The following is a 112,133-nucleotide window of genomic DNA, read 5'->3' as shown; positions in this document are numbered from 1 at the left end:
TCAGCTCGTAGGCATCTTCCCAGCGGCCCAGGCGCAGCAGCAGGCGCAGGCGCCATTCGGTGACGGTGTTGTCACGCAGCTCCGGGTCGTAGCGGGTCATCAGATCCAGCGCCCGCGGGTCGTAGCGGCGGGCCAGGGTCAGGCCGATTTCGCGGGCGATGGCGACCTTTTCGTCGCGGGAGAAATGCATGCGGTTGGCGTAGTCATCGAGCAGGCTCATGGCCCGCTCCGGGTCCTGGCGGGCCAGGCGGCGCAGGCCGAGGCTGACCACGTCGGACATCGCCTCGTTGACCGGAGTGAAGCGCCCAGGCTGGTTGAGCAACTCGGGCTTTTGCGCCACGTCGATCAGCAGGCGGCCTTGCGGTGCCAGGGTGTTGAGGCTTTTGACCAGGGTGTTGGCCAGCGCGTAGTTGCGGGTTTGGGCCGCCAGCTTGGCGCGCTCCCAGCGCTTTTGCTCGGTCAACTGGCCTTCGGCGGCCCAGCGCTCGAACAGGGCATCGCAGGCAGCCGGTTGCGACTTGCCGACCAGCCAGAGTTTCTCGGCGCTGGCGAAGCCTTCGGCGCGCAGGCCGTGGCTGAGCTGGTACTGGCCGTTGAGGCAGTCCAGCTCGGTGAAATTGAGCTTTGGATCGTAGTACTTGGTGAAGGTCGCCCAGTCGCCGCGCTCGGCCAGCCAGCGCAACCAGCGCAGCTTCATCCAGTTGGCCTGGGGCAGGTCGCCGTGGGCGGCGAGGAATTTCTCGATTTCGTCGTTGCTGGCAGTTTTAAGCCGGGCGGTGAGTTCGTCGTAGGCCAGGTAAGGCGTCAACGGATAATCGCGCAGGGCATCGGCGTAACGCAGGTACGGGCCCTTGTCGCCCTTGGCCAGGGCGCGTTTGGCTTCATCGTAGTATTGACGTTGCTGGGTGATGTCGGTGGCCTGGGCGACACCCACTGCCGAGGCAGTGAGAAGCAGGCTGGATACGAGGCAGAACAGGCGGCTGCGCATGAGACTTCCGGGCAGTTTGACCATGAAAAGTGACGGCGAAGCCAGCACTGTTGGAGTTGCATTGCCTTAGCTTAGCCGGTTGCAACAGGCGGATGAAAGCATTGTGCTTGTATCTGGTTGTAAAGAAGCGGCCCGTCGTCGGAAGGTACAGTAGGACGCGCTGCTTAATGTGAAGCCGGCCCAAGTCGGGTAGAATGCGCGCCCGGTTTTTGGAGAAGATCATGACCCTGCTCAAATTAAGCGATGTGTCCCTTGCGTTCGGCGCCACGCCGTTGTTGGACAAGGTGTCCTGGCAGATCGCCCGTGGTGAGCGGGTGTGCATCATCGGCCGCAACGGCACTGGCAAGTCGAGCATGCTGCGCCTGGTCAAGGGCGATCAGAAGCCTGATGAAGGCGACGTCTGGCGTGCCCCGGGCCTGAAGATCGGCGAGCTGCCGCAAGAGTTGCCGGTGGCTGACGGCCGTACCGTGTTCGACGTGGTAGCCGAAGGTCTCGATGGCGTCGGCGCCTTGCTGGCCGAATACCACCACCTGAGCCAGAACATCCATAGCGATGCCGACCTGGAAAAGCTCATGCATGTCCAGCACGACCTCGAGTCGCGCGATGGCTGGCGCCTGCAGCAACTGGTCGACAGCACCCTGAGCCGCCTGCAATTGCCGGCCGACAAGACCCTGGCCGAGCTCTCCGGTGGCTGGCGCCGCCGCGTGCTGCTGGCCCAGGCGCTGGTGTCCGAGCCTGACCTGCTGCTGCTCGACGAACCGACCAACCACCTGGACATCGGCGCCATTGCCTGGCTTGAAGATGCCCTCAGTGGTTTCGGCGGCGCCGTGCTGTTCATTACCCACGACCGTTCCTTCCTGCAGAACCTGGCCACGCGCATCCTCGAGCTGGACCGCGGCGGCCTGATCGACTGGAACGGCGACTACGCAAGCTTCCTGGTGCACAAGGAAGCGGCGCTGGCGGCCGAAGAAACCGCCAACGCACTGTTCGACAAGAAGCTGGCCCAGGAAGAAGTGTGGATCCGCCAGGGCATCAAGGCCCGACGCACCCGCAACGAAGGTCGCGTACGCGCCCTCAAGGCCCTGCGTGTTGAACGTAGCGAACGCCGCGAGCGCCAGGGCAAGGCCAACATCATGCTCGATGTCGCGGAGAAATCCGGCAAGCAGGTGATGGTCCTGGAAAATGTCAGCTTCAGCCACCCCAACGGCCCGCAGCTGGTCAAGGACTTCTCCATGGTCCTGCAGCGCGAAGACCGCATCGGCCTGCTCGGCGCCAACGGCACCGGCAAGACTACGCTGCTCAAGCTGATGCTCGGCGATCTTGAGCCCACCAGCGGCAAGGTCGAGTCCGGCACCCGTCTGGAAGTGGCCTATTTCGACCAGCTGCGCCATCAGCTGGACCTGGAAAAGACCGTGATCGACAACCTCGCCGAAGGTCGCGATTTCATCGACATCGACGGCCAGAGCCGTCACGTGCTGAGCTACCTGGGCGACTTCCTGTTCAGCCCGCAGCGTGCCCGCACGCCGGTCAAGGCCTTGTCCGGTGGTGAGCGTGCGCGCCTGCTGCTGGCCAAATTGTTCAGCAAGCCGGCCAACCTGCTGGTGCTCGACGAACCGACCAACGACCTCGACGTCGAGACCCTTGAGCTACTCGAAGAAGTGCTGTCGGCGTTCAAGGGCACCGTGCTGATGGTCAGCCACGACCGGGCCTTCCTCGACAACGTGGTCACCAGCACCCTGGTGTTCGAAGGCGAGGGCAAGGTGCGCGAGTACGTCGGCGGTTACCAGGACTGGATCCGCCAGGGCGGTTCGCCGAAGCTGCTCGGCGTCACCGAAAGCAAGTCGGGCAAGTCCGAGCTCAACACGGCGGTGGTCGAGGCCGTTGCACCTGCGCCGGTAGCAGCACCAGCAGCGGTTGACGCGCCGAAGAAAAAGCTTAGCTACAAGCTGCAGCGCGAGCTCGAAGCCCTGCCGGGCCAGATCGACGCACTGGAGCAGAAGATGGCTGCGGTGCAGGAAGAAATTGCTGCCCCGGCCTTCTACCAGCGCCCGATCGAGCAGACCAGCGCCGTACTGGCAAGCCTGGAGAAGATGCAGGGCGAACTGGACGTGCTGGTCGAGCGCTGGGCTGAGCTCGACAGCTGAGGGGCAGGGCCCGGCGCTTGAAAGTGCGCCGGGTCCGCCAGAGGTTTACTCGGCTTTTTTCTGCAGGCGTACCGCCAGCACATCGCACGGTGCGCCATGCAGCACGTCATTGGCGGTCGAGCCCAGCAGCAGGGCCAGGCCGTGGCGGCCATGGCTGCCGACCACGATCAGGTCGCATTTCTGCTCCTTGGCCAACTGGTGGATTTCCTGGCGCGGCTGGCCGTAGGTCAGGTGCGAATCGCCGCGGTTGATGTCGGGGTACTTGTTGTACAGGCGCTCCATGCGCTCCTTGGCCTGGTCGAACTGCTGCTGTTGCAGCTGCGACAGGTCCATTGGCACGTCGCCGCCAAAGGCCATGGCCATGGGCTCGACAATGTGCACCAGGGAAACCTTGGCGCGGGTAGGTTCAGCCAGCTTCATGGCGCGCTTGATGACCGGGTCGCATTCTTCGGTCAGGTCGACGGCAACCAGTATGTGTTCGTAGGGCATGAGAAGCTCTCCTGACAGTCGCGATAGTTAAAGTATGGTCGGTTTCAGGCTGATCGCTTCGAACCACGGCTAACCAGCTCATTTGCAAAGCTTTATGGGAACAACAGATATGACGGTCTGGGTAGTGGTGTCAATCCTTGCGCTGATTCTCAGCCCTTTGGCCTGGTTGCGTCCTTCACGCAAGCAGAGCGGCCAGATGGCCTTGCGCATGGAAGCCCGGCGCATGGGCCTGGCCATGCAACTGGCGCCCCAGGAGTGGCCGCACTGGCTGCCCAAAGAGCCGCCAAGCCCCTGTGCCCAGTACCTGCGACCGCGGCGCCAGGGCCGCAGCGACAGCTGGAGCTATTGGCAGACCACCCCTGGGGTATGGCTCAACCAGTGGCGCGAGCCGTGCACCGATGCTGTGCATGCCGGTCAATTGGCACGCTTGCCAGAAAGCGTCTACAAGGTCGAGGCGGGTCCGCAGATGGTTGCCCTGTACTGGGGAGAGCGCGGTGAAACGGCTGTATTGCAGGATATTGCCGAGGTCCTCAAGGCACTGGCCTGATCATCATCAATAAAAAGCCCGATTCACAGATCGGGCGGACAGGCCAGGCAGGCCGGCTTAAGGTTCAATCTCTCCCAGTGTAGCCATCTCGCGGCTATCTGCTGCAAATCCCAACTTTTTCCGTGTTGATCAATAGTAACGGCGTGTAAGCCGTTGAACACTATCGCGCCAGTGAATGGCTCAGCATCACCGCCACGGCGGTTTACCCGCGCTCAGCAGAAAATGACCGGAAAGTCGCGTTTTGCCGCTGCTTTTGGGTATTTGACAACGGCGATCTTTTCGTTGAATGTGTGCATACCCAAATCAAACGGGCGTATGAATTGAGCGTTTGTATTGTCAGACGGCTCTTACAGAATCCCGACTATCGCGCTGGCGGGTGTGCCTGGCGCAAGGGTTCGGCAACAACGGCCATTGGCCGGCCGGGCCTTTCACCAGCGATCGGCGTGTACAGTTCAGCTTCCATATCGTGGAGATCAGTTGATGATTTACGAAGGTAAAGCCATCACGGTTAAGGCTCTTGAAAGCGGCATCGTCGAACTGAAGTTCGACCTCAAGGGTGAGTCCGTCAACAAGTTCAACCGTCTTACCCTGAACGAATTGCGTCAGGCCGTAGACACCATCAAAGCCGACGCATCGATCAAGGGCGTGATTGTCAGCAGTGGCAAGGACGTGTTCATCGTCGGCGCGGACATCACCGAGTTTGTCGACAACTTCAAGCTGCCCGAGGCCGAACTGGTCGCCGGCAACCTGGAAGCCAACCGGATTTTCAGCGATTTCGAAGACCTGGCCGTGCCGACCGTTGCCGCGATCAATGGCATCGCCCTGGGCGGCGGCCTGGAAATGTGCCTGGCGGCGGACTACCGCGTCATGGCCAGCAGCGCCAAGATCGGCCTGCCGGAAGTCAAACTGGGCATCTATCCGGGCTTCGGCGGTACCGTGCGCCTGCCGCGCATCATCGGTGCCGACAACGCCATCGAGTGGATTGCCGCCGGCAAGGAAAACCGTGCTGAAGACGCGCTGAAGGTCGGCGCCGTCGATGCCGTGGTGGTTCCCGAGCTGCTGCAGGCTGCGGCCCTGGACCTGATCAAGCGCGCCATCAGCGGCGAGCTCGACCACAAGGCCAAGCGCCAGCCGAAACTGGAAAAACTTAAGCTCAACGCCATCGAACAGATGATGTCGTTCGAAACCGCCAAGGGTTTCGTCGCCGGTCAAGCTGGCCCGAACTACCCGGCGCCGGTCGAAGCGATCAAGAGCATCCAGAAGGCCGCCAACTTCGGTCGTGACAAGGCCCTGGAAGTCGAAGCCGCAGGTTTCGTCAAACTAGCCAAGACCTCGGTTGCCGAGAGCCTGATCGGCCTGTTCCTCAACGACCAGGAGCTCAAGCGCAAAGCCAAGGCCCACGACGAAATCGCTCACGACGTGAAGCAGGCCGCCGTACTCGGCGCCGGCATCATGGGCGGCGGCATCGCCTACCAGTCGGCGGTCAAGGGCACCCCGATCCTGATGAAGGACATCAACGAAGCCGCCATCCAGCTGGGCTTGAACGAAGCCTCCAAGCTGCTCGGCAAGCGCGTTGAAAAAGGCCGCCTGACCCCGGCGAAAATGGCCGAAGCGCTGAACGCGATTCGCCCGACCCTGTCCTACGGCGACTTCGGCAACGTCGACATCGTCGTCGAAGCCGTGGTCGAGAACCCCAAGGTCAAGCAGGCCGTACTGGCTGAAGTGGAAGGCCAGGTCAAGGAAGACGCGATCCTTGCGTCCAACACCTCGACCATCTCCATCAACCTGCTGGCCAAGGCCCTCAAGCGTCCGGAAAACTTCGTCGGCATGCACTTCTTCAACCCGGTGCACATGATGCCGCTGGTCGAAGTCATCCGTGGCGAGAAGTCCAGCGAAGTGGCCGTCGCTACTACCGTGGCCTACGCCAAGAAGATGGGCAAGAACCCGATCGTGGTCAACGACTGCCCGGGCTTCTTGGTCAACCGCGTCCTGTTCCCGTACTTTGGCGGCTTCGCCAAGCTGGTCAGTGCCGGTGTCGACTTCGTGCGCATCGACAAGATCATGGAAAAATTCGGCTGGCCGATGGGCCCGGCCTACCTGATGGACGTGGTCGGCATCGACACCGGCCACCACGGCCGTGACGTCATGGCCGAGGGCTTCCCGGACCGCATGAAGGACGACCGTCGTTCGGCCGTCGATGTGCTCTACGAAGCCAAGCGCCTGGGCCAGAAGAACGGCAAGGGCTTCTACGCCTACGAGACCGACAAGCGCGGCAAGCCGAAGAAGGTCGCTGACGCGGCAGTCCTCGAAGTGCTCAAGCCGATCGTCTACGAGCAGCGTGAAGTCAGCGACGAAGACATCATCAACTGGATGATGATCCCGCTGTGCCTGGAAACCGTTCGCTGCCTGGAAGACGGCATCGTCGACACCGCGGCCGAGGCCGACATGGGCCTGGTCTACGGTATCGGTTTCCCTCCCTTCCGTGGCGGCGCGCTGCGTTACATCGACTCGATCGGTGTAGCCGAATTCGTTGCCCTGGCCGACAAATACGCCGATCTGGGTCCGCTGTATCACCCCACCGCGAAGCTGCGTGAAATGGCCAAGAACGGCCAGAGCTTCTTCGGTTAAGCGCCCAACGATATAGAGCGAGAGTGAATATATGAGCCTGAATCCAAGAGACGTGGTGATTGTCGACTTCGGTCGCACCCCGATGGGCCGCTCCAAGGGTGGCATGCATCGCAATACCCGCGCCGAAGACATGTCCGCGCACCTGATCAGCAAGGTGCTGGAGCGCAACACCAAGGTCGATCCGAGCGAAGTCGAAGACGTCATCTGGGGCTGCGTCAACCAGACCCTGGAGCAGGGCTGGAACATCGCCCGCATGGCCTCCCTGATGACCCAGATCCCGCACACCGCTGCCGGCCAGACCGTCAGCCGCCTGTGCGGCTCCTCGATGAGCGCGCTGCACACCGCCGCCCAGGCGATCATGACCGGCAACGGTGATGTCTTCGTCGTCGGTGGTGTCGAGCACATGGGCCACGTCAGCATGATGCACGGCGTCGACCCGAACCCGCACATGTCGCTGTATGCCGCCAAGGCCTCGGGCATGATGGGCCTGACCGCCGAAATGCTCGGCAAGATGCACGGCATCAGCCGTGAGCAGCAGGACCTGTTCGGCCTGCGTTCGCACCAGCTCGCCCACAAGGCGACGGTCGAAGGCAAGTTCAAGGATGAAATCATCCCGATGCAGGGCTACGACGAGAACGGCTTCCTCAAGGTCTTCGACTACGACGAAACCATTCGCCCGGACACCACCCTGGAAAGCCTGGCGGCCCTCAAGCCGGCTTTCAACCCCAAAGGTGGTACCGTGACTGCCGGTACTTCGTCGCAGATCACCGACGGTGCCTCGTGCATGATCGTCATGTCGGCCCAGCGTGCCCAGGACCTCGGTATCCAGCCTCTGGCGGTGATCCGTTCCATGGCCGTGGCCGGTGTCGACCCGGCAATCATGGGCTACGGGCCGGTTCCGGCAACCCAGAAAGCGCTCAAGCGCGCGGGCCTGTCGATTGCCGATATCGACTTCTTCGAGCTCAACGAAGCCTTCGCCGCACAGGCCCTGCCAGTGCTGAAGGATCTGAAAGTGCTCGACAAGATGGATGAGAAGGTTAACCTGCACGGCGGCGCCATCGCCCTGGGCCATCCTTTCGGTTGCTCCGGTGCGCGGATTTCCGGCACTCTGCTCAACGTCATGAAGCAGAATGGCGGGACCTTCGGCGTTTCGACCATGTGCGTCGGCCTGGGCCAAGGCATCACCACCGTCTTCGAACGCGTTTAACGCTTCGCTGGACGGAAACCGGGGCCTGGTGCCCCGGTTTTTGTTTTTGCAGCAAATTTTTTTCAAGAGGGTGAGCAACATGCAGATACAACCAGGCGTATACCGGCATTACAAGGGGCCTGAGTATCGTGTGTTCGGCACCGCGCGCCATTCCGAAACCGAGGAGTGGGTGGTGTTCTACCAGGCCCTGTACGGCGAATTCGGCCTGTGGGTGCGACCGCTTTCGATGTTTCTGGAGTCGGTCGAGGTTGACGGCGAGCAAGTGCCGCGCTTTGCTTTGGTCAAGGCTGAAACCGAGCTGTTTTCCCGCTCCGATGCCGAGGGTGGCTAAAGCCCCGCGCTTGACCTCACTCTGTTGCCACTATATATAGCGGTGCCGCGTCAGGTACCTGCCGTGTTTTTATTTTCAGTATTCAGGAATTTTCCGATCCATGGGCAAATCGCTGGTCATTGTGGAATCCCCGGCTAAGGCCAAGACCATCAACAAGTACCTGGGCAGCCAGTACGTGGTGAAGTCGAGTATCGGCCATATCCGAGACCTGCCCACCAGCGGTTCGGCCAGCGCCAGCAAGGAGCCTGCCGCCAAGCGCGGCAAGGCCGCTGCGGGCGAAGCGCCGGCCCTGTCGCCGAAAGAGAAGGCGCGCAAGCAGCTGGTTGCGCGCATGGGCGTCGACCCTGACCACGGCTGGAAGGCCAAGTACGAGATTCTCCCGGGCAAGGAGAAGGTCATCGACGAGCTGCGTCGCCTGGCCAAAGATGCCGACACCATCTATCTCGCAACCGACTTGGATCGCGAGGGGGAAGCCATCGCCTGGCACCTGCGCGAAGCCATCGGTGGGGACGACAGCCGCTACAAGCGCGTGGTGTTCAACGAAATCACCAAGAAAGCCATCCAGGAGGCGTTCTCGCAGCCTGGCGAGCTGGATATCGACCGGGTCAACGCCCAGCAGGCGCGGCGCTTCCTCGACCGCGTGGTGGGCTACATGGTTTCGCCACTGCTGTGGGCCAAGATCGCCCGCGGCCTGTCTGCCGGCCGGGTGCAATCGGTGGCGGTGAAGCTGGTGGTCGAGCGTGAGCGCGAAATCCGCGCCTTCATCCCTGAAGAATACTGGGAAGTGCACGCCGACCTGGGTACCGCCAAGGACGCCAAGGTGCGTTTCGAAGTGGCCCGCGAGAACGGCGAAGCCTTCAAGCCGCTGAACGAAGCCCAGGCCATGGCAGCGCTTGCGCAGCTCAAGTCGTCCAGCTACACCGTGGCCAAGCGTGAAGACCGCCCGACCAGCAGCAAGCCGTCGGCGCCGTTCATCACCTCGACCCTGCAGCAGGCCGCGAGCAACCGCCTGGGCTTCGGCGTGAAGAAAACCATGATGATGGCCCAGCGTCTGTATGAAGCCGGCTACATCACCTACATGCGTACCGACTCGACCAACCTTTCGGTCGATGCGGTGGAAATGGCCCGCAGCTACATCGAAAGCGAGTTCGGCAAGAAGTACCTGCCCGAAGCGCCGATCGTCTACGGCAGCAAAGAGGGTGCCCAGGAGGCGCACGAAGCGATTCGTCCGTCCGACGTTAACACCCATCCGACCAAGCTCAGCGGCATGGAGCGTGACGCCGAGCGTCTGTACGAGCTGATCTGGCGCCAGTTCCTGGCCTGCCAGATGCCGCCTGCGCAGTACCTGTCGACCACCGTCAGCGTCACCGCCGGCAACTTCGAACTGCGCGCCAAGGGCCGTATCCTCAAGTTCGACGGCTACACCCGGGTACTGCCGCAGCAGAGCAAGCCGGGCGATGACGATGTGCTGCCGGAAATGAACCAGGGCGAAGTGCTCAAGCTGATCCAGCTCGACCCGAGCCAGCACTTCACCAAGCCGCCGGCGCGCTACTCCGAAGCCAGCCTGGTCAAGGAGATGGAAAAACGCGGCATCGGTCGTCCTTCGACCTACGCGGCGATCATCTCGACCATCCAGGATCGCGGTTACGTGACCCTGCACAACCGCCGCTTCTACTCCGAGAAGATGGGCGACATCGTCACCGAGCGCCTGTCCGAGAGCTTCTCCAACCTCATGGACTACGGCTTTACCGCCGGCATGGAAGAGAACCTCGATGACGTGGCCCAGGGCGAGCGCGACTGGAAAAACGTGCTCGACGAGTTCTACGGCGACTTCAGCAACAAGCTCAAGCTGGCCGAGGACGGCGAGAAGGGCATGCGTGCCAACCAGCCGACCCTGACCAACATTGCCTGCAAGGAATGTGGCCGGCCAATGATGATCCGCACCGCCTCCACCGGCGTGTTCCTCGGCTGCTCGGGCTACAGCCTGCCACCGAAAGAGCGCTGCAAGGCCACCGTCAACCTGGTCCCTGGCGATGAGATCGCCGCCGATGACGAGGGTGAATCGGAGTCGCGCGTGCTGCTCAACAAGCACCGCTGCCCGATCTGCTCGACTGCCATGGATGCCTACCTGCTCGATGAGAAGCGCAAGCTGCACATCTGCGGTAACAACCCGGATTGCACCGGCTACGAAATCGAAGAAGGCAACTACCGCATCAAGGGCTACGAAGGGCCGAGCCTTGAGTGCGACAAGTGCGGCAGCGAGATGCAGCTCAAGACCGGCCGTTTCGGCAAGTTCTTCGGTTGCACCAACGCCGAATGCAAGAACACCCGCAAGCTGCTCAAGAGCGGCGAGGCGGCGCCGCCGAAGATGGACGCGGTGAAGATGCCGGAGCTCAAGTGCGAGAAGGTCAACGACACCTACGTGCTGCGTGACGGCGCTTCGGGGTTGTTCCTGGCTGCCAGCCAGTTCCCGAAAAACCGCGAGACCCGCGCACCGCTGGTGATCGAAATCATCCCGCACAAGGACGAGATCGATCCGAAGTACCACTTCCTCTGCGAAGCGCCGAAGAAGGACCCGGACGGTCGCCCGGCAGTCATTCGCTACAGCCGCAAGACCAAGGAGCAGTACGTGCAGACCGAGGTTGACGGCAAGCCGACTGGCTGGCGTGCGTTCTACGACGGCAATGCCTGGAAGGTCGAAGACAAGCGCTGATCACCAGGTCAGGTAAAAATCGCGGGGCAAGCCCGCTCCTACAGTCTGTAGGAGCGGGCTTGCCCCGCGATGCTTTTCAGGCCTGCACTAGTGTAGATTGATAGACCGCCTTGCAGCCTTTCGGAGGGCACCCAGATGGCCCAGGAACTCTACACCCGCACCAACCAGAAGATTTACTTCGCAGGCCTGGCCCTCGAAGCCCTTGGCAAGGCGCAGGAGAGCCGGGCCATGAACGCCCAGGCGCTGATCCAGGCCGAGCGCGAATCGGCGCTGTTCCACCTGTACGGCGCGTTGCTGGGCTTGTGTCACGAGATTGCCGGGTTCTATCGTTTGCCCCAGGCCGGCGCACCCCGCGCCGAGCTGCTGCTGACCCGTGAAGTGCTTGAGGCCATTGCCATTCCAGAGATGGCCGAACTGGTCGAACTGGCTGAGCAGCGCGAAACCTGGCTGGCGCAACTGCTTGACGCTTATGCCGATTTGTTCCGACCGCCGGTCGCGAAAAAAGCAGTAAAAACCGACGTCACCCAGCCGCTGATCCAGGCGGTGAGCCTCGACGAACCCGAGGCGCCAGCGCTGTCGCGCGAAGAGCTGGAAAGCTGGCGGCAAAATCTCAAGCGCCTTACGGTTCGTTTTCGCGAGGGTTTGAGTGAGTGCTGATTGGGGCAACGGCTGGTACAATGCCGGCCTTTCGTGGAGAACAGCCCCTTATGCCAACGTCCTTTCTAGAAATTGTCGAGTTGCCTGATGGCCGGATCGAGCTTCGCCGTGCCGAGGACGAGGGTTCGTTGGTAACCCTGGATTTCTCCGAGGACGCCAAAGCCTTTTTGCAGGGTCAACACGTCGAAGTGGCCAAGGCCATGCTCAGTGTTGGCGTGCAGATGGCTGGCAAGCTGGTGGAAGGTGAGATCGAGCGCGACGACGGGCCGCGGGTTCTGCACTGATCGCCTGCATGGCTTCCTCGTCCTGAGGAAGCCTGGCGAAATCAACATTTGAAACAGACCTGAATATCAGCCGAGGCGGATGTTCAGGCTTTGTGCGTCTCCTGCACGGGCGGCATTGCTCAGTTGCTGACGGGCGCTGCTGCTGACGGTATTGAGCCAGCTGACCACAGTGTGGCTGCGGCCCAGGCGCAGGGCTTCGCAGGCCAGTTGCAAGGCGCTCTGGTTGCCGCGCGGTTGCAGCAGCAGGATGCGCTCGCGGTTCAGCCCGGCCTCGCGCAGCCAGGCCTGGGTCAGGCTGGCGGGTGGGGCTATCAGGGTCAGCCAGCGGGCGTCATGTTCTTCGCTCAACTCGCTCAGTTCACGCAGCATCGGTGCCAGCAGGCTCTGGCAGCTACCCAGTGCGCCACGCAAGGACAGCTCGCTGAAAACCTGGGCCGCGCCGGGGTGGGGTGCAGGCCTGGAGTTTTTCAGTCCGGGCAGTACCGGCTGGGCCAGGAATGCTTCGAACAGTGGCAATTGTGCTTGCAGCGGTACGTTCTGTGACGCAGGGGGGAACTGCATGATGCCTCCTTTACCGGCGTATGACGCCGACACTCAAGCCCTCGATCACCAGTTCCTGGTCTTTCAGGTTGACTTCGATAGGGGCGAATTCGGGGTTCTCGGCAATCAGCCAGACCTTGCTGCCTTCGCGCTTGAAGCGCTTGACCGTGACTTCATCGCCGATGCGGGCGACGACGATCTGGCCGTTACGGGCTTCGCGGCAGGTGTGTACCGCCAGCAGGTCGCCGTCGACGATGCCGACATCCTTCATGCTCATGCCGTGAACGCGCAGCAGGTAGTCGGCACGCGGATGGAAGAACCCCGGGTTGATGTTGCAGGACTCCTCGATGTGTTGCTGGGCGAGGATCGGTGCACCGGCTGCTACCCGGCCGATGATCGGCAGGCCGCTGTCGTCGGGCTTGGCTTCGAAGCCCGGGATGCGAATGCCCCGTGACGCCCCGGGGGTCATTTCGATCGCACCCTTGCGGGCCAGGGCCTTGAGGTGCTCCTCGGCGGCGTTGGGCGATTTGAAGCCCAGCTCCTGGGCGATCTCTGCGCGGGTCGGCGGGAAGCCGTTGTCTTCCAGGCAGCGTTTGATAAAAGCCAGAATCTCAGCTTGGCGTGGCGTCAGTTTTAGCATGTCGATCGCTCTGTCTTTTTATACAGTGACTGGGATTATATACAGTGGGTGGCAAGCTGCAAGCGCCAAGCTTCAAGAAACGGCACAGGGGCGTTCTTGCAGCTTGCAGCTTGTGGCTTGCAGCTATGGTTTAATACGTGACCATATGGCCGCAAAACGGCTGCGCGGACTTGACAAATCACCACTTTGAAACGTATGTTTCAAACAAGTGTTTGTCAGGCGGAGAAGTCATGGCCCAGTCGGAAACCGTAGAGCGCATTCTCGATGCTGCCGAGCAGCTGTTCGCGGAAAAAGGTTTTGCCGAAACCTCATTACGGCTGATCACCAGCAAGGCCGGCGTCAACCTGGCGGCGGTGAACTACCATTTCGGTTCGAAGAAGGCCCTGATCCAGGCGGTTTTCTCGCGTTTCCTCGGGCCGTTCTGCGCAAGCCTTGAGCGCGAGCTGGAGCGTCGCCAGGCCCGCCCCGAGCAGAAGCCCACCCTTGAAGAGCTGCTGGAGATGCTGGTCGAACAGGCCCTGGTGGTACAGCCACGCAGTGGCAACGATCTGTCGATCTTCATGCGCCTGCTGGGCCTGGCCTTCAGCCAGAGCCAGGGTCACCTGCGCCGCTACCTTGAAGACATGTACGGCAAGGTATTCCGCCGCTACATGCTGCTGGTCAACGAAGCCGCGCCGCGCATTCCGCCAATCGAGCTGTTCTGGCGCGTGCACTTCATGCTCGGCGCTGCGGCGTTCAGCATGTCCGGGATCAAGGCCCTGCGCGCCATTGCCGAAACCGATTTCGGCATCAATACCTCGATCGAGCAGGTCATGCGCCTGATGGTGCCGTTCCTGGCCGCCGGCATGCGCGCCGATAGCGGCGTCACCGACGAGGCCATGGCTGCCGCGCAACTGCGCCCGCGCAGCAAGTCCTCCGGCGCTCCGGTCGCCGCCAAGGCCTGATGCCACGGCTGGGCGCGGCGGGCCGCATCGGCTAAGCTAGCGCCCCATGGCCAGTCTCGATTTCCTGCATATTTCCCTCGCTGATCAATGCCTCTATGGGTTCGCCCAGGGGCAGTTGCGCCTGCGCCTCGAGATCTCCACCGCGCGCAATGGCGCGGGCGAGCTCAATGGTTCAGGTTGCACGCCGCGAGGGCGCCACCAGGTACGTGCCAAGATCGGCGCCGGCCTGCCGCAAGGCGCGGTGCTGCGCGGGCGGCGCTGGACTGGCGAGACCTGGTCGGCCGAGCTGCATGAACAATTTCCCGGTCGCGACTGGATCCTTACGCGCATTCTCTGGCTCAGCGGTTGCGAGCCGGGCGTCAATCGCCTGGGGCCAGTCGACACCTTTCGCCGTTACATCTACCTGCATGGCACGCCCGATAGCGAACCTATGGGTGTGCCGTTGTCCCATGGCTGTGTGCGCTTGCGCAACGCCGACCTGCTGAGCCTGTTCGACCAGGTGCCGGTGCATTGCCCGGTGCAGATCGACGAAGCCGCGTGCCCCCAATGGGCTCACATCAGCGTCAACTGAAGGATCAATTATGAGTGCCAGCCTGCAAGGCTCCCTGATGGTCGACATCGCCGGTACCTGGCTGACCGCCGAGGACCGCCAGCTTTTGCGCCAGCCCGAAGTGGCCGGCCTGATCATCTTTGCCCGCAACATTGAAAGCCCGCGCCAGGTGCGTGAGCTGTGTGCCTCGATTCGCGCCATTCGCCCGGAACTGATCCTGGCGGTGGACCAGGAGGGCGGTCGGGTCCAGCGCCTGCGCCAGGGCTTTGTGCGCCTGCCGGCGATGCGCGCGATTGCAGACAACGACAACGCCGACTATCTGGCCGAACAGTGCGGTTGGCTGATGGCCACCGAGGTGCTGGCGGTGGGCCTGGACCTGAGCTTTGCGCCAGTGCTGGACCTCGATCACCAGCGCAGCGCGGTGGTCGGCAGCCGTGCCTTTGAAGGCGATCCACAGCGCGCCACGTTGCTTGCCGGTGCTTTTATCCGCGGCATGAACGCTGCGGGCATGGCCGCTTGCGGCAAGCATTTCCCCGGTCATGGCTGGGCCGAGGCCGATTCCCATGTGGCGATCCCTACCGACGAGCGCAGCCTGGAGCAGATCCGCGCAGCCGACCTGGTGCCGTTCACCCGCTTGAGCGGGCAAATGGCGGCAGTAATGCCGGCCCATGTGATCTACCCGCAGGTCGACAACCAGCCGGCCGGTTTCTCCCGCCGCTGGTTGCAGGACATCCTGCGTGGCGAGCTGGGTTTCAACGGGGTGATCTTCAGTGATGACCTGTCCATGGCTGGCGCCCACGTGGTCGGCGATGCGGCCAGCCGCATCGAGGCGGCGCTGAGTGCCGGCTGCGACATGGGCCTGGTGTGCAATGACCGTGCAGCGGCGGAACTTGCCCTGAGCGCGGCCCAGCGCCTGAAGGTCAAGCCTTCGCCGCGGATTGCGCAGATGCGCGGGCAGGGCTTTGCCCGTACCGACTACCGTCAGCAGCCGCGCTGGCTGGAGGCCCTGGGGGCGCTCAAGGAAGCGCAACTGGTCGATTGATGGCAATCGCGGGTCAAGCCGGGTCGCCGTACCGCCGCTCCCACAGAGGATCGCAATCTTCTGTGGGAGCGGCGGTACGGCGACCCGACTTGACCCGCGATGAATTCAACCGGATCTAGAGCCGTGCCGCTTCCCCGGCAACGGCGCAAACAGCGCATCGATATCCTCCGCCGCCAAACGCCAGTCCCCCGCCTGGCGCCCATCCAGCACACCTGCCGCCAACGCCGATTTCTCCAGTTGCAACTGCTGGATCTTTTCTTCCACCGTGCCCCGGGTAATCAGCTTGTAGACGAACACCGGCTTCTCCTGGCCGATGCGATAGGCACGGTCGGTGGCCTGGTTTTCTGCGGCCGGGTTCCACCACGGATCGTAGTGGATCACGGTGTCCGCAGCGGTCAGGTTCAAGCCCACACCACCGGCCTTGAGGCTGATCAGGAAGATCTGCAATTGCCCGCTCTGAAAGTCCTGCACCGGCGAGCGGCGATCGCGGGTCTCGCCGGTCAGCAGGGCATAGGCGATACCGCGGTGCTGCAGTTCGGCCTCGATCAGCCGCAGCATGCTGGTGAACTGCGAGAACAGCAGGACGCGTCGCCCTTCGGCCAGCAGTTCTTCGAGCATTTCCATCAGGCTGGTGAGTTTGCCGGAGTGGGCGCCGCGCGCGGTCGAGGCTTCGCTGTTGATCAGGCGTAAATCGCAGCACACCTGGCGCAACTTGAGCAGCGCTTCGAGAATGATGATCTGGCTGCGCGCCACGCCCTTGCGGGTGATTTCGGCGCGCACTTTCTGGTCCATGGCCAGGCGCATGGTTTCGTACACGTCACGCTGGGCATCGCTTAGCTCGACCCAGTGGATCATTTCGGTCTTGGCCGGCAGTTCGGTGGCCACCTGCTCCTTGGTGCGCCTGAGCAGGAAGGGCTTGATTCGCGCATTCAGGTACTGCAGGCGTTCATCGTTGCCCTGGCGCTCTATCGGCACGCGGTAGTCGCGATTGAAGGCCTTGGCATCGCCCAGCCAGCCAGGCAGCAGGAAGTGAAACAGCGACCACAGCTCGCCCAGGTGGTTTTCCAGCGGCGTGCCGCTCAGGCACAGGCGCTGGCGTGCTTCGAGCTGGCGCGCGGCCTGGGCCGCCTTGCTGTTCGGGCTCTTGATGTACTGCGCCTCGTCGAGGATCAGCACATCCAGCATCAGGCCCTTGAAGTGCTCCAGGTCCTTGGGCAGCAGGGCGTAGGTGGTCAGCAGCAGGTCGTAGTCCTGCAGGTTGTCGAAATGCTTGCGCCGGCCAGTGCCCTGCAGGGCCAGTACGCGCAAGCCTGGGGCGAAGCGCGCAGCTTCGTCCTGCCAGTTGGGGATCAGGCTGGTAGGCATCACCACCATCGCCGGGCGGGTCAGGCGTCCGGCGTTCTTTTCGCAGAGCAGGTGGGCGAGGGTCTGCAGGGTTTTGCCCAGGCCCATGTCGTCGGCGAGGATGCCGCCAACCTGCAGCTCGCGCAGGGCCTGCATCCAGCTCAGGCCTTCGAGCTGATAGGGGCGCAGGGTTGCGTTCAGGCCATCCGGGGTTTGTGCCGGCTGCAAGCGAATATCGCGCAGCCGTTCGCCCAGGCTGCGCACCTGTTCGCCACCTTGCCAGCTCAACGGCAGGTCTTCCAGGTCGTTGAGGCGAGTGGCGTCCAGGGTTGGCAGGCGCACGCTGGTTTCGCCGGGTTCGCGCAGGTAAAAGTCACCCAGGGTGGCCAGCACCGGCTTGAGGCGGCCGTAGGGCAAGGCCACTTGCAGATTGCGCCTTGCTTCACCGGCGGGGGCGGGGATCTGCACCAGCAACTGCTCGTCGTCGCGACGCTTGTGCAGTTGCGCCGGGTTAAGCAGCTCCGGGTGGCTGCGCAGCACGTTGAGCAAGATCGGCAACAGGCTCAGGCGCTGGCCATTGACCTCGATACCCAGCTCCAGGTCGAACCAGTCGCGGCCGCTGGCTTCGTCGATGTGCGCATACCAGTCGTCAACCTCGGCGAGGTTGAAGGCGAAGTCCTCGGTGTACTCGATCTCCCAGCCTTGCTCGCGCAGGCTGGGCAGATCGTTGAGCATGAAACGCAGCCAGGCCGCTTCGGAAGCCAGCTCCAGCAGGTCGCCGGCACTCTCCGGCAAGGCTTTGCTTTGCCGGGTGGCCACCTTGAAGCCCAGGCGTTGAAGGGTTTGGCGGATCTGACTTTCGGCTTCGGCGTGGCGCTGTATGCGTTGGCTGCTGACGTCCAGGCGGCCGGCTTCCTTGCCTTGCCTGCCGCTGGCACGAATGCCGTCATAGTTGAACGACAGCGCCGCCCGGTGCTGGTGCTGGCGCTGCATCCGGCCGGTTTGTGGCACGTAGGCGCTGAACTCGTGGCTGCCCAGGATCAGGTGAGGTGTGGGGGCAAGACCATCGTTAGGCATCGGGTTACTGCTCCATCATCTCCGCAGGCGCAGTGGGAGCGCTGACTGGGCGGTGGGTAGTAACTTTCAGCAGCACGGCCAGGTGTCCGCCATCGAAGAAGGTCAACTCGCCATTTTTTATGTTGCTGTTGCTCTGCTTGAATGCTTCGCTCTGCAGCACGCTGCCGTTGCCGTCGAACTGGTTGACCCAGAAGTTGGCTTCTGCGGCGATGAAGCGCTCTTCCTTGATGCTAAGGTTGCCGGCGATGGGGAACTGGCCGAAGTGCTCTTCGCCGTCGCTGATCGCCACTGTGCCTGCGTCCTGTTTCCAGGCCTTGTGCAGCAGCACGGTGTACTGCGGGTCGGCGGCAAGCTTGGCCGCTTCGTCATTGAGCGCCGGTTGGCGCAGGTCACCTTCCTGGATGGCCTGGGCGCCGTTGCGCCAGTCTTCCGGAGCCGACTTGATGGTGATCGCCGGCACGGCGTTTTGCCGTACCAGGATCATTTCGACCTGAAAAGTGCCATCGGCAAAGGCTGCCGGGGCGATCAGCGCCAGCAGCAGGGTCAGGCTACGCATTACACGCATGGAACTTCCTTCACGCAGATTGTGGGGTCAGGCGCTCGAACAGCGCCTCAAGGTTGTTGAAGCGCTCTTCCGGACGCTCCATCGGCACCAGGAACTTGAACTGGGTGGCGCCTTCGAACTTGTAGCGTTTTGGCTGGCTCTGGATCAGCTTGATCAGCACCAGCGGATCGACCGGGGTTTCCGATTCGAACTCGATCTTGCCGCCATTGGGCCCGGCATCGACTTTCTTGATGCCGAGTTTTTCCGCCTGCAGCTTGAGCAGGGTCAGGCGCACCAGGTTCTTGGTCGGCTCCGGCAGCAGGCCGAAGCGGTCGATCATCTCCACTTGCAGGTCCTTGAGGCCGTCTTCATCCACCGCCGAGGCGATGCGCTTGTAGAGGATCAGCCGCGCGTGGACATCCGGCAGGTAGTCCTCGGGAATCAGCGCCGGCAGGCGCAGGTTGATTTCCGGGCCGCCGCCCAGCGGCTGGTCGAGGTTCGGCTGGGCGCCCTTGCGGATGGCCTTGACCGCGCGCTCGAGCATTTCCATGTACAGGGTGAAGCCGACTGCCTGGATCTGCCCGCTCTGGCCTTCGCCGAGCAGCTCACCGGCGCCGCGGATTTCCAGGTCGTTGGTAGCCAGGACGAAACCTGCGCCCAGGTCCTGGGTGTTGGCGATGGCTTCCAGGCGCTTCTCGGCGTCCGGAGTGATCTGCTGGCGCGGCGGGGTGAGCAGGTAGGCGTAGGCCTGGTGGTGGCTGCGCCCGACCCGGCCGCGCAACTGGTGCAACTGGGCCAGGCCGAACTTGTCGGCGCGCTCGATGATGATGGTGTTGGCGCTCGGCACGTCGATGCCGGTCTCGATGATGGTCGAGGCGATCAGCACGTTGAAGCGCTTGTGGTAGAAGTCGCTCATCACCTGTTCGAGTTCGCGTTCGCGCATCTGCCCGTGGCCGATGCCGATGCGGGCCTCCGGCACCAGTTCGGCGAGGTCGGCGGCGCATTTCTCGATGCTCTTCACATCGTTGTGCAGGTAGTACACCTGGCCACCGCGCAGCAGTTCACGCAGCAACGCCTCTTTGACCGTGCTCTTGTTCTGCTCCATGACGAAGGTGCGTACCGACAGCCGGCGTGCCGGCGGCGTGGCGATGATCGACAGGTCGCGCATGCCGGCCACGGCCATGTTCAGGGTGCGCGGGATTGGCGTGGCGGTCAGGGTGAGGATGTCCACCTCGCTGCGCAGGGCCTTGAGCTGTTCTTTCTGGCGCACACCGAAGCGGTGTTCTTCGTCGATGATCACCAGGCCCAGGTCTTTGATCTTGACGTCGTCCTGCAACAGCTTGTGGGTGCCGATGACGATGTCGATCTTGCCTTCGGCCAGGTCCGCCACCGCGGCAGCGACTTCCTTGGGCGACTTGAAGCGGCTCATCACTTCGACCGTTACCGGCCAGTCGGCAAAGCGGTCGCGAAAACTGTTGTAGTGCTGCTGGGCGAGCAGGGTGGTGGGCACCAGGATCGCCACCTGGCGACCGCCATGCACGGCAATGAACGCCGCGCGCATGGCCACTTCGGTCTTGCCGAAGCCGACGTCGCCGCACACCAGGCGGTCCATCGGCTTGGCCGCGAGCATGTCCTCGCGCACCGCCTCGATAGCGCTCTGCTGGTCGGGGGTTTCCTCGAAGGGGAAGCCTGCGCTGAAGGTGGCGTAATCCACCGACGGGTCGGCGAAGGCATAGCCTTTGCGCGCGGCGCGGCGGGCATAGATGTCGAGCAGTTCGGCGGCCACGTCGCGCACCTGTTCGGCAGCCTTGCGCTTGGCTTTCTGCCAGGCTTCGGAGCCGAGCCGGTGCAGCGGCGCCAGGGCGTCGTCGCTGCCGGTGTAGCGGGCGATCAGGTGCAGGTTGGCTACCGGCACATAGAGCTTGGCGCCCTCGGCGTATTCGAGGGTGAGGAACTCGGCGGCCTGGTTGTCGATTTCCAGGGTCGCCAGGCCCAGGTAGCGGCCCACGCCATGGTCGATATGCACCACCGGCGCGCCTTCGCGCAGCTCGGTGAGGTTTTTGATCACCGCATCGTTGTTGGCGTCGCTGCGCTTGTCGCGGCGCCGGCGCTGCATCACCCGCTGGCCGAACAGCGGGCTCTCGGCGACCAGGGCAATGGCCGGGTCGTCCAGCAGCAGGCCTTCGTCCAGCGGGGCGATGGTGATCGCCAGGCGCGCCTTGCCAGCGACGAAAGCGCTCCAGCTGTCGACGGTCTGCGGGCGCAGCTTCAGGCGTTCGAGCAGTTCCAGCAATACTTCGCGGCGCCCCGCCGATTCGGCGGTGAACAGCACGCGGCCAGGGAACGTCTCGAGAAACCCCGACAGCGCCGCCAATGGCTGGTTGGCCTTGGCTTCGATGGCAAGGTTGGGCAGGACCTGGGCCGGGGAGCGTTCGCGGCCGACCCCGCTGTCGAGGTCATCCTGGCTGACCACCACCCGCGGCCAGCTTTTGAGCCGGGCAAAGCAGTCTTCCACCGGCATGAACAGCTCGGCCGGCGGCAGCAGCGGCCGCGCCGGGTCGATGCGACGCTCCTCATAACGGTTGCGTACATCGCTCCAGAAGTGTTCGGCGGCCTGCTCGACACCGGGCAGGGAGAACACCTGGGTGTCCTGGGGCAGGTAGTCGAACAGGGTCGAGGTGTCGTCGAAGAACAGCGGCAGGTAGTACTCGATACCGGCCGGGGTGATGCCGCTGGAAAGGTCTTGGAAGATCGGGCAGCGGCGAAAATCAACGTCGAAGCGCTCGCGAAAGCGCGCCTTGAAACGCGTCACCGCATCTTTTTGCAGCGGGAACTCGCGGGCGGGCAGCAGCCGCACCGACTCGACCTTGTCGATCGAGCGCTGGGTTTCCGGGTCGAAGGTGCGCAAGGTCTCGATTTCGTCATCGAACAGGTCGATGCGGTACGGCAGCTTGCTGCCCATCGGGAACAGGTCGATCAAGGCGCCGCGCACGGCAAATTCGCCGTGCTCGTAGACCGTGTCGACACAGCGGTAGCCGCTGGCTTCAAGACGCGTGCGCATCTGCTCGACATCGAGCTTCTGGCCGATGTCCAGCACCAGGCTGCTGCCGAGCAAGAAGCGCGTCGGCGCCAGGCGGTGCAGGGCGGTGGTGATCGGCACCACGAGAATGCCGTGATCGAGCTCCGGCAGCCGGTACAGGCTGGAGATGCGTTGGGAGATGATGTCCTGGTGCGGCGAGAACAGGTCGTAGGGCAGGGTTTCCCAGTCGGGGAACGGCAGCACCGGCAGCTCGGGCGCAAAAAAGCGCAGCTCCTGCTCGAGGCGGTCAGCGCTCTGGCTGTCGGCGGTCAGCAGCAGGGTGAAGCGTTTGGCGGCGCTGGCCGCTTCGGCAATGGCCAGGCTCAGGGCGGCGCCCGGCAGGTTGCCCCAGGTTTGTTTGCCGGCAGTGGCCGGCAGGTGCGGTAGACGCAGAACAGGCACGGGAGGTCGAGCTCCAAGCGTTGCGACAAAGACGCCAATTGTACCGGGCGCAGGCCCGCGCTGTCAGGTTTGTGCAGGCTAAAAGCATGTAGTGCGATGCTGGCGACAGGCGCTCATTGCCCGATGGGCTGCGGGGCGTCATAATGTAGCCCCTTTTTTCTGTCCCTACATGTGGAAGGTTCCCGTGACTCAGAAGCCCGACCAGTGTCTTGGTGAGTGGATTGATCGTGAAGCGCTTGCAGAAGCGATGATCCCGCTTATCGGTCAGCTCTACCGCAATAACAATGTGGTGAGCTCGATCTATGGCCGTAGCCTGATCAACCGCTCGGTGATCTCGATCCTCAAAGCACACCGCTTTGCCCGTCATCGCCAGACCGACGAAACCGAACTGTCTGTACACGAGACATTCCCGCTGCTCAAAGCCATGAGCGAGCTGAAACTGGGCGCCGCCTCGGTCGACCTGGGCAAGCTGGCCAACAAGTTCAAGCAAGAAGGCAACGGCCGTACTGCCGAGCAGTTCGTGCGTGAAGAAATGGCTGACGTGGTTGGCCAGCAAAACGCTTCGGCACGCAAAGGCACCGACGTCGTGTTGTACGGCTTCGGTCGTATCGGCCGCCTGCTGGCGCGCATCCTGATCGAAAAAACCGGTGGTGGCGACGGCCTGCGTCTGCGCGCCATCGTCGTGCGCAAAGGCGCCGAGAACGATCTGGTCAAGCGTGCCAGCCTGCTGCGTCGTGACTCGGTGCACGGCCCGTTCGATGGCACCATCACCATCGACGAAGCCAACAACACCATCACCGCCAACGGCAACCTGATCCAGGTTATCTACGCCAAGAACCCGAGCGAAGTCGACTACACCCAGTACGGCATCGAGAATGCCCTGATCGTCGACAACACCGGTGTATGGCGCGACGCCGACGGCCTGGGCCAGCACCTGGCCTGCCCGGGCGCTGCCCGCGTGATCCTCACCGCACCTGGCAAGGGCGCGCTGAAGAACATCGTGCACGGCATCAACCATGGCGAAATCAGCGCTGATGACAAGATCATCTCCGCGGCTTCCTGCACCACCAACGCCATCGTTCCTGTGCTCAAAGCGGTCAACGACAAGTTCGGTATCGTCAACGGCCACGTTGAAACCGTTCACTCGTTCACCAACGACCAGAACCTGATCGACAACTTCCACAAGGGCAGCCGTCGTGGCCGCGCCGCGCCGCTGAACATGGTTATCACCGAGACCGGTGCTGCCACTGCAGCCGCCAAGGCACTGCCAGTGCTCAAGGGCAAGCTGACCGGCAATGCGATCCGCGTACCAACGCCGAACGTGTCGATGGCCATCCTCAACCTGAACCTGGAAAAAGCCACCAATCGCGAAGAGATCAACGAGTACCTGCGCCAGATGGCCATGCACTCGGACCTGCACAAGCAGATCGACTACGTGAGCTCCCAGGAAGTGGTCTCCACCGACTTCGTCGGTTCGCGCCACGCCGGTGTGGTCGATGCCGAAGCCACCATCTGCAACGATAACCGTGTTGTCCTGTACGTCTGGTACGACAACGAATTCGGTTACAGCTGCCAGGTAGTGCGCGTGATGGAAGACATGGCTGGCGTCAATCCGCCTGCTTTCCCACGCTAAGCTTGGCTTGATCGTGAAAGACGGGAACCTCAGGGTTCCCGTTTTTTTTGCCTGAATTTTCCCAGGAGGCTGGATGCGCAAGGCAGTGTTGATCGGTGTGATGCTGGGCCTGGCCGGGTGCGGGCAAGGCAACACCCTGGAGCGCATCAGTGGCCCGACCATGGGCAGCAGCTACACCGTGCAGTATGTGCGTACGCCCCAGGGGCCGGCACCGGAGCTGGTCAAGCGCGAGGTCGAGCGGATTCTCGAGGGTGTCGACAGGCGTTTTTCCACCTACCGTAGTGATTCTTTGACCGAAGCTTTCAACAGGCTGCCGGCCAATAGCTGCCAGTCGATGCCGGCCGACGTACTGCAACTGGTGCGGGTCGGCGAGCAACTGGCGCAGCAAAGTGACGGCGCTTTTGACCTGACCGTGGAGCCCTTGCTCGACCTGTGGGGCTTTGGCCCGCAGTCGCGGATGGAAAAAGTACCGGATGCCCAGGCCCTGGCTGCCACTCGCCAGCGGGTCGGGCATGGGCATTTGCGCATAGTTGGCGAGCAGCTGTGCAAGGATGCGCCGGTGGAAGTGGACTTCAACAGCATCGCCGCCGGGCACGCGGTAGACCTGCTGGTGGAGCGGCTAAAAGCCCTGGGGGTCGCGGATTTGCTGGTCGAGGCGACAGGTGAGCTCAAGGCGATCGGGCGCAAGGCCGACGGCAGCCCGTGGAAAGTGGCGCTGGAACTGCCCCGCGCTGACCGCCAGATAGCCCAGCAAGTGCTGGACGTGGACGGGTTTGGTGTATCGACCTCCGGTGACTATCGCAATTATTTCGAGGAGAATGGCCAGCGCTATTCACACACCTTCGATGCGCGCCAGGGAAAACCCGTGAAACACGAGCTGGCCTCGGTGACGGTGTTTGACCGCTCGACGCTGATGGCTGATGGTTATTCGACCTTGCTGCTGATTCTCGGGCCTGAGCGCGGCTGGGAGTTTGCCCTTCGGCACGGGATTGGCGCAGTGTTCGTGACCCGGGTTGCCGATGGTTTCGTCTCCCGCAGCACGCCGGCGTTTGCCCAGGTGCTGGTGAACTGACAATGAATACATGTAGTGCAGAGAAAAATAGCCTACGACGCGACCAAGGGTTAATGTGCGCGGCGTTCAAGCTTGATTAGACTGCACCCGAATTTTTGCATGGCGCCGCTGGCGACATGAGGTAGCCCCGCCCGCCGATGTGGCGCGTGGGCCTGTTCTGAAGGAGTACGCATGGCTGTCTACAACTACGACGTAGTGGTGCTGGGTTCCGGCCCCGCAGGAGAAGGGGCGGCAATGAATGCTGCCAAAGCAGGACGCAAGGTGGCGATGGTCGATAGCCGTCGCCAGGTCGGCGGCAACTGCACCCACCTGGGTACCATTCCGTCCAAGGCCCTGCGTCACTCGGTGCGCCAGATCATGCAGTTCAACACCAACCCGATGTTCCGGGCCATTGGTGAGCCGCGCTGGTTCTCGTTCCCCGACGTGCTGAAAAGCGCCGAGAAGGTGATCTCCAAGCAGGTGGCCTCGCGCACCGGCTACTACGCCCGCAACCGCGTCGACGTGTTCTTCGGCACCGGCAGCTTCGCCGACGAGCAGACCATCGAAGTGGTCTGCGCCAACGGCGTGGTCGAGAAGCTGGTGGCCAAGCACATCATCATCGCCACCGGTTCGCGCCCGTATCGCCCGGCCGATATCGATTTCCACCACCCGCGTATCTACGATAGCGACACCATCCTCAGCCTCGGCCACACCCCGCGCAAACTGATCGTCTACGGCGCCGGTGTGATCGGCTGCGAGTACGCCTCGATCTTCAGCGGCCTGGGTGTGCTGGTAGAGCTGGTAGACAACCGCGGCCAGTTGCTGAGCTTCCTCGACTCGGAAATCTCCCAGGCGTTGAGCTACCACTTCAGCAACAACAACATCACCGTGCGCCACAACGAAGAGTACGAGCGTGTCGAAGGCCTGGACAACGGGGTGATCCTGCACCTGAAATCCGGCAAGAAGATCAAGGCCGATGCCTTGCTCTGGTGCAACGGCCGTACCGGCAACACCGACAAGCTGGGCCTGGAAAACATCGGCATCAAGGTCAATAGCCGTGGCCAGATCGAAGTCGACGAAAACTACCGCACCCACGTGGCGAACATTTACGGTGCCGGTGACGTGATCGGCTGGCCGAGCCTGGCCAGTGCCGCCCACGACCAGGGCCGCTCGGCTGCTGGCAGCATCGTCGACAATGGCAGCTGGCGCTTCGTCAACGATGTGCCGACCGGCATCTACACCATTCCGGAGATCAGCTCGATCGGCAAGAACGAGCAGGAGCTGACCCAGGCCAAGGTGCCTTACGAAGTCGGCAAGGCCTTCTTCAAGAGCATGGCCCGGGCGCAGATTGCCGGTGAGCCACAAGGCATGCTGAAGATCCTGTTCCACCGCGAAACCCTGGAAATCCTCGGCGTGCACTGCTTCGGCTACCAGGCCTCGGAGATCGTTCACATCGGCCAGGCGATCATGGACCAGCCGGGTGAGCGCAATACCCTGAAGTACTTCGTCAACACCACCTTCAACTACCCGACCATGGCCGAAGCCTATCGGGTAGCGGCTTACGACGGCCTCAACCGGCTTTTTTGAGCGGCTCCGGCCGGTGGCCTGAGCCGGCCGGGGAGACCGATTTCAGCGATTCTCGAGGGTGGCGCTGGCCAAACCGGGAAAGTCTGTAATCAGGCTGTCTACGCCGAAGTCGGCGAGCCTGCGCATCAGCGCCGGCTCGTTGACTGTCCACACCGACACGTGCAAACCCTGGCGCTGGGCCTTGATCAGGCGCTCGGGGGTGCACAGTGTCCAGTTCAACGCCAGCAAGTTGCAGCCGTAGTTCTGGGCGACCTTCAGCGGGTCGAGCCAGGCGTATTCGGCCACCAGTCCTCTGGAAATATCCGGAGTCAGCTCCAGCGCTGCGCCCAGCACTTCCCGTGAGCTTGAGGTGATGGTGATCTTGTCGAGCAGGCCGAACTGCTGGGCCATTTCGCGGATCGCCAGCACAGTGGTGGCGGCGCGGGTGCGCGAGGCGCTCTTGACCTCAAGCTGCCAGTGCTCGAAATCGCACTTTTCAAACAGCTCCTCAAGTCGCGGGATCGGGCAGGGCGAGACCCAGCCCGGGCCACCCTTGCGCGCGTCGTAGGTGGCAAGGTCGGCGGCGCTGTGTTCAACCACCTTGCCGCGCCGGCCGGTGGTGCGCTTGAGGCTGGGGTCGTGAATCACCATCAGCTGGTTGTCAGCCGACAGGTGCAGGTCGAGCTCGCAGCGGCGCACGCCATGCTTGAGGCACTGCTGGAAGCTGGTGAGGGTGTTTTCGGGGGCTTCGCCCTTGGCGCCGCGGTGGCCGTAAATCGTGGTCACGTCTGTTCCTTCAACAAATAAGTGAAACTCAGGAGGCGCTTGGGTCGTTCTGCTCCAGGGCCTGGCGTCGTTGTTGCGCTTGGCGTTGCAGGATGTAGCGGGCCAGCAGCTGGCGCTGGGCGTCGGTGGTGTCGACGAACTCGGTGCCGATCTCGTACTGGCCGTCGGCCTGGCGGTCGCAATGGGTGACCTTGGCGCGCAGCAGCAAGCCCAGGGCCTGGGGCATCAGCACCATCTTCACGGCCACGCGCTCGCCGGCCGCCAGCGGCTCGGCGCGGTTGAACTCGATGCCGCCCTCGGACAGCACTACCGCCTGCGGCGCGCTTAATTGCCCGAGCAGGGTCTGCGCAACCACGGCACTGAGCAGGTCGATGCGTTTGTTCTGGGCCTTGAGAAAGGCCGCCAGGGTGCGGTCCTTGTCACTGAGCTGGCGCAGCAGGTGCTGGGACTCGAACTCGCTCAGGTGCAGTTCACTGAGCAGGTTGAACAGCGGTGAAGTATCTTGCAACAAGTCTGTGCCAAGCGCTTCGGCGGCGCTCAACGGGCTAATTTCCAGTGCGATCCGATCCTCGATACGGTAGTATTCGCGGCGATCTTCTTCATCTAATGTCGACATGGCGAACCCATGGTAGCGGCGGTGGTCTGAGTGTAAAGCTGCTAATCAAGCCCCGCCACAAGGACGTTCCTCTTTCATCCGAACAAGCCCCGACATGTTCAGACCTCTCTTCGTATTCATCGGCACGCGTTATACCCGTGCCAAGCGTCGCAACCACTTCGTCTCGTTCATTTCCCTGACCTCGATGATCGGCCTCGCCCTGGGCGTTGTCGTGATGATCGTGGTGTTGTCGGTCATGAATGGCTTCGATCACGAGATGCGCACCCGGGTGTTGGGCATGGTGCCCCACGCCACACTGGAAACCGGCCAGCCGATCAACGACTGGCCCGCCCTTGCCAGTCAAGTAAAGCAGAACCCGCAGGTTCTGGCGGTGGCGCCCTTCACCCAGATGCAGGGCCTGCTGACCCATGACGGCAAGGTGCAGAAGGTGCTGCTCAACGGCATCGACCCGGCCCAGGAGCGCAAGGTCTCGATCATCGACGACTTTATCCGCGAGGGTAAGCTCGATGACCTGGCCCCTGGCGGCTTCGGCATCATGATCGGCGACAAGGCGGCGGCCAAGCTGGGCGTCGGCATCGGTGACAAACTGACCTTCGTCGCCCCCGAGGTCACCGTCACTCCGGCCGGCATGTTCCCACGCATGAAGCGCTTTACCGTGGTCGGCATCTTCCATGTCGGCGCCGGTGAAATCGACGGCTACCTGGGCCTGACCAACCTGTCGGACCTGTCGCGCCTGCACCGTTGGAAAGCCGACCAGGTGCAGGGCCTGCGCCTGAAGTTCGACGACCTGTTCCAGGCCCCCCGGGTTGCCTGGGACATCGCCCAGAAGCTGGGCGAGCAGGAGTTCTACGCCCGCGACTGGACCCGCAGCCACGGTAACCTGTACCAGGCGATCCGCATGGAAAAAGCCATGATCGGCCTGCTGTTGCTGCTGATTGTCGCGGTGGCCGCGTTCAACATCATTTCCACCCTGGTGATGGTGGTCAACGACAAGAAGGGCGACATCGCCATCTTGCGCACCCTGGGCTCGACGCCGGGGCAGATCATGGCCATCTTCATGGTCCAGGGCACGGTGATCGGCGTGGTCGGCACCCTGATCGGCGCGTTGGTGGGCATTTTCGCCGCGCTCAATGTCAGCGCCGCGATTGCCGGCATCGAGACCCTGATCGGGCACAAGTTCCTCAATGCCGACGTCTACTTCATCGACTACCTGCCATCGCAGATCATGGCCGAGGACGTGTGGATGGTCTGCGGCGCGGCATTGGTCCTGAGTTTCCTCGCCACCTTGTATCCGGCCTGGCGTGCGGCACGCACCCAGCCTGCGGAGGCGCTACGTTATGAGTGAGTTGGGCATGAGTGATAAAGCAGTGCTGAGTTGCCGCAACCTGGGCAAGTCCTACGAGGAAGGCCCGGAGAAAGTCCAGGTGTTGTCCGGCCTGCAGCTGGAGCTGCACCCGGGCGAGCGGGTGGCGATCGTCGGTAGCTCCGGTTCAGGCAAGAGTACTTTGCTCAACCTGCTCGGCGGCCTCGATACCCCGACCGAAGGCAGCGTCTGGCTGGCCGGCGAAGAGCTCTCGGCATTGGGCGAACGCGCCCGTGGCCTGCTGCGCAACCGCGCCCTGGGCTTCGTCTACCAGTTCCACCACCTGCTGCCGGAGTTCACGGCGCTGGAGAACGTGTGCATGCCGCTGCTGATCGGTCGCACCGCCATCCCCGAAGCCCGCGAGCGCGCCGAAGCGCTGCTCAAGCGCGTCGGCCTGGGCCATCGCCTGAGCCACAAGCCGGCCGAGCTGTCCGGTGGCGAACGCCAGCGCGTGGCCATCGCCCGGGCGCTGGTCAACCGTCCGGGGCTGGTGATGCTCGACGAGCCTACCGGCAACCTCGACCATCACACCGCCCAGGGTATCCAGGACTTGATGCAGGAGCTCAGCAGCTCTTCGCAGACGGCCTTCCTGGTGGTGACCCACGATCTCAACCTGGCGCGCCAGATGGACCGCGTACTGCGCCTGGAAGACGGGCACCTGGTACCGATCTGATTGCCCGCGCAACGTGCCCGCCGCTGTCAGGCGGGCACCTGGTTCCTTTTCTTTACCCGGGTGCTTTCGTTCATGTTCAGACCCTTGTCTATTTTCATCGGCGCGCGCTACACCCGCGCCAAGCGCCGCAACCATTTCATCTCGTTCATTTCCATGACCTCGATGATCGGCCTGTCCCTGGGCGTGCTGGCGATGATCGTGGTGCTGTCGGTGATGAACGGCTTCCAGCGCGAAATGAGCTCGCGCATCCTCGGCATGGTGCCGCACGCCAGCGTGCTCGGTGCCCAGCCGCTGGACGACTGGCGGCCGGTGGCGGCGCAAGCCTTGAAAAACCCTGAAGTGATCGCCGCCGCGCCACTGACCGAGATGGAAGGCATGCTCTCTTACAAGGGCTCGATGCAGCCGATCCAGGTCAGCGGCATCGACCCGGCCGAGGAGGGCAAGGTCTCGATCGTTGCCCAGCATATCGTCCAGGGCAACCTTGAAGACCTCAAGCCGGGTGAGTTCGGCGTGGTCATCGGTGAAATCACCGCGCGCCGCTTTCGCCTCAATGTCGGCGACAAACTGACCCTGATCGTGCCCGAAGTCAGCAGCGCGCCGGGTGGCATCACCCCGCGCATGCAGCGCCTGAACGTGGTCGGGGTATTCAAGGTTGGCGCCGAGCTCGACGGCTCGCTGGGCCTGATGCACATGGCCGACGCCGCGCAGATGCAGCGCTGGGCGCCGAACCAGGTGCAGGGCGTGCGCCTCAAGGTCAAGGACCTGTACGCGGCGCCGCAGGTGTCCAAGGCGATTACCACAAGCCTTGGCGAGCAATACCGCGCCGATGACTGGACCCACACCCAGGGCAGCCTGTTCAGCGCCATGAAGATGGAAAAGACCATGATCGGCCTGTTGCTGCTGCTGATCATCGCCGTGGCGGCGTTCAACATCATTGCCACGCTGATCATGGTGGTCAACGACAAGGGCGCCGACATCGCCATCCTGCGCACCATCGGCGCAACGCCGGCGCAGATCATGGGCACCTTCATGGTTCAGGGCAGCCTGATCGGTATCGTCGGTACCTTGATCGGCGGCGTGCTGGGGGTGATTGCCGCGCTCAACGTCAGCCAGATCGTCGGCTGGCTGGAGCGGGTCAGCGGCCAGCACATCTTCACCTCGGACGTGTACTTCATCAGTACCTTGCCGTCGGAACTGCAATGGGGCGACGTGGCGCTGATCTGTAGCGCCGGCCTGATCATGAGCTTCCTGGCCACCCTGTACCCGGCCTGGCGGGCTTCGCAGGTAGAGCCGGCGTACGCCTTGCGTTACGAGTGATGGCTGATCGCGGGGCAAGCCCGCTCCTACACCGGCTGTAGGAGCGGGCTTGCCCCGCGATGGTATTCACACCGTCGGCAAGTCGATCACGAACCGCGTCCAGCCCCCAGCTGACTCCCCGCGAATACGCCCGCCGTGCGCCTGCACGATCGAACGGGTAATCGCCAGCCCCAACCCCGCATGCTCACTGCTGCCTTCGCGCCGTGCCGGGTCTGCCCGGTAGAAACGATCAAACAACTTCGGCAGCAACGCCGGGTCAATCGGCTCACCGCGGTTGGCCACCTGCAGCCTTACTCCGTCTTGGTGTCGCTCGATGGTCACACGTATCTCGCCGCCGGCCGCGGTAAAGCGCAGGGCGTTGTCGAGCAAATTGGACAGCGCCCGGCGCAGCATATGCCGGTCGCCGGCAAGCGGCGCCTGGCCCTCACGGCTCAGGCTTACCTCGGCATCTTCAGCCAGCGGTGCGTAGTATTCGAGCAAGGCATCGGCCTCGTCTTCAAGTGCCAGTTGCTGGCGGCTGGGCATCAGCAAACCGTGGTCAGCCTTGGCCAGGTAGAGCATGTCGTTGACCAGTTGCGCCATCCATTGCAGCTCTTCGAGGTTGCTGTGCAGCGCCTCGCGGTAGTCATCCAGGCTGCGCGGCCGGGTCAGGGTTACCTGGGTGTGGGTTAGCAGGTTGGACAGCGGCGTGCGCAGCTCGTGGGCAATGTCGGCAGAGAACGCCGAGAGGCGCTGAAAGGCATCGTCCAGGCGTTCGAGCATGGCGTTGACGGTCTGCGCCAGTTCCGCCAGTTCCACCGGCATTTGCCCTTCGGGCAGGCGTGTGGTCAGCGAGCGTGCCGATACCCCGGAGGCCACCTCGCCCATCTGCCGCAGTGGCCGCAGCCCGCTGCGCGCGGCCCAGGCGCCGAGCAGCGCGGTCGCCAGCGCCGAAAGGCCGACGGTCAGCCAGATCAGCTGCTGCATGCGCTGGAGGAAATGCTGATGGTGGGTGATGTCGAGAAACAGCGTCAGCTGGGCGTCGCCACCGTTGAGGTTGACACACAGGCTGCGAAAGTCGACGCCGCTGCTGTGCAGGGTACTCAGGCCGAGCACTTGCGGCGACTCGGGCAGGCCGGCCTGGCTGTCGAACCAGATGCGCCCGTCCCGGCCGCGAATGCGCACGGCAAGGTCGGCCTGGTGGCTGAGTTCGGTTTGCAGGGCAGGCAGGCGCGGGGCGAGGCTGGCCGGGTCGTCCACGCCTTCGAGCATTTGGCGCAGCAATGACAGGCGGCTGTTGAGCAGTTGCTGGTCGAGCTCGATGAAGTGGGTGGCACTGGCGCGGCTAAAAAGGATACCGGCAGTCAGCGACACCACTGCCGTGCAGGCGGCAAACAGCAGTGCCAGGCGACTACCGAGGGACAGGCGGCGCATCAGGCGCTGCGCTCTTCAAGCACATAACCCATGCCGCGCACGGTATGGATTAGCTTGTTGTCGTGGGCATCGTCGATCTTCAGGCGCAGGCGGCGGATCGCCACTTCGATGACGTTGGTGTCGCTGTCAAAGTTCATATCCCATACCTGCGAGGCGATCAGCGACTTGGGCAGCACTTCGCCCTGGCGGCGCAGCAGCAGTTCGAGCAGGGCGAACTCCTTGGCGGTCAAGTCGATGCGCTGTCCTGTGCGTTCGACCCGGCGGCGGATCAGGTCCAGGCGCAGGTCGGCCAGGCCCAGGCTGGTTTCCTGTGCCGGGCTGCTGCCGCGGCGCAGCAGGCTGCGCACCCGTGCCAGCAGTTCAGAGAAGGCGAACGGCTTGACCAGGTAATCGTCGGCGCCCAGTTCCAGGCCGTGCACGCGGTCTTCGACGGCGTCGCGGGCGGTGAGGAACAGCACCGGGATTTCCAGGCCGGCGGCGCGCACCGCCTGGAGGATCTGCCAGCCATCGCGGCCCGGCAGCATGACGTCGAGGATCAGCAAGTCATAGTCGCCGGTCAGGGCCAGGTGCTGGCCGGTATTGCCGTCGCTGGCAAGCTCGGTGGCAAAGCCCGCTTCACTGAGGCCCTGGCACAAGTACTGGCCGGTCTTGGTCTGGTCTTCGACGATCAACAGTTTCATCGGCTGGCTCTTTTACGTGGATTGCCGCAGGGTTATACCGCGGCGGGCGTGGCGGGTGGCCAAGCTGACAAAGTTGTAATGTTTTTGTCAGGTGACTGCCAGCGGCGATTTTCTACAGTGAAGCCTGAACCGTCGCAACCCTGGAGTGGGCTTGAAATGAAACACCTTTTTATCATTGGCGCACTGGCGCTGTTCAGCCTTCCAGCCTTGGCGTCGCCCGCGCATTCCTACACCTTCGGCCAGCCTGCGCCTGCGAGCAAGGCCACCCGCAGCGTCGAGGTGGTGATGGGCGACATGTATTACGCGCCGCGCAGCCTTGAGGTCAAGGCCGGGGAGACCGTGCGCTTCGTGCTGGTGAACAAGGGCGCGGTAGTCCATGAGTTCAGCCTCGGCGATGCTGTGATGCACGCCAGGCACCAGAAAGAAATGCTCGCCATGCAGGGCCAGATGGACCATTCGGCCATGGGCCACGGCAACATGAATCACGCCAGCATGCAGCATGACGATCCGAACACGGTGATGGTCGAACCTGGCAAAAGCGCCGAGCTGACCTGGACCTTTAGCCAGTCGACGCCAATCGAGTTCGCCTGCAACGTGCCCGGTCATTATCAAGCGGGCATGGTCGGCAAGCTGACCATCGGCCAATAACAGCCGATTGCCCAAAGCATGGCCTAAAACCGATAAACTAGGCGCATTTGCTCCTACAGGTTTTAGCCATGCATCCTGCCGCCGAACATTCTCCGCTGGGTAAATCCAGCGAATACGTTTCCACCTACACACCCTCGCTGCTGTTCCCGATCCCGCGGGCGGCAAAATGGGTCGAGCTGGGCGTCAGCGCCCAGACCCTGCCATGGCAGGGCGTCGATTTCTGGAACTGCTTCGAGCTGTCCTGGTTGCTGGCGTCGGGTAAGCCGGTGGTGGCAATCGGTGAGTTCGCCATCCCGGCCGACTCGCCGAACATCATCGAGTCGAAGTCGTTCAAGCTGTACCTCAACTCGCTGAACCAGACCGTGTTCGAATCGCCCGCTGCCCTGCAGGCATGCCTGGTCAAGGACCTCTCGGCTGCCGCCGGCAAGCCGGTGGGCGTGCAGGTCCGCAGCCTGGCTGAGGTCGAAGGGCAGGGCGTGGTCGGCTTGCCGGGCGTGTGCATCGATGAGCTGGATGTCAGCATCAGCAACTACGAGCAACCGCAGCCGGAGTTGCTGCGTTGCGACAGCGACAACATTGTTGAAGAAACCCTGCACAGCCATTTGCTCAAGTCCAACTGCCCGGTCACCGGCCAGCCGGACTGGGGCAGCGTCACCGTGCACTACCGTGGCGCGGCGCTGGAGCATGCCAGCCTGCTGACCTACCTGATCAGCTTCCGCCAGCATGCCGACTTCCATGAGCAGTGCGTCGAGCGCATCTACCTTGACCTCAAGCGCCTGCTCAACCCCGAACACCTGACGGTTTATGCCCGTTACGTGCGCCGCGGCGGCCTGGACATCAACCCGTACCGCAGTACTTCCCAGGTGACCCTGGAGAACCTGCGACTGGTTCGCCAGTAACGAAAAGCCCCGTTCGATGACGGGGCTTTTTTATTCCGGCGGGCTTAGATGCCCATGCTTTGCAGGCTCTGAACGATATTGCGCAAGGTGGCGGTCAGGCCCGGGTGCTCGACTTCAAAGCGCTCCACGGCGAGGTTGACGCCATCGACCAGGTTGTTGTCCTTGGTCGCGGCTTCCAGCTTGATCTCGGCCTCGATCTTCTCCATCAGCTCATGCAGGTGTTGGCGCTCTTCTTCTGAAAGCGGCGGGTTCTGCTCCAGTTGCTCGCGCAGCTCAGTGAGTTGCTTTTGCAGTTCTTGGGCAGGCATGGGTGTTCTCCCTCTATGAATAGGCACAGTCATGGACCCCGTTAGCGGGTGAAAGGTCCATGCCCTGTCTACTAGAGTAATCCACCGGCCAGCGCTTTGCATGACCCTGATCAAAGGTGCTGTTTCAGGGTTTTTCACCTTTGCGCCGGCGCTGGCCGATGTCTGCCAGGCAGTCGGCCAGGGCTTCGAGGTGGTCGATCACCGAGTGCACGCCCAAGGCAAACAACTGCAAGGTGGCCTGGCCACGCTGGCGTTCCTGCTCCTTGGGGCCAAGGGCTTGCCACTGGCTGCTGGGCCCGCAGGCGGCCAGGCCGATGGTCCACAACCCGGCGTTGAGGCCCGACTGCAGCAGGCGTGGTTCGCCACTGACCAGCACGCAACCGTCGAGTTTGCCCGCCCTGAGGCTCATCAGTGCCTGCCAGCAGGCATCCGGTGCCGGCCAGGGGGTCTTGCAGGCCGGGAAGGCATTGAGCCAGGCCGGCAAGGGGCTGGCCATTTGTTTGCCGTCTGCAGCGGGCAGCTCATCGAGCCAGGCACAGGGAACCTTTTGCTGATACAGCCAGTCAAGGGTGGGCAGCGCGCCCGGAGTGGGGCAGGGTGCCTGGGCATCAGAGCCCGGGTTCACTTCGACAAGGCAGCCGCGCAAGCCGAACAGCAGGGCAGTGATGGCGGGGGAGTCTGGCATGGCAACGTCCCTGAAATACTTTGCAGGCTACGCTTGGGTTGTTACTTTTTGGTGACGCTGCCGATACACAGTTGTTCACATTTTTGCGACGTTGTTTATGCCAAGCTGCTTAACGGCAGCAGAGCCTTTATACTTGCTTCATTTTTTGGCGTAGGACGCGCGGCGTCTGCCTAGTTCGAGGAGTAACACTATGCGTAGGATCGGCCTGATCGATCGGATGACCCGGGCTTGTGTCTGTGCCGGCCTACTGTTGGCGCCTGTCGTCGCGGCCCAGGCGGCCACTGAAGAAGATCCCTGGGAAAGCATCAACCGGCCGATCTTCCGCTTCAACGACACGCTCGACACCTACGCGCTCAAGCCGCTGGCACAGGGGTACCAGGCGGTCACCCCGCAGTTCCTCGAAGACGGCATCCACAATATGTTCCGCAACCTGGGTGACGTCACCAACCTGGCCAACAACGTGCTGCAGCTCAAGCCGCACGCGGCCGGGGTTGATACTGCGCGGCTGATCGTCAACACCACCTTCGGTATTGGCGGGTTCTTCGATGTCGGCACCAAGATGGGCCTGCAGCGCAATGACGAAGACTTTGGCCAGACCCTCGGCTACTGGGGCGTGAGCAGCGGCCCGTACGTAATGCTGCCGTTGCTTGGCCCGAGCACCGTGCGCGATGCCATCGGCAAGTACCCGGACACCTACACCGAACCGTACCGCTACATCGACCACGTGCCGACCCGCAACACCGCTGCCGCCGTCGATGTGGTCGACACCCGCGCGAGCCTGCTGTCGGCTGAAAAGCTGATCAATGGCGACAAATACATCTTCATTCGCAATGCATACCTGCAAAATCGCGAATTCAAGGTCAAGGATGGCGCCGTCGTCGACGACTTCTGATCCGAGCGGGTAAACAAAAGGCGACCTTCAGGTCGCCTTTTTTGTGTCTGCAATTATTTCATGCTGAGGATGCGCAGGCCGAGTTTCTGCTTGCCGTCTTGCTGGTCGGCAATCCACACCACCTCTGTGCTCGCTTCCAGGCCCTTGAGTGCCGGATGGTCGGAGTCGATACGCACCTCGAGTTGATCGCCAACCGTGAACGGCTGCGGCGCCTGGACCTGCATGCCACTGCTGGAGAGGTCGAGGCAGACGGCGGCGATGACCTGCCCCTGGTGGATCAGGCTTATATCTGCTTCCACCCGCATGCGAATGAAATCGCGCTTCTCGCTGTAGTCCATGGGCCCTGAGCTCATCTCGGCATCCTTTCATTGCGTTGCGGTTGGAGGGGTTTTTATAACTCCCGGTGCTTTCGGCTGTAAAGAGCATTGGCGACCATCGGTGTGCCCTTGAAACGCCCGGCGGATGGGAGTACCGTCTGCGCCTTACAAGGCACCTCTGCTATTTGCCGGACAGGTTTTGATGTCCTACAACTCATAGAAGAGTAGCTCGAAGTGAATCCAGTACGTGGGCCGATGCTCACCTACGCCCAACCTATTCCTGGCGCCGTTTGCCCACATGCAGAAAACCAGTGCAACGCTGCTGATAATCGATGACGACGACGTCGTACGTGCGAGTCTTGCCGCCTACCTGGAAGACAGCGGTTTCAGCGTCCTGCAGGCAGCCAATGGCCAGCAGGGCCTGCAGGTCTTCGAACAGGAACATCCTGATCTGGTGATCTGCGATCTGCGCATGCCGCAAATGGGCGGCCTGGAGCTGATTCGCCAGGTAACCGAGCGCGCGCCGGAACTGCCGGTGATCGTGGTATCGGGCGCCGGGGTGATGAACGACGCCGTCGAGGCCCTGCGCCTGGGCGCGGCCGACTATCTGATCAAGCCCCTCGAAGACCTCGCGGTGCTCGAGCATTCGGTACGCCGGGCCCTGGACCGCGCGCGTCTGGTGCTGGAAAACCAGCGCTACCGGGAAAAGCTCGAAACCGCCAACCGCGAGCTTGAGGCCAGCCTGCACCTGCTGCAGGAAGACCAGACCGCCGGGCGTCAGGTGCAGATGAACATGCTGCCGGAAAGCCCCTGGGTGGCCGACGACCTGTCGTTCGAGCACCAGATCATTCCGTCGCTGTACCTGTCGGGCGACTTTGCCGACTATTTCCGTGTCGATGACCGGCGAATTGCCTTTTACCTGGCAGACGTTTCCGGGCATGGCGCGTCTTCGGCCTTCGTCACCGTGCTGCTGAAGTTCATGACCACGCGCCTGCTGTTCGAATTCAAGCGCGGCGGCAACTTGCGTGACTTCAAGCCGTCGGAAGTGCTCGGGCACATCAACCGCGGCCTGATCAACTGCAAGCTGGGCAAGCATGTGACCATGGTCGGCGGCGTGATCGACGAAGACACCGGTATCATGACCTACAGCATCGGTGGTCACCTGCCGTTGCCAGTGCTGTACACCCCGGGCCAGAGCCGTTATCTGGAGGGCCGCGGATTGCCGGTCGGCTTGTTCGAGGAGGCCACCTACCAGGACCACGTCCTGGAGTTGCCGCCGCAGTTCAGCCTGACCCTGCTGTCTGATGGCATTCTGGACCTTTTGCCCGGTGACACACTCAAAGATAAAGAGGCGGCCCTGCCTGAAATCATCAAGGCCGCAGGCGGTAGTCTGGATGGGCTGCGCCAACGATTCGGATTAGCTACGCTTGGGGAGATGCCGGATGATATCGCCCTATTGGTGTTGAGCAGGAACCTTCAATGAGTACGGGTAGAATCCAGTTCGCCGAGCAGAATGGCACCTTCGTGCTGAAGTTTGTCGGTGAAGTGCGCCTGACCTTGTGTTCGGCGCTGGATGCGACGATTGAAAAGATCTTCACGGCGCTGAATTTCTCGGCGATCGTCATCGATCTGACAGAAACCCACAGCATCGACAGCACCACCCTGGGCTTGCTGGCCAAGCTCTCGATCCTGTCGCGGCAAAAGGTCGGGCTGTTGCCAACGGTGGTCACCACCCACGCCGACATCACCCGCCTGCTGCAGTCGATGGGTTTCGACCAGGTGTTCAACATCGTTGACCGGCCGATCCCGTGCCCGGAATGCCTGACCGACCTGCCGTCGCAGGATCAGAACGAAGACGTGGTGCGCTCCAAGGTGCTTGAGGCGCACAAGATCCTCATGGGTCTGAACGATTCCAACCGCGAAGCCTTCCACGACCTGGTCAACGCTCTCGAGCGCACCTGATCGTCGACCGGGCGCCGTTCTGGCGCCGGTCAAAAATCACTTAACAGTCAGCTTCGCGCGGTGGAAACTCGGTCGCCGCGCTGCCATCGGCGTTGAGCTGGAAAATCCGCGCCGGCTGCCCCTGTTCATTGAAAAATACCTGGCCCAGGCCCGCGCTGTTCCACAGCCGCTCGCCGGCCTTGCTGTGCGTGGGGGTGCGCGGCATCACCTGCATCTGCCGGCGCTTGGTAAACCAGTTGAGCGGTGAGCGCGGCGAGTACAGCCAGCGGTTGAGGCGATCGAAGGTGTCCAGCAGGCGCTTGGGGAACTGGTTCTTGATGCCGCTGCTGGTGATCTGCCACAGGTGCGGGGCGCGCTGGCGGTGGCGGATCAGCACCTCATAGACGAACGAGTAGTGCACGTCACCGGAGAGAATCACGTAGTGCCCCGGTGTGCGCGAGTGGCGGAAGATGTTCAGGATCACTTGCGCCGCGCCGCGATGGGCCATCCAGTTCTCGGCATCCACCAATAGCGGATAACCCAGCCAGCTGAATACCCGCTGCACGCTCTCGATCAGCTTGACGCCGAAGATCGGCGCCGGCGAGACGATGATCGCCGAAGGATGGTCGAGCAGCGCCTGCTGCAGCTCGCTTAAGGCTTCCCAGTCGAGCAGGCCCGAGGGTTTGTTGAAGTTGCTTTCACTGCGCCAGCGCCGGGTGCGGGTATCGAGCACCAGCAGCGCCGGGCTGCTGGGCAGGACGAACTGCCAGCCCTGAAAGCGCAGTACTTCGTTGATCAGCGCATCCTGCAGCGGCGTGTCGAGGTAGTCATCGGCGTCGGCACTGTGGCTGAAGGCCTGGCAATGCTCCAGTAGTCCGGTAAAGGCATCCGGGTTGTTGCCCCAGCCCTGGCACAGCATATAGCCGAGCAGGGCGTTGCCGATGATGCGCTTGGAGAACGGGTGGCCGTAGGCGGTTTCTTCCCATTGCGCCGACAGGTTCCAGTCATCGGTGATGTCGTGGTCATCGAAAATCATCAGGCTCGGCAAATGCGCCAATACCCGCGCCACCCCGCCCAGGCCGCTGGCAAAGCCGTCGATCAGTTGCTGTTCCTGGCGGTAGCGGGCCTGGCGCTCGGCATTGAGGCCGGGCGGCATCTGCACGTCGATCAGGCCCCAGGGCAGCGGGGACCAGACCAGCAGGTACATGGCCATGACTTCGGCGAAGGTCACCAGGTGGTTGTCGGCGTTGCTGCTGGTGAAGATCGGCTTGCGTGTGCCACCGAAAAAGCGCTCGCGCAGGGTTTCGTTGCTCTCGAGCGCCGGCAGCAGGTCGGCGCGGTGGTAATAGCTGGCCGGGTGCTGGTAGAGCGCGGCGCTGTCATCGACCACCGCGCCTTGCAGGTGCTCGCCAAACAGCCCCAGGCGCTCGATCAGCGCATGTATGGCGCGCAGCATGGGCCCGGCGACATCGTCGGCATACACCTGGTCACCGCTCATCATCAGCAGGGCCGGGCGCTGCAATGGCGCGGGCTGTTCCAGCAACAGGCGGTCGGCGCACAGCAGGCCGTCGGCCGCCGGGTGGTGGGGTTTGCGGCAGGAGCCGTGGAGCAGGTGCTCAAGGTGCGAGCGCAGGACGAAATTCGGCCGTTGCGCGCCCGGGTAGAGCAGGTGTGGCGCGTAGTCGGCGATGCCCCGGTTATTGAAGATCAGGTCGTAGTCGATCTGCTCATCGCACGGCAGCGGGCGGTCGAGGCGGATGTCGAGCAGGTGGACAAAGGCGTGGCGGCCGATCGGCACAACCGCGCAGTGGATGTCGGCAGTAATGCCTGCGCAGCTCAGGTGCAACTCGGCCTGCAGTGGCGTGGAGGCTACCAGCCAGAACACTATCCGGGTGGGTTCGAGGCGGCGCAGTAAAGGCCCGGCCAGTACTGCGGGTAATTCGGAAGATTCAGACATCAACATCTCTGAAAGCAAAGTCGAAAGCATCGCGGGTCAAGTCGAGTCGTCGCACCGCCGCTCCCACTTGATGGGTGGGAGCGGCGGTGCGACGACTCGACTTGACCCGCGATGAGGCCCTGAAGGCCGATAAGATGCTCTACGCTGCACCCCTCACTGGCAAACCCAGATTTGTATCAGGCCTTTGCCAACAACAACGCCTCAAGCTTCTCCTGATCCCGGGCAAACTGGCGAATCCCCTCGGCCAGTTTCTCGGTGGCCATGGCATCTTCGTTCGACGCCCAGCGGAACTGGCTCTCCGTCAACTGCTGGCGCGCCTCGCCGGTTTTGCCAGGCTTGAGGATGCGCGGCAGCTCGCCCTGATCATCGCTCAACTGCTGCAGCAGCTCGGGGCTGATGGTCAGGCGGTCACAGCCGGCCAGTTGCTCGATCTGGCCGATATTGCGAAAGCTCGCGCCCATGACCACGGTCTTGTAGTCATTGGTCTTGTAGTAATCGTAGATGCGCGTCACCGACTGCACGCCCGGGTCTTCGGCGCCGACATACTCCTTGCCGGTGGACTTCTTGTACCAGTCGTAGATGCGCCCCACGAACGGCGAAATCAAGAACACCCCGGCGTCGGCGCAAGCCTGGGCCTGGGCGAAGGAGAACAGCAGGGTCAGGTTGGTCTGGATGCCTTCCTTTTCCAGAACCTCGGCGGCGCGGATGCCTTCCCAGGTCGAGGCCAGTTTGATCAGCACCCGGTCACGGCCGATACCGGCCTGGTCGTACAGCTCGATCAACTGCCGGGCCTTGGCCAGCAGCGCCGGTTGGTCGAAGGACAGGCGGGCGTCGACCTCAGTGGAGATACGCCCCGGAATCACCTTGAGAATGCCGGCGCCAACCGCCACGGCAAAGGCGTCACAGGCGAGGCCGACATCGCCCTTGCTGTGCGCGACCGATTGCTGGAGCAGCTCGGCATAGCCAGGCATGGCCGCGGCCTTGAGCAGCAGCGAAGGGTTGGTGGTGGCATCGACCGGTTTCAAGCGGCTGATGGCATCAATATCACCGGTGTCGGCAACCACAGTGGTGAACTGCTTGAGTTGTTCCAGCTTGGAAGTCATGGGCGTGCTCTGTCCTGTGCAATGGATCGACATTACCCGAGCGCTGCCAGCCGCTCAAGGGCTGGCTGGCAGGCGGGGCGAAGGGGATAAGCCTTCGAGTGCCAAAGCGCGCACAGGTTCCGGGGTTAACGCCCCTGCAGCAGCTCGCCGGCCTGGTCGAGCAGGGCCAGTGGGTCCTTGCTCTTGTGGATATCCACCGACAGCAACTGGCGAAACTTGCGCGCCCCCGGGAAGCCCTGGCCAAGGCCGAGAATATGCCGGGTGATGTGATGCATAGCGCCGCCGCAGGCCAGGTGCGCAGCAATATAAGGGCGCAATTTGGCCAGCGCTTCGCTGCGGCTGATCACCGGCGCGCTGCTGCCGAACAACTGCTGGTCAACTTCGGCCAACAGATACGGATTGTGATAAGCCTCGCGCCCGAGCATCACCCCGTCGAAAACCTTCAAGTGCTCCTGGCATTCCGCCAGGGTCTTGATCCCGCCGTTGAGCACCAGCTCAAGGTCCGGGAAGTCGGCCTTCAACTGCGCGGCGACGTCATACCGCAGCGGCGGAATCTCACGGTTCTCCTTCGGTGACAAGCCTTCAAGAATCGCAATACGCGCATGCACGGTAAAGCTGCGGCAACCGGCATCGCGCACCTGACCGACGAAATCGCACAGCTCGGCATAACTGTCGCGGCCATTGATACCGATGCGGTGCTTGACCGTCACCGGAATCTGCACCGCATCCTGCATCGCCTTCACGCAATCGCCGACCAGCGCCGGATGGCCCATCAGGCAGGCGCCGATCATATTGTTCTGCACCCGATCGCTTGGGCAGCCAACGTTGAGGTTGACCTCGTCATAGCCTGCGGCCTCGGCCAGCTTGGCGCAGGCGGCCAGATCAGCCGGCACACTGCCGCCCAACTGCAGCGCCAGCGGATGCTCGGCCTCGCTATGACGCAGGAAACGCTCGGCGTCACCGTGCAGCAAGGCGCCGGTGGTGACCATTTCGGTGTAGAGCAGGGCGTTGCTGGACAGCAGGCGCAGGAAGAACCGGCAGTGGCGGTCGGTCCAGTCCATCATAGGCGCAACGCTGAACCGGCGGGAGGGTTCAGGACGCGGGTTTACTGGGGTTGAGGCGGATTCTAGAGGCATGTTCTACGACGCATTTGCAGCCATTCAGGGGTGTTTTTGCTTTGCGTGGTTTGCTAAAGCATGCCGGCGCTAATCAAAAACAAAGGTGCTCTAGTCTACCAAGAGTACCGAGCGTTCGCTCGTAACCAGTCTACTACGAGAGGCGTTTCGTACAGCCCCTGAACAGGGCTCATGTAACCCGACAATGCGCCGATACCGTGCTGCGGAAAGTCCATAAAAGGCAGGAGCCTGAACATTGTTCGAACACATCTGGCGCAGCATCCATTCCCCGGGCTACTTCCCCAACGTACTGGAATGGATGATCGATATTCTCCTCAACCCGTTCATGGTGGTTATGTGCCTGATGGTCGGGGCGCTGGCCGGTAAAGGGTGGCGAGCCATCCCCTACGGCAGCCTCACCTGTTATGTGCTGTTCCTGAGCCGCTCGCCATTCTATCGGTGGGAAAGCATTTTTCCCGTAGCCGGGCTGCCCGCGCTGTTGATTGATGGCGCACTGTTGGCCCTGCTCGGTTTCTATTTGAAGGGCGTACTCAGAACCCGCTCAGCAGCAAGACCCGAAGGTCATTGGTTGCGCTGGCTTTATCAAAGCCTGAAGGTTGTCATGCTGACAATCGTGGTGGTGTTCTGGGTACTCGTTGTGCTGTTTGTCTTGATCTTCACCGTCTCGGTCGCTACCCAACCGTCACTGGCGCACTGACCCAATTCCTGCTTGGCAACCCAGAACCGTTTCAGGCCGTTGCAGCCGGCAAACTCATGTGCAACAACGGGAACGGCCGGCCTTCGCCATCCAGCGGGGAACGGCCAGTCTGTACAAAGCCGTAATGCAGATAAAAGCCCACCGCCTGGGGGTTTTGCTCGTTTACGTCAACGCTCAAGGTATCCCGCGAATTGCGCGCGTAATCCACTAGCGCTCGGCCAATGCCTTGCCCGCGCAGGTCGGGATCAATGAAGAGCATCTCAACGTGGGTTTCGTTGAGCCCGATAAAGCCCAGCGGGCGGTCTTCAGTGTCTACTGCAACCCATAACTCAACCGCGGGTAGGTAGACGTCGCGCAGTTGCGGCAGCAGCGCGTCTATGTCGGATGCTTGCAGGAAGTGGTGGGTGGCGCGCACGGAGCGCAGCCAGAGGTCGAGCAGTTGCGGGTAGTCGGCAGCGTTTGCCTGACGAATGATCATGGAATCATCCTTGTGCACTTGATATCGGAGTAGAGGTACGCCAGGGAAGTGTCGGCATCTGTATGACCGCTTCGCGAGTTAACGCCTGGGCAGTGCACGGCAGAGGTAGCCGAAAAGGAGGGGCGGAAAAATTACTGAGTCTCTTTCGATGTGTCAAGAAAACTGGACGCTTGCGAGGCGTCAAGGAGCAACGCTGGGACATCAGTGCTCAGGATGCGATAGCATTGAGCCATTAACGAAGATTTTGCTCACCTGCAAGGGAATGTCTGATGTCGAAAAAAATGGGTTCTCTCGGATTGGCCTTGGCCGTGACCCTCGGAGCCAGCTCGTCGGCAATGGCCGAAGAAAAGCTGTTCAAGGATTTTGCCTTTGACTCGCCACGGTCAGCCTATACCGAAGCCAAGGGCTATTACGACTGCTCGGAAGATCTTCTCGCTCCCGCCATGTGCAAGGATGATGTGGACTTTATCGGCCACAAATTTACCCTGGCCCTGGTGTTTGCAGGCGGCAAACTGAACACGGTTTCGCTGATCAGTGACTTCGATCAGGAGATTTACAACAACGCCATGACAGCACTGAACAAGACGTTCATGTTGAGTTCGATGTCGGACGCCAACACGCAATTGGACTTGATCGAGCTGGCGAGCAGTGCGCGCAATCGCGACGACTACTTGACCCGGTATACCCGCTATGAAGAAGTGGGCGTCGCGGCGGGGGATTTCACTTACACCTTCCTTGAGGGGGCCGATACCTCGAAGAAATACTCCAGTGTCCCCACCTTGCTAAATAGCTCTGCAGATAACATCCGCTGCGCCGAGCTGATGCTGACCGGTGAGGGGGCTGACTCGGCGCTGTACATCCGCTTCTCCTTTCCTAACCTGGAGATGAAAAAAGCCGAAGCTGCGGCGCAGAAGCCGGTCGAATCCTTCTGACCGTCACCGCCAGAGCAAACCCCGCCCCGAGCGGGGTTTTTCATGTCTGTCGGGCAAGCAGAAATAATAAATCTTCCAGGTATTCCAAGTTGTTATAGTTGTGTTCGTTATTTTTATTTCAACTTTGACTGCCTGCTTTATAGGCTGTTTGGAATAGCAAGGAAGCCGCTGCCTTGCCGATGTCTGAAAGTATGTTATGCTCGGAAAATAACCCCCGCCGCACCCTCTCTCCCTACCTGTTTTTCTCGCCTAAATTGATGATCTGCATCAGTTTTTTGCTCGCCTGCGGGCTCTATATTGAATTTAAAGGAATGAACAACTCTCCCCGCCACGCTGCGAAGTTCTGGTGTGAAAGTTTATAAAACAATAAGGAATCGCCCGTTAGGTTGAGTGCTGTTTTTACGGCGCTCGATCATCATCCGGTGTTACCCATGAAGTCGACCGTTGTCTCTGTTGCGCGCAAACTCAAACTCTATCAATTGGTGGTCTTCGACCAGGTCCTGCGTAGCGGCTCGCTGGTGGGCGCGGCCCAGGCGTTGAACCTGACCCAGCCGGCCGTGACCAAGATCATCCACGAAATGGAAGCCTTCCTCGGCGCCGCCTTGCTGGTGCGCGGCAACCGCGGGGTGCGTGCCACCGAGCTGGGCGGGGTGGTGGTGCGCCGCGCCCATGCCATGCTCACCGAACTGCGCAGCCTTACCGATGAGGTCAATGCCTACCACAGCGGCACCACCGGCCAGGTCATGGTCGGCTCGCTGACCTCGTCATCGGCCTTGCTGTTGCCGCATACCCTGCGCCTGCTCAAGGAGAGCGCGCCAGGGGTGCTGGTGACGGTGCGGGTCGGGCATATGGACCAGCTGTTCTCAAGCCTGTTGGCCGGTGAGCTGGATATTGTCGTCGGGCGCATTCCCGATGACTGGCGCTGGCACGAGCACGAGCCGCGGCTCAAAGTCGATGTGCTGTGCGAAGAGGGATTGTGCATCGTCGCCGGTGCCGAGCACCCGCTGCACGCCAGCGGCGGGCCGCTGAGCCTGGCCGATCTGCATCCGTTCCCGTGGATTCTGCCGCCGCGCAGCGGTCTGTTGCGGCGTACCGTCGACCGCCTGTTCGAGGAACTGGACCTGGGCCCGCCGGCCAACGTCATCGAGTCGATCGCGGCCCTGACCAACTACGAATTGATGCAGGACCAACAGACCGTCGGCTTCTTCCCCCTGCAAACCACCCAGCAACTGGCCCAGGGCGGCAAGCTCAAGGCCTTCGACCTTGGCAAGCCGCTGAGCTTTGGCAGCATCGGCTGCTTCTACTCGGCCAATCGCAGCCTCGACCCGGCCAGCCGGCTGTTCCGTGAATGCCTGACCCTGGCCAACCAGCCCGGCGAGCAAAATTAACCAGGTATTCCATATCGCTATAGCTACAGCCGCTCTATTCATGAGGTATGGCCAATTGCCACACCTACAATGCGGGTAATTACACCCGATTGATCTCGTAATAACGGATACCCAGCGCATGAGAAGCAATCTGCCGGTCACCCAGCAGGAAGTCATCTTCCAGAACCAACAGCGGCTGATTTCTGCCACCGACCTGCACGGCAACCTGACCTACTGCAACGACGAGCTGGTGGCCATCAGCGGCTTCAGCCGTGAAGAGCTGATCGGCAGCCCGCACAATATCGTCCGCCACCCGGACATGCCCGAAGCGGTGTTCGCCCACATGTGGTCGTACCTCAAGGCCGGCAAGAGCTGGATGGGCATCGTCAAGAACCGCTGCCGCAATGGCGATCATTACTGGGTCAGCGCCTATGTCACGCCGATCCTCGAGGGGGCGACGGTCGTCGGCTACGAGTCGGTGCGGGTCAAGCCGCAGCGTGCCGATATCGAGCGTGCCGCCGCGCTTTACCAGCGCATCCGTACGGGCAAAAAGAGCTGGAGCTTCAAGCACCTGGCCAAGGCTGTGAAAGAGCAGGCGCTGGCGCCGGTGGCGCTTGGCGTGCCTTGCCTTGCCGCCGTGTGGTACCTCGATAGCTGGGCGGCGCTGGCCGTGCTGGCCTGTGGTTTTGTCGGCATGCAGGTGGCTGCGCACTGGAACCTGCAGCGCAAGTTCGCCCTGGCCCGGCGTGCCACCGCCGACAGTTTCGACAGCGAACTGATTGCCCGCACCTACACCGACGAGCACGGCGCCGTGGCGCAGTTGATGATGTCGCTGATCAGCGAACAGGCCAAGGTGCGCACCGCCCTCAGCCGTTCCGGCGACTACGCGCAGAAGACCGAAACCATGGCCGGCGAAAGCGGCAAGCTGGCTCAGGCCTCCGAGTCGTCGTTGCAGCGCCAGCGTGACGAGACCGACATGGCCGCTACCGCCATGACCCAGATGGCGGCGTCGATCTCCGAGGTTTCGACCCACATCCACGACACCGCCCGTGAGGCCGACGACGTCAACCAGCTGACCCGGGTCGGCTCCGAAGAAGCCGGCAAGACTCGCCTAGTGATCGAGAAACTGCAGGACACGGTGAACCAGATCAGCCAGTCGGTGGAAAATTTTGCCGACGAGACCCAGTCGATCCAGATCGCCTCGAACATGATCCGCCAGATCGCCGACCAGACCAACCTGCTGGCGCTCAACGCCGCCATTGAAGCGGCCCGGGCCGGCGAGCAGGGTCGTGGTTTTGCCGTGGTCGCCGATGAGGTGCGGGCGCTGGCGTTCAAGACCCAGGAGTCGACCGAAACCATTCAGACCATCATCCAGTCGCTGCACAGCGCCGCCAACCAGGCGGTGGATATCGCCCGCCAGGGCAGTGACGAGGCCCATGCCGGTGTCGATCAGGTGATCGCCACCCAGAACGCCCTGGAAGGCATCGGCGTGGCGGTCGAGCATATCCACCAGATGACCGAACAGATGGCCGCCGCCTCCGAGCAGCAGGCCCATGTCGCCGAAGACATCAGCCGGCAGATTACCACCATCGCCCAGGTGTCCGAGCAGAACGTCGACATAGCCGCCAGTTCCGCCAGCATCGGCCGTGAGCTTGAACACACGGCGCATGAAATGTATGCGCTGGTGGACCGCTTCAACCGCTAGGCCGCGATCATGACCCGAGAGGATTTCGACAAGCTCGCGGCCCACGCCGAGCGCGAGCTGACCAGCATTCCCTACGCGATTTTCGAGGCCGCCGCCGATGCGATTGTCATCACCGATGAATGGGGGCGGGTGCAGGCGATCAATGCCGCGGCGCAGAAGCTGTTCGGCTACAGCTTCGCCGAACTTGCCGGTGCGAATATTTCCCGGCTGATGCCCAGGGCCTACGCCGAGCACCATGATCAGTGCCTGGCGTCCTACCGTGCGGGCGGCGGGCGCAAGCTCAACGGCCTGGTACGCGAGCTGCTCGGCAAGCGCAAGGACGGCTCCTTGTTCGATTTGCACGTAAGTGTCGGCGAGCTGTTGCTGGGTGGCCGGCAACTGCTGATCGGGGTGTGCTATGACATCAGTGAACAGTTGCAGATGCACCGGCGCATCAACCACCTGGCCAGCCATGACACCCTGACCCACTGCATGAACCGCAGCGCCCTGCATACGCGCCTGCAGCAGGAGATCGCCCTGGCGCAAGCGCAGGTGCAGCAACTGGTGCTGGTGTTCATCGACCTCGATGGCTTGAAAATCATCAACGACAACCATGGTCATTACGTCGGTGACCGGGTGCTGGTTGGCGTCGCCGAGCGCTTTCGCCAGTGCCTGACCGGTGCGGGGTTGCTGGCCCGGGTTGGCGGCGATGAGTTCGTGGTGGTGATGCGTCAGCCGTTTGCCGAACAGGGTGGCATGGGCCTGGCCACACGGCTGTTCGAGTGCCTGCAGGCGCCGCTGCGGATCGACGGCATGGCCTTGGCTGTGCGCGCAAGCCTTGGCGTCAGTACCTGCGCCAATTGCCGGGAAGGGCAAGCGCCGGCGCCGGATCAACTGATCATCGATGCCGACTTTGCCATGTACCAGGCGAAGAAGGCCGGCGGCAATCGCATCGCCTGTTTCAACCCGGCCATGCGCATCACCCAACAGCGCGAGCAGCAGCGCCTGGAGCGCTTGCGCCAGGCGATCGAAACCGAGCAATTGCAGCTGCATTACCAGCCGCAGTTCGAGCTGGCCGACCCGCAACGGATCACCGGCCTTGAGGCCCTGCTGCGCTGGAACGACGGCGCCAACGGCCCGGTATCGCCGGAGGTGTTCATCCCCCTGGCTGAGCAGAACGGGCTGATGTCGGCGCTCAATGTCTGGGTGGTGACCCGTGCCTGCGCCGACAACCGGGCGCTGATCGAAGCCGGCCTGCTGGATGTGCCGGTGGCGGTGAACATGAGCGGCTACTCGTTCATGCAGTGCGATTTTGTCAGCAAGTTGGCGGCGGTTCTCGAGCGCAGCGGCCTGGCGGCCAACCGCCTGGAAATCGAAGTGACCGAAACCGCCGCGCTCAAGGATATCGAGCAGGCCCGGCAGAACGTTTTGCGCTTGCAAGGCATGGGCGTGCAGGTGTCGATCGATGATTTCGGTACCGGCTACTCATCGCCTAGCACCTTGCGCGCCTTGCCGTTCGAGAAGCTCAAAATCGACCGGGTGTTCATCAGCGAGGTGCAGAGCAACCCGATCGACCAGGCTATCGTCAATGGCTACCTGATGCTGGCCGAGAGCCTGGATATCCAGGTGGTGGCCGAGGGCATCGAAACCCGCGAGCAGCTCGATTACCTCAAGGCCCAGGGCTGTAGCCTGGGTCAGGGCTTCTGGTTCTGCCGGCCATTGCCGATGGATAGGTTGCTGCAGTTCATCATGGGCCGTGAGCATGCCGGACGTCGGTTGGTGAGGTAGCGCCAGCAAGGCTTGCCTACACTCATCGGTCGCCTGTGCAATGGATGCATGGGGCCATTTCATGGAGATCAGTGGCAATGAATTCACCCGGAAAAGGACTTCCCGAGACCTTCCTGCAAGCCGCCGCCCTGCGCGAGCACGACCGCTACCCCGAGGATATGGACTGGCAGGCGCTGGTCCATGCGTTTTTCCCCGACAGCGTGGTCGGCATGGCCCAGTCGCTGTCGAACATTACCGCAGCTTTTTACGGCCTGATGCTCGAGCAGGCAGGGGAAATGTTCGGCCGCGAGCACATCAATCGCCTGTCCGAGCGCATGTTCTATCGCCTGGGCCGGCGCATGGCGGCGCGGCATATGGCCAGTAAGGTGCTGCTTGAGCGCGACGCCCGTGGGTTGGGCCGGTTGGTGGTGGCGGCGATCTTTACCTCCAGTCCGGAATACCGCCTGCACATCCTCGAATTCGGCGCCGAGCAGGTGTTTATACGCATCACCGGCGCTGATCGCTACCACCGCATCGCCCGTGAACTGGGCTTCGAAGACGTGCTGCAGTGGCCGGTACTGCGCGAGTTTTTCCGTGGGCTGGGGGATGAGCTGGGGATTACCGAGCGCTTCGCACTGGCCATGGAACTGGTAAGCCTGGATGACGACAGCCGGTGCGATTATTCGCTGGCTATCGTCAGGCGCTCAGATCGAACGCTGGCCGACCCGCTGTGACAAAGCCTCGGCCGACTCCTTGCGCTCGGAGTAGCGATCGACCAAATGCTCGCTGCGCCCGCGCAGCAGCAGGGTGAACTTGACCAGCTCTTCCATGACGTCGACCACGCGGTCGTAGTAGGCCGAAGGTTTCATCCGGTCGTTACCGTCGAATTCCAGCCAGGCCTTGGCCACCGAGGACTGGTTGGGGATGGTGAACATACGCATCCAGCGCCCCAGTACCCGCAGCTGGTTGACCACGTTGAATGATTGCGAACCACCACACACCTGCATCACTGCCAGGGTTTTACCCTGGGTCGGACGCACCGCGCCCATGGCCAGCGGCACCCAGTCGATCTGCGCCTTGAACACCGCCGACATGGCGCCGTGGCGCTCGGGCGAGCACCACACCTGGCCTTCGGACCATTGCATGAGGTCGCGCAGTTCGACCACCTTGGGATGGTCCTCGGGCGCGTCGTCGGGCAGGGGCAGGCCGCTGGGGTTGAAAATCCGGGTTTCGGCGCCCAAGTGCTCCAGCAGGCGCGCAGCTTCCTCAGTCAGCAGGCGGCTGAACGAGCGTTCGCGGGTCGAGCCGTAAAGCAGCAGGATGCGCGGCTTGTGCCCGTCATGGGCGGCGTTGGCAGGGATCAGGTCGAGGTCGAGATTGGGCAGTTGATCGTTCATGGGAGAGTCCTTTCACAGGGTGCCGATGCGGTCAATTTCAGCCTGCAGCTGATCGCGGCTCAGGCGCTCGAAGGGCAGGGCGAGGAAGGTTGTGCAGCGCAGCGCGATACGCGCCAGGGTGGCGTCGAAGGCGGCATCGAGCTGGGTCTCGGTGCCGTGGATTTCGGACGGGTCCGCCAGCCCCCAGTGGCTCTTCAGTGCCGGTCCGAAGTACAGCGGGCAGGCTTCGCCAGCGGCGTTGTCGCAGACAGTGATGACGATGTCCGGTGGGTTGTCGACGAAGGTGTCGTTGCCTTTGCTGGTCAGGCCGCTGATATCGATGCCGGCGCGTTGCAAGGTCGACAGGCTGCGAGGATGCACCTGGCCCTTGGGGAAGCTGCCGGCACTGAGCGCTTCGAAGCCGGCCGGGGCCAGGTGGTTGAACAGCGCTTCGCACAGAATGCTGCGGCAGCTGTTGGCGGTGCACATGAACAGGATTCGCATGGGGCGGACTCCTCAGCAGCAGGTTGCGCGGGCAGGGCGATCACCCATGCCATCGAGGCGGGTGCTGTCGGCGCTGAGCCACTGGCCGTTGGCTTCAAGGGTCAACTGCAATACCTGGTTGACCCAGGCCGGCAGTTGCGGGTTAAGCCGGTAGTACACCCACTGGCCCTGGCGGCGGTCGAGCAACAGGCCGCAGCTGCGCAGTTGCGCCAGGTGGCGGGAGATCTTTGGCTGGCTGTGGTCGAGCGCGCACATCAGCTCGCAGACGCACAGCTCACCTTCGCGGGCGATTAGCAGCGTGGCGCGGGCACGGGTTTCATCGGCGAGGCATTTGAACAGGGCGGTGGGGCTGAGCATCGAATCGGCCTTTTACATATGGAAATTCGAATATACGGATTTCCATATGTTTTTGGCAAGCCGGTTGTCTAATCAGCCAGCCGCTGGTGAACTCAGCATCATTACCCTGGAGCAGTACTTTCAGGATGCCCAGCGTTAGAATGCGCCGTTTACCTGAAACGGAATTCATCATGAGCGCACCGTTGCACGCCGCTTTTTTCACCTTGCTGGCCTTGCCCGGTGCTGCCCACGCTGCGGCGGCAGAACCGGTACCGCTGTACCAGCCCCTCAAGGACTGGGTGGTGGGCTGTGACAATACCCGCCAGTGCACGGCGTTGGCGGCCGATACCCGGGCGGACATGCCGCTGGGTATCCAGGTGCTGCGCGGGGCCGGCCTCGATGGCCAACTGCAGGTGACGATCTTCAGCAACAGCTCGCTGGAGGCGCCGTTGCAGCTCGATGGCCAGCCGCTGGCACTGCCGGTGAGCGAGGCTCAGGAGGACGGCGTGGTGTTCTGGCACGCCAGCGGCGAGCAGGCCATGGCCCTGCTCAAGGCCATGCGCAACGGCGCGCGCCTGACCTCGCAGAGCAATGATGGTGAGCTTGGCAGCTCTCTGAACGGCCTGACGGCTTCGTTGTTGCTGATCGATTCGGTACAGGGGCGGGCAGGGCATCGCAGCGCCTTGGTGCGCACAGGGGATGCGCCGGATAGCGCCGTGCCTTCTGCGCCAGTACTGCCCAAGCTGGCGCCATTCGTACGCCCCGCGCCGATGGGTGAAGCAGAGGCCAGGCGCATCAGCGAGGTGGTCATGACTGCCACCGCAAACGACTGGCGCGATCCCGACGCGGACTGGACCCCGGACAGTGCCCAGGCCTATGCCTTGAGCAAGGACACGGCGCTGGTGAGCTTTCGTTTCGGCTGCGGTGCCTACAACTGCGAGTACGCGCTCTACACCACTTCGCGGGCGCATCCCGAGCAGGCGAAGGCGCTGCAACTGGAGAAGATTGCGGCGCAGGAGCAGTGGGGCGACTTTGGCGGTTCGGTGGGCTATGACCCGGACTCCGGGGTGCTCAGCAGTTTCATCCTGGCGCGGGGCATTGGCGATTGCGGCATGGAACAGAGCTGGCGTTTTGACGGGGAGCGCATGCGACCGCGCTCGCTGTCACGCATGGGCAGTTGCACTGGGAACTGGCCAGACAAGTGGCCGGTGCTGTGGCGTACGCAGGATTGACCCTGGGGCTGCTGCGTAGCCCATCGCCGGCAAGGCCGGCTTCCACAGGGATTGGTGTTGCCTGATAGCCTTGATCAGAACGCCAGCTTGTAGCCAATCATCAGCAGCATGCCCGCCAGGCACGGGCGCAGGATGCTGTCGGAAATTCGCCCGGTCAGGTGGCTGCCCATGTAGATGCCCGGCAGCGAGCCGAGCAGCAGGTAGCCGAGCAGCGACCAGTCCATGTTGCCCATGCTCGCATGGCCGAGACCTGCGACCAGGGTCAGGGGCACGGCGTGGGCGATTTCGGTGCCGACCAGGCGGCGGGTGACCAGGTACGGATAGAGCAGAAACAGCGCCACGGTGCCCAGGGCGCCGGCACCGATCGAGGTCAGCGAGACCATGACGCCGAGCACCACGCCGGTGACTACGGTCAGCAGGTTGAGGCTGGTGCCGCTCAGGTGGTAGCGGTCGCCGGCGTGTTTGCTGGCGAAGGCCTGGAGTTTGCTTTTGAACAGGATGGCCAGGGCGGTGAGCACCAGGACCACGGCCAGGCCTTGCTTGATAATGGCGTTGGCGGCCTGGGTGTCGGCATCGAGGCTGGCGAGGAACCACAGGGTCAGGGCGGCGGCCGGGACGCTGCCGAGGGTCAGCCAGCCGGTGATTTTCCAGTCGATATTGTTGTTTTTGCCGTGGACCCAGACGCCGCTAGCTTTGGTGATGGCGGCGTAGAGCAGGTCGGTACCTACGGCGGTGGCGGGGTTGATGCCGAACCACAGCAGGATCGGGGTCATCAGCGAGCCGCCGCCGACGCCGGTCATGCCGACGATGAATCCAACTACCAGGCCTGCAATGGTGAAACCGAAAGAACCTACATCCATAAGTAACCTAAACGCCCAACGTGCCCGTGATCGGATGGCAGCCAGCATAAAGGTTTTTTTATAGCCAAATAGACTTGTTCGTTATTAGGTTATAACTGGGTCGAGCTTCGGGAGGGTTTGCACCATCCATTTGCCAGGGTGTGGCTTAGTCACCTTTCCGCCCTTACGGCGGCTTACTTTTTTCAGTCGAAAAAAAAGTAAGCAAAAATTCTCGCCCCACCAGTGGGCCCTACGCTGCGCTTCGGGTTCCCTCGCTTCGGTGTCGCTACGGGGCATTGCGAACTACGAGTTGCAAGCAACTCTACGTTTCGCAACTTCGGCTAACGCCGAAGGTGCTGCGCACTCGCCCCTTCGCAACACCTGCACTCGGCCCTTCTGGTTAACGGGGCTGGGTAGATCAAGAGCAGATCAAGATCAACAGCACAATTCGCTTCGCTCTTGCTGTGCGACGTCTCGACTTGACCCGCGATGCGGTGTTACAGACAACGCTGTTACCGATCCGTCATCACCACCATCACATGCGCATCCCCACCATCTTCGGTCTCCGACAGATAGATATGCCCGACATTGCTGTTGAAGTAGGCCGTCTCCTGCGGGCCGATACTCACCGCCTCACCGGTCTCGAATACGATGCGCACACGCCCGCTCAGCACCAGGGCAAATTCCTGCCCGGGGTGGCGGATGAATTCGTCGAACTGTTGCCGCTCGCGAGCGATGATCCGGGCGTACATCGGGGTCATCAGGCGCTGCGGGAATTCGCCGGCAATCGGGTGGTAGTCGTAGGTGCCGGTGCTGTAGCCGGGGGCGCTGGGCAGGGAGTTGACCACGACGGTGGTCGGCACTGGCACATCGCTTACGCCTGAAGCGCGAAACAGCTGGGCGATATCCACCTGCAACGCCCGCGCCGCCGCCGCGAGTTTTTCGTAGCTCACCGAGACCTGCGCCAGTTCCATTTTCGACAGGGTCGAGACCGGTACCCCGGACAGCGCCGAGAGTTGCTTGAGCGTCAGTTGCTGGGCCTTGCGCACGCTGCGCAGGCGCGCGCCAACTTCGGCGCGGTCAATCAGCGGCAGCGCGCCAGGGCGGGTGTCGGCAGGGGAGCGGTCGGCACTCATCAAGCATCTCGGTCAGGCAAAACGGATGCGCATCTTACCGTGAGCGCTTGCATAATCCGAAATTCTCAGATATTAGAATTCTCACAAATGATAATTTCATCTCGCAGGTGATTGCATGGCTATGACACAGACCTTCGACATCGTGATCATCGGCGCCGGTATTGCCGGTGCTTCATTGGGCTATCGGCTGGCGCCAGGGCGCCAAGTGCTGATGCTTGAACGCGAAGCCCAGGCCGGCTACCACTCCACCGGGCGTTCGGCGGCGATGTTCATGGAGGCCTATGGCACCCCGCAGATCCAGGCGCTGACCCGCGCCAGCCGGGCCTTTTATGAGTCGCCGCCGCCGGGCTTCTGCGAGCATGCACTGCTCGAACCGCGGGGTTGTCTGTATGTGGCGACCCTGGAGCAACAGGCGCTGCTCGACAGCACCTATGCACAGAGCCAGGCCAACGGTACCGAAGTCACCTTGCTCGACCGCGACGGGGCGTTGGCACTGGTGCCGAGCCTGCGCGCCGAGGTAGTGGCCGGCGCGGTGCTCGAACCCGGCGCCATGGACCTGGATGTACACGCGCTGCACCAGGGCTTCTTGCGCGGTTACCGCCAGGCCGGCGGGCACTTGCGCTGCAATGCCGAGGTGGTCGAGGGCAGTTACCACGAAGGTTACTGGCAGCTCGTGATGGCCGATGGCAGTTGCATTCAGGCGCGCCAGTTGGTCAATGCCGCTGGCGCCTGGGCCGATCACATCGCGGCGGTCTGCGGCGTACAGCCGGTCGGCCTGCAGCCGTGCCGGCGCTCTGCCTTTACCTTCGACGGCCCGCCAGACCAGGCCTTCAGCCGCTGGCCGGCAGTGATCGGCGTCGATGAGAGCTTTTATTTCAAACCCGATGCCGGGCAGTTGCTCGGCTCACCGGCCAACGCCGACCCGGTCGAGCCCCAGGACGTGATGCCCGAAGAGCTCGACGTCGCCATCGGTATCTACAACATCGAGGCCATCACCACCCTGGCGATTCGCCGCCCCAGTCATAGCTGGGCCGGGCTGCGATCGTTCGTTGCCGATGGCGACCTGGTGATTGGCCGCGATCCGCACAACCCGGCGTTTTTCTGGCTGGCGGCGCAAGGCGGTTATGGTATCCAGTCCGCTGCTGGCGCTTCGCAACTGGCCTGTGCGCTGTTGCTTGAGCAACCGTTACCGGCAACCCTGAGCGCCGAAGGGGTCGAGCCGCAACGCTTGTCCCCGGCGCGTTTTCGTTAATTCCCGAAGGAGATTTCCCATGAGTTCGACTATCGAGCGTATCCCCAGCCACCTGCCATATCCGTTTTCCAAAGCGGTCAAGGTTGGCGGTTTTCTGTTTCTTTCCGGGCAGATCCCCCTGCACGCCGACGGCGAAGTGGTGCGCGGCGACATTCAGGTCCAGACCCGGGCGGCGCTTGAGCGTATCGGTGAAACCCTGGCCGAGTGCGGCGTCGGTTTCGACCAGGTGGTGAAGGCCACCGTGTGGCTGTCCGACATGGCTCATTTCGCCGGCTTCAACGAGGTCTACAAAAGCTTCTTCGCCAGCGGCTACCCGGTGCGTTCCACTGTCAGCGCCGGCCTGGCCCTGGGCGTGGATGTCGAGATCGAAGTGCAGGCCTGGCTCGGCAACGACTGAGTCAGCACGGCAACACTGGGTAAAAACAACAACAAAGGCCCCGCAGGGCCATCGATACCAGAGGGCTGAAAATGAAAGAGCAGCTGAAAATTGCAGGCGCCTTTATCGGCGTGATCGTCGGCGCAGGGTTCGCCTCGGGGCGGGAGCTGTTGCTGTTCTTTGTCGACTTCGGCCTCTGGGGCCTGCTTGGGGCGCTGGTCAGTGCGGCGTTGTTCACCTTTCTCGGCATGGCCCTGGCAAGGCTCGGCAATCGCTTGCAGGCGGCCTCGCACAAGGACGTGGTGTACGCCATCTGCGGGCGTTACCTGGGCTTGTTCGTCGATTTGCTGATCACCTTTTTCATGTTCGCCGTCACTGTGGTGATGCTTGCCGGCGGTGGGGCCTTGCTCGAGCAGCAGTTTGGCATTCCGGCGCTGGCCGGCAGTGTGCTGGTGACCGTTCTGGTGGTGGCGGTGGTGTGCCTGGATGTGCAGAAGGTGATACTGCTGATCGGTGCGGTGACGCCGTTCCTGATCCTGGTCGCCACGGCGATTGCCTTGTACGCGGTATTTACCCGCGAGCTGAGCTTTGCCCAGCTTGACCAGGTGGCCAGCCAGCAAGAGGCGGGCACCCGCCATTGGCTGCTCGGAGCGTTCCTGTATGTGTCGTACAACATCGTTGCCGGAGCGCCGATCCTGGCGATTCTCGGTGGCTCCGCACGCCTGGAGAAAACCGCGATCTGGGGCGGGATTCTTGGCGGCGCGGCGTTGGGCGGGCTGATGCTGGTGATGAGCGCCGGGCTGTTGTCGCGCCTGGACAGCGTGGCCGAGCTGCCGATGCCGATGCTGTCGATTGCCAGCGAAATCTCCCCGGCACTGGGCGTGATCATGTGCGTGATCATCTTCGGCATGATCGTCAACACCGCCGTGGGCACGCTGTATTCGTTTCTGGCGCGGCTGTTGCCGGCCGGCACCCGCAGTTTTCGCCTGGGTTCGGTGGCGGCGGGGGTGGCGGCGTTTGTCTGCAGCCTGATCGGCTTTATCAGCCTGGTCGGCCAGGTCTATCCGTTCTTCGGTTACCTGGGTTTTGTGCTGATGCTGGCGGTTTTGATCGGCTGGCTGCGCCTGGGGCGGGCCAAGCAGGTACTTGCGGTGTAGCGCGAGAGGATGAAAAAAGGGGCCGCAAGCGGCCCCTTTTGTTTTTCACAGCGGTCAGATCTTGAAGCTGTCGACCAGTTGCTTGAGGCGCCCGGCCTGCTGGGCCAGGGCATCGCAATGACGCAGGGTGTCATTGAGGTTGGCCACGCCTTGCTGGTTGAGCACGTTGATCTGGGTGATATCCAGGTTCAGGCTTTCTACCACGGCGGTCTGCTCTTCGGTCGCGGCGGCCACCGACTGGTTCATGCCGTCGATCTCGCCGATGCGCTGGGTCACGCTGCTCAGGCGCTCGCCGGCCTGGTTGGCAACCATCACGCTTTCTTCGCTGGAGACCTGGCTGGCGTTCATGTTGTGCACCGCCTCGCGCGAACCGACCTGCAGGGTGGTGATCATCTTGTGGATCTCTTCGGCCGACTCCTGGGTGCGGTGGGCCAGGTTGCGGACCTCGTCGGCCACCACGGCAAAACCACGCCCGGCTTCACCGGCACGGGCCGCTTCGATGGCGGCGTTGAGCGCCAGCAGGTTGGTCTGCTGGGAGATGCCCTTGATCACGTCGAGGATCTGGCCGATGTCGTCGGTGCTGGCGTTGAGGGTTTCGATCTGCTCGCACGATTCGCTGATCTTCTGCGACAGCGAGGTCATCGCCGAAATGGTTTCCTGCACCACCTGACGACCGTCGTTGGCCTGCTCGCTGGCGCCGCTGGCGTGTTGCGAGGCATCGGCGGCGTTGCGGGCGATTTCCTGGGTGGCTGCGCCCAGCTCGTTGATCGCCGCGGCCACGCTGTTGGTGCGCATGCTTTGCTCTTCGGAGCCGATGATCGAGGCGTTGGAGGCGCTCATCACGCGCTCGGACAGGTCGTGGACCTGGCGAGTGGCCGAGGACACTTCGGCAATCGAGGCATGGATACGCTCGACGAACTGGTTGAAGGCACCGGCCAGTTCACCGAACTCGTCCTTGTTCTCGACGACCAGGCGGCGGGTCAGGTCGCCTTCGCCCTGGGCGATGTCCTGCATGGCGCGGCCCATGGTGGTCAGCGGACGCATCAGCACCGGGATCAGCAGGCTCAGCAGGCCGGCGATGGCGGCCACGGCAATGAGCATGGCGATAATGGCCGAGGTACGGAACTGGCTCAGGCCGGCGTAGGCTTTGTCGCGATCGATCGACAGGCCGATGTACCAGTCAGCCGTCGGCAGGCCGCTGACCGGGGCGAAGGAGATGATCCGCTCCTGTTTGTTCAGGGTGACCTCGTGGGTGCCCGGGGCGATGTGCAGGTTGCTGCCCGGGTAAATGTCCTTGAGGTTCTTCATCACCTGGTCTTTGTCCGGGCTGACGATCACCTGGCCGTTACGGTCGACCAGAAATGCATGGCCGATACCGCCGAAGTCCACGGCGTTGATGATGTCCACCAGGGTCGCCAGGCTCAGGTCGCCACCGACCACGCCGAGCAGCTCGCCGCTGGTTTTGCTTTTCACCGGCATGCCGATGGTGACCACCAGGCCGCCGACCGCAGCCATGTATGGCGGGGTCAGCATGGTCTGGTTGGCAGCGACGGCCGCGGTGTACCACGGGCGCTGGCGCGGGTCGTAGCCGTCAGGCATCTTCGCGTCCGGGCGCTGGGTGAACACGCCGTTGGCCTGGCCCACGTAGGTGAACTGGAAGTTGTTGGTGTACGAAGGCTGGTCGACCAGGCCCGGCAGGTCGGCGTTGGCGCCTTGCTGGGCGACGTCCTGGGCGAGGTTTTCCAGGACCAGAATGCGCCCGCTCATCCAGTTCTGCACACTGCTGGCAGCCAGTGCCCCGGCCTGTTTGACCGACGAGTCGATGTTCTGTTTGATGGTGTTGCGTTGCAGGTAATCGTTGTAAAGGGTGAACAGTGCAAATGCCAGAACCACGACGCCGCAGGCGCACAGCAGGATCTTGTGGCGAAATTTCAGGTTCATGTTCCGAGACCTTGTGCCAGTAAAGAGGAGTGCCGAGCGGCGCTTTTGGCGTGTGCTCGTACCTATCCAGACGGGTATCGGCCGCAAAACTGAAAAATTGATAGGAGTTTTTGCCGCAGGGGCTGACAGGATTTTCCTACTGCCTGCTCTGGAATGCGTGTTTCAGCCGGGCGCTTTATTGCACGCCCAATAAACGCACCAGCGCCTGGGCAGCTTTTTGCAGTGGCTGGTGCTGGCGCCAGAAGGCATGCACCGGCAACTGCAACTCGTTGCGGGTGTTGCTGAAGTCCAGGCGCACCAGGCGCCCGGCGCCGAGCAACGGTGCTACCCGCGACAACGGAAAGTCGCCCCAGCCAAGGCCGGCTTCGACCATTTCGATGGCCATGGCCAGGCTGTCGGTGCGCCAGTACGCCTTGCCGATCAGCGCGCGGGTGTCGCTAAGGGGCAGGTCGCGGCTGGCCACCAGGATCTGCCGGACGTTGGCCAGGTCTTCGAGGTAAACGATTTGCCGGGGGCGCTGTTGCAGGGCCGGGTGCTGCGGGCCGATACAGGCCACTAGCGACTCCATGCCGATGTTCTGAAAACGCTGGCGGGCGTCCACCGACAGCCCGGCGAAGGCCAGGCACAGGCTGACGCGGCCGTCGTGCAGCAGTTGCAGGGCATCTTCCTGCGGTGCGCTCAGCACCTCGACATTCAGCAGCGGGTGGCGCTCACTGAGGGTTCTGATCGCCGCCAGCAGGCGGGTGTGGTCGATGTCCGGCACCACGCTGATGCTCAAGGTGCTTTCCAGCCCCTGGGACAGCTCCAGGGCATGCACCTGCAATTGCCCCAGCTGGTTGGCGATCATCCGTGCGTGCGGCTCCAGGGCCTGGGCCATGGCGGTGGGGCGGGTTTCCCGGTGGGTGCGTTCGAACAGGCTGAAGCCCAGTTCCGCTTCCAGGTTGCCGATGGCCATGCTCACCGCCGACGGCACCCGGCCCAAAGCCCGGGCGGCAGCGGAAAACGAGCCGCGGTCGAGTACGGCGAGAAACAGTTCGATGTTATCGCTGGAAAAGTTCATGGCAATCTCCTGTCAGCTAATCTGATAGCTGCTGACTTTGGCTGTCAAGAAGATTGACGCATGCTTGCCCGCCTCAGCTGCCCAAGAGGGCGGCGTTTTACGGCAAAACCGAGGTTAGCAACGTGCAAGGTGTCAAACGCAAACTGGTCTACGTGACCGCCTATGAACTGATCGGTCTGTGTATGTCGACCCTGGGCCTGGCCTACCTGGCCGACAGCGCGCCGAGCAATACCGGGCCGCTGGCGGTGATGATCACCACCATCGCCATGGCCTGGAACTTCATCTACAACACCCTGTTCGAGTACTGGGAAAGCCGCCAGGCCAAGCGTGGGCGCAGTGTTGGCCGGCGGCTGGCGCATGCCATCGGTTTTCAGCTGACCCTGGTGGTGTACTTGATCCCGCTGATTGCCTGGTGGCTGGACATGAGCCTGCTGGAGGCCTTTGTCGTCGACCTGGCGTTCATCATCCTGATCCCGTGCTACACCTTCATCTACAACTGGCTGTTTGACCGCATCTTCGGCCTGCCGACCTCGGCCCAGGCTCAGCCCGACAACCGCGTCGCCGCATAAGCCGCGCGTTTATTGGGCCGGCAGGGTGATCACCTGGGCTGCGGGTTGCGGCTCGCGCTCGGGGCCTTCGGCGGCCAGCAGGCTGTCTTCTATCTCACCCGACAGGTAGTAGACCCCGGCCATGGCGCCGGTCTTGCGGTTCTCCATCAGTTCCCGCCATTCCTCGTTCAGTGCGACGTTGAGGATCACCCGCAGTTGCTCGATCATCGCCGGTTGTTCGCGGTTGTGGGTCATCACCCCGATGCCGGTGGCCGCCAGGGAAATCACCGTGCCCGCCGCACGCCCGACGGCTGCCGCCACGGCGCTGGCGATGCCCCGTGGCGCCAGGGTGGCGCCGAGCTTTTCACTGGCTTGCTGGGCGACCGATGACAGGCCGATGTCGGCGCGCTGGGTGCCGGCGCGCACGGCGCTGTGCAGGCGTTTGACCAGTGCGGCGTAGGCGGGCTGCTGTTCCAGCGGCTTGCTGAACAGCAATTGATGGAGCGAGGCATTGTTGTTTGCCGGGGGGCCGAGGCCGATGGCCTGGATTCGCGTCAGGTGCAGGTTGAACTGCTCCGGCGGCGCCCGGTAGCGCTGGGCAATCTGCTGCAGTTGCTGGCCAAGCAGCTGGATATACAGCTCCATGGCCCGGTCGCGAATGGCCTCGGGGTCGATCTCCTTGGCCACCGGGTCCAGCACCCGTTCGTGGTACTGCTCCTGCAGGTATTGGGCCAGGCGCTTTTCCGGGGTTTCGCTGCCGTCGCCACTGTTCATTTTGTACCAGGCCACTTTCATGGTCAGCCATTGCTGGGTCCAGTAGCCGGTGAACCAGGGGATGAACTCGCTTTCGGTGTACTGCTGCACGCGGTCTTTCCAGACCCGCATGGAGCGCCGGGCATAGTCGTTGACTGAACTGGTGACCGCCAGCGAAGCGTCGATGATGTCGCGGTCGATCTGTTGCCAGGTCGCCGCATTGACCGGGATGGGCGGCGGCTCGCTGACCTTTTGCCGTGAGCCGCAGCCGCCCAGCGCCAGGAGCACGGCGAGCAGCAGGGCGATGAGCGGGGAACGCGGAATCAAAGCGCAGCCCCCCTGTGGTCAGGCAAGCTCGAATGGTGTGGTTACCTGAGTATAGGTGCCGTCACTCGCGCTGCTGTTCGGCCTCGGCCTCGTCCAGGGCGAGGAGGATGTCGGCCCAGATCTCCTTGCAGAAAAACCACACCCAGGTGGCGTTCAACAGGCGGTCGATATGGCGCCGCCACCAGCTGTCGCGGCGTGCCTGGAGGGTTTCTTCGATCTCCTCCTGCAGCCAGGTTTCGTCGAAACCGGTCCAGACCGGCGGTACCGGCGTCATGATGTTGCCGTAGCAGGCGGGGGCGACTTCGCTGTAGAAGATTTCCTTGAGCAGCTCGCGGTCAAAACCCACCAGGTGGCGGGCGATCCACAGGTATTCGACGTGGGTGTCGACGAAGGCATCGGACATTGCTGCGCGCACTTGCTGGCGCTGCTGCGGTGTCATGTGCGGCGCAGGTGTCATCAGGGTGCCCTCCAAGGCGGTCATCGGTCCATCTGTTAGGAGCGGGCTTGACCCGCGATAGCGTCCTGTCGGCCACATCGTATCGCGGGGCAAGTCCCGCTCCCAGGCGAAAATGCTCAACCCTCCAGGTCGAGCTTGGCCTCGATATGATCCAGATGCTCATGCATCAACGCCAGCGCCGCCTCGCCATCGCCGTTCTCCAGCGCATCGATGATCGCCGCATGCTCCTGCCAGGCGCAATGGCTGCATGGTCGTGCTTCGTACTGGGCAATGATCAGCGAAGTCTGCGGTACCAGGCCGTTGAGAAAACGCGCCAGCGGCAGGTTGTCGGCCATGTCCGCAAGTTTGAGGTGAAACTCGCCGCCCAGGCGGATCGCCGTGCAGCGCTGGCCCTGTTCATGGTGCTGGCGCTCGCGGGCCACCAGTTCGCGCAACTGGCGGATCTTGGCCGGCCGTGCGCGTTTGGCCGCGAGGCTGATCAGGGTGGTTTCGGCCAGGCGCCGGGCGCTGAGGATCTGCCGTGCATGCTGCGGGTCGGGCGCGGCCAGGCGTGCGGTGTGGCTCGGGCGCTGGACGATCACCTGTTGGTCCGACAAACGCCCGAGCACCCGCCGGATCACCGTGCGGCTAACCCCGAAAGCATCGCCCAGGGCTTGCTCGGTCAGGGCGCTGCCAGGAGCCAGGCGCTGCTCGAGGATGGCATCGAACAGCCGTGGGTAGATCTGCTCGGCCGACAACCTGCGCTCACCTTGGGCAAGCAACGAGGGCAGGGCGGTGTCATGGGCGTGGGCGCTGGCGTTCATGGTCGCACTCCTGGGGTCAGTTGCCCGGATGATCGTCCGGGATGTTCAGTTCGATGCCCATGCGCCGGCCTTCCTGAAGGATATGGTGGCGCATCTGCGCGCTGGCCTGGGCGCTGTTCTTGTTGCGGATGGCGCGCACCACCGCTTCGTTTTCCTCAAGTCGCGCCGCCAGATGCTCGGGCGAGTTGCGCAGCACTGCGGCGCTTTGCTTGAGGGCGTTGCTGGTCTGCTGCACCACGCTCTGGAAGATCGGGTTGGCGGTCAGGGTGAACAGCTCTTCGTGAAAGGCGATGTAGGCGTTGACCCCGGCTTCGCTGTCTTCGGCCTCGAGGGCTTCGCGCATGTCCATCAGGGTCAGGCGCAACTGACCGATTTCCTTGCTGCTGATCGACTGCGCCACCAGGCCGACGATAAACGGCTCGAGGGTGTAGCGCAGTTGCAGCACATCCTCGAGGCTGGCCTCGGCGACACCGCTCTGGGGCGAGGTGCTTTGCGCCGCATCGGCGTCCAGCACCAGCACGCCCTTGCCCGGCATCGAGCGCACCAGGCCGAGGGTTTCCAGCACGGTCACCGCTTCGCGCAGGCTTGGCCGGCTGATGCCCAGTTGCTCGGCCAGTTCGCGCTGGCCCGGCAGCATGTCGCCGGAGCGCCACTGGCCGCGGGCCAGGGCCTGGCGGAGTTTTTCCACCACTGAGTTGACGACGGTTGATGAAGTAATCATTGGTCACTCCATGAGAACACTTGCATGGTTTGCTCCTGTGGCCGGCAGTTTTGCTGCCGGCCCTGTTGCTCAGAACTCTTGTTGATGGGCGTTGGGGGTCTTGCGCTGGGCAAAGCCGAAGCCCTGTTTGCCCGACAGCACATTGTTGGCCCGTTCCATGTCGATATCGCCTTCCCAGCGGCCGATGGCCACGGTGGCCACGCAGTTGCCGATCAGGTTGGTCAGCGCCCGGCCGATGCCCATGAACCAGTCCACCGCCAGCACCAGCACCAGGCCGACCACCGGGATCGCCGGAATCGCGGTGAGGGTCGCGGCAAGGATCACCAGCGCCGAGCCCGGGATGCCGTGGGCGCCCTTGGAGGTAATCAGCGACACCAGCAGGATGGTCAGCAGGTCGGTCATCGCCAGCGGCGTGCCGGTGGCGTTGGCAATGAAGACGATGGCCAGGGTCAGGTAGATCGAGAAGCCGTCGAGGTTGAACGAGTAACCGGTAGGAATCACCAGGCCCACCGTCGAGCTGCCGATGCCCAGGTGCTCGAGCTTGCGCATGATCTGTGGCAGCACGGCGTCGGAAGAAGCGGTGCCGAGGACGATGGTCAGCTCTTCGCGCAGGTACTTGATGAACGGCAGGATCTTCAGCCCCGACAGGCGCATCACGGTGCCCAGGATCAACAGCACGAAACCGGTGCAGGTCAGGTAGAACAAGGCCACCAGGCCGCCCAGGTGCTGCAGCGATTCCAGGCCGTACTTGCTGGTGGTGAAGGCGATGGCGCCGAACACGCCGATCGGCGCCAGGCGCACGATCATGCCCATGATGCGGAAAATGATGTGGCTCAGTTCGTTGATCAGCCGCGAAATGCCCGAGGCCGCTTCACCGACCAGGTTCAGGGCGCTGCCGAACAGCACTGAAAACAGCAGGACCTGGAGGATGTTGTTGTCGGCAAAGGCGCCGACCACCGAGGTCGGGATCAGGTCCATGAGGAACGCTGCAGTGCCATGGATGTGCTGGCCGCGTTCGGCCAGGTTGCTGGCTTCGCTGCTGGCCAGTTGGTCCAGATGAATGTTGGCGCCACTGCCGATGCCCGAGGTAAAGGCGAACACCAGGCCGATCACCAGGGCGATGGTGGTCAGGATTTCGAAGTAGATCACCGATTTCAGGCCGATGCGCCCGACCTTCTTCAGGTCGCCAGCACCGGAGATGCCGCTGACCACCACGCAGAACACGATCAGCCCGATCAACATCTTGATCAGCTTGATGAAGCCGTCACCGAGGGGTTTGAGTTGCAGGGAAACTTCAGGAAAGCTCAGGCCGCAGGCTATGCCTAGCACAAGGCCCAACACCACTTGGAGGAAGATCGAACGCGAGCACCATTTGAGCATGGGAGGGATCTCTGGTCGGTGTCCCTGCTTCGATGCCACGGCGGGCGAAAGAGCGGAGGACTTAATTATTGTGGTCTTACCGGTATGTCCAGTGCGTGGGCAGTGTAGGCGCGATTTTTTTGGGTTTGCAAGGGGTTTTCGGCTGAGCGGGCAAGAATTGGCTTTACCGGTCTGACCAGTTACGGTGCAATAGCCAGGCAAAAAAAAGCGGCAGGGTCGACCTGCCGCTTTTCGGGGTTGCCGCCACTAAGGCTTGGACAAGGCCAGGTCTACCGCTGCGATCAGCTTTCCCAGGTCCTGGGAGGGCGTTTTGTGAATGACGCCGAAGAGGTAGGCACGCTGCTCGTCTTCGTCGTTCTCTTCGGCGAAGAAGGCTTTGAGTTTGATCCCCAGCACTTCGGAAAAGCTCGACAGGGCTTCCACGCTGGGAGTGTAGGTGCCGGTTTCGAAGCGACTGATGGTCTTGGGGTCAAAACCGGTTTTCTCGCCAAGTTCAGCCTGAGTGAGCCCGGCTACCTTGCGGTAACGTCTGATGGCCGAACCCAAACTTGAAATTGTCATCGCTTAATTCCCATTTAGAATCAAGAACTTAACGATATCTATCGGCAAGAGGCAACGCCACAATTCATCACCTTTGTTTGCATAATGTGATGTAATTCGTAGAATTGATCGTTTGGACAGGTCAAAAGCCATCGAGTTTCAACCGCGCTGACCCAGCTGAGACTATTCAGCAAAGCACCCCGGTAGAAGGCTGATCTCGGTGTCGGACGAATGGTTTGGGCGCTGCGCAGGACAACCTGGCAGACCCCTGCAAATGGAGTTTTATCGTGCGTCTCAACATGCCGGTTACCTCGGTCGAACAGACTTTCGGCGAGGATCAACGGCTTATTTCCGCCACCGACACTGCCAGCAATATTACCTACTGCAACGCCGAATTCGCCGCCATGAGCGGGTTCAGCCAGGCCGAGCTGATCGGTAGCCCGCACAACCTGGTGCGCCATCCGGACATGCCGCCAGCGGTGTTTGCCCTGATGTGGCAGTACCTCAAGGCCGGCCAGAGCTGGATGGGCATCGTCAAGAACCGCTGCAAGAACGGCAACTTCTACTGGGTCAGCGCCTATGTCACGCCGATTCTCGAGGACGGCCGCCTGGTCGGCTATGAATCGGTGCGGGTCAAGCCCACTCGTGAGCAGGTGCGCCGTGCCGAAGCACTGTATGCACGCTTGCGCGAGGGCAAGCCGGCAGTGGCGAGCGGGCGCCGGCTGGCCCAGCTTGGCCAGGTGATGAGCCTGCCCCTTGCCGCAGGCGCGCTGGCGGTGGCGGCCAACCAGGTGCTGCCGGGATGGCCGGGCCAGGGGATCACCCTGGGCCTGTTCGCGCTGCTCGGCCTGTGGGCGCATGGCCGTCTGGGTCGTCAGTTGGGGCAGATCGTCGGGTGTTCGACGCACACCTTTGCCGACCAGATCAGCGCCCTGACCTACAGCGACCTACTGGGCCCGGCGGCGCAGTTGCAGATGATTTTGATCAGCGAAGAAGCGCGGCTGAAAACCGCGCTCACCCGCCTGAGCGACCTGGCCACGCAAATGGCCGAAGCCGCCAGCGACTCCAGCCGTTTGTCGCGCAACACTGAAACGGCACTGCTGGAGCAGCGCGGCGAAACCGACATGACCGCCACCGCCATGACTGAAATGGCCGCCTCCATCGGCGAGGTGGCCGAGCATGTGCAGCAGACCGCCGTGCAGGCGCAGACCGCCAACCAGTTGGCCGAGCAGGGCAGCCAGGTCGCCGGCACCAGTCGCGAGGCCATCCAGTTGCTGGCCACTACCGTCAGCCAGATCAACCAGGCGGTCACCCACCTGGCCGGGCAGACCCAGGACATCATGCTCGCCGCTGAAGTGATTCGCGCGATTGCCGAACAGACCAACCTGCTGGCGCTCAACGCCGCCATCGAAGCGGCCCGCGCCGGCGAGCAGGGCCGTGGCTTTGCCGTGGTCGCCGATGAGGTTCGCGCCTTGGCGGCCAAGACCCGGCACTCGACCGTGCAGATCCAGGGCATCATCGAGAACCTGCGCAGCGGCGCCGACGAGGCGGTGAGCATCGCCAGCCTCGGTATCAACGAGGCCGAGCAGGGCGTGGCCCAGGTGCTGGAAGCGCAGCGCGCCTTGCAGGGTATTCGCGCCGCGGTCGAACGCATCAGCGACATGAGCCAGCAGATGGCCGCCGCCTCGCAAGAGCAATCCTCGGTGGCCGAAGACGTGTCCGAGCAGATCAACAAGGTTGCCAGCACCGTGCAGGCCACCGCGCTCAACGCCAATGCTGCAGCCAGCCGCGGCGCCGAACTGGAAAGCATTTCTTCGGGCCTGCGGGCCCTGGTCGAGCGTTTCAATCGCTAGCCACCAGGGTGCAGAGGAATTCATGGACGATAACTACCGCGCGGCAGTCGATGCCGCTGCGATCTTTTCCGAAACCGACCTGAGCGGCCGGATCACCTACGTCAACGAGCAGTTCTGCAGCATCTCCGGCTACAGCCGCGAGGAACTGCTGGGCGCCAACCACCGGATCCTCAACTCCGGCCTGCACGGGCCGGAGTTCTTCATCGGCATGTGGCGCGCGCTGGTTGCCGGGCGGGTGTGGAAGGGCGAGATCTGCAACCGCGCCAAGGACGGTTCGCTGTACTGGGTCGACAGCACCATGGTGCCGCTGATCGACCCGGCCACGGGCAAGGTGCGCAAGTACGTTTCGATCCGCTTCGACGTCACTGAAAAACGCCAGCTGCTGCATACCCTGCAATGGCGGGTCGGCCACGACGTGCTCACCGGCCTGCCCAATCGGGCCTACCTGTCCGACCTGCTTAACCAGGCCCTGGAGTTCTCGCGCAACGAGGACATTCCGCTGGCGGTGTGCATGCTCGACCTGGACGGCTTCAAGGCGGTCAACGATGGCTACGGGCATGCCAGCGGCGACCTGCTGTTGGTCGAAGTGGCCACCCGGCTCAAGGGCATCCTGCGTGGCGGCGATGCCGTGGCGCGCTTGTCGGGCGACGAGTTCGTGCTGATTCTGCGCCACGTGCAGGCCCCCACCCACTTGCAGGCGGCGCTTGACCGGGTGCTGACCGCGATCGCCGCGCCATACCGGATTCGCGAGCAGGAGATTCGCGTCAGCGCCAGCATCGGCGTGACCCTGTTCCCCCAGGACAACGAAGACACCGACACCCTGGTGCGCCACGCCGACCAGGCCCTGTACGTGGCCAAGCAGAGCGGGCGCAACCGCTTTCACCTGTTCGACGTGTCGCTGGACCAGGAGGTCAAGGCCACCCACCAGACCGTGGCGCGCCTGCGCCAGGCCTTGCACCAGGGTGAGCTGTGCCTGCATTACCAACCCAAGGTCAACATGCACAGCGGCGTGGTGATCGGCTTCGAGGCGCTGCTGCGCTGGCAGCACCCGGGCAAGGGCCTGGTGCTGCCCGGCGATTTTCTGCCGCAAGTCGAACAGACCGACCTGATCGTCGAGATTGGCGAGTGGGTGATCGACCAGGCCATGAGCCAGATGCAAAGCTGGCAGGCGCTGGACCATCAGTGGCCGGTCAGCGTCAACATCGCTGCCCGCCATGTGCAGCGCGACGACTTTGTCGAGCGCCTGCAGTTGCTGCTCGGGCGTCATCCGGACGTGGCGCCGGCGATGCTCGACCTGGAGATCGTCGAGTCGGTGGCGATCGAAAACATCCAGCGCGTCAGCCAGTGCCTGGAGGCCTGCCAGCGCTTGGGCGTGCAGTTCTCCCTGGATGATTTCGGCACCGGCTATTCGTCGCTCAGCTACCTCAAGCGCCTGCCGACGCGGACCATCAAGATCGACAAATCGTTCGTGCGCGACATCCTCCACGACCACGACGACCTGGCCCTGACCCGCGCCGTCATCGGCCTGGCCCGGGCCTTTGGCCGCCAGGTGATCGCCGAGGGCCTGGAGACGGTAGAGCATGGCCAACTGCTGATGGGCCTGGGCTGCGACATCGCCCAGGGCTACTGCATCGCAAGGCCGATGCCGGCCGAGCAGGTGATCGGCTGGGTTGCCGGTTACCAGCAGCCAGCGCAGTGGAAAGTCCTGTAGGGGCGGGCCTTCTGTGGGAGCGGGCCTTGCCCCGCGATCGAGCGCGCAGCGGTCGCAATCCAGGCGACGCTGGGTCGCGTTATTTACGCATTCTTTATGCCTACTCCAGGCTCTCGATCTCGTCCCTTTACAGCCCCTCTACCGACAATGACCGTCAGCGGCACGTGCCGTAAGGACGGAGAGTTTTCATGAGCATTCTGGACGGGGTGTCACTGCTGCTGGCAGTGGCCTTGATGATCTACCTGCTGGTCGCGCTGCTGCGCGCCGATCGGGGTTAGGAGCGACCATGCACAGTTACGATTACGCGTTGCTGCTGGCGTTCTTTGCGCTGGTACTGCTCCCGGCACCCTTGCTCGGGCGTTTCTATTTCAAGGTGATGGAGGGGCAGCGCACCTGGCTGTCGCCGCTGCTGGGGCCGGTCGAGCGTGGCTGCTACCGGCTCGCCGGGGTCGATGCCAGCAAAGAGCAGAGCTGGCAGCAGTACACCCTGGCCTTGCTGGCCTTCAACCTCGCAGGCTTTGTGCTGGTGTTCGCCGTACTGCTGTTGCAGGGCTACCTGCCGCTCAACCCGCAGCACCTGGCGGGGCAGGAGTGGTCGCTGGCGTTCAATACCGCCGTGAGCTTCGTCACCAACACCAACTGGCAGTCCTATAGCGGCGAAGCCTCGGTCAGTTACCTGAGCCAGATGCTCGGCCTGACCGTGCAGAACTTCGTCAGCGCCGCCACCGGCCTCGCCGTGCTGGTTGCCTTGTGCCGTGGTATCGCCCGCCGTTCGGCACAGACCCTGGGCAACTTCTGGGTCGACATGACCCGCGCCACGCTCTACGGCCTGCTGCCGCTGTGCCTGGTGCTGGCTTTGCTGCTGGTGTGGCAGGGCGTGCCGCAGACCTTCGCCGATTATGTTCATGCCCTGACCCTGCAAGGCGCCGACCAGACCATCCCGCTGGGCCCGGCTGCCAGCCAGATCGCGATCAAGCAACTGGGCACCAACGGCGGTGGCTTTTTCGGCGTCAACTCGGCGCATCCGTTCGAGAACCCGACGGCCTGGAGCAACCTGTTCGAGGTGGCCTCGATCATTCTCATTCCGGTGGCCCTGGTGTTTACCTTCGGCCATTACGTCAAGGACATGCGCCAGAGCCGGGCGATCATCGCCGGCATGCTCGCGCTGTTCCTGATCGGCGGCGGCACCGCGCTGTGGAGCGAGTACCAGGCCAACCCGAACCTGAGCAGCCCGCTGGTTGAACAGACCGCGCCGCTCGAAGGCAAGGAAAGCCGTTTCGGCACCACCGCCAGCGTGCTCTGGACGGTGACCACCACCGCCGCTTCCAACGGCTCGGTGAACAACATGCACGACAGCCTCAACCCGCTCAGCGGCATGGTCGCGCTGGTCAACATGATGGTCGGCGAGGTGATCTTCGGCGGCGTCGGCGCCGGGCTCTACGGCATGCTGCTCAACGTGCTGATCGCGGTGTTCCTCGCCGGCCTGATGATCGGCCGCACCCCGGAATACCTGGGCAAGAAACTGCAGGCGCGGGAAGTGCAGTTGCTGGTGGCGACCCTGCTGGTAATGCCGGTCGGCGTGCTGGTGCTCGGCGCCCTGGCGGCCAGTTTGCCCGGCCCTGCGGCGACGATCAGCAACCCCGGTGCCCACGGCTTCAGCCAGTTGCTGTACGCCTACACCTCGGCCAGCGCCAACAACGGTTCGGCCTTTGCTGGCCTGGGTGCCAACACCACCTTCCACAACCTGATGATCGGCCTGGGCATGCTGATTGGCCGCTTCGGTTACATCCTGCCGGTGCTGGCCCTGGCTGGCAGCCTGGCACTGAAAAAATCCGCACCGGTGGGGCAGAACAGCTTCCCGACCCACGGCCCGCTGTTCGTCACCTTACTGGTGGTGACCATCCTGCTGGTTGGTGGCCTGACCTTCCTGCCGGCCCTGGCCCTGGGGCCGGTGACCGAATACCTGAGCCTGGGCTTGTGAGGAACAACTGATGAACATGCCGATTCCTGAAGTAAAGGCGCAGGCCCCCGAGGCTGCGCGCACTACCTTTGCCGCCCTGTGGCGCCCGGCGCTGGTGCAGGCCTTCGTCAAGCTCGACCCGCGCCAGCTCAAGCGCTCGCCGGTGATGCTGGTGGTGGAACTGACCGCGATCTTCACCACCTTGCTGTGCCTGTTGCCCGACAGCCGCGTGCCGACTGGCGTGGCGCTGCAGATCGCCCTGTGGCTGTGGTTCACGGTGCTGTTTGCCAACTTCGCCGAAGCCCTCGCCGAGGGCCGCGGCAAGGCCCGCGCCGACAGCCTCAAGGCCGGCAGCCAGGGCCTCAGTGCCCGCCGCCGGACGGCCTCGGGTAGCTTCGAGATTGTCCCGGCCACCAGCCTGCGCAAGGGCGATGTGGTCAAGGTCTCGGCCGGGGAGATGATCCCTGGCGACGGCGAGGTGCTCGAAGGTATCGCCGCGGTCAACGAGGCGGCGATTACCGGTGAGTCTGCGCCGGTGATCCGCGAGTCCGGCGGTGATCGTTCGGCGGTGACCGGCAATACCCGGCTGGTCTCCGACTGGTTGCTGATCAGTATCACCAGCAACCCCGGCGAGTCGACCCTGGACCGCATGATCGCCCTGGTCGAAGGCGCCAAGCGGCAGAAGACCCCCAACGAAATCGCTCTGGACATCTTGCTGATCGGCCTGACCCTGATCTTTCTGGTGGTGGTGGTGACCCTGCAGCCGTTCGCCCATTTCGCCGGTGGCAGCATCCCGCTGGTGTTCCTTGTGGCGCTGCTGGTCACGCTGATCCCGACCACCATCGGCGGCCTGCTGTCGGCCATCGGCATCGCCGGCATGGATCGCCTGGTACGCCTTAACGTCATCGCCCGTTCCGGCCGTGCGGTAGAAGCGGCAGGCGACGTGCATGTGCTGATGCTCGACAAGACCGGCACCATCACCTTCGGCAACCGCCGCTGCAGCGCCCTGCATGCCGCGCCCGGCGTCACCGCCCGCGAGCTTGGCGAGGGCGCCTTGCTGGCGTCGCTGGCCGACGACACCGCCGAAGGTAAATCGATTGTCGAATACCTGCGCCAGTTGCATGACTTCAACGAACCCAACGCCGAACAGTTCACGCCTGTAGCCTTCAGCGCCGAAACCCGGCTGTCCGGCATCGACTACCAGCAGCGTCGCTACCGCAAGGGCGCGGTGGACTCGGTGCTGGCCTTCGTCGCCATGCAACGCCTGGAAATGCCCGCGCCCTTGGCCCGCGAAGTGGACAAGATCGCCCAGAGCGGCGGCACGCCCTTGCTGGTCTGCGCCGACAAGCGCCTGCTGGGGGTGATTCACCTCAAGGACGTGGTCAAGCCGGGCATCCGCGAGCGCTTTGCCGAATTGCGCAAACTGGGTATTCGCACGGTGATGGTCACCGGTGACAACCCGCTGACCGCCGCCGCGATTGCCGCCGAAGCCGGGGTCGATGACGTGCTCGCCGAAGCCACCCCGGAGAAAAAACTGGCGCGCATTCGCCAGGAGCAGAACGACGGCCGCCTGGTGGCGATGTGCGGCGACGGCGCCAACGACGCCCCGGCGCTGGCCCAGGCCGATGTCGGCATGGCCATGAACGACGGCACCCAGGCCGCGCGTGAGGCGGCGAACATGGTCGACCTCGACAGCGACCCGACCAAGCTGCTGGATGTGGTCCAGGTCGGCAAGGAGCTGCTGGTGACCCGCGGCGCGCTGACCACCTTCTCGATTGCCAACGATGTGGCCAAGTACTTCGCCATCCTCCCGGCGCTGTTCGCGGCGATCTACCCGCAACTGGGCGTGCTCAACCTGATGCACCTGAGCAGCCCGCAAAGCGCGATCCTCTCGGCGATCGTCTTCAACGCCCTGATCATCGTCGTGCTGATCCCCCTGGCCCTGCGCGGGGTGCGGGTACAGGCGGCCAGCGCCGCCCACCTGCTGCGTCGCAACCTGCTGATCTATGGCCTGGGCGGGCTGATCGTGCCGTTCGCCGGGATCAAGCTGATCGACCTGTTGCTCACCGCCCTGAAGCTGGTCTGAACCAAGGAGATGACCATGACTACCCCTATTCGTCCGGCCCTGAGCCTGATCCTGTTGATGACATTGATCACCGGCGCGGTGTACCCGCTGGTGGTCACCGGGGTGGCCCAGCTGGCCTTCCCCGAGCAGGCCAATGGCAGCCTGCTGCGCGACGGCCAGGGCCAGGTGCGTGGCTCGCAGTTGATCGCGCAACGTTTCGAGGGTGACGCCTGGTTCCAGTCGCGGCCGTCGGCCGGTGACTACGCCACGGTATCGAGCAGCGCCAGCAACCTGGCGCCGAGCAACCCGGCGCTGGCCGAGCGGGTCAAGAGCAGCGCCGCGCAGTTGTATATCGAAGCGCAGGGGCCGGTGCCGCTGGCCTTGCTGACCACCTCCGGCAGCGGCCTGGACCCGCACCTGTCGCCGGCGGCGGTGGCTTACCAGCTGCCGCGGGTGGCGGCGGCGCGCAAGGTTGCCCCCGAGGCCTTGCAAGTACTGGTCGAGCAGTCCACCCTGCACCCCTTGATCGGCCCGCCGGTGGTCAATGTACTGGCCCTGAACAGCGCCCTTGAGCAGCTGTCGCCGGCGTCGAAATAAGGACAGGCAGTGAGCATGAGCAATTCCGAACGCGCTGATGCGTTGTTGGCCGGGCTGCCGCGCGAAGGGCGCGGCCGGCTCAAGGTATTTCTGGGTGCGGCACCGGGGGTAGGCAAGACCTACGCCATGCTCCAGGCCGCCCATGCCCAGCTGCGCCAGGGCGTGGCGCTGCTGGCGGCGGTGGTCGAAACCCATGGCCGCGCCGAGACCGAGGCGCTGCTCGGCGGCTTGCCCCAGCAGCCGCTGCTACGCAGCGAATACCGCGGCATGCTGCTGGAAGAAATGGACCTCGACGGTCTGCTCAAGGCCCGTCCGCAACTGGTGCTGGTCGACGAGCTGGCCCACAGTAACGCCCCCGGCAGCCGCCATGCCAAGCGCTGGCAGGATGTCCAGGAACTGCTGGCCGCCAGCATCGACGTCTACACCACGGTCAACGTCCAGCACCTGGAAAGCCTCAACGACCAGGTGCGTGGCATTACCGGTGTGCAGGTGCGCGAAACCCTGCCCGACTGGGTGCTGCAGGAAGCCTTCGAACTGGTGCTGATCGACCTGCCGCCGCGCGAACTACTCGAGCGCCTGCGCGAGGGCAAGGTCTACGTGCCGGAGCAGGCACGGGCGGCGATCGATGCATTCTTCACCCAGACCAACCTTACCGCCTTGCGCGAGCTGGCCATGCAAACCGCTGCGGCCCAGGTCGATGCCGACCTGGCCCACGGTTACCGCCAGCTTGGCCAGGATGCGCCGGCCTTGCGCGGGCGTTTGCTGGTTGGCGTCGATGGCGATGCCCAGGCCGAACGCCTGGTGCGTCACGCCAGCCGGGTGGCGCAGCGGCGTCATCTGCCGTGGACCCTGGTGCACGTCGACAACGGCCGGCTACGTGACGAAACCGCGCGCCAGCGCTTGCAGGCGGCCCAGCAACTGGCCGAACGGCTGGGCGGCGAAGTGGTGCTGCTGCGCGCCGGCGAGGTGGCCAAGACCCTGATCCAGCATGCCCTGGAGCGCCGCGCCAGCCTGGTGCTGGTCGGCCAGTCGCGCGATCGCCTGCGTCGGCGGCTGTTCGGCGCTGGCGTGGCGACGCGCTTGCTGCGCGATGCCCACGGCCTGGAAATCAACGTGCTCGACCGCGACACCCAGCCCGAGCCGCCCAGTGCAGCGGCGAAAAAGGTCTGGGTCTGGCGTCATTACCTGTTGGCCTTCGCCGCCACGGTCCTGGCCACCGGCCTGGCCTGGGCGGTGGCCAGCGTGCTGGCGCTGCCGAACATCTCGCTGGTGTTCCTCGCGGCGGTGTTGCTGGTGGCGGTGCGCAGCAGCCTGGGCCCGGCATTGGCCTGTGCAGTGATGTCGTTCCTGGCCTACGATTTTTTGTTCATCCCGCCGAATTTCTCCTTCAGCATCCAGCGTGAAGAAGACGTACTGACCTCGCTGTTCTTCCTGTTGATGGCGGCGCTTACCGGCAACCTGGCGGCGCGCCAGCGCCGGCAATTGCAGGCTTTGCGCGAAACCCAGGAGCAGACCAGCCAGTTGCTCGACCTGTCGCGCAAGCTCACCGCTGCCACCGATCGCCAGGCGGTATTCACCGCCGCCGGCCAGCACCTGGATGGCTGGCAGGACCTGCAGGTGTGCCTGCTCGAGCGCGACGCCGAAGGCCGTCTGCAGGTGGCCAGCGGCGGCAACCTGCAGTTCAGCGACAACGAGCGTGCCGCCGCCGACTGGGCCTGGCAGCACGACCAGGCCGCGGGTCTGGGCAGCGATACCCTGCCTAACGGTCGTTGGTGGTGGTGGCCGCTGTCGGTGGACGATGCGCGTCTGGCGCTGCTCGGCGTGCGCCCGCACAAGGGCGAGCAACTGACCGCTCAGCATCGGCGCCTGCTCAAGGCCCTGAGCCAGCCGCTGGCCCAGGCCCTGGCGCGGGCGCGCTTGGCCGAGCAGCTGGAATCGGCGCGTTTGCACGGCGAAACCGAGCAACTGCGCAGCGCCTTGCTGGCCTCGGTGTCCCACGACCTGCGCACGCCGCTGACCGCCATGCGCGGCAGCATCGACAGCCTGCTGGCCCTCGGCGAGGCGATCCCCAAGGCCGACCGCCAGGAACTGCTTGAAGGCACCCGCAATGAAGCCGAGCGCCTGGATCGCTATATCCAGAACTTGCTCGACATGACCCGCCTGGGCCATGGCGGCCTCAAGCTTGCGCGCGACTGGGTGGCGCCCAGCGACATCGTCGGCAGCGCCCTGAACCGCCTACGGGTGGTGCTGGCGCCGTTGCAGCTGCGCACCGAAGTGCCGGCCGACCTGCCGCTGTTGTTCGTGCATGCGGCGTTGATCGAGCAGGCGCTGATCAATGTGCTGGAGAACGCCGCGCGCTTTTCGCCGGCGGCTGGCCGGCTCGATCTGCAGGTCAGCGTCGACGGCGAGTTGCTGTGCTTTGCCGTCAGCGATGAGGGCCCGGGCATTCCCGAAGCCGACCGCGAGCGGATTTTCGACATGTTCTATACCGCCGCGCGTGGTGATCGAGGCGGGCAGGGCACGGGGCTGGGCCTGGCGATCTGCCAGGGCATGATCGGCGCCCACGGCGGGCACATCCGCGTCGCCGACGGTATCGATGGCAAGGGCACCTGCATCACTCTATGCTTGCCGCTGCCGACCCAACCCGAGCCTGAAAGCGAAGCCCCATGAGCCAGAGCGCGACCCTGCTGGTCATCGATGACGAACCGCAAATCCGCAAGTTCCTGCGTATCAGCCTGAGCTCCCAGGGCTACAAGGTAGTGGAAGCCGGCAGCGGCGCCGAGGGCCTGACCCAGGCGGCACTGGCGCGCCCGGACCTGGTGGTGCTTGACCTGGGCCTGCCGGACATGGACGGCCAGCAGGTGCTGCGTGAATTGCGCGAGTGGAGCGCGGTGCCGGTGCTGGTGCTGTCGGTGCGTGCCAGTGAAGTCCAGAAGGTCGAAGCCCTGGACAACGGCGCCAACGACTACGTGACCAAGCCCTTTGGCATTCAGGAATTCCTCGCTCGCGTACGCGCCTTGCTGCGCCAGGCGCCGCAGGCATCAGCCAGCGCCTCGGCGCTGAGCTTCGGGCCGTTGACCGTCGACCTGGCGTTTCGCAAGGTGACCCTGGACGGCGTCGAGGTGGCGCTGACGCGCAAGGAATATGCACTGCTGGCGCAGCTCGCCAGCCATCCCGGGCGGGTGATTACCCAGCAGCAACTGCTCAAGGACATCTGGGGGCCGACTCATGTCGACGACAGCCATTACCTGCGCATCGTCGTCGCCCATGTGCGCCAGAAGCTTGGCGATGACCCGACGGCGCCGCGGTTCATCGTGACTGAGCCCGGGGTGGGGTACAGGCTGATCGGACCGGAGTAGGGCCAAGCCCGCTCCCACAGCAAGTGTAGGAGCGGGCTTGCCCCGCGATGCTGTTAGTCATCAACGCCGCTCCGCCTCATAGTTATCCAGCGTGTCCCGGGCAATCTCCCGCCCCAGGGCGATCAGTTCCGGCGCCTTGTAGAACTCGAAAAACCGGCACACGCGCTTGGGCACGTTGATCAGTACATCCGGCGGGTAGCCGGCAATCTTGTACTGCGCAAGCGACGTCTGCATCACCTCGAAACTCTGGTTGATCAAGTCCAGCAATGACGCCGGCCCGACGTTGTCGATGATGAACGAGCCGGTCGCCGATTTCGGCGCGCCTTCAATTTCTGGCGCTGCCGCCGGTTGCTGGGCTTCGGGGTCGGCGGCATCGCTGAGCCAGGGGTTGGGGATTTGCGCCGCCTCCGGTTGCAGGCCCTGCTCGATACGCATCAGTTGCTCGGCCGGTTTGCGCCGGAACGGCAAGTGCGAACCCAGCGAATTGATCAGGTTGTCAAAGCGCAGCTTGAACGCCGCCGGGCGTTCGATCACTGGCAACTGGTACTGCTTCTGGTTGGTCGAGTTGAGGTTCACGGCGATGATCAGGTCGCAGTGGCTGGACACCACCGGGATGATCGGCAAGGGGTTGAGGATGCCGCCGTCGACCAGCATGCGATTGCCTTGCACCACGGGCGTGAACAGGCTGGGGATCGCCGCCGAGGCACGCATGGCCTGGTGCAGGCAGCCTTCCTGAAACCAGATTTCCTGCTGGTTGGTAAGGTCGGTGGCCACCGCCGTGTAGGGGATGCGCAGGTCTTCGATGTTGATCTCGCCGACGATCTTGCGGATCTGGCCGAAGACTTTCTCACCACGGATCGCCCCCAGGCGAAAGCTCACGTCCACCAGGCGCAGGACGTCGAGGTAGTCCAGGCTTTCAATCCAGTTGCGGTATTCATCGAGCTTGCCGGCGGCATAAATTCCGCCAATCACCGCGCCCATGGAGCAGCCGGCGATACAGGCGATGTCATAGCCACGGCGTTCGATTTCCTCGATCACGCCGATGTGTGCATAGCCCCGGGCCCCGCCCGAACCCAGAACCAGTGCGACGCGTTTTTTCATGATGCTTCCCCGGTGTTCTGCTTCCATGGTCTAACAATGCGCCCAATTGTGTCTGTGCTTCAATCGTCACTGGCACTGGGCTACGCTGAACAGGGCACTTTTCTCGCTGTTTACCGTCGAAGTCGCCACCCTGAACTTTTTCTTTTGAGGTATTGCCGATGAAAGCCTGGATTTGCCTGCCCCTGATTGCTCTGGTTCTGACCGGTTGCGCTGGCAAGACAGCCTACCGCGACAGCTGCGCCAATCAGCTGGACTCGGCCTGGAAGGAGCTCGACCTGGCCAAGGCCGAAGGTTTCGCCGGTACTGTCAGTTATTCAAAAGCCCTGTCGCTGTTGACCGGGGCCAAGACCCAGCAGCAGTTCGAAGCGTTCGAGGGCTGCAGCAAGAAGGCCGAGAAGGCCCGCTTCTACATTCGTGAATCCCGCGCCGGGCGCTGATACAGGAGTAGACCATGTCGTCGGCCATGCTCGACCACGTCATTGCCCAGGTGCTGAGCCTGCAGGTGCGCCTTTTGGCCTGCCAGGCGCGCCTGGTTGCCGATACCGACAGCGAGGCGCTGCACGACCTGCGCATCGGCGTGCGGCGCTTGCGCAGTGTGCTGCGACCATTACGGGCGCTGCCCGGTGTCGATCAGCTGGAAGCTGCGGCCAAGGCCCTGGGCAGCTTGACGACGCCGTTGCGTGACCGTGAGGTACTGGCCGCGCAGCTGCTTGAGCGCCAGCAAGTGGCCGCGGCGCAGGCACGCCTGGCCCAGCGCCGGCAAAACTTCGCCAGCGTTGCCGCCAGTGCCGAACTGGCGCGCCTGCTGGCGATCATCGACGCCTTTCCGGTGTTCCTGCGCGCCGCCCAGCGCCAGGGCTTGATCCGCCGGCTGCAACAGCGCATCGACAAACGCCTGGAAAAACAGTGGAAGCAACTGCGTCAGGCCCTCGACGACCCGGCCCACGACCGCCATCGCCTGCGCCTGCTGATCAAACGGGTGCGCTACGCGGCTGAAGCCTACCCGCAACTGCAGCACTCCAACTCGCGCCTGCAAAAGGCTCTCAAGCGTGCCCAGAGTGACCTGGGCAGCTGGCACGACCTGTTGCAGTGGCTGCTGCAGGCCGAGCAGCAACGCGATCTGGCGCCGTGCGTCAGCCATTGGCAAGCGCAGTTGGCCAAAGCCGAACAAGACGCCGACGCCACCCTCGAACGCCTGCAGGCGCAGCTTGCGCAGCGATAGCCCGCTGAAATGGCCGAAATGCGTGCTGTAGACCGCTTGCTGGCTGGTTAAGATCAGTTTTTTCCTGATCGCTGAGGTCGGCATGAACTTCTCACAATTGCTCACGGCGGTCCGCCAGCATCCCCAGTCGGTAGTTATTGATTCCAGCTGGGCGCAGGGCCGCGCCTGTTTCGGCGGGCTGATGGCGGCCTTGCTGTATGAGGCCATGCTGGCCAAGACCTCGCCGGGGCGCCCGGTGCGTTCCCTGGCCATCACCTTTGTCGGCCCGGCCGAGCCGCAAATGCCGATCAGTTTTGAAGTGGAACTGCTGCGCGAAGGCAAGGCGGTCAGTTCGCTGCTGGGCCGCGCGGTGCAGAACGGCCAGGTGGTTACCCTGATGCAGGGCAGCTTTGGCAGCGGCCGCGATTCGCTTATCGATGTTCCGGCCTTGCCGGCGGTAGACATGAAACCACTCGAGCAGTCGAGCACGGAGCTGCCGTACATCAAGGGCGTGACCCCCGAGTTCATGCGCCATGTGTCACTGCGCTGGGCCATCGGCGGCATTCCGTTCAGCAACAACAAGTCCCGCGACATGGGCGGCTGGGTGCGTTTTCGCGACAGCGAGCGTGAAGAGCCGATCAGCGAGGCGCACTTGCTGGCGCTGGTCGATGCCTGGCCGCCGACCTTGCTGTCACACCTGAACAAGCCGGCGGCTGGCAGCACCCTGACCTGGACCATCGAGTTCATCCAGCCGGTGGCGAGCCTGACCACCCTGGACTGGTGCCGCTATCACGTCGAAACCGAACATGCCCGCGATGGTTACGGGCATGCGGCGGCTGCGCTGTGGAGCGACAAGGGCGAGTTGCTGGCGCTCAGCCGCCAGACCGTAACAGTGTTCGGCTGACGCCACTCAATGCCGGTGGCGCTCGCGCCAGGCGCGCCACCAGGCACCGCTGAGCACAAAGCGCGGGAAGGTGATGAACTGCTCCACCAGCAGGCGGCCGATGGCGTCCTGGCGGTTGGCGAACGGCTCGGGTTGCTGGGCCTCCAGGCGATGCCCCTGGCGTTGCAGGCCGAGCCCGGCGATCAGGGCGATGATGCCCACCGCCAGTTGCCCCAGGTCCAGCGAGAACAAACCGGACAGCACCAGCAGCACGCCGAGGATGAACAGCGGCACGGCAATCAGGTGCAGCACCAGGTTGGTCGGGTTGCGGTGGTTGTGGTGGTAGCCACGCCATTGCCAGGCGGGCAGGTTGGGCAGGCGTTTGCTCATGGAAATGTTCCTCAGGGTCTTGCCTGAAGAATAGTGCGGCCCCGGTGAAGGGGCCAATCGATGGCGGCTATGACGCCTATAGCTTGAGCTGACCGATGGCCTTGTTCAGCTCACCGGCCAGGGTCGCCAGCTCGCTGCTGGTGGTGGCCGAGTCGACAGTCTGCTGTACGGTCTCTTCGGTCACATCGCGGATGCTTACCACTGCCCGGTTCATTTCTTCGGCCACCTGGCTTTGCTGCTCGGCGGCCACGGCAATTTGCGTGTTGCTTTCGCGCATCTGTGCCACCGCGCTGGTGATTTCCGCCAGGGCAGCGCCGGCTTCCTGGGCCTGCTGCACGCAGTCGTCAGCCTTGAACGAGCTTTCCTGCATGAAGTCCACGGCGTCGCGGGTACCGGCCTGCAGCGCCGAAACCATGGTGGTGATTTCGTCGGTGGAGGCCTGTACGCGCTTGGCCAGGTTGCGCACCTCGTCGGCGACCACGGCAAAGCCGCGGCCCAGGTCACCGGCACGGGCGGCCTCGATGGCAGCGTTGAGGGCCAGCAGGTTGGTCTGTTCGGCAATGCTGTGGATCACCCCGACCACGCCGTTGATCTTCTGGCTGTCGTCGGCCAGTTGGCGAATCATCTCGGCGGTCTGCTGCACGCCGCTGGACAGCCCGGCAATCGAGGTCTGCACCCGGCTGACCACCTCCTGGCCACTGCCGGCCAGGGAGTCGGCGCTCTGCGACAGGTCGCGGGTGGCACCGGCGTGCTGGGCAATGTGGTAGACCGTGGCAGTCATTTCGTTGATGGCGGTGGCGGCCTGGTCGGTTTCGCTCTGTTGGCCGAGCATGCCGTGGCGCACATCGTTCATGCTCGCGGCCAGGCGCGCGGCGCCGGAATCCAGCTGCGCGGCAGTGCGCGCGACGGTGTTGACCACCCGGTGGTAGGTGGTTTGCATGGCATTGAAGGCGCTGGCCATCTGCCCGACCTCATCGCCACAGGCCAGCGGCACGCGGGCCGACAGGTCGCCGGTTTTTTCCACGTGCAGCATCACATCCTTGAGGGTGTTGAGCTGGCTGAGCAGAAAGCGGATCAACAATTGCGAGGCACAGAGCATCGCCAGCATCAGGATCAGTACGCACACGGCGTAGTTGGTGAAGCGGTCGGTGAACACCTGGATCAGGCTGGGGGAGGGGGCGAGCACGGCAATCTGCTGGTCGCCGCGGCTGATCACCTGGGCGCCGGTCAAAGGGTTTTCACCCAGCAACGGCAAGCCTTCGAGTTCGACCCAGCCTTGGGCCGTGGCCAGCGCATCGAGGCTTTGCCCTTCAAATTGCGGTACCTGGCCGGGGCTGTAGGTCAGCCACAGGGCGTTGCTCGGCAAAGTTTGCCCGGCAGGCCAGGCAGCCAGCAACTGCGCCTCGGCTTCAGCTTTGCTTTGGGCGGTCTGGGCCCGCGCCTGTTGCTCCAGGTGCACGGCATACAGCACCAGGAACAACGTGGTGACAAAGGCGACCGCGTTCACGGCCCAGAACTTGTATTTCAGGGAGATATTGCTAAGCCAGGCACCCATGGTAGGTCTTCTCTGATTGAGCGGAAACATTGTTGGCAAGGTGCCATCATTGTGCCGACTCGATCATCAAGACGTTTTGATATGCGTCAAATAATCGCGGGCAGGTTAAAGAAGGCCCGTGCCGTGGCGGTGCTGTGGGCGGCCAGTTGCTCGACGCTTTCGCCACGGTGCAGGGCCACTTCACGCAGCACTTCGGTGAGGAACGCCGGTTCGTTGCGCCCGCTTTTCGGTTTGGGTCGCAGGCTGCGCGGCAGCAGGTAGGGCGCATCGCTTTCGAGCATCAGGCGGCCTTGGGGGATGCTGCTGACCAGCGGGTGCAGGTGGGTGCCGCGGCGCTCGTCGCAGATCCAGCCGGTGATGCCGATGTGCAGGTCCAGGTCCAGGTAGCCGAACAACGCTGCGCGCTCGCCGGTAAAGCAGTGCACTACCGCTGCCGGCAGGCGGTCGCGAAAGTCCTTGAGGATCGCCAGCAGGCGTTCGCTGGCGTCGCGCTCGTGGAGGAACACCGGCATCTGCAACTCGACCGCCAGGGCCAGCTGTTCTTCCAGGGCCTTTTCCTGCTGCGGGCGCGGCGAAAAATCGCGGTTGAAATCCAGCCCGCATTCACCCACGGCCTGCACCCGCGGCTGCTCAAGCAAGGCCCGCAACTGACGGCTGCTGGCACTGCTCCAGCTGCTGGCGTCATGGGGGTGCACGCCTGCGGTGCTGAACAGGTGCTGGGCGCTTTCATCGAGTTGCTGGCACAGCTCCAGGGCCTGTTCGCTGCCCTCAAGGCTGGTGCCGGTGACCATCATCTGCACCACCCCGGCGGCCAGGGCGCGTTCGAGAATTGCCTGGTGTTTGTCGGCAAAACTTGGGTTGGTCAGATTGACGCCGATGTCGATGAGTTGCATGGTGCTACCTCAGGCCGGAAGCCGGCCAGCATAACAAAGCTCGACCGAAATCGATAAAGCCAAGAACTTCAACGAGTTGTCGTGGTCTTTTGCGGTCAATTGTCATGGAACGACTGCAAACTATGGCGCCAACCCCACACGCGCGGACCTCGCAACGGATGACCCGAGCGCTGTTTTTGTTGATCGTGCTGAGCTTCTCGCTGCTGCCTACCGGGCCGGCCAGCGCGCGTCTGGCCGGGCCGCAACAGGCGGTGCCCAAGACCCCGGCGCGCGACCTTGCGCAAATCCGCAGCAGCCGGGTACTGAAGGTGCTGGTCAACCAGAGCCGCAACAGCTCCGGCGAAGTCAAGGGCGAGCCGGTGGGGGTCGAGTATCACCGCCTGCGCGCGTTCGAGCATTACCTCAATGCCCGCGCCCGCGATGGCGAGGAAATCCGCCTGAAGATCATCCCTCGCGCCAAAGACCAGTTGCTGGCCGCCTTGCAGCGCGGCGAAGCCGACCTGGTGGCGCCTGGCGAGCTGGTCGACCCGACCTCTACCCGCGGTCTCAGCGCCAGCGATCCGGTGGTCGACAAGGTGCCGCTGGTGCTGGTCGGGCGCAAGGGCGAGCGCAGCGTCCAGCGCGTCGAGCAGTTGTCCGGGCGTACCCTGGCGCTGACCAGCTCCAGCGCGGCCGGCGACACCCTGCACGAGATTAACCAGAAACTGGCCCTGCGTAAGCTTGCGCCGATCAAGGTCGAGTGGGTCGACCCGACGCTGGCCGTGGAAGACGTGCTGGAGATGGTCCAGGCCGGGATCTTTCACCTGACCGTGGTCGAGCAGCCAATTGCCGAACGCTGGGCCAAGGTCATGCCCAAGCTGCGGGTCGAGCGCAAACTGCACCTGGCCAGCCCCGAGGCCATGCGCTGGTACGTGCGCCGGGATGCGGTGATGCTGCACGCCAGCGTTGATCGTTTTTTGCAGGGCTACAAGGCGCCGGCCAACCAGGACGCAGCGTTCGAGCGGATCTACCGGCGCCTCTACCGGGTGCACAACCCGTTGGCGCGTAGCGACCGCAAGCGCCTGGAGGCCTTGCGGCCGGTGTTGCAGCGCCATGCCAGCGCACAGAATATCGATTGGCTGAACCTTGCAGCGGTGGCCTTCAAGGAGTCTTCCCTTGACCCGAGCGCGCGCGGCGCTGGTGGCGCTCATGGGCTGATGCAGATCACCCCCAGCGCTGCCCAGCGGGTGGGGGTGAGCAATATTTCCAATGTCGATGGCAATGTTCAGGCCAGCGCCCGCTACATGGCGCTGATCCGGCGCAAGTTCTTTGCCAGTAACCAGCTCAACGAGCGTGAGCGCATGGCCTTCACTCTGGCGGCCTACAACCTGGGGCCGGAGCGGGTCCAGGCGATGCGCGCCGAGGCCCGGCGGCGGGGGCTCAATGGTAACCAGTGGTTTTTCCAGACCGAGCGCATTGCCATGGAGCAGGTGGGCATGGGGCCGGTGAGCTATGTGAACAGTGTCAACAAGTACTTCCTGGCGTTTGATCGGGAGCGGGCTTCGCTGGAGCCCAAAGGGGGGAAGGGTAATGGGCGCAAGTAGGGGTGGTGTCGCTCATTAGGGTTCAGGGAGATCCGGATGGGGCGGGGATGCTGAGTCACCTTTGCGCCCTTACGGCGCCTTACTTTTTTCAGTCGAAAAAAAAGTAAGCAAAAATTCTTGCCCCACCAGGGGCCCTGCGCTGCGCTTCGGGTCCCCTCGCTCCGGTGTCGCTACGGGGCATTGCGAACTACGAGTTGCAAGCAACTCTACGTTTCGCAACTTCGGCTATCGCCGAAGGTGCTGCGCACTCGCCCCTTCGCAACACCTGCGCTCGGCCCTTCTGGTTAACGGGGCCGGATAGATCAAGAGCAGATCAAGATCAAGAGCACAATTCGCTTCGCTCTTGCTGAGCGCGGCTTGTCGAAATTCCGGGGTTTTTTAGTCCCAGGGCCGTTGACATTCCACCCGCAGCGCCTCTAGGATGCTGACTTGCGCCGATTTAAACAGCTACTTGCGGGGCGCAGGGTTACCTCTTAGGGGGTTTCACCAAATACCGCTAAAACGCTGGTTCGGTGACGCCTCCCACCGCAGCCCAGCGGGTTTTGCGAGGCGGAGATCTAACCCCATGAGTTGTCCACGTTCCAGTGTTTGCCTGACCCCGTTGCCCGCCAGCCAGGGCACGCGCACGCCGCGTATTCTTCTGGGCGGCAGCCATCAGCCAACCCTCCTGCGCTACCTTGACGGCTGGCCGCGTCGCAACAGCCGCAACACTGCCTTCCTTATCCAGTTCGCCGACAGCCGCGATTCCCTTGGCCAGTTTGCCAACGACCGTTTCGATCTCGCCGTGATCCAGTCGCCCAGCGCCGACGACGCTGCCGAAGTTATCGGCCACCTGACCCGCGTCGCCCGCCAGGGTTTGATCACCCGGGCCTGAGCAGCCCGGGCCCGGGCGTCAATGCGCCTTGGCTTTCCTGATCCGTAGCAAAATCACCAGCAGGGTCAATATCACCACCGGCGCCATGCCCAGCAGCGCTTCGCGGGCAGTGATCTGTGCGCCGAGGGTGTGCAGGCCGGCATATAAGAGCTTGAACAGGCTCAGCAGGTAGTAGCTGATGGCGATGATCGACAGGCCTTCGACTGCCCGCTGGATCTTGATCTGGGTGTCGGCGCGGGCGTTGAGGCTGCGCAGGATCTCGGCGTTCTGTTCTTCCATCTCCACCTGCACCCGCGCCTGCAACAGGTCGCCGAGGTTGGCGACGCTTTCGGCCAGGTGCTCCAGACGCTGCTCGCTGGCCGCGCAGTAACGCACGGTGGGCTTGAAGCGCCGCTCGATGAACACCCCCAGGCGCTGGCAATCGCCGACATGGCTCTCGCGCAACTCGCCCAGGCGCTCGAACACCAGTTGCGCATAGGCCTGGGTGGCGCTGAAGCGGTGGCGGTGCTTGACCGTGCTGCCGACCACCTGGCGCGACAACTGGGCGATATCGGCCAGCAGCGCCTTGGCGTTGCCGCCGTCGCTGCTGACGTTACGCTCCGACAGGCTCACCAGTTTGCGGTCATAGGCGTCCAGTTGCGGGCCCAGGGCCTTGGCGGCGGTCAGCGACAAAGACGCCATCATCCGGTAGGTCTCGATCTCCAGCAGGCGGCGGATCATGCGCCCCTGGCGGTAGGCATTGAGCCGGCGGTTGATGAACAGGAAGCGGTTGGTGCCATCGGCAGTCAGGCGAAAATCACTCCACACCACGGCATCGCCACCGCCCACGCACGAGCCGCTGGGGTCCTTGAAACCGTAACGGCTGAGGTCGAGGTCGTGTTCATCGCGTACCAGCACCTGCACCGAGTTAATCATCTGCTCACGGTAGGGCTCCACACCTGCAGCCAGGGCGGCGGGCAAAGTGCTCCAGTGCAGCTCGGCGCTGGCGGCGGGCACTACCAGGGTCAGGGTGAAGAACTCGGAATGGCGCTCCCATTTGAACGGATGGCCGTCCAGCGTGGTGATGCCCTGGGCGGCATCGGGCTCGATGGCGCCCGGGCAGCAACGCTGCAACAGGGCATTGCAGTCGGCATCGGCGCCGAGAAACGCCAGGTGGAAAACATGCGCGGGCTCATCGAAATACAGCGACGGGCGGGCGTGCAACTCGTTGTGCAAGGCGGTGCGTTGGGCGTGCATGCGGGTCAGACCGTATTGTTGTGGTTGTCTGCGGTTTCACTCTTGGGACTGGAACCGACAGGCACAAGTCACGTGCAGTTGCGCCGTGCTTCGACAGGGTTGATGATCAGGCCCTGCAAGCCACTCAGTCAGCCTGGAAGCGAGAATTTTTGTTGAGTACGCAAATCATCACGAAGGAAGGTCACGAAGCGCTCAAACAGGAGCTGGACCATCTGTGGCGGGTCAAGCGCCCCGATGTCACCCAGAAAGTCACCTGGGCAGCGTCGCTGGGCGATCGCAGCGAGAACGCCGATTACCAGTACAACAAGAAGCTCTTGCGCGAGATCGACCGCCGCGTGCGCTACCTGCGCAAACGCCTGGAAGACATGCGCGTGGTCGACTATTCGCCAGAGCAGGAAGGCCGGGTGTTTTTCGGCGCCTGGGTCGAAATCGAGAACGAGGAGGGCGAGAGCAAGCGCTTTCGCATCGTTGGCTACGACGAGATCTACGGGCGCATGGACTACATCTCGATCGACTCGCCCATGGCCCGCGCCTTGCTGAAAAAAGAGGTCGGCGATGAAGTCATCGTCCAGACCCCTTCCGGCGAGATGTGCTGGTGGGTTAACGCCATCGACTACGTCAAACCCTGATCAGCCCTCGCGCAGTACCGCCAGCGGGCTGGCATTGAGCGCCCGGCGCGTGCCGTAGACCCCGGCACCGCCTACCAGCAGGGCGCCGAGGACCGGCAGCAACAGCAGCCATGGGTGCGGGCTCCAGTGCAGGTCGAAGGCGTAGCGGTACAGCACCAGGGTGATCAGCTCGCAGCCAATCGCCGCCAGCAGGCCGCTGGCCGCCCCGAGCAAGCCAAACTCGATGCGTCGGGCCTTGACCAGCAAACCGCGCCCGGCGCCCAGGGCGCGCAGCAGGGCGCCCTGGCGAATACGCTCGTCGAGGGTCGCCTGCAGACCGGCGAACAGCACCGCCAGGCCCGCCGCCAGCACGAACAACAGCACGTACTCCACCGCCAGGGTGACCTGGGCGAGGATGCTGCGCAGTTGTTCCAGCAACGCATCGACCTGAAGGATGGTCACCGCCGGGAACGCCCGCGACAGCGCCACCACCTGCTGGTCATGCCCGGGGGCCAGGTAGAAGCTGGTCAGGTAGGTGGTCGGCAGGTCCTGCAGGGTCTGAGGCTGGAAGATCATGTAGAAGTTGGGCTGGAAGCTGTCCCAGTTGACCGTGCGCAGGCTGCTCACCTGCACCTGACGTTGCAGGCCGCCGATGCTGAAGGTCAGCTGGTCACCGAGTTTGAGCTTGAGGCTCAGGGCCAGTTCGGCTTCCACCGAGACGCCGGGCAGGGCGTCGGCCGGCGGTTGGGCCTGCCACCACTGGCCTTCGCTCAGGGTGTTGCCCTGGGGCAGGTCGGCAGCCCAGGTCAGGCTCAGGTCGCGCTGCACCGCGCGGTCGCCGGTGGATTCCTTGCTGACGATCTGTTGCACCGGCTCACCGTTGATTGCGGTCAGGCGTCCGGGGATGACCGGGTACAGCGGCGCGGCTTCGGCGGAAAATTCGCTCAGGCGCTGGGCAAAGCTGTTCTTGTCGTCGGGCAGGATGTTCAGGGCGAAGTAGTTGGGGGCGTCCTTGGGTAGCTGGTTCTGCCAGGTGTCGAGCAGCTCGGCGCGCAGCAGGGCAATCAGCGCCATGGCCAGCAGGATCAGGCCGAAGGCCAGCGATTGCCCGGCCGCCGCCAGCGGATGGCGCAGCAACTGGCCAAGGCCCAGGCGCCAGGCCAGCGGGCTGCCGGCGAGCAGGCGGCGCAGGCTGCGCAGGCCGAGCAACAGCAGGCCGCCCAGCAGCAAGGCGGCCACCAGGCCACCGCCGAGCAGGGCGAAGGTCAACAGCAGGTCGAGGCTCAGCCGCCACATGATCAGCCCAAGGGCGAACAGTGCGGCGCCATACACCAGCCAGCTGCTGGCCGGTACCGGCAGCAGGTCGCGGCGCAATACCCGCAGCGGCGGCACCCGGCCCAGGGCGGCCAGCGGCGGCAGGGCGAAACCGGCCAGGGCCACCAGGCCGGTGGCAATCCCGGCCAGGGCCGGGCCGATGCCGCCAGGTGGGATCTGCGCCGGCATCAACCCCTGCAGCAACTGGAACAGGCCCAGTTGGGCCAGCCAGCCGAGCGCCGCGCCACACAGCGCAGCGATGCTGCCAAGAATCGCCAGTTGCAGGCAGAACAGGCTCAGCGCCTGGCGCCGCGACAGGCCCAGGCAGCGCAGCAGGGCGCTGGCATCGAAACGGCGGGTAGCGAAGCGGCTGGCCGACAGGGCCACGGCGACACCAGCGAGCAGCACTGCCACCAGGCTGGCCATGTTCAGGTAGCGTTCGGCCTTGCCCAGGGCGCCGCCGATTTGCTGGTTGCCATCGCGCGAATCCTGTAGGCGCTGGTTGGCGGCAAGGTTTTTACTCACCGCGTCACGGTAGCTGGCCAGGGCTTCGGGCTCGCCGCGCCAGAGTTCGCGGTAGCTGACCCGGCTACCCGGTTGCACCACCCCGGTGGCCTCAAGGTCGGCAAGGTTGATCAGTACCCGTGGGGTCAGGCTATAGAAGTTGCCGGCGCGGTCGGGCTCGTAGGTCAGTACCCGGCTCATGCGCAGGGTTTTCATGCCGACATCGATGCTGTCGCCGATCTTCAGCTCCAGCGCTGCCAGCAGACGTGGCTCGACCCAGGCCTCGCCCGGTGCCGGGCCGCCACCGGTGGTTTCGCTGGCATAGGGCTCGGCGGCGCTGCGCAGCTCACCGCGCAGCGGATAACGGTCGTTGGCCGCCTTGATGCTCGACAGCTGGATGCCGTTGTCGGTGGCGATCACGCTGGAGAACTCGACCACCTGGGCATGCTGCAGGCCCAGGGTGGTGCCGCGGCTGATCTGCTCGGGGGCGGCCGGCGAGCTGCCCTGCAGCACCAGGTCGGCGCCGAGGAATTCGGTGGCGCGCAGCAGCATGGCGCCATTGAGGCGGGCGCCGAAGTAGCCGATCGCGGTACTGGCCGCCACCGCCACCAGCAGGGCGAAGAACAGCACGCGCAACTCGCCGGCGCGGGCGTCGCGCAGCAACTGGCGCAGGGCCAGGGGGAACAACGGCAGGCGTTTCATCAGGGCTCCAGCGGCGCGACCAGGTGGCCGGCGTCCAGGCGGATCAGGCGACGGCAGCGCTGGGCCAGGCGTTCGTCATGGGTGACCAGTACCAGGGTGGTGCCGCGCTCCTTGTTCAGTTCGAACAACAGGTCGCTGATGCGCTCGCCGGTGTGGCTGTCGAGGTTGCCGGTCGGCTCGTCGGCAAACAGCACCGCAGGCTCGGCGGCAAAGGCGCGGGCGATGGCCACCCGTTGTTGCTCGCCACCGGACAACTGGCGCGGCGAGTGGCTCAGGCGCTGGCCCAGGCCCACCCGTTCGAGCAGGCTGCGGGCGTGCTCGCGGGCATCGCGGCGACCGTCCAACTCCAGCGGCAGCATGACGTTTTCCAGGGCGTTGAGGCTGTCGAGCAACTGGAACGACTGGAACACGAAGCCGACATGCTCGGCCCGCACCCGTGCGCGCTGGTCTTCATCCAGCGGCCCGAGGTCGTGGCCGGCCAGGGTCACGGAGCCTGCGCTAGGCAGGTCGAGGCCGGCCAGCAGGCCGAGCAGGGTCGATTTGCCCGAGCCCGAGGCGCCGACGATGGCCAGGCTGTCGCCTTGTTTCAATTCCATCGAGAGTTCGTGCAGGATGGTCAGGTCGCCTTCCGCGCTGGGGACCACTTTGCTAAGGTTGCGCGCACTGAGAATGCTGGGGCCCATGGAGAATCCGATGCGAGTGTGGTTATTGAGTGCTGGCCTGGCCTTGATGTGCCTGGCCCAGGGCGCAGCCGCGGGGACCGTGCTGATTGTCGGCGATAGTATCAGTGCCGCTTTCGGCCTGGATACCCGCGAGGGGTGGGTTGCCTTGCTGGAAAAACGCCTGAAGAGCGAGGGTTTCGACGCCAAGGTGATCAATGCCTCGATCAGCGGCGACACCAGTGCCGGCGGCCAGGCGCGGCTGCCGGCGCTGCTTGCAGAGCACAAGCCGGAGCTGGTGGTGCTCGAATTGGGCGGCAACGATGGCCTGCGCGGGCAGCTGCCAACGCAATTGCAACAAAATCTTGCCTCGATGATCGACCGCTCGCGGGCTGCCGGCGCCAAGGTGCTGTTGCTGGGCATGCGCCTGCCGCCCAACTATGGCAAGCGTTACAACGAGGCTTTTGCCCAGGTGTATGAAAACCTGGCGACGGAAAAACAGGTGCCGCTGGTGCCGTTTTTCCTCGAAGGGGTGGGCGGTGTACCCGAGCTGATGCAGGGCGATGGCATCCATCCGGCGCAGGGCGCCCAGGCCAGGTTGCTGGAAAATGCCTGGCCGCAACTAAAACCGCTGCTTTGACGCTTTTATAGTGACCGGCTTTCGGCTAATGTTGCGCCCCCGATTTGGAGCCCCCGATGCCGCGTCCCGCCTGGTCCCTGTATGCCTATCAATTGATCGAGCCTGACGAACAGCTTGACCTGTTCGCCTGCCAGGAGATCCGCGTCCACCTGGTAGCCCGCCAGCTCGAGCTCGGTGGCTCGGCCGACCGCACCCTCTGCGGCACCCTGTTGCCGGCGCAACCGCGCTGGTCGCAGGCCGAGCGCAGCATCTACCGTGACCGCCGCCTGTGCTCGCTGTGCCGGGCAATTCTCGATGCCCAGCGCCGTGGCACGCGGCCAGTGTGGCCCGAGCTGTAACGCGCTGATATAACCTTTCATCCCCTGCACCGCCAACTGCGCCCGGGACATCTCCCTGTTCCGCGGGGGGCGGTGTACAATCGATTGCTTGACTCAATTGAATTAGCGAAGGATTTCCCGGATGTTGCCGCGCTTTCCCGCCGTCACCCGTTGCCTGTCCCTGGCCGCCCTGCTGGCGGCAGGTCCCGCTGCTGCGCTGGAGTTCCCCCTGCCGCCTCCCGGTGAAGACGTCATCGGCCAGGTCCAGGTGATCAAGGCCAAGTACGAAGACACCTTTGCCGACATCGGCACCGCCAACGACCTTGGCTACCTGGAAATGATCGCCGCCAACCCCGGCGTCGACCCGTGGCTGCCGGGCGCCGGCACCGAGATCATCCTGCCGACCCGTTTCATCCTGCCGCCGGGCCCGCGCGAAGGCATCGTCATCAACCTTGCCGAGTACCGCATGTACTACTACCCGAAAGGGCAGAACGTGGTGCACACCTACCCGCTGGGCATCGGCCGTGAAGGCTGGGGTTCGCCGATTGCCAACACCAGGGTCACCGCCAAGACCCCGAACCCGACCTGGACGCCGCCTGCCTCGATCCGCAAGGAGCACGCCGAAGACGGCGACATCCTCCCGTCCGTGGTACCGGCAGGTCCGGACAACCCGCTGGGGCCGTTCAAGTTCACCCTCGGCGTGCCGGGCTATCTGATCCACGGTTCGAACAAGAAGTTCGGCATCGGCATGCGCACCAGCCACGGCTGCTTCCGCATGTTCAACAACAACGTGCTGGAACTGGCCAAGATGGCCCCGGTCGGTGTGCCGGTGCGCATCATCAACGAGCCGTACAAGTTCGGTATCAGTGCCGGCAAGGTCTATCTCGAGGCGCACACGCCGCTGGACGACAAGGGCGATCCGTCGGTGGTCGACAAGCACACCGCGGTCATCAACGCCCTGCTCAAGCGCGAAGACCTGGCCAACAACCTGCGCATGAACTGGGACATGGTTCGTGATGTGGTCGCCGCCGAAGACGGCATGCCGGTGGAGATCGCCGTGCCCAATGGCGCTGGCAACCCGGCGCCGATGGTGTCCAGCGTGCCTTACGACATGCAGTAAGCCATTCCTGCTGTACCTGAGGCCTGCCATCGTGCAGGCCTCGTCGTTTCTGCTGTTGCACTTTCACGGCGGCAATAAAAAAGCCGACCCACAAGTGGGTCGGCTTCCAATAACAATCCCGAAGGACTATTACTTGCGGCTGGCTTTGTCCAGCATACGCAGAGCGCGCTCGTTAGCTTCGTCAGCGGTCTGTTGTGCTTTTTGAGCAGCAGCCAGAGCGTCGTCAGCTTTGCGATAGGCTTCATCGGCACGAGCTTGTGCACGAGCAGCTGCGTCTTCGGTAGCGGTCAGACGAGCTTCGGTTTCTTTGGATACGCTGCTGCAACCGGTAGCCAGGACTGCGGCCAGAGCCAGAGCAGAAAATTTCAGAACGTTGTTCATCGTGTTCCCCTTCAAGGACTTTCTATTAAATAGCCATCTCTCAAGAAAGAGAAACTGGCCGGCGTACATAGTACCCATTACTTGTAGTAAGTAAACTGACAGAGCGCAAGAACTGCAAAAAAATGCGCCTGTCCCGGGTCCGCCACAGCCTTATGTAGAAAAACTGTGAAGGCGCCGCATGCGCGGGTGCTAACAAGTGTAGCAAGTGTGTAATTTGTTGAACTAAAAGTGACTTAAAGTGTCATCCTTCGTCATAGCACTACAACATCCGGCAACTGTTCAGGCCGATGCTCGCCGCCGTGTCCGCTTGCCACAAGTGGGTGAAATTTGCGACCAGCCACCTTGAGCATCCGGGCATCGGGCGCCTACTATTTGTACGTGCTCATTTGCCAGAGAACAGCCATGCTCTTCTCGTTGTCCAATGGGGCACGGGGTGGCGTAGAGGTTCCTTCGCCGGACAAACATCGGTAAGGTAGGGTCATAGCACAAGACCCGCGAGGAGTAGTGATGAGCGAGGCGTTGTCCATCCACCATGACCAGGCTGGTCATCAGTTCGAGACCAATGTGGACGGTCATCGTGCTTACCTGACCTACATGGACCTGGGTAAGCAGACCCTGGATATCTACCGCACGTTCGTGCCCAACGCGTTGCGTGGCCGGGGTATTGCTGCGGCGCTCACCGAGCAGGCGCTCAAGTACGCCGAAGACATGGGCTATACCGTGATTCCGTCGTGCTCCTATGTTGAGCGCTACATGGAACGTCAGCAAAAGCACGCCACCAACAAGGCCTGAAGATCACGAAGGGCAGCCCTTTGCGCTGCTGTTCAACGCACCAACAAAAACGCCGGGCAATTGCCCGGCGTTTTTGTATCTGCCTGTCAGCCGCGCTGGCGTTTGGGCAACACGTCCTTGAGCTTGGCGTGCATGCTGCGCAGGGTTTTCTCGGTGGACGCCCAGTCGATGCAGGCGTCGGTGATCGAGACACCGTACTGCAGGTCGTTGAGGTCTTTCGGGATTGCCTGGCAGCCCCAGTTCAGGTGGCTCTCGACCATCAGGCCGATGATTGACCGGTTGCCTTCGAGGATCTGGTTGGCGACGTTCTCCATCACCAGCGGCTGCAGGGCCGGGTCCTTGTTGGAGTTGGCGTGGCTGCAGTCGACCATGATGTTCGGCTTGATCCTGGCCTTGGCCAGGGCCTGTTCGCACAGGGCGACGCTGACCGAGTCATAGTTGGGCTTGCCGTTGCCGCCACGCAGCACCACGTGGCCGTAGGCGTTGCCCTTGGTGGTGACGATGGACACGCCGCCTTCCTGGTTGATACCAAGGAAGCGGTGCGGGCTCGACACCGACTGCAGGGCGTTGATGGCAACGGTCAGGCCGCCGTCGGTGCCGTTCTTGAAGCCGACCGCCGAGGACAGGCCCGAGGCCATTTCGCGGTGGGTCTGGGATTCGGTGGTGCGCGCGCCGATGGCCGACCAGCTGATCAGGTCCTGCAGGTACTGCGGCGAGATCGGGTCGAGGGCTTCGGTGGCGGTCGGCAGGCCCATTTCCGCCAGGTCCAGCAGCAGCTGGCGGCCAATGTGCAGGCCGTCCTGGATCTTGAACGAGTCGTCCAGGTACGGGTCGTTGATCAGGCCTTTCCAACCGACGGTGGTGCGCGGTTTTTCGAAATACACACGCATGACCAGGTACAGGGTGTCGGACACCTCTGCCGCCAGCACCTTGAGGCGCTCGGCGTATTCGTGGGCAGCCTTGATGTCGTGGATCGAGCAGGGGCCGATCACCACGAACAGGCGGTGGTCCTTGCCGTCGAGGATATTGCGCACCACTTCGCGGCCGGCAGTCACGGTCTGCAGGGCGGTAGCGCTGAGGGGGATTTCCTTCTTGAGCTGATCGGGGGTGATCAAGGTCTCGTTGGAGGCAACGTTTAGGTCATCGATCGGTAAATCAGCCATCGTGTTACTCGTCAGGTCACGGGTGCCGGCCGCCAGCGATCCCCGTGCGGCGGAGCAGCGAAAATTGTACGCAGCGGGGAGCCGAACCTTAGCGCGTTACACCGTGGCTCGACAATGGGCAAGGGCGGCTTTCCTGCAAGGAAAAGCCCACAGCCACGGGGTTTTTACCCCGGAAGGAGGATTTCCCGGGTATGGCTTGCCTCAAGGCTGGCCTCGGAGAACTCGCCGGCGTGCAGGCTGACCCACTGCTGGGCGAGGGCTTCGACATCGGTATCGGGGTTGGCGGCGTGTTCCCGGGCCTGACAGAAGTGCTGGATCTGGCACACCTGTTCGCCCATGCGTGCGCCAAACAGCGCCTGTTCGTCGATAAAGGCAATACCCACCCGGTAGCCGTCCTGGTGCTTCTGGCACCAGGCCACGTAACCTGGGTAGCGCGCCTCGGCGCCGAGGGAGGGGATGAGCATTTCCACCGCCATGCCGCGTCGGTAGGCCCGAGGGTGGTTGCAGGCGATTCCGCCCAGGCTGATAGTGTGCAGCCGTTGGCGGAACAGTTTGGGCGACTGACGCAGGGTCAGCTCCACCGGAACATCGTCCGGGTGCAGCAAGAAACCACGCATGCTCGACTCCGTGTCGATTTTTTGACCTTGTTCGCCTCAGTATAGTGAAGGTTCGTAAAACGTATGATTTGCGTGTAAAAAATGTGAACAGAAAATGAACGCTTGAGGAGAGCAGGATGAACACGAACAGCCCGCGTATCGGCGTAATCGGCACCGGTGCCATTGGTGGCTTCTATGGCCTGATGCTGGCGCGTGCCGGGTTCGAGGTGCACTTTCTCTTGCGCAGCGAGTTCGACGCCGTTCAGCTCAACGGTTTGCGCCTCGACAGCGCCGTGCATGGCATCGTGCAGATGAAGGTTTCGGCCTACGCCGATGCCGCCGACATGCCGCCCTGCGACTGGCTGCTGGTGGGCGCCAAGACCACCAGCAACGCTGAACTGGCGCCGTTGATTGGCAAAGCGGCGGCGCCGGATGCCAAGGTGGTGCTGCTGCAAAACGGCCTGGGCGTCGAAGAGCAGCTGCGACCGTTGCTGCCGGCCAACCTGCACCTGCTCGGCGGCTTGTGCTTTATCTGTGTCAACCGCGAAGCGCCGGGGGTGATCCGCCACCAGTCGCTGGGCGCGGTGAACCTGGGCTACCACAGCGGCCCGGCGGTCGATGATGACAGCCGCCAGCAGATTGTCGAGACCGGGGCGGCGCTGTTCCATGGCGCCGGCATCGATTCCCAGGCCATGAGCAACCTGGCCCAGGCGCGCTGGCAGAAGCTGGTGTGGAATGTGCCCTACAATGGTTTGTCAGTGCTGCTCAAGGCCAGTACCACGCCGCTGATGGCCGATGCCGACAGCCGCGCATTGATCCAGGCGCTGATGGCCGAAGTAGTGCAGGGTGCCCGTGCCTGTGGCCATGAACTGTCGCAAGGCTATGCCGAACACCTGTTTGCGGTGACCGAGAAGATGCCCGACTACTGGCCGAGCATGTACCACGATTTCGCCCAGCAGCGGCCACTGGAACTGGCGGCGATCTACGCCGAGCCGTTGGCCCAGGCACGGGCGGCGGGCTGTGAGTTGCCGAAGATGCAGGTGTTGTATCAGGCCTTGGCTTTTATTGACCGGCAAACAGCACCGCCCCTGCAGGAGCGAGCTTGACCCGCGATGAGGCCCGCTAGAACAGCGCAAAAGGAGCAGCACATGAGCAAGAACCTCGGCGACAAACTGGTCGTCGCCATCTCCTCCCGGGCGCTGTTCGACCTCAGCGAGAGCCATCGGCTGTACCTGGCCGAGGGCGTTGAGGCGTATCGCCAGTACCAGATCGAACACGAAGACGAAGTGCTTGAACCCGGTGACGCTTTCCCGCTGGTGCAAAAGCTCCTGGGCCTGAACGCCCATCTTGGCCAGGCGCGGGTCGAGGTGGTGCTGGTGTCGCGCAACAGCGCCGACACCGGCTTGCGGGTGTTCAATTCGATCGAGCACCACGGCCTGGGTATTTACCGCGCCGCCTTCGTCGGCGGTCGTAGTCCTTATCCGTATCTGGCGGCGTTTGGTTGTCACCTGTTCCTGTCCACCGATGCCGATGACGTACGCAGCGCCCTGGAGGCTGGCTTTGCCGCCGCCACTATTCTCTCCGGTGGCGCCCAGCGTGCGGCCAGTGACGAGCTGCGCATCGCTTTTGACGGCGACGCGGTGCTGTTCTCCGATGAGTCCGAGCGGGTCTACCAGCTCGGCGGCCTCGAAGCCTTTCAGGCCAGCGAGCGTCAATCGGCGCGTGAGCCGTTGCGTGGCGGGCCGTTCAAGCCGTTCCTGGCGGCGCTGAACCTTTTGCAAAAGGAGTTCCCGCAAGGCGCCTGCCCGATCCGCACGGCGCTGGTCACCGCCCGTTCGGCACCGGCCCATGAGCGGGTGATCCGCACCTTGCGTGAGTGGGATATCCGCCTGGACGAGTCGCTGTTTCTTGGCGGCCTGGACAAATCGGCGTTCCTCGAAGCCTTCGCCGCCGATGTGTTCTTCGACGATCAGGCCGGCCATTGCGAACGGGCCCGCAGCGTCGTCGCCACTGGCCATGTGCCCCATGGGATCAGCAACGAACCGACCCTGGGCTGACTGGCAAACCTCGGCGCCGGACGGCCCTGCGGCCGATCTTGGCGCTGCTAAGCTGAAGCTTGCTCTGCCGTCGTGGCAGTCGAGGAGGTCGAATGATCCGTTCCATGCTGTATGCCACTGACCTCGGTGTGTACGCGCCTTTTGTCATGCAACACGCGCTGGCGCTGGCGCGGACCTTCAACGCAGAGCTCTACGTCATTCATGCAGTCGAGCCCATGGGCCAGTTCGCCGAGTCGCTGCTGCAAAGCTACCTGGACGAGCAGACCCTCGATGAACTGCACAGCGAAGGCGTCACCACGGTGATGGCCAACATCGAGCAGCGGGTCCTGGAAAACTTTCGTGACGAATTAGGCGAGGAGGCTGACCTGGCCCTGATCAAGGCCGTACGCGTGCGCCAGGGCGACCCGGCGCAGGTGATTCTCGAGCAGGCCCAGCGCCTGAGTGTCGACCTGCTGATCTTCGGCAGCCACAGCCAGGGCGCCGGCGTCGACATTCCGATTGGCCGCACCGCCGTGCGCTTGCTGCAGCTGTCGCCCGTGCCGGTGTACATGGTGCCGCTCGCGCAACATCTCGGTCGTAGGAAGTCTTAACTGGGTGACGTAGGTGGGTTCCTTGAAGACTGCTAAAATAGTTCTAGATTTATTCTTCAAACCACTAATATAGTTATAAATCGTCGCTGCTGCCGGTGACGCCCAGCTGATTTGAGGGATACCTATGAAGCTTCAACAATTGCGCTACATCTGGGAAGTGGCGCACCACGACCTCAACGTCTCCGCGACAGCGCAGAGCCTGTATACCTCCCAGCCGGGCATCAGTAAGCAGATCCGCCTGCTCGAAGACGAACTCGGCGTCGAAGTGTTCGCCCGCAGCGGCAAGCACCTGACCCGCGTGACCCCGGCCGGTGAGCGCATCATCACCACCGCCGGCGAGATCCTGCGCAAGGTCGAAAGCATCAAGCAGATTGCCCAGGAGTTCTCCAACGAGAAGAAGGGCACCCTGTCGATCGCCACCACTCACACCCAGGCGCGTTATGCCCTGCCGCCGGTGATCAGCAGCTTCATCAAACAGTACCCGGAAGTGGCCCTGCACATGCATCAGGGCTCGCCGATGCAGATTGCCGAAATGGCCGCCGACGGCACCGTCGATTTCGCCATCGCCACTGAAGCCCTGGAGCTGTTCGGCGACCTGGTGATGATGCCCTGCTATCGCTGGAATCGCTGCGTGGTGGTGCCTCAGGGCCACCCGCTGACCAAACTGCCAAAGCTCACCCTCGAAGCCCTGGCCGAATACCCGATCGTTACCTACGTGTTTGGTTTCACCGGCCGCTCCAAGCTCGATGAAGCCTTCAGCCATCGCGGCCTGACCCCGAAAGTGGTGTTCACCGCCGCTGACGCCGACGTGATCAAGACTTACGTGCGCCTGGGCCTGGGCGTCGGTATCGTCGCCAAGATGGCGGTCGACACCAAGCTCGACAACGACCTGGTGGTGCTTGATGCCAGCGAGCTGTTCGAGTCCAGCGTGACCAAGATCGGTTTCCGTCGTGGCACTTTCCTGCGCGGTTTCATGTGCGACTTCATCGAGAAGTTCGCCCCACACCTGACCCGCGAAGTGATGGCCAAGGCGATCGCCTGCCACAACAAGCAGGAGCTTGAAGAGCTGTTTGAAGGTGTCGAGCTGCCGGTGCATTGATCCGCGTGGTCGCTTGATACACAGAAAACGCCCCTGACGGGGCGTTTTTTTATGGGCGATTGAACGCTGACTTTCTTTGGGAAATTTCCCAATCTTGCTGGGAGTGATCCGACTTTTTGCGTCGGATATTTGCCAAATAATCCTCCTCGCCAACCGCCTTGCGCGGTGCGGCAATCGCCGCTGGCACGTCACCTGTGACGATTTCACAGGTCTATTCGAGGAGATCACTTTATGAAGCGCACATTTCTGGCCCTGCCTCTCGCCTTGCTGGCTGTTGGTAATGTATTCGCCGCCGAGCCCCTGGAGAAACAAGTTACGGTAACGGCCACCATCCCGACCGAGAACTTCTATGTCGAGCCGGTGGGCGGCAACTGGATGAACGAACCGCAGAACATGGCCTGGAACACCATCCGCGAATCGCTTGAGCCGATCAGCAAGCAACTGCAGGTCAAGAGCACCACTGGGGCGATTTCTGCCCGTCTGCTCAGCCCCGCCGTGATCAATAGCGGCGCCAACAGCATCGGCCTTGACGTGGCGGTCAACGGTACCGGCCTGACCACCACTTCGGTTCCGGTGGTGCCGGCAGCCGCAGCAGCGGCAGGCGCCCGGGTCGCTTTCGGCATTGCCGCCCAGTCGGCGGGTGCTGGCGGCTACGTGCCAGGCAACTACCAGGGCATCGTCAGCATGCTGTTCGAGACTGTCACGCCGTAATTCGCCCGCCAAGCGCTTTTCCATCCCCATCTATTCACCCTGTTACTCGCTCGCTTGAGCGGGTGCGGGGTGAGTATTGCCTGTGAAAAAATGGACATGGCTAACTATCTGTCTCTCGCTGCATCCATCCGACTGGCCCTGGGGTGTCTTGTGCTCTCGGGTTCAGCCTGTGCCTGGGCCAATGCCCAGGTGCAGCCCGGACCCTTGGGGGTGCTGAGTCAGGCGCAAGGCTTGCCGCAAGAATTCAGCGAGCACTTCTTTGATGTGCCCCTGGCGGTCCGCGTCGACCTCGATGGTCGCTACCTGGGCGATGCGCTGGTGGTGCTCTCGCGCGATGAGCGCGTGCACCTGCTCGACTTTACCGACACCTTCGACAGCCAGGCCGCTGACAGTGAGCGTTCACGCTGGCGCGAACAGTTGCAGGAGCCGAGGTTGCTGGGCAACTGCCTGTCCAGTTGCCCGCTGGGGCTGGTGGCCTTGCACTACAGCCTGGTCAATTCGCAGCTGTCGATCCTGACCTCGGCAGCGGAACGCAGCGATCAGCCGTCGCTTTATCATCAATTGCCCGAACGTGGCAGCCACGGTTTGCTGCTGCGCAACCAGTTGAACCTGGTCGGCGGCGACCTGGAAACCACCGGCCGTTATGCCGTGCAGGGGCAGGGCAGCTTCGGCAACTGGACCACCGTTGGCGAGGCGCGGCTCGACCGCAACAGCGACTATGCCGAGCAAACCCGGCACCGCGTGGACCAGCTCTACGCCGAACGTTTGCACGACCAGCATTTCTTTCGCCTGGGATATTTCACCCCGGGCGCCCAAGGCCTTACCCGCCAGCCGCGCTTGCTTGGCAACCTGCCCGACACCACCCGTGGCCTGATGCTTGGCAGCAGCGACAGCCTGGCAGTCAACAACGGTCAGGCCAGCACCACCCCGGTCTATGTCACGCCAAACCGCGCCGGCGTCGCCGAAATCTACCGTGACGGCGTGCTGATCAACAGCCAGGCAGTGCAGGCTGGCCTGCAGGCGCTGGACACCCGGGTGCTGCCCGGCGGCATCTATGAGGTTGAGATCCGCCTGATTGAAGACAACCAGGAAACTTCGCGCAGCGAGGCCTTCATCTACAAACCGAGCAACTGGAGCAACGCCGAGTCCCCCTGGCGCTACAACGTGTATGTCGGGCAACAGAGCAGCCTGTGGAGCAATTGGGACAAAGAGTATGACAACAGCCTGACTGCCGGTGTGTTCAGCAATTACTTGGTGCACCCGCGGGCGGTCCTCGGGCTGTCGGCCCAGCGCATCGACGAACTCATGCAGTACGGCGGTTCGCTGGACTGGGATGTACTCGATCCGCTCAAACTGTATGGCAGTGTTTTCCACACCGAAGACCACGGCAACGGCTACGACCTGCAAGGCATCTATAACTATGCCTCGGGCTCGCTGGTGTTCAGTCAGAGCCGCTCCTGGCTGGACAGCCGGCGCTTCGACGATCAACAGCCCGCCGCCTATCGCCCGTTCGACGTTCGCGAGGTGCGTCAGAGTGCGTTGTCGCTCAACCACCGGGTCGACCGGCAAAGTACCGCAACATTACGGGTGTCGCACAGCAGCGGTACAGGGGCTGATGGCATGGGCTTCGATGTCGGTTGGGGATACTTCGGCAAGTTGCTGAACTCCGATACCAACTGGCGTCTGTCGCTGTTTGACCGGCCCGGCAGCAGCAGCTCCGGCGACGCCCGCAACCGCGGCGTCACCTTGAGCATGAGCATGAGCCTCGGCGGGCCGGGCCGCAGGATTTCGGCAACCCTGGGCAGCCGCACGTCCCGCGACGGCGGGCGCGATCAGAACGCTTCGCTGACCTATCAGCAAGATGTCGACTACGGCGCACTGCAGAGCCTGGCCGGCACGGTTTCGCTGGACCGTTATGGCACCGGCTTTGGCGGCAGTGCCCTGTTCGAGAGCCCGTTGCTGCATGGCGATGCCTATGCCCAGCGCTCCTCCTACAACGGCGAGCTGACCGCCGGCTTGAACCTCGACAGCGTGCTGGCGATTGGTGCCGGCCAAGTGGCGATGTCCGGGCAATACCAGCCCCAGGAGGCAGGGCTGATCGTCGATGTCGATTCCGACCTGCAAGGGGTGCGCATGCGCGCCGATGACCATCACGGCCACAGCGCCTTGCTGCGCCCGGGGCGTAATGTGATTCCGGTCAGTGCCTACAAGGCCGGCCAGGTGCACTTCGATTTCGAAGGCACGGACGCCCATGCCGCTGTCATCCAGCCCGCGACGGTGGAGTACCACCTCAACCGCGGCGGGGTCGACTATCACCAGATCCGCGTGATGCAGACCCTCACGGTGATTGGTCGACTGGTCGATGCAAAAGGCCAGCCGCTCAGGGGCGCGATGGTGATCAACCACGCCAGCCGCAGTGTCAGTGAAGCGGATGGTTTCTTCGCTATCGAAATGAGCGAGTCGACACCCACCCTGGAAATTCGCCGGGGCGCCGAAGCCTTGTGCCTGGTCAGTTTCGATCAAGGTAAGTACACCCGTGAGAACGACGTCCTGCTGGTCGGCGATCTGACCTGCGCCGGAGCCAATGTGGCCCGGGCCGAGTTGAAACACATGAAGGAGGATGCGTGATGCGATGGCTGGAAAAACCTCGGGGTGCGCCGTTCAGGACACTTTTTGCGGCAGTAGTAACTTTGTGTTTGGGGACATTCACAGATGCTGTACAGGCAAGCGTGGTGGACTTCACTGCCGAGTACGTACCCAGTCATGCAGGTAGCACGCAAAGAGAGTTTATAGTTACCTCGCCGCGGCCGGCTTTCTGTTCGGGGCTAGTGTCTTGCGCCGGGAGTCAGTATCGATACACGGTAAATGTGCCGTTAAGCTTCTCTACTGCATTCATCCACCGGGCGCCAAGCACGCGCGACAACTATTACATCAATCTACCGCCGGCCAGGACTCTGAGCCTGGTCAATGAACACGGAGACACTTTCTCGACCCCGTTTCGACCGACGCATATCGGTCTGAGAATCACGCCGGGTCTTACGGTTTTGATCGGAGGGCCTTCCAGCGGCGCGTGCGAAAATGTGGCTCAGATTGAAGATCGAGTCGCTAGCCAGTACCTGGGTCGGCTCATGGCGCACGTGCCTGGAGGCTGCTATATGAATGCCCGAAGCGGCAGTCCCGGCACCGTGGTAAATGTCGACAGCACAGTTCAGGGTCTGGGTTTTGAGCTGCAACTGCCGTCACCCCTTACGCTAAAGAACGGTGTCTACCGGGCACAGTTGCAATTGAGCGTCGGTGGCAATGGGGCGGATTTCGATCTGGGTAATCGTTTTACCAGTGTAAGCACCAACGTGCTGACCCTCAATTTTGCATTCACCGTAAAACATCCTTTGAAAATCGAGTTTCCAGCGGGTTCCGACCGCGCGGTGCTTGAACCACCCGGTGGCTGGACGGGCTGGATCAATCGTGGCGCACCGCCCCAGCGCCTGTATCGGGTCCTGCCGTTCCAAATCTGGACCAACAATGCGATCCGCGTGCACACCCGCTGCGAATACGACATGGGCGGACGCTGTGGCATTCGCGGGCGCGGCGGTCATCAGGTTCCGTTGAAAGTCGCCCTGACCCTGCCGGCCAGCATGAGGCACCTGGGGGCGCCGGTGGACAACCTGGTGTTGCCGGTCGGCGCGCCGGCCGCGCTGACCATCGACACCGTAGAGGCCACGATCGACCGCCAGGCGCGGCTGCTGTTCGAAGTGAACCAGGCCGATACCGCGTCGATGCTGGTTTACCCGGGCGATACCTTTCAAGGGAATGTGACGCTGGTGGTGGATGCTGCGCTTTAGGCCGCCGCTGGCGTATCCAATGGAAATTTCCCTACCGGTTAAGGAAGTTTCCTACGGGTCGTGTGGGTTGCTCACCTAGGTTGAGTGCCCGAGAATGATATTAATTAGCCAGTTTGCTGGGAGCTAAAGTTATGAAGGGAATACTGGCAGTAGTACCCCTGCTGTTGCTGATGAGCACAACCACCTTTGCAGGGCCCGAACTCAACATCGGTACGTTCTACGATTACCTGGATGGCGACAAGAGCACGCTGCTCAAGCGGGTGCGCAATGCTGGCGATACCACCGCCTTCGTCAAGGTCAGCGTCGTCGAGCTGATTTATGACCAGCAGGGAGATGCGCACGAGGTCGAGATGGACGGCCGCGAGGCGTTGCAGCGTGGCCTGGTGGTGAGCCCGGCGCGGTTGATCATCCCCGCCAATGGCATGCAGGCGGTGCGCCTGCTGTATCGCGGCGAGCGTGAACACGAGCGCTATTTCAGGCTGCGTTTCATCCCGGTGCTGCCTGAGGTCAACGACGGTTTTGCCGTGACCGAAGATGAAGCCGAGCGCTATGAAAACGCCCTCAAGGTCGGGGTCAACATTTTGGCCGGCTACGGCTCGATCCTGTTCGTGCGGCCCCAGGCCAGCCGCTACCAGGTCGAAGTCGAGCATGAGGCCGGGCGCTTTCTGATTCCCAACAAGGGCAACACCACCATCGTCCTCGATCATTTCAATGATTGCGCCGCCGGCAACAAGGACTGCGCCCCGGCGACCAAGCACCATGTGTTGCCGGGCAAGGTCCGTGCATTCGAGAAACAGGCCGGACGCCACTATCGCTTTGAGCTGGTAGAGGGCGAGCAACGTCGCGAAATTGCCTTCAAGGGGTGAATCGGACCGAGTCACCGTCGTGGTATGAGGGAAGGTATGAGTAGTGTTCTGATCGTGGACGATCACCCGTTTATTCGCTCCAGCGTCAACCTGCTGCTGGTCAGCGAGCGCTTCGAAGTGGTCGGCCAAACCGACAACGGCATCGATGCCGTGCGCCTGGCCCGTGAGTTGAGCCCGGACCTGATGATCCTCGATATCAGCATTCCGGGCCTGGACGGCCTGGAGGTGATTGCCCGGGTCAAAGCAATGAAGCTTGCGCTGAAAATTCTGATCCTGACCTCTCAGCAGGCTGATTATTTTTCCCTGCGCTGCATGAAGGCCGGCGCGGTCGGCTATGTATCGAAAACCGACGATTTATGCGAGCTGAGCAAGGCCGTGCATGCGGTCATGTCCGGCTACACCTACTTCCCTGAAGTCGCCTTGAGCTCGGTGAGCAGGGTCGATGTGCGCGCCTCGGAAGCCGAGTGCATCGCCAGCCTGACCAACCGTGAACTGCTGGTGCTGCAGCAACTGGCCCGCGGCCTGAGCAACAAGGCCATCGGCGATGCGATGCTGTTGAGCAACAAGACCATCAGCACGTACAAAACCCGTCTGATCGAGAAATTGAGGGTCAAATCATTGGTGGACCTGGCGGATGTCGCCAAGCGCAACCTGCTCATTTAGGTTGCCCAATTGTGTGCATGCTCGCTTGCTGCAGGCGCTGGTGTTGCTGGTACTGCAGTGCCTGGCCACAGTGGCCGGGGCCGAAGAGGTAGCGCCAGGCATCTGGCCGGATGCCATCCGCGGCCTGCACGCCTTTGAGGCGCAAGCTCATGCGGTGGTGGCGCAACACCCCACGCTGGCGATTGTCGACAGTTTCTGGCACGAAAACGGGCGCCTGATTGCCCAGGCTTGTGCCGTGGTCGGCAGCTTGCTGGCGCTGGCGCTGGTGTGGATTCACTACCTGCGCCAGTCAATCCGCAAGTGCGAACGGGCCGAGCGTGCCCTGACCGAGATGTATGCTGAACTGCAAGCGGCCAAGGAACAGGCAGAGGCGGCCAACCAGGCCAAGACGACGTTTCTGGCGACCATGAGCCACGAGATCCGCACGCCGATGAACGCCCTGTTGGGCATGCTCGAACTGGCCCAGGAAAAGGCCGATCAGGGTGTGCTCGACCGGCTGGCTATCGAGGTGGCCTCAAGCTCGGCGCGTGGCCTGCTTGAGCTGCTCGGCGATGTGCTGGATGTCACCCGCATCGAATCCGGCCATTTGCTCCTTGAACCGCGCCGCACCCAGCTGCGCCAGCAGGTCGAAGGGGTGGTGCGCATGTTTGAACAGCAGGCCCTGGGCAAGGGCCTGCGCCTGCACCTGGAGGTTACCGGCGCCCTGGACAGCGACGTGCTGCTCGACGCCCTGCGCTTCAAGCAGGTTCTCTCCAACCTGATCAGCAATGCCATCAAGTTCACCCGTGAAGGCTCGGTGCGTGTGCGCCTGCACACCCAGCGCCGGCTGCGCCGCGTGGAGGTGAGCCTGGTGGTGGAAGATACCGGCGTCGGCATTCCCATGGCCGATTTGTCACGCCTGGGTACGCCCTATTGCCAGGCCAGCAACAACCGCCAGGCCGGGCGCAATGGTGCCGGGCTGGGGCTGAGCATCTGCCGGATGCTGTGCGAGCTGATGGGCGGGCGTATGCAGCTGGACAGCAGTATCGGTGTCGGTACCCGTGTCGAGGTGCAGTTGAACCTGGCCTGCCTGCCACCGGCGGCATCCAGCGATGCTCCGGGCCGGCGCCGGGAGAGCGCAGGCCTGAGCAAGCCGCTGAAGGTGCTGGTGGTGGATGACTACCCGGCCAATCGCATCCTGCTTATGCACCAGCTCGGTTACCTGGGCCATCGCGTGCGGGTCTGCGAACACGGCGGCGAGGGCTTGCGCTGCTGGCTGCGCGAGTCGTTCGATGTGGTCATCGCCGACTGCAACATGCCGATCTTCGATGGCTATCGGCTGGCCAGGGCGATCCGCGAGCATGAGCGGCGCGCCGGCCGCGAGGCTTGCCGGGTGCTGGCGGTGACCGCCAATGCCCAGGCGTCGGAACGTGCCCGCTGCCTGGCGGCGGGAATGAATGCCTGCCTGTTCAAGCCCTTGAGCATCGACGATCTGCAGCAGGCGCTGGAGGGCCTGACGGGCCGTGTCGCGGTGCCGGTGGTGGCCCAGGCAGCGCCGGTGCTACCGGGCATGGACATCTCCAGCCTGCTGGTGCTGGCCGCCGGTGATCAGGACAAGGTCCGGGCCTTGCTCGGCGATCTGGTCAGCAGCAATCGCCAGGACCTGCGCGGTCTGGACCGCTTGCACGATGGTAAGGATCGGGTGGCGTTGGCCGACCTGGTGCATCGGCTCAAGGGCGGGGCGCGGATGATCCGCGCCCATGAGGTGCTGGCAGTTTGTGTGCAGCTGGAACAGGCCTGCAGTACACAGGCGCCGGCCCACCGCATCAGCCAGCTGGTGCAGATGCTGCGCCAGGCGATTATCGACCTTGAGCAGCACCTGGAGCGCTATTGCCAGCGCGAGGAAGTCAACCCTTGGTGATCAGGTTGCCGGCGTGCAGCCCGCATTCCTTCTGGGTCGACTCTTCCCACCACCAGCGGCCTTCGCGCTCGTGCTGGTTCGGCAGCACCGGGCGGGTGCAGGGCTCGCAGCCGATACTGATGAAGCCGCGCTCGTGCAGGCTGTTGTACGGCAGCTCGAGCATGCGGATGTAACCCCAGACTTCCTCGCTGCTCATCTGCGCCAGCGGGTTGAACTTGTACAGGGTGTGCTCGGGGCTCGAGAAGGCGCTGTCGATTTCCAGCGTTGCCACCTGGCTGCGGGTGCCCGGGCTCTGGTCGCGGCGCTGGCCGGTGGCCCAGGCGCTGACAGTGCTCAGCTTGCGCCGCAGCGGCTCGATCTTGCGGATGCCGCAGCACTCGCCATGGCCGTCCTTGTAGAAGCTGAACAGGCCTTTTTCCTTGACGAAGGGCTCGAGTTTGCTGTGATCGGGGGAGAGGATCTCGATCGGCAGCTGGTACTGTTCGCGCACCTGGTCGATGAAACGGTAGGTTTCCGGGTGCAGGCGGCCGGTATCCAGGCTGAACACCTTGAGGTTCTTGTTGAGCTTCCAGGCCATGTCCACCAGCACCACGTCCTCGGCGCCGCTGAAGGAAATCCACAGGTCATCGCCGAAGTGCTCGAAGGCCAGCTTGAGGATGTCTTGCGGCGACTTGTTGGCGTAGGTCGCGGCCAGGGCGGCGACGTCGAAGGGTTGGCTCATCAGGCGGCTTCCGGTCATTGAATGGCGCTTGGCGCTCGTAATGCCCTGATCTTAACAAAAATTGCCCGGGTAGACGCCGCGCATGTAGAGTGCGGCTTCCCATTTTTGGCGTTGTTCGAGGAGTGTGCTGTGGAAATTGCCTGTCTCGACCTGGAAGGCGTATTGGTCCCGGAAATCTGGATCGCCTTCGCGGAAAAAACCGGAATCGAATCGCTGCGGGCCACCACCCGTGACATTCCCGATTACGACGTGCTGATGAAACAGCGCCTGCGCATCCTCGATGAGCACGGCCTGAAGCTTTCCGATATCCAGGCGGTGATCGCCACGCTCAAGCCACTGGACGGCGCCATCGAGTTCGTCGACTGGCTGCGTGAGCGTTTCCAGGTGGTGATTCTTTCCGACACTTTCTACGAGTTCTCCCAGCCTCTGATGCGCCAGCTGGGCTTCCCGACGCTGCTCTGCCACCGGTTGATTACCGACGAAAACGACCGGGTGACCGGCTACCAGCTGCGCCAGAAAGACCCCAAGCGCCAGTCGGTGCTGGCCTTCAAGAGCCTGTACTACCGGGTGATTGCCGCAGGTGATTCATACAACGACACCACCATGCTCGGCGAGGCAGATGCGGGGATTCTGTTCCATGCGCCGGACAACGTCATTCGCGAGTTTCCGCAGTTCCCGGCGGTGCATGATTTTGCGGCGCTGAAGAAAGAGTTCATCAAGGCCTCGAACCGCTCGTTGAGCCTGTAGGGCCTCATCGCGGGGCATGTGGGAGCGGGCTTGCCCCGCGATGCTGTTCAGAGACCTAGCAAGGTCTCGAGCAGCACCTTGACCTTGGTGATCGACTCTTCATATTCGGCTTGCCAGTCCGAATCCGCCACCACTGCGCCACCCCCCCAGCAGCACACCTGACCGTCCTTGACCAGCAGGCTGCGGATGGCGATCGAGCTGTCCATCTCGCCGCGCACATCCACATACAGCAACGACCCGCAGTACAGCGCCCGACGGCTGGGTTCCAGCTCGTCGATGATCTGCATGGCGCGGATTTTCGGTGCGCCGGTGATCGAGCCGCCGGGGAAGCTGTCAGCGATCAGGTCCAGGGCATCCTTGCCGGCCGCCAGGCGCCCGGTGACGCTGCTGACCAGGTGATGGACGTTGGGGTAGCTCTCCAGGCTGAACAGCTCCGGGACCTTCACCGAACCGATCTCGCAGGTGCGCCCGAGGTCGTTGCGCAGCAGGTCGACGATCATCAGGTTCTCTGCGCGATCCTTGCTGCTGCCTAGCAGTTCGGCGGCGTTGCGCGCATCTTCGTCGGCATCGCTGCTGCGCGGGCGGGTGCCCTTGATCGGCCGGGTTTCGACCTGGCCATTGCTGACCTGGATGAAACGCTCCGGCGAGAAGCTCAGCAGCGCGCTGCCGTCGGCCAGCAACTGGAACCCCGAATACGGCGTCGGGCAGGCCTGGCGCAGGGCCTGGTAGGCGTGCCAGGGGTCGCCCTGGCAGGGCGCGCGAAAGCGTTGGGTGAGGTTGATCTGGTAGCAGTCGCCGGCATGGATGTACTGCTGCACGCGGTCGAAGGCCTGGCGGTAGCTGTGTGCGCTGATATCGCCGCGCATCGGTGCTTGCAGGGCGAAGCTGGCGGCATCGATAGCAGGTGGCGCCTCGAACAGTTCAATCAGGCGCTGGCGTTCGGCCGCTGCCAGGCTTGGGTGAAACAGCAGCTGGCTGCACTTTTGCTGGTGATCGCTGATCAGTGCCCAGGCATACAGGCCAAGGCTGGCATCGGCCAGGCCCAGGTCATCGACAGCGATGCTTGGCAGTTGCTCCAGGCGCCGGCCAAAGTCGTAGCTCAGGTAACCGATCAGGCCGCCGGCAAACGGCAACTCGATGCCATCCGGTACCTGCGCCTGGCCCAGTTGCGCCAGGCTTTCACGCAGCCGTTGCAGGTAGGCGCTACCACGTTCATCCATCGCGGGCGCCAGGGTTTGCAGCGGCCAGGCGCTGAGCAGGTCAAAGCGGCCGCGCTCGGCGCTTGGCCGGGCGCTGTCGAGCAACACGGCGCCGGGCGCCTGGCGAATACGCGCGAAGTAGGCTGCAGGGTCGGCCCGGTAGGGCAGGGGGTGGAGCGTACAGGTCGGCATGCAAGTAACAGCTATGAATGCGGGGAGGCGATTGTAGTCCTCTGTAGGAAATGCTCCTAGCGCTGACTACGACATAGAGGCTCCAGGGCACGCCAGCCGGGCAGGCTGGCGCGCACAGGATGTGGACTCAGCTCGGCACGTGGCCGAACAGCTCCTGGGCGAAGCGTACGCGTTCTTCGGGGCTTTCCTGGCGGCCGTCTTTGGCCAGTTGCTCCAGGTGCGCTTCCACCGCGTGGGTACGCAGGGTCAGGCCGCAGTCGTTGGCGATCTGAATGTTCAGGCCGGGGCGGGCGTTGAGTTCGAGGATCAACGGGCCCTTGTCCTGGTCCAGCACCATGTCGACACCGATGTAGCCCAGGCCGCACAGCTCGTAACAGCCGGCGGCAAGCTTCATGAAGCCGTCCCAGTTCGGCAGTTGCACGCCGTCCACCGCGTTGGTGGTGTCCGGGTGCTTGCTGATGATGTTGTTCAGCCAGGTACCGCGCAGGGTCACGCCGGTGGCCAGGTCGACGCCGACGCCGATGGCGCCCTGGTGCAGGTTGGCCTTGCCGCCGGACTGGCGGGTCGGCAAACGCAGCATGGCCATCACCGGGTAGCCCATCAGCACGATGATGCGGATGTCCGGCACGCCTTCGTAGCTGATGCTCTTGAAGATCTGGTCGGGGGTAACGCGGTACTCGATCAAGGCGCGG

The 112,133-nt window shown here is 63.2% G+C and carries 105 protein-coding genes and 4 pseudogenes (2 of these 109 running past the window's edge); 64 read left to right on the top strand and 45 right to left on the bottom strand.

Annotation, left to right across the window (positions count from 1 at the left end; genetic code table 11):
• A protein-coding gene (locus LOY54_RS18790; protein ID WP_258607558.1) for a transglycosylase SLT domain-containing protein crosses the window boundary here: on the bottom strand, positions 1-988 show its 5' portion. 941 nt of this gene lie to the left of the window's left edge; the window shows 988 of its 1,929 coding nt (coding positions 1-988); it begins with the start codon at positions 986-988; the stop codon falls past the left edge of the window.
• Between the two features lie 221 nt (positions 989-1,209).
• Here LOY54_RS18790 and LOY54_RS18785 point away from each other — a divergent pair, with 221 nt between their 5' ends.
• Complete coding sequence (locus LOY54_RS18785) at positions 1,210-3,132, top strand: ATP-binding cassette domain-containing protein (protein ID WP_045194920.1); 1,923 nt, start codon at positions 1,210-1,212, stop codon at positions 3,130-3,132.
• 45 nt (positions 3,133-3,177) lie between these two features.
• On the opposite strand, the gene LOY54_RS18780 is transcribed toward LOY54_RS18785, so the two are convergent.
• Entirely contained in the window at positions 3,178-3,621 is a 444-nt protein-coding gene (locus LOY54_RS18780; RefSeq protein WP_045194918.1) for a universal stress protein, read from the bottom strand.
• A gap of 109 nt (positions 3,622-3,730) precedes the next feature.
• On the opposite strand from LOY54_RS18780, the gene LOY54_RS18775 reads away from it, so the two are divergent.
• From LOY54_RS18775 to LOY54_RS18745, 7 genes are all read left to right on the top strand, one after another.
• A complete protein-coding gene (locus LOY54_RS18775) occupies positions 3,731-4,168 on the top strand; it encodes a hypothetical protein (RefSeq protein WP_258607556.1) in 438 nt (145 codons plus the stop codon).
• A 480-nt stretch (positions 4,169-4,648) separates the two neighbouring features.
• A complete protein-coding gene (gene fadB, locus LOY54_RS18770) occupies positions 4,649-6,796 on the top strand; it encodes a fatty acid oxidation complex subunit alpha FadB (RefSeq protein ID WP_045194915.1) in 2,148 nt (715 codons plus the stop codon).
• A 31-nt stretch (positions 6,797-6,827) separates the two neighbouring features.
• Entirely contained in the window at positions 6,828-8,003 is a 1,176-nt protein-coding gene (gene fadA / locus LOY54_RS18765; RefSeq protein WP_045194913.1) for an acetyl-CoA C-acyltransferase FadA, read from the top strand.
• 79 nt (positions 8,004-8,082) lie between these two features.
• Complete coding sequence (locus tag LOY54_RS18760; RefSeq protein ID WP_045194911.1) at positions 8,083-8,334, top strand: DUF1653 domain-containing protein; 252 nt, start codon at positions 8,083-8,085, stop codon at positions 8,332-8,334.
• A 100-nt stretch (positions 8,335-8,434) separates the two neighbouring features.
• Positions 8,435-11,047: a type I DNA topoisomerase gene (gene topA, locus LOY54_RS18755; protein WP_010226976.1), complete on the top strand. Its 2,613-nt coding sequence runs from the start codon at positions 8,435-8,437 to the stop codon at positions 11,045-11,047.
• A 135-nt stretch (positions 11,048-11,182) separates the two neighbouring features.
• Positions 11,183-11,704 (top strand): DUF6586 family protein, encoded by a 522-nt coding sequence (locus LOY54_RS18750; RefSeq protein ID WP_258607554.1) that lies wholly within the window; start codon positions 11,183-11,185, stop codon positions 11,702-11,704.
• A 50-nt stretch (positions 11,705-11,754) separates the two neighbouring features.
• Positions 11,755-11,988, top strand: a complete 234-nt coding sequence (locus LOY54_RS18745; RefSeq protein WP_045194907.1) for a hypothetical protein — start codon at positions 11,755-11,757, stop codon at positions 11,986-11,988.
• A 66-nt stretch (positions 11,989-12,054) separates the two neighbouring features.
• On the opposite strand, the gene sulA is transcribed toward LOY54_RS18745, so the two are convergent.
• Together sulA and lexA are read right to left on the bottom strand one after the other, a co-directional pair.
• Positions 12,055-12,549, bottom strand: a complete 495-nt coding sequence (gene sulA, locus LOY54_RS18740) for an SOS-induced cell division inhibitor SulA (protein ID WP_093380765.1) — start codon at positions 12,547-12,549, stop codon at positions 12,055-12,057.
• 10 nt (positions 12,550-12,559) lie between these two features.
• The gene (gene lexA / locus LOY54_RS18735) at positions 12,560-13,168 is read right to left on the bottom strand and encodes a transcriptional repressor LexA (protein ID WP_045194902.1); all 609 of its coding nucleotides are present in this window, start codon (positions 13,166-13,168) and stop codon (positions 12,560-12,562) included.
• 230 nt (positions 13,169-13,398) lie between these two features.
• On the opposite strand from lexA, the gene LOY54_RS18730 reads away from it, so the two are divergent.
• Genes LOY54_RS18730 through nagZ form a run of 3 tightly spaced genes read left to right on the top strand, consistent with a single transcriptional unit; the run spans position 13,399 to position 15,704 of the window.
• Complete coding sequence (locus tag LOY54_RS18730) at positions 13,399-14,112, top strand: TetR/AcrR family transcriptional regulator (protein WP_195884684.1); 714 nt, start codon at positions 13,399-13,401, stop codon at positions 14,110-14,112.
• A 46-nt stretch (positions 14,113-14,158) separates the two neighbouring features.
• Entirely contained in the window at positions 14,159-14,683 is a 525-nt protein-coding gene (locus tag LOY54_RS18725; protein ID WP_123565451.1) for a L,D-transpeptidase, read from the top strand.
• Between the two features lie 22 nt (positions 14,684-14,705).
• Positions 14,706-15,704, top strand: a complete 999-nt coding sequence (gene nagZ / locus LOY54_RS18720) for a beta-N-acetylhexosaminidase (RefSeq protein ID WP_176794328.1) — start codon at positions 14,706-14,708, stop codon at positions 15,702-15,704.
• Positions 15,705-15,809: 105 nt separating this feature from the next.
• Here the strand turns inward: nagZ and LOY54_RS18715 are convergent, their stop codons facing one another.
• From LOY54_RS18715 to mfd, 3 genes are read right to left on the bottom strand one after another with little or no spacing between them, the layout of a single operon-like run.
• Positions 15,810-18,125, bottom strand: a complete 2,316-nt coding sequence (locus LOY54_RS18715) for a DEAD/DEAH box helicase (RefSeq protein WP_258607553.1) — start codon at positions 18,123-18,125, stop codon at positions 15,810-15,812.
• Positions 18,126-18,129: 4 nt separating this feature from the next.
• Entirely contained in the window at positions 18,130-18,690 is a 561-nt protein-coding gene (locus LOY54_RS18710; RefSeq protein ID WP_258607552.1) for a peptidoglycan binding protein CsiV, read from the bottom strand.
• A 10-nt stretch (positions 18,691-18,700) separates the two neighbouring features.
• Entirely contained in the window at positions 18,701-22,150 is a 3,450-nt protein-coding gene (mfd, locus tag LOY54_RS18705; RefSeq protein WP_258607551.1) for a transcription-repair coupling factor, read from the bottom strand.
• A 169-nt stretch (positions 22,151-22,319) separates the two neighbouring features.
• On the opposite strand from mfd, the gene LOY54_RS18700 reads away from it, so the two are divergent.
• The 3 genes from LOY54_RS18700 (at position 22,320) to sthA (ending at position 26,421) form a co-directional block, all read left to right on the top strand.
• Positions 22,320-23,783, top strand: coding sequence for a glyceraldehyde-3-phosphate dehydrogenase (locus LOY54_RS18700; RefSeq protein ID WP_045194887.1), 1,464 nt, complete (start codon positions 22,320-22,322; stop codon positions 23,781-23,783).
• A 73-nt stretch (positions 23,784-23,856) separates the two neighbouring features.
• Entirely contained in the window at positions 23,857-24,855 is a 999-nt protein-coding gene (locus LOY54_RS18695; protein WP_258594343.1) for an FAD:protein FMN transferase, read from the top strand.
• A gap of 171 nt (positions 24,856-25,026) precedes the next feature.
• On the top strand, positions 25,027-26,421 hold the full coding sequence (sthA, locus tag LOY54_RS18690; RefSeq protein ID WP_038994353.1) for a Si-specific NAD(P)(+) transhydrogenase: 1,395 nt from the start codon (positions 25,027-25,029) through the stop codon (positions 26,419-26,421).
• Between the two features lie 42 nt (positions 26,422-26,463).
• Here sthA and LOY54_RS18685 read toward each other — a convergent pair whose 3' ends face one another.
• Together LOY54_RS18685 and LOY54_RS18680 are read right to left on the bottom strand one after the other, a co-directional pair.
• A complete protein-coding gene (locus LOY54_RS18685; RefSeq protein ID WP_045194882.1) occupies positions 26,464-27,186 on the bottom strand; it encodes a glycerophosphodiester phosphodiesterase in 723 nt (240 codons plus the stop codon).
• A 28-nt stretch (positions 27,187-27,214) separates the two neighbouring features.
• Positions 27,215-27,802, bottom strand: a complete 588-nt coding sequence (locus LOY54_RS18680) for a PilZ domain-containing protein (RefSeq protein ID WP_045194879.1) — start codon at positions 27,800-27,802, stop codon at positions 27,215-27,217.
• A 94-nt stretch (positions 27,803-27,896) separates the two neighbouring features.
• Here LOY54_RS18680 and LOY54_RS18675 point away from each other — a divergent pair, with 94 nt between their 5' ends.
• From LOY54_RS18675 to LOY54_RS18665, 3 genes are all read left to right on the top strand, one after another.
• Entirely contained in the window at positions 27,897-29,147 is a 1,251-nt protein-coding gene (locus LOY54_RS18675) for a lipoprotein-releasing ABC transporter permease subunit (protein WP_045194878.1), read from the top strand.
• Between the two features lie 7 nt (positions 29,148-29,154).
• Complete coding sequence (gene lolD / locus LOY54_RS18670) at positions 29,155-29,838, top strand: lipoprotein-releasing ABC transporter ATP-binding protein LolD (RefSeq protein WP_176794235.1); 684 nt, start codon at positions 29,155-29,157, stop codon at positions 29,836-29,838.
• A 72-nt stretch (positions 29,839-29,910) separates the two neighbouring features.
• Positions 29,911-31,155, top strand: a complete 1,245-nt coding sequence (locus tag LOY54_RS18665; RefSeq protein WP_258607550.1) for a lipoprotein-releasing ABC transporter permease subunit — start codon at positions 29,911-29,913, stop codon at positions 31,153-31,155.
• Between the two features lie 66 nt (positions 31,156-31,221).
• Here the strand turns inward: LOY54_RS18665 and LOY54_RS18660 are convergent, their stop codons facing one another.
• Both LOY54_RS18660 and LOY54_RS18655 read right to left on the bottom strand, forming a co-directional pair.
• Complete coding sequence (locus LOY54_RS18660) at positions 31,222-32,571, bottom strand: heavy metal sensor histidine kinase (protein WP_258610734.1); 1,350 nt, start codon at positions 32,569-32,571, stop codon at positions 31,222-31,224.
• Positions 32,568-33,248 (bottom strand): heavy metal response regulator transcription factor, encoded by a 681-nt coding sequence (locus tag LOY54_RS18655; protein WP_045194874.1) that lies wholly within the window; start codon positions 33,246-33,248, stop codon positions 32,568-32,570. Before LOY54_RS18655 ends, LOY54_RS18660 begins: the two co-directional genes overlap by 4 nt.
• A gap of 156 nt (positions 33,249-33,404) precedes the next feature.
• Here LOY54_RS18655 and LOY54_RS18650 point away from each other — a divergent pair, with 156 nt between their 5' ends.
• Together LOY54_RS18650 and queF are read left to right on the top strand one after the other, a co-directional pair.
• On the top strand, positions 33,405-33,896 hold the full coding sequence (locus LOY54_RS18650) for a cupredoxin family protein (protein ID WP_258607549.1): 492 nt from the start codon (positions 33,405-33,407) through the stop codon (positions 33,894-33,896).
• Positions 33,897-33,964: 68 nt separating this feature from the next.
• The gene (gene queF, locus LOY54_RS18645; RefSeq protein WP_258607548.1) at positions 33,965-34,795 is read left to right on the top strand and encodes an NADPH-dependent 7-cyano-7-deazaguanine reductase QueF; all 831 of its coding nucleotides are present in this window, start codon (positions 33,965-33,967) and stop codon (positions 34,793-34,795) included.
• Between the two features lie 44 nt (positions 34,796-34,839).
• Here queF and LOY54_RS18640 read toward each other — a convergent pair whose 3' ends face one another.
• Positions 34,840-35,103 carry a DUF4404 family protein gene (locus LOY54_RS18640; RefSeq protein WP_045194866.1) on the bottom strand — a complete coding sequence of 88 codons (264 nt, stop codon included), beginning with the start codon at positions 35,101-35,103 and terminating at the stop codon, positions 34,840-34,842.
• Positions 35,104-35,227: 124 nt separating this feature from the next.
• Complete coding sequence (locus tag LOY54_RS18635) at positions 35,228-35,788, bottom strand: hypothetical protein (protein WP_045194865.1); 561 nt, start codon at positions 35,786-35,788, stop codon at positions 35,228-35,230.
• A gap of 190 nt (positions 35,789-35,978) precedes the next feature.
• Between LOY54_RS18635 and LOY54_RS18630 the strand changes: the two genes are divergently transcribed.
• Complete coding sequence (locus tag LOY54_RS18630) at positions 35,979-36,680, top strand: VacJ family lipoprotein (protein ID WP_045194864.1); 702 nt, start codon at positions 35,979-35,981, stop codon at positions 36,678-36,680.
• 53 nt (positions 36,681-36,733) lie between these two features.
• Here LOY54_RS18630 and LOY54_RS18625 read toward each other — a convergent pair whose 3' ends face one another.
• Positions 36,734-37,033, bottom strand: coding sequence for a PilZ domain-containing protein (locus LOY54_RS18625; RefSeq protein ID WP_045194861.1), 300 nt, complete (start codon positions 37,031-37,033; stop codon positions 36,734-36,736).
• A gap of 262 nt (positions 37,034-37,295) precedes the next feature.
• On the opposite strand from LOY54_RS18625, the gene rssB reads away from it, so the two are divergent.
• Together rssB and rssC are read left to right on the top strand one after the other, a co-directional pair.
• Complete coding sequence (rssB, locus tag LOY54_RS18620) at positions 37,296-38,480, top strand: two-component system response regulator RssB (protein ID WP_045194857.1); 1,185 nt, start codon at positions 37,296-37,298, stop codon at positions 38,478-38,480.
• A complete protein-coding gene (gene rssC, locus LOY54_RS18615) occupies positions 38,477-38,959 on the top strand; it encodes an anti-sigma factor antagonist RssC (protein WP_038994382.1) in 483 nt (160 codons plus the stop codon). The genes rssB and rssC overlap by 4 nt, the downstream gene beginning before the upstream one ends.
• A 40-nt stretch (positions 38,960-38,999) precedes the next feature.
• On the opposite strand, the gene LOY54_RS18610 is transcribed toward rssC, so the two are convergent.
• The 3 genes from LOY54_RS18610 to dusA all read right to left on the bottom strand — a co-directional run bounded on the left by LOY54_RS18610 (position 39,000) and on the right by dusA (position 43,134).
• The gene (locus tag LOY54_RS18610; protein ID WP_258607546.1) at positions 39,000-40,895 is read right to left on the bottom strand and encodes an alkaline phosphatase D family protein; all 1,896 of its coding nucleotides are present in this window, start codon (positions 40,893-40,895) and stop codon (positions 39,000-39,002) included.
• A 176-nt stretch (positions 40,896-41,071) separates the two neighbouring features.
• A complete protein-coding gene (gene tal, locus LOY54_RS18605; RefSeq protein WP_258607545.1) occupies positions 41,072-41,998 on the bottom strand; it encodes a transaldolase in 927 nt (308 codons plus the stop codon).
• Positions 41,999-42,123: 125 nt separating this feature from the next.
• The gene (gene dusA, locus LOY54_RS18600; protein ID WP_195884676.1) at positions 42,124-43,134 is read right to left on the bottom strand and encodes a tRNA dihydrouridine(20/20a) synthase DusA; all 1,011 of its coding nucleotides are present in this window, start codon (positions 43,132-43,134) and stop codon (positions 42,124-42,126) included.
• A 235-nt stretch (positions 43,135-43,369) separates the two neighbouring features.
• Between dusA and LOY54_RS18595 the strand changes: the two genes are divergently transcribed.
• A complete protein-coding gene (locus LOY54_RS18595) occupies positions 43,370-43,831 on the top strand; it encodes a hypothetical protein (RefSeq protein WP_258594250.1) in 462 nt (153 codons plus the stop codon).
• A gap of 31 nt (positions 43,832-43,862) precedes the next feature.
• On the opposite strand, the gene LOY54_RS18590 is transcribed toward LOY54_RS18595, so the two are convergent.
• Positions 43,863-44,309: an acetyltransferase gene (locus LOY54_RS18590; RefSeq protein ID WP_258607544.1), complete on the bottom strand. Its 447-nt coding sequence runs from the start codon at positions 44,307-44,309 to the stop codon at positions 43,863-43,865.
• Between the two features lie 269 nt (positions 44,310-44,578).
• Here LOY54_RS18590 and LOY54_RS18585 point away from each other — a divergent pair, with 269 nt between their 5' ends.
• The 6 genes and pseudogenes from LOY54_RS18585 to LOY54_RS18565 all read left to right on the top strand — a co-directional run bounded on the left by LOY54_RS18585 (position 44,579) and on the right by LOY54_RS18565 (position 50,793).
• Positions 44,579-45,241 carry a hypothetical protein gene (locus LOY54_RS18585; RefSeq protein WP_258607543.1) on the top strand — a complete coding sequence of 221 codons (663 nt, stop codon included), beginning with the start codon at positions 44,579-44,581 and terminating at the stop codon, positions 45,239-45,241.
• A gap of 431 nt (positions 45,242-45,672) precedes the next feature.
• Positions 45,673-46,629 (top strand): LysR family transcriptional regulator, encoded by a 957-nt coding sequence (locus LOY54_RS18580; protein WP_258607542.1) that lies wholly within the window; start codon positions 45,673-45,675, stop codon positions 46,627-46,629.
• Positions 46,630-46,747: 118 nt separating this feature from the next.
• Positions 46,748-47,008, top strand: a pseudogene (locus LOY54_RS27690) (PAS domain S-box protein); the annotation flags it as partial.
• 357 nt (positions 47,009-47,365) lie between these two features.
• Positions 47,366-48,313 (top strand): annotated as a pseudogene (locus LOY54_RS27685) (methyl-accepting chemotaxis protein); the annotation flags it as partial.
• A 9-nt stretch (positions 48,314-48,322) separates the two neighbouring features.
• Complete coding sequence (locus tag LOY54_RS18570; RefSeq protein WP_258607541.1) at positions 48,323-50,080, top strand: bifunctional diguanylate cyclase/phosphodiesterase; 1,758 nt, start codon at positions 48,323-48,325, stop codon at positions 50,078-50,080.
• Between the two features lie 77 nt (positions 50,081-50,157).
• Positions 50,158-50,793: a hypothetical protein gene (locus LOY54_RS18565; RefSeq protein WP_258607540.1), complete on the top strand. Its 636-nt coding sequence runs from the start codon at positions 50,158-50,160 to the stop codon at positions 50,791-50,793.
• Here LOY54_RS18565 and arsH read toward each other — a convergent pair.
• The 3 genes from arsH to LOY54_RS18550 are packed head-to-tail and all read right to left on the bottom strand — an operon-like array spanning position 50,764 to position 52,296.
• Positions 50,764-51,456: an arsenical resistance protein ArsH gene (arsH, locus tag LOY54_RS18560; RefSeq protein ID WP_258607538.1), complete on the bottom strand. Its 693-nt coding sequence runs from the start codon at positions 51,454-51,456 to the stop codon at positions 50,764-50,766. The genes LOY54_RS18565 and arsH overlap by 30 nt on opposite strands.
• A 12-nt stretch (positions 51,457-51,468) precedes the next feature.
• Complete coding sequence (locus tag LOY54_RS18555; RefSeq protein ID WP_258607537.1) at positions 51,469-51,939, bottom strand: arsenate reductase ArsC; 471 nt, start codon at positions 51,937-51,939, stop codon at positions 51,469-51,471.
• A gap of 12 nt (positions 51,940-51,951) precedes the next feature.
• Entirely contained in the window at positions 51,952-52,296 is a 345-nt protein-coding gene (locus LOY54_RS18550; protein WP_045194829.1) for a metalloregulator ArsR/SmtB family transcription factor, read from the bottom strand.
• A 170-nt stretch (positions 52,297-52,466) separates the two neighbouring features.
• Here LOY54_RS18550 and LOY54_RS18545 point away from each other — a divergent pair, with 170 nt between their 5' ends.
• The gene (locus LOY54_RS18545) at positions 52,467-53,507 is read left to right on the top strand and encodes a DUF1176 domain-containing protein (RefSeq protein WP_258607534.1); all 1,041 of its coding nucleotides are present in this window, start codon (positions 52,467-52,469) and stop codon (positions 53,505-53,507) included.
• Positions 53,508-53,581: 74 nt separating this feature from the next.
• Here LOY54_RS18545 and LOY54_RS18540 read toward each other — a convergent pair whose 3' ends face one another.
• Positions 53,582-54,367, bottom strand: coding sequence for a sulfite exporter TauE/SafE family protein (locus LOY54_RS18540; protein ID WP_045194827.1), 786 nt, complete (start codon positions 54,365-54,367; stop codon positions 53,582-53,584).
• Between the two features lie 491 nt (positions 54,368-54,858).
• On the bottom strand, positions 54,859-55,482 hold the full coding sequence (locus LOY54_RS18535) for a helix-turn-helix domain-containing protein (RefSeq protein WP_045194826.1): 624 nt from the start codon (positions 55,480-55,482) through the stop codon (positions 54,859-54,861).
• Positions 55,483-55,603: 121 nt separating this feature from the next.
• On the opposite strand from LOY54_RS18535, the gene LOY54_RS18530 reads away from it, so the two are divergent.
• From LOY54_RS18530 to LOY54_RS18520, 3 genes are all read left to right on the top strand, one after another.
• The gene (locus LOY54_RS18530) at positions 55,604-56,734 is read left to right on the top strand and encodes an FAD-binding oxidoreductase (RefSeq protein WP_258610733.1); all 1,131 of its coding nucleotides are present in this window, start codon (positions 55,604-55,606) and stop codon (positions 56,732-56,734) included.
• A 19-nt stretch (positions 56,735-56,753) separates the two neighbouring features.
• Positions 56,754-57,131, top strand: coding sequence for a RidA family protein (locus LOY54_RS18525; protein WP_093380936.1), 378 nt, complete (start codon positions 56,754-56,756; stop codon positions 57,129-57,131).
• 71 nt (positions 57,132-57,202) lie between these two features.
• A complete protein-coding gene (locus tag LOY54_RS18520) occupies positions 57,203-58,267 on the top strand; it encodes a hypothetical protein (protein WP_258594237.1) in 1,065 nt (354 codons plus the stop codon).
• A 54-nt stretch (positions 58,268-58,321) separates the two neighbouring features.
• Here LOY54_RS18520 and LOY54_RS27680 read toward each other — a convergent pair whose 3' ends face one another.
• The 3 genes and pseudogenes from LOY54_RS27680 to LOY54_RS18510 all read right to left on the bottom strand — a co-directional run bounded on the left by LOY54_RS27680 (position 58,322) and on the right by LOY54_RS18510 (position 61,268).
• Entirely contained in the window at positions 58,322-59,062 is a 741-nt protein-coding gene (locus tag LOY54_RS27680) for a methyl-accepting chemotaxis protein (RefSeq protein ID WP_408980598.1), read from the bottom strand.
• 162 nt (positions 59,063-59,224) lie between these two features.
• Positions 59,225-60,208 (bottom strand): annotated as a pseudogene (locus tag LOY54_RS27675) (cache domain-containing protein); the annotation flags it as partial.
• 175 nt (positions 60,209-60,383) lie between these two features.
• Positions 60,384-61,268, bottom strand: a complete 885-nt coding sequence (locus tag LOY54_RS18510) for a LysR family transcriptional regulator (RefSeq protein WP_195884662.1) — start codon at positions 61,266-61,268, stop codon at positions 60,384-60,386.
• A 122-nt stretch (positions 61,269-61,390) separates the two neighbouring features.
• Here LOY54_RS18510 and LOY54_RS18505 point away from each other — a divergent pair, with 122 nt between their 5' ends.
• Entirely contained in the window at positions 61,391-61,837 is a 447-nt protein-coding gene (locus LOY54_RS18505) for a PACE efflux transporter (protein ID WP_045194813.1), read from the top strand.
• A gap of 9 nt (positions 61,838-61,846) precedes the next feature.
• Here the strand turns inward: LOY54_RS18505 and LOY54_RS18500 are convergent, their stop codons facing one another.
• The 6 genes from LOY54_RS18500 to LOY54_RS18475 all read right to left on the bottom strand — a co-directional run bounded on the left by LOY54_RS18500 (position 61,847) and on the right by LOY54_RS18475 (position 66,818).
• Positions 61,847-62,893, bottom strand: coding sequence for a hypothetical protein (locus tag LOY54_RS18500; protein WP_258610732.1), 1,047 nt, complete (start codon positions 62,891-62,893; stop codon positions 61,847-61,849).
• Positions 62,894-62,957: 64 nt separating this feature from the next.
• Entirely contained in the window at positions 62,958-63,377 is a 420-nt protein-coding gene (locus tag LOY54_RS18495; protein ID WP_082075396.1) for a hypothetical protein, read from the bottom strand.
• A gap of 92 nt (positions 63,378-63,469) precedes the next feature.
• Positions 63,470-64,156, bottom strand: a complete 687-nt coding sequence (locus LOY54_RS18490) for a GntR family transcriptional regulator (protein ID WP_045194811.1) — start codon at positions 64,154-64,156, stop codon at positions 63,470-63,472.
• A 16-nt stretch (positions 64,157-64,172) separates the two neighbouring features.
• Positions 64,173-64,877: a FadR/GntR family transcriptional regulator gene (locus tag LOY54_RS18485; protein ID WP_045194809.1), complete on the bottom strand. Its 705-nt coding sequence runs from the start codon at positions 64,875-64,877 to the stop codon at positions 64,173-64,175.
• A gap of 69 nt (positions 64,878-64,946) precedes the next feature.
• Positions 64,947-66,257 carry a C4-dicarboxylate transporter DctA gene (locus LOY54_RS18480; RefSeq protein ID WP_038994418.1) on the bottom strand — a complete coding sequence of 437 codons (1,311 nt, stop codon included), beginning with the start codon at positions 66,255-66,257 and terminating at the stop codon, positions 64,947-64,949.
• 246 nt (positions 66,258-66,503) lie between these two features.
• Positions 66,504-66,818, bottom strand: coding sequence for a helix-turn-helix domain-containing protein (locus tag LOY54_RS18475; RefSeq protein WP_045194806.1), 315 nt, complete (start codon positions 66,816-66,818; stop codon positions 66,504-66,506).
• A gap of 278 nt (positions 66,819-67,096) precedes the next feature.
• Here LOY54_RS18475 and LOY54_RS27670 point away from each other — a divergent pair.
• The 9 genes and pseudogenes from LOY54_RS27670 to LOY54_RS18435 form a co-directional block, all read left to right on the top strand.
• A pseudogene (locus tag LOY54_RS27670) lies at positions 67,097-67,366 on the top strand (PAS domain-containing protein); the annotation flags it as partial.
• A gap of 174 nt (positions 67,367-67,540) precedes the next feature.
• On the top strand, positions 67,541-68,650 hold the full coding sequence (locus tag LOY54_RS18470; protein ID WP_371128675.1) for a methyl-accepting chemotaxis protein: 1,110 nt from the start codon (positions 67,541-67,543) through the stop codon (positions 68,648-68,650).
• Positions 68,651-68,672: 22 nt separating this feature from the next.
• Positions 68,673-70,361, top strand: a complete 1,689-nt coding sequence (locus tag LOY54_RS18465; protein WP_258607530.1) for a bifunctional diguanylate cyclase/phosphodiesterase — start codon at positions 68,673-68,675, stop codon at positions 70,359-70,361.
• 188 nt (positions 70,362-70,549) lie between these two features.
• On the top strand, positions 70,550-70,639 hold the full coding sequence (gene kdpF, locus LOY54_RS18460) for a K(+)-transporting ATPase subunit F (RefSeq protein ID WP_036996387.1): 90 nt from the start codon (positions 70,550-70,552) through the stop codon (positions 70,637-70,639).
• A gap of 8 nt (positions 70,640-70,647) precedes the next feature.
• Positions 70,648-72,342 carry a potassium-transporting ATPase subunit KdpA gene (gene kdpA, locus LOY54_RS18455; protein WP_258607528.1) on the top strand — a complete coding sequence of 565 codons (1,695 nt, stop codon included), beginning with the start codon at positions 70,648-70,650 and terminating at the stop codon, positions 72,340-72,342.
• 10 nt (positions 72,343-72,352) lie between these two features.
• Positions 72,353-74,407, top strand: a complete 2,055-nt coding sequence (kdpB, locus tag LOY54_RS18450; RefSeq protein ID WP_258607526.1) for a potassium-transporting ATPase subunit KdpB — start codon at positions 72,353-72,355, stop codon at positions 74,405-74,407.
• Between the two features lie 15 nt (positions 74,408-74,422).
• The gene (gene kdpC / locus LOY54_RS18445; RefSeq protein ID WP_195884657.1) at positions 74,423-74,983 is read left to right on the top strand and encodes a potassium-transporting ATPase subunit KdpC; all 561 of its coding nucleotides are present in this window, start codon (positions 74,423-74,425) and stop codon (positions 74,981-74,983) included.
• 15 nt (positions 74,984-74,998) lie between these two features.
• Complete coding sequence (locus LOY54_RS18440; protein WP_258607523.1) at positions 74,999-77,653, top strand: sensor histidine kinase KdpD; 2,655 nt, start codon at positions 74,999-75,001, stop codon at positions 77,651-77,653.
• Positions 77,650-78,342, top strand: coding sequence for a response regulator (locus LOY54_RS18435; protein WP_213603759.1), 693 nt, complete (start codon positions 77,650-77,652; stop codon positions 78,340-78,342). The genes LOY54_RS18440 and LOY54_RS18435 overlap by 4 nt, the downstream gene beginning before the upstream one ends.
• A 60-nt stretch (positions 78,343-78,402) precedes the next feature.
• Here LOY54_RS18435 and LOY54_RS18430 read toward each other — a convergent pair whose 3' ends face one another.
• The gene (locus LOY54_RS18430; RefSeq protein WP_045194791.1) at positions 78,403-79,443 is read right to left on the bottom strand and encodes a patatin-like phospholipase family protein; all 1,041 of its coding nucleotides are present in this window, start codon (positions 79,441-79,443) and stop codon (positions 78,403-78,405) included.
• 158 nt (positions 79,444-79,601) lie between these two features.
• Here LOY54_RS18430 and LOY54_RS18425 point away from each other — a divergent pair, with 158 nt between their 5' ends.
• The 3 genes from LOY54_RS18425 to LOY54_RS18415 all read left to right on the top strand — a co-directional run bounded on the left by LOY54_RS18425 (position 79,602) and on the right by LOY54_RS18415 (position 81,548).
• On the top strand, positions 79,602-79,880 hold the full coding sequence (locus tag LOY54_RS18425) for a hypothetical protein (protein ID WP_028941416.1): 279 nt from the start codon (positions 79,602-79,604) through the stop codon (positions 79,878-79,880).
• Between the two features lie 14 nt (positions 79,881-79,894).
• Positions 79,895-80,665 carry a CHAD domain-containing protein gene (locus tag LOY54_RS18420; RefSeq protein ID WP_258607521.1) on the top strand — a complete coding sequence of 257 codons (771 nt, stop codon included), beginning with the start codon at positions 79,895-79,897 and terminating at the stop codon, positions 80,663-80,665.
• 82 nt (positions 80,666-80,747) lie between these two features.
• Positions 80,748-81,548 carry an acyl-CoA thioesterase II gene (locus LOY54_RS18415; protein WP_045194787.1) on the top strand — a complete coding sequence of 267 codons (801 nt, stop codon included), beginning with the start codon at positions 80,748-80,750 and terminating at the stop codon, positions 81,546-81,548.
• A gap of 6 nt (positions 81,549-81,554) precedes the next feature.
• Here the strand turns inward: LOY54_RS18415 and LOY54_RS18410 are convergent, their stop codons facing one another.
• The 3 genes from LOY54_RS18410 to LOY54_RS18400 form a co-directional block, all read right to left on the bottom strand.
• Complete coding sequence (locus LOY54_RS18410; RefSeq protein WP_258607519.1) at positions 81,555-81,917, bottom strand: Mpo1-like protein; 363 nt, start codon at positions 81,915-81,917, stop codon at positions 81,555-81,557.
• A 76-nt stretch (positions 81,918-81,993) separates the two neighbouring features.
• Entirely contained in the window at positions 81,994-83,472 is a 1,479-nt protein-coding gene (locus LOY54_RS18405) for a methyl-accepting chemotaxis protein (protein WP_045194783.1), read from the bottom strand.
• Between the two features lie 86 nt (positions 83,473-83,558).
• Positions 83,559-84,365: a TatD family hydrolase gene (locus LOY54_RS18400; RefSeq protein WP_045194781.1), complete on the bottom strand. Its 807-nt coding sequence runs from the start codon at positions 84,363-84,365 to the stop codon at positions 83,559-83,561.
• 158 nt (positions 84,366-84,523) lie between these two features.
• Between LOY54_RS18400 and LOY54_RS18395 the strand changes: the two genes are divergently transcribed.
• A complete protein-coding gene (locus LOY54_RS18395; RefSeq protein ID WP_195886026.1) occupies positions 84,524-85,948 on the top strand; it encodes a transglycosylase SLT domain-containing protein in 1,425 nt (474 codons plus the stop codon).
• A gap of 565 nt (positions 85,949-86,513) precedes the next feature.
• Positions 86,514-86,822: a hypothetical protein gene (locus LOY54_RS18390; protein ID WP_045194777.1), complete on the top strand. Its 309-nt coding sequence runs from the start codon at positions 86,514-86,516 to the stop codon at positions 86,820-86,822.
• A gap of 18 nt (positions 86,823-86,840) precedes the next feature.
• Here LOY54_RS18390 and LOY54_RS18385 read toward each other — a convergent pair whose 3' ends face one another.
• Positions 86,841-88,058, bottom strand: coding sequence for a DUF3422 domain-containing protein (locus LOY54_RS18385; protein ID WP_258607517.1), 1,218 nt, complete (start codon positions 88,056-88,058; stop codon positions 86,841-86,843).
• A gap of 152 nt (positions 88,059-88,210) precedes the next feature.
• Between LOY54_RS18385 and greB the strand changes: the two genes are divergently transcribed.
• The gene (greB, locus tag LOY54_RS18380; RefSeq protein WP_258607515.1) at positions 88,211-88,687 is read left to right on the top strand and encodes a transcription elongation factor GreB; all 477 of its coding nucleotides are present in this window, start codon (positions 88,211-88,213) and stop codon (positions 88,685-88,687) included.
• On the opposite strand, the gene LOY54_RS18375 is transcribed toward greB, so the two are convergent.
• The gene (locus tag LOY54_RS18375) at positions 88,688-91,186 is read right to left on the bottom strand and encodes an ABC transporter permease (protein WP_258607514.1); all 2,499 of its coding nucleotides are present in this window, start codon (positions 91,184-91,186) and stop codon (positions 88,688-88,690) included.
• A complete protein-coding gene (locus LOY54_RS18370) occupies positions 91,186-91,869 on the bottom strand; it encodes an ABC transporter ATP-binding protein (RefSeq protein WP_258607513.1) in 684 nt (227 codons plus the stop codon). Before LOY54_RS18370 ends, LOY54_RS18375 begins: the two co-directional genes overlap by 1 nt.
• Before the next feature lie 10 nt (positions 91,870-91,879).
• On the opposite strand from LOY54_RS18370, the gene LOY54_RS18365 reads away from it, so the two are divergent.
• The 3 genes from LOY54_RS18365 (at position 91,880) to LOY54_RS18355 (ending at position 93,922) form a co-directional block, all read left to right on the top strand.
• Positions 91,880-92,485, top strand: coding sequence for an arylesterase (locus LOY54_RS18365; protein ID WP_176794241.1), 606 nt, complete (start codon positions 91,880-91,882; stop codon positions 92,483-92,485).
• 56 nt (positions 92,486-92,541) lie between these two features.
• Entirely contained in the window at positions 92,542-92,823 is a 282-nt protein-coding gene (locus LOY54_RS18360) for a hypothetical protein (protein ID WP_010222548.1), read from the top strand.
• A 121-nt stretch (positions 92,824-92,944) separates the two neighbouring features.
• A complete protein-coding gene (locus tag LOY54_RS18355; RefSeq protein WP_093380972.1) occupies positions 92,945-93,922 on the top strand; it encodes a L,D-transpeptidase family protein in 978 nt (325 codons plus the stop codon).
• Positions 93,923-94,051: 129 nt separating this feature from the next.
• On the opposite strand, the gene oprI is transcribed toward LOY54_RS18355, so the two are convergent.
• Complete coding sequence (oprI, locus tag LOY54_RS18350) at positions 94,052-94,303, bottom strand: outer membrane lipoprotei OprI (RefSeq protein WP_003259780.1); 252 nt, start codon at positions 94,301-94,303, stop codon at positions 94,052-94,054.
• Positions 94,304-94,810: 507 nt separating this feature from the next.
• On the opposite strand from oprI, the gene LOY54_RS18345 reads away from it, so the two are divergent.
• Entirely contained in the window at positions 94,811-95,095 is a 285-nt protein-coding gene (locus LOY54_RS18345; protein WP_010222546.1) for a GNAT family N-acetyltransferase, read from the top strand.
• An 86-nt stretch (positions 95,096-95,181) separates the two neighbouring features.
• Here the strand turns inward: LOY54_RS18345 and LOY54_RS18340 are convergent, their stop codons facing one another.
• Positions 95,182-96,258, bottom strand: coding sequence for a 3-deoxy-7-phosphoheptulonate synthase (locus tag LOY54_RS18340; protein WP_258607512.1), 1,077 nt, complete (start codon positions 96,256-96,258; stop codon positions 95,182-95,184).
• A 164-nt stretch (positions 96,259-96,422) separates the two neighbouring features.
• Positions 96,423-96,875, bottom strand: coding sequence for a PilZ domain-containing protein (locus LOY54_RS18335; RefSeq protein WP_045194748.1), 453 nt, complete (start codon positions 96,873-96,875; stop codon positions 96,423-96,425).
• A gap of 116 nt (positions 96,876-96,991) precedes the next feature.
• Between LOY54_RS18335 and LOY54_RS18330 the strand changes: the two genes are divergently transcribed.
• The 10 genes from LOY54_RS18330 to LOY54_RS18285 all read left to right on the top strand — a co-directional run bounded on the left by LOY54_RS18330 (position 96,992) and on the right by LOY54_RS18285 (position 108,582).
• Positions 96,992-97,960, top strand: a complete 969-nt coding sequence (locus LOY54_RS18330; RefSeq protein WP_258607511.1) for a putative 2-dehydropantoate 2-reductase — start codon at positions 96,992-96,994, stop codon at positions 97,958-97,960.
• 42 nt (positions 97,961-98,002) lie between these two features.
• A complete protein-coding gene (locus LOY54_RS18325) occupies positions 98,003-98,911 on the top strand; it encodes a 5'-nucleotidase (protein ID WP_045194745.1) in 909 nt (302 codons plus the stop codon).
• Between the two features lie 92 nt (positions 98,912-99,003).
• Positions 99,004-99,501 carry a universal stress protein gene (locus LOY54_RS18320; protein WP_045194744.1) on the top strand — a complete coding sequence of 166 codons (498 nt, stop codon included), beginning with the start codon at positions 99,004-99,006 and terminating at the stop codon, positions 99,499-99,501.
• Positions 99,502-99,625: 124 nt separating this feature from the next.
• Positions 99,626-100,600 carry an HTH-type transcriptional regulator CysB gene (cysB, locus tag LOY54_RS18315; protein WP_010222540.1) on the top strand — a complete coding sequence of 325 codons (975 nt, stop codon included), beginning with the start codon at positions 99,626-99,628 and terminating at the stop codon, positions 100,598-100,600.
• A 231-nt stretch (positions 100,601-100,831) separates the two neighbouring features.
• Positions 100,832-101,311 (top strand): fimbrial protein, encoded by a 480-nt coding sequence (locus LOY54_RS18310; protein WP_258607510.1) that lies wholly within the window; start codon positions 100,832-100,834, stop codon positions 101,309-101,311.
• Between the two features lie 96 nt (positions 101,312-101,407).
• Positions 101,408-103,939, top strand: a complete 2,532-nt coding sequence (locus tag LOY54_RS18305) for a CS1-pili formation C-terminal domain-containing protein (RefSeq protein ID WP_258607508.1) — start codon at positions 101,408-101,410, stop codon at positions 103,937-103,939.
• A 527-nt stretch (positions 103,940-104,466) separates the two neighbouring features.
• Positions 104,467-105,153 carry a hypothetical protein gene (locus LOY54_RS18300; RefSeq protein ID WP_258607506.1) on the top strand — a complete coding sequence of 229 codons (687 nt, stop codon included), beginning with the start codon at positions 104,467-104,469 and terminating at the stop codon, positions 105,151-105,153.
• Between the two features lie 131 nt (positions 105,154-105,284).
• The gene (locus LOY54_RS18295) at positions 105,285-106,019 is read left to right on the top strand and encodes a molecular chaperone (RefSeq protein WP_258607504.1); all 735 of its coding nucleotides are present in this window, start codon (positions 105,285-105,287) and stop codon (positions 106,017-106,019) included.
• 36 nt (positions 106,020-106,055) lie between these two features.
• The gene (locus LOY54_RS18290) at positions 106,056-106,682 is read left to right on the top strand and encodes a response regulator transcription factor (RefSeq protein WP_195884647.1); all 627 of its coding nucleotides are present in this window, start codon (positions 106,056-106,058) and stop codon (positions 106,680-106,682) included.
• Positions 106,683-106,695: 13 nt separating this feature from the next.
• On the top strand, positions 106,696-108,582 hold the full coding sequence (locus LOY54_RS18285) for an ATP-binding protein (protein WP_258607502.1): 1,887 nt from the start codon (positions 106,696-106,698) through the stop codon (positions 108,580-108,582).
• On the opposite strand, the gene LOY54_RS18280 is transcribed toward LOY54_RS18285, so the two are convergent.
• The gene (locus LOY54_RS18280; protein ID WP_258607500.1) at positions 108,569-109,303 is read right to left on the bottom strand and encodes a phosphoadenylyl-sulfate reductase; all 735 of its coding nucleotides are present in this window, start codon (positions 109,301-109,303) and stop codon (positions 108,569-108,571) included. The two genes, LOY54_RS18285 and LOY54_RS18280, sit on opposite strands and share 14 nt — an antisense overlap.
• 129 nt (positions 109,304-109,432) lie before the next feature.
• Between LOY54_RS18280 and thrH the strand changes: the two genes are divergently transcribed.
• Positions 109,433-110,050 (top strand): bifunctional phosphoserine phosphatase/homoserine phosphotransferase ThrH, encoded by a 618-nt coding sequence (gene thrH / locus LOY54_RS18275; protein ID WP_258607498.1) that lies wholly within the window; start codon positions 109,433-109,435, stop codon positions 110,048-110,050.
• A gap of 47 nt (positions 110,051-110,097) precedes the next feature.
• On the opposite strand, the gene pabB is transcribed toward thrH, so the two are convergent.
• The gene (pabB, locus tag LOY54_RS18270; protein WP_258607496.1) at positions 110,098-111,441 is read right to left on the bottom strand and encodes an aminodeoxychorismate synthase component I; all 1,344 of its coding nucleotides are present in this window, start codon (positions 111,439-111,441) and stop codon (positions 110,098-110,100) included.
• Between the two features lie 127 nt (positions 111,442-111,568).
• Positions 111,569-112,133, bottom strand: partial view of an alpha-L-glutamate ligase-like protein gene (locus LOY54_RS18265; protein ID WP_045194737.1) — the 3' portion only. 413 nt of this gene lie beyond the right edge of the window; only the last 565 of its 978 coding nucleotides appear in the window; the start codon falls outside the window, past its right edge; the stop codon is at positions 111,569-111,571.

The sequence above is a fragment of the Pseudomonas sp. B21-032 genome, from assembly GCF_024748965.1.
In the GTDB taxonomy this organism is placed as follows: domain Bacteria; phylum Pseudomonadota; class Gammaproteobacteria; order Pseudomonadales; family Pseudomonadaceae; genus Aquipseudomonas.
Note: the sequence above shows the minus strand (reverse complement) of the source record. Positions and strands in the feature narration are given on the sequence as shown.

Excerpts from the sequence above, each read along its gene's own strand:
- LOY54_RS18785 (WP_045194920.1), top strand. The coding sequence starts at position 1,210 with ATGACCCTGCTCAAATTAAGCGATGTGTCCCTTGCGTTCGGCGCCACG.
- LOY54_RS18780 (WP_045194918.1), bottom strand. The coding sequence starts at position 3,621 with ATGCCCTACGAACACATACTGGTTGCCGTCGACCTGACCGAAGAATGC.
- LOY54_RS18775 (WP_258607556.1), top strand. The coding sequence starts at position 3,731 with ATGACGGTCTGGGTAGTGGTGTCAATCCTTGCGCTGATTCTCAGCCCT.
- fadB (WP_045194915.1), top strand. The coding sequence starts at position 4,649 with ATGATTTACGAAGGTAAAGCCATCACGGTTAAGGCTCTTGAAAGCGGC.
- fadA (WP_045194913.1), top strand. The coding sequence starts at position 6,828 with ATGAGCCTGAATCCAAGAGACGTGGTGATTGTCGACTTCGGTCGCACC.
- LOY54_RS18760 (WP_045194911.1), top strand. The coding sequence starts at position 8,083 with ATGCAGATACAACCAGGCGTATACCGGCATTACAAGGGGCCTGAGTAT.
- topA (WP_010226976.1), top strand. The coding sequence starts at position 8,435 with ATGGGCAAATCGCTGGTCATTGTGGAATCCCCGGCTAAGGCCAAGACC.
- LOY54_RS18750 (WP_258607554.1), top strand. The coding sequence starts at position 11,183 with ATGGCCCAGGAACTCTACACCCGCACCAACCAGAAGATTTACTTCGCA.
- LOY54_RS18745 (WP_045194907.1), top strand. The coding sequence starts at position 11,755 with ATGCCAACGTCCTTTCTAGAAATTGTCGAGTTGCCTGATGGCCGGATC.
- sulA (WP_093380765.1), bottom strand. The coding sequence starts at position 12,549 with ATGCAGTTCCCCCCTGCGTCACAGAACGTACCGCTGCAAGCACAATTG.
- lexA (WP_045194902.1), bottom strand. The coding sequence starts at position 13,168 with ATGCTAAAACTGACGCCACGCCAAGCTGAGATTCTGGCTTTTATCAAA.
- LOY54_RS18730 (WP_195884684.1), top strand. The coding sequence starts at position 13,399 with ATGGCCCAGTCGGAAACCGTAGAGCGCATTCTCGATGCTGCCGAGCAG.
- LOY54_RS18725 (WP_123565451.1), top strand. The coding sequence starts at position 14,159 with ATGGCCAGTCTCGATTTCCTGCATATTTCCCTCGCTGATCAATGCCTC.
- LOY54_RS18715 (WP_258607553.1), bottom strand. The coding sequence starts at position 18,125 with ATGCCTAACGATGGTCTTGCCCCCACACCTCACCTGATCCTGGGCAGC.
- LOY54_RS18710 (WP_258607552.1), bottom strand. The coding sequence starts at position 18,690 with ATGCGTGTAATGCGTAGCCTGACCCTGCTGCTGGCGCTGATCGCCCCG.
- LOY54_RS18700 (WP_045194887.1), top strand. The coding sequence starts at position 22,320 with ATGTGGAAGGTTCCCGTGACTCAGAAGCCCGACCAGTGTCTTGGTGAG.
- LOY54_RS18695 (WP_258594343.1), top strand. The coding sequence starts at position 23,857 with ATGCGCAAGGCAGTGTTGATCGGTGTGATGCTGGGCCTGGCCGGGTGC.
- sthA (WP_038994353.1), top strand. The coding sequence starts at position 25,027 with ATGGCTGTCTACAACTACGACGTAGTGGTGCTGGGTTCCGGCCCCGCA.
- LOY54_RS18680 (WP_045194879.1), bottom strand. The coding sequence starts at position 27,802 with ATGTCGACATTAGATGAAGAAGATCGCCGCGAATACTACCGTATCGAG.
- LOY54_RS18675 (WP_045194878.1), top strand. The coding sequence starts at position 27,897 with ATGTTCAGACCTCTCTTCGTATTCATCGGCACGCGTTATACCCGTGCC.
- lolD (WP_176794235.1), top strand. The coding sequence starts at position 29,155 with ATGAGTGATAAAGCAGTGCTGAGTTGCCGCAACCTGGGCAAGTCCTAC.
- LOY54_RS18665 (WP_258607550.1), top strand. The coding sequence starts at position 29,911 with ATGTTCAGACCCTTGTCTATTTTCATCGGCGCGCGCTACACCCGCGCC.
- LOY54_RS18655 (WP_045194874.1), bottom strand. The coding sequence starts at position 33,248 with ATGAAACTGTTGATCGTCGAAGACCAGACCAAGACCGGCCAGTACTTG.
- LOY54_RS18650 (WP_258607549.1), top strand. The coding sequence starts at position 33,405 with ATGAAACACCTTTTTATCATTGGCGCACTGGCGCTGTTCAGCCTTCCA.
- queF (WP_258607548.1), top strand. The coding sequence starts at position 33,965 with ATGCATCCTGCCGCCGAACATTCTCCGCTGGGTAAATCCAGCGAATAC.
- LOY54_RS18640 (WP_045194866.1), bottom strand. The coding sequence starts at position 35,103 with ATGCCTGCCCAAGAACTGCAAAAGCAACTCACTGAGCTGCGCGAGCAA.
- LOY54_RS18635 (WP_045194865.1), bottom strand. The coding sequence starts at position 35,788 with ATGCCAGACTCCCCCGCCATCACTGCCCTGCTGTTCGGCTTGCGCGGC.
- LOY54_RS18630 (WP_045194864.1), top strand. The coding sequence starts at position 35,979 with ATGCGTAGGATCGGCCTGATCGATCGGATGACCCGGGCTTGTGTCTGT.
- LOY54_RS18625 (WP_045194861.1), bottom strand. The coding sequence starts at position 37,033 with ATGAGCTCAGGGCCCATGGACTACAGCGAGAAGCGCGATTTCATTCGC.
- rssB (WP_045194857.1), top strand. The coding sequence starts at position 37,296 with ATGCAGAAAACCAGTGCAACGCTGCTGATAATCGATGACGACGACGTC.
- rssC (WP_038994382.1), top strand. The coding sequence starts at position 38,477 with ATGAGTACGGGTAGAATCCAGTTCGCCGAGCAGAATGGCACCTTCGTG.
- LOY54_RS18610 (WP_258607546.1), bottom strand. The coding sequence starts at position 40,895 with ATGTCTGAATCTTCCGAATTACCCGCAGTACTGGCCGGGCCTTTACTG.
- tal (WP_258607545.1), bottom strand. The coding sequence starts at position 41,998 with ATGACTTCCAAGCTGGAACAACTCAAGCAGTTCACCACTGTGGTTGCC.
- dusA (WP_195884676.1), bottom strand. The coding sequence starts at position 43,134 with ATGCCTCTAGAATCCGCCTCAACCCCAGTAAACCCGCGTCCTGAACCC.
- LOY54_RS18590 (WP_258607544.1), bottom strand. The coding sequence starts at position 44,309 with ATGATCATTCGTCAGGCAAACGCTGCCGACTACCCGCAACTGCTCGAC.
- LOY54_RS18585 (WP_258607543.1), top strand. The coding sequence starts at position 44,579 with ATGTCGAAAAAAATGGGTTCTCTCGGATTGGCCTTGGCCGTGACCCTC.
- LOY54_RS18580 (WP_258607542.1), top strand. The coding sequence starts at position 45,673 with ATGAAGTCGACCGTTGTCTCTGTTGCGCGCAAACTCAAACTCTATCAA.
- LOY54_RS18570 (WP_258607541.1), top strand. The coding sequence starts at position 48,323 with ATGACCCGAGAGGATTTCGACAAGCTCGCGGCCCACGCCGAGCGCGAG.
- LOY54_RS18565 (WP_258607540.1), top strand. The coding sequence starts at position 50,158 with ATGAATTCACCCGGAAAAGGACTTCCCGAGACCTTCCTGCAAGCCGCC.
- arsH (WP_258607538.1), bottom strand. The coding sequence starts at position 51,456 with ATGAACGATCAACTGCCCAATCTCGACCTCGACCTGATCCCTGCCAAC.
- LOY54_RS18555 (WP_258607537.1), bottom strand. The coding sequence starts at position 51,939 with ATGCGAATCCTGTTCATGTGCACCGCCAACAGCTGCCGCAGCATTCTG.
- LOY54_RS18550 (WP_045194829.1), bottom strand. The coding sequence starts at position 52,296 with ATGCTCAGCCCCACCGCCCTGTTCAAATGCCTCGCCGATGAAACCCGT.
- LOY54_RS18545 (WP_258607534.1), top strand. The coding sequence starts at position 52,467 with ATGAGCGCACCGTTGCACGCCGCTTTTTTCACCTTGCTGGCCTTGCCC.
- LOY54_RS18540 (WP_045194827.1), bottom strand. The coding sequence starts at position 54,367 with ATGGATGTAGGTTCTTTCGGTTTCACCATTGCAGGCCTGGTAGTTGGA.
- LOY54_RS18535 (WP_045194826.1), bottom strand. The coding sequence starts at position 55,482 with ATGAGTGCCGACCGCTCCCCTGCCGACACCCGCCCTGGCGCGCTGCCG.
- LOY54_RS18530 (WP_258610733.1), top strand. The coding sequence starts at position 55,604 with ATGACACAGACCTTCGACATCGTGATCATCGGCGCCGGTATTGCCGGT.
- LOY54_RS18525 (WP_093380936.1), top strand. The coding sequence starts at position 56,754 with ATGAGTTCGACTATCGAGCGTATCCCCAGCCACCTGCCATATCCGTTT.
- LOY54_RS18520 (WP_258594237.1), top strand. The coding sequence starts at position 57,203 with ATGAAAGAGCAGCTGAAAATTGCAGGCGCCTTTATCGGCGTGATCGTC.
- LOY54_RS27680 (WP_408980598.1), bottom strand. The coding sequence starts at position 59,062 with ATGCGCACCAACAGCGTGGCCGCGGCGATCAACGAGCTGGGCGCAGCC.
- LOY54_RS18510 (WP_195884662.1), bottom strand. The coding sequence starts at position 61,268 with ATGAACTTTTCCAGCGATAACATCGAACTGTTTCTCGCCGTACTCGAC.
- LOY54_RS18495 (WP_082075396.1), bottom strand. The coding sequence starts at position 63,377 with ATGACCGCCTTGGAGGGCACCCTGATGACACCTGCGCCGCACATGACA.
- LOY54_RS18490 (WP_045194811.1), bottom strand. The coding sequence starts at position 64,156 with ATGAACGCCAGCGCCCACGCCCATGACACCGCCCTGCCCTCGTTGCTT.
- LOY54_RS18485 (WP_045194809.1), bottom strand. The coding sequence starts at position 64,877 with ATGATTACTTCATCAACCGTCGTCAACTCAGTGGTGGAAAAACTCCGC.
- LOY54_RS18480 (WP_038994418.1), bottom strand. The coding sequence starts at position 66,257 with ATGCTCAAATGGTGCTCGCGTTCGATCTTCCTCCAAGTGGTGTTGGGC.
- LOY54_RS18475 (WP_045194806.1), bottom strand. The coding sequence starts at position 66,818 with ATGACAATTTCAAGTTTGGGTTCGGCCATCAGACGTTACCGCAAGGTA.
- LOY54_RS18470 (WP_371128675.1), top strand. The coding sequence starts at position 67,541 with ATGAGCCTGCCCCTTGCCGCAGGCGCGCTGGCGGTGGCGGCCAACCAG.
- LOY54_RS18465 (WP_258607530.1), top strand. The coding sequence starts at position 68,673 with ATGGACGATAACTACCGCGCGGCAGTCGATGCCGCTGCGATCTTTTCC.
- kdpF (WP_036996387.1), top strand. The coding sequence starts at position 70,550 with ATGAGCATTCTGGACGGGGTGTCACTGCTGCTGGCAGTGGCCTTGATG.
- kdpA (WP_258607528.1), top strand. The coding sequence starts at position 70,648 with ATGCACAGTTACGATTACGCGTTGCTGCTGGCGTTCTTTGCGCTGGTA.
- kdpB (WP_258607526.1), top strand. The coding sequence starts at position 72,353 with ATGAACATGCCGATTCCTGAAGTAAAGGCGCAGGCCCCCGAGGCTGCG.
- kdpC (WP_195884657.1), top strand. The coding sequence starts at position 74,423 with ATGACTACCCCTATTCGTCCGGCCCTGAGCCTGATCCTGTTGATGACA.
- LOY54_RS18440 (WP_258607523.1), top strand. The coding sequence starts at position 74,999 with ATGAGCAATTCCGAACGCGCTGATGCGTTGTTGGCCGGGCTGCCGCGC.
- LOY54_RS18435 (WP_213603759.1), top strand. The coding sequence starts at position 77,650 with ATGAGCCAGAGCGCGACCCTGCTGGTCATCGATGACGAACCGCAAATC.
- LOY54_RS18430 (WP_045194791.1), bottom strand. The coding sequence starts at position 79,443 with ATGAAAAAACGCGTCGCACTGGTTCTGGGTTCGGGCGGGGCCCGGGGC.
- LOY54_RS18425 (WP_028941416.1), top strand. The coding sequence starts at position 79,602 with ATGAAAGCCTGGATTTGCCTGCCCCTGATTGCTCTGGTTCTGACCGGT.
- LOY54_RS18420 (WP_258607521.1), top strand. The coding sequence starts at position 79,895 with ATGTCGTCGGCCATGCTCGACCACGTCATTGCCCAGGTGCTGAGCCTG.
- LOY54_RS18415 (WP_045194787.1), top strand. The coding sequence starts at position 80,748 with ATGAACTTCTCACAATTGCTCACGGCGGTCCGCCAGCATCCCCAGTCG.
- LOY54_RS18410 (WP_258607519.1), bottom strand. The coding sequence starts at position 81,917 with ATGAGCAAACGCCTGCCCAACCTGCCCGCCTGGCAATGGCGTGGCTAC.
- LOY54_RS18405 (WP_045194783.1), bottom strand. The coding sequence starts at position 83,472 with ATGGGTGCCTGGCTTAGCAATATCTCCCTGAAATACAAGTTCTGGGCC.
- LOY54_RS18400 (WP_045194781.1), bottom strand. The coding sequence starts at position 84,365 with ATGCAACTCATCGACATCGGCGTCAATCTGACCAACCCAAGTTTTGCC.
- LOY54_RS18395 (WP_195886026.1), top strand. The coding sequence starts at position 84,524 with ATGACCCGAGCGCTGTTTTTGTTGATCGTGCTGAGCTTCTCGCTGCTG.
- LOY54_RS18390 (WP_045194777.1), top strand. The coding sequence starts at position 86,514 with ATGAGTTGTCCACGTTCCAGTGTTTGCCTGACCCCGTTGCCCGCCAGC.
- LOY54_RS18385 (WP_258607517.1), bottom strand. The coding sequence starts at position 88,058 with ATGCACGCCCAACGCACCGCCTTGCACAACGAGTTGCACGCCCGCCCG.
- LOY54_RS18375 (WP_258607514.1), bottom strand. The coding sequence starts at position 91,186 with ATGAAACGCCTGCCGTTGTTCCCCCTGGCCCTGCGCCAGTTGCTGCGC.
- LOY54_RS18370 (WP_258607513.1), bottom strand. The coding sequence starts at position 91,869 with ATGGGCCCCAGCATTCTCAGTGCGCGCAACCTTAGCAAAGTGGTCCCC.
- LOY54_RS18365 (WP_176794241.1), top strand. The coding sequence starts at position 91,880 with ATGCGAGTGTGGTTATTGAGTGCTGGCCTGGCCTTGATGTGCCTGGCC.
- LOY54_RS18360 (WP_010222548.1), top strand. The coding sequence starts at position 92,542 with ATGCCGCGTCCCGCCTGGTCCCTGTATGCCTATCAATTGATCGAGCCT.
- LOY54_RS18355 (WP_093380972.1), top strand. The coding sequence starts at position 92,945 with ATGTTGCCGCGCTTTCCCGCCGTCACCCGTTGCCTGTCCCTGGCCGCC.
- oprI (WP_003259780.1), bottom strand. The coding sequence starts at position 94,303 with ATGAACAACGTTCTGAAATTTTCTGCTCTGGCTCTGGCCGCAGTCCTG.
- LOY54_RS18345 (WP_010222546.1), top strand. The coding sequence starts at position 94,811 with ATGAGCGAGGCGTTGTCCATCCACCATGACCAGGCTGGTCATCAGTTC.
- LOY54_RS18340 (WP_258607512.1), bottom strand. The coding sequence starts at position 96,258 with ATGGCTGATTTACCGATCGATGACCTAAACGTTGCCTCCAACGAGACC.
- LOY54_RS18335 (WP_045194748.1), bottom strand. The coding sequence starts at position 96,875 with ATGCGTGGTTTCTTGCTGCACCCGGACGATGTTCCGGTGGAGCTGACC.
- LOY54_RS18330 (WP_258607511.1), top strand. The coding sequence starts at position 96,992 with ATGAACACGAACAGCCCGCGTATCGGCGTAATCGGCACCGGTGCCATT.
- LOY54_RS18325 (WP_045194745.1), top strand. The coding sequence starts at position 98,003 with ATGAGCAAGAACCTCGGCGACAAACTGGTCGTCGCCATCTCCTCCCGG.
- LOY54_RS18320 (WP_045194744.1), top strand. The coding sequence starts at position 99,004 with ATGATCCGTTCCATGCTGTATGCCACTGACCTCGGTGTGTACGCGCCT.
- cysB (WP_010222540.1), top strand. The coding sequence starts at position 99,626 with ATGAAGCTTCAACAATTGCGCTACATCTGGGAAGTGGCGCACCACGAC.
- LOY54_RS18310 (WP_258607510.1), top strand. The coding sequence starts at position 100,832 with ATGAAGCGCACATTTCTGGCCCTGCCTCTCGCCTTGCTGGCTGTTGGT.
- LOY54_RS18305 (WP_258607508.1), top strand. The coding sequence starts at position 101,408 with ATGGCTAACTATCTGTCTCTCGCTGCATCCATCCGACTGGCCCTGGGG.
- LOY54_RS18300 (WP_258607506.1), top strand. The coding sequence starts at position 104,467 with ATGAATGCCCGAAGCGGCAGTCCCGGCACCGTGGTAAATGTCGACAGC.
- LOY54_RS18295 (WP_258607504.1), top strand. The coding sequence starts at position 105,285 with ATGAAGGGAATACTGGCAGTAGTACCCCTGCTGTTGCTGATGAGCACA.
- LOY54_RS18290 (WP_195884647.1), top strand. The coding sequence starts at position 106,056 with ATGAGTAGTGTTCTGATCGTGGACGATCACCCGTTTATTCGCTCCAGC.
- LOY54_RS18280 (WP_258607500.1), bottom strand. The coding sequence starts at position 109,303 with ATGAGCCAACCCTTCGACGTCGCCGCCCTGGCCGCGACCTACGCCAAC.
- pabB (WP_258607496.1), bottom strand. The coding sequence starts at position 111,441 with ATGCCGACCTGTACGCTCCACCCCCTGCCCTACCGGGCCGACCCTGCA.